The organism is Leucobacter weissii (genome assembly GCF_017565745.1).
GTDB lineage: Bacteria > Actinomycetota > Actinomycetes > Actinomycetales > Microbacteriaceae > Leucobacter > Leucobacter weissii.
This window is the reverse complement of the sequence record NZ_JAGDYM010000001.1, coordinates 57,347-167,412: the sequence shown is the minus strand read 5'-3', so window position 1 is coordinate 167,412 and position 110,066 is coordinate 57,347. Positions and strand designations below refer to the sequence as shown.

General features: G+C 70.6%; 98 protein-coding genes, 3 tRNA genes and 1 other RNA gene (1 of these 102 cut by a window edge). 32 read left to right on the top strand and 70 right to left on the bottom strand.

The window, feature by feature from the left end; all coding sequences use genetic code 11:
* The first annotated feature begins 202 nt into the window (after positions 1 to 202).
* From J4H92_RS00735 to ffs, 3 genes are all read left to right on the top strand, one after another.
* Positions 203 to 1,939, top strand: a complete 1,737-nt coding sequence (locus J4H92_RS00735) for an ABC transporter transmembrane domain-containing protein (RefSeq protein ID WP_208095103.1) — start codon at positions 203 to 205, stop codon at positions 1,937 to 1,939.
* Positions 1,939 to 4,005 carry an ABC transporter ATP-binding protein gene (locus tag J4H92_RS00730; RefSeq protein ID WP_208095102.1) on the top strand — a complete coding sequence of 689 codons (2,067 nt, stop codon included), beginning with the start codon at positions 1,939 to 1,941 and terminating at the stop codon, positions 4,003 to 4,005. Before J4H92_RS00735 ends, J4H92_RS00730 begins: the two co-directional genes overlap by 1 nt.
* Before the next feature lie 20 nt (positions 4,006 to 4,025).
* Positions 4,026 to 4,116: signal recognition particle sRNA small type (ffs, locus tag J4H92_RS00725), an RNA gene on the top strand.
* A 45-nt stretch (positions 4,117 to 4,161) separates the two neighbouring features.
* Here the strand turns inward: ffs and J4H92_RS15205 are convergent.
* Positions 4,162 to 6,165, bottom strand: coding sequence for a helix-turn-helix transcriptional regulator (locus J4H92_RS15205; protein ID WP_243751832.1), 2,004 nt, complete (start codon positions 6,163 to 6,165; stop codon positions 4,162 to 4,164).
* Here J4H92_RS15205 and J4H92_RS00715 point away from each other — a divergent pair.
* The 9 genes from J4H92_RS00715 to J4H92_RS00675 all read left to right on the top strand — a co-directional run bounded on the left by J4H92_RS00715 (position 6,164) and on the right by J4H92_RS00675 (position 19,569).
* Positions 6,164 to 6,622, top strand: a complete 459-nt coding sequence (locus tag J4H92_RS00715) for a hypothetical protein (RefSeq protein WP_208095101.1) — start codon at positions 6,164 to 6,166, stop codon at positions 6,620 to 6,622. The genes J4H92_RS15205 and J4H92_RS00715 overlap by 2 nt on opposite strands.
* Positions 6,623 to 7,052: 430 nt before the next feature.
* Positions 7,053 to 10,877: a choice-of-anchor G family protein gene (locus tag J4H92_RS00710; protein ID WP_208095100.1), complete on the top strand. Its 3,825-nt coding sequence runs from the start codon at positions 7,053 to 7,055 to the stop codon at positions 10,875 to 10,877.
* 102 nt (positions 10,878 to 10,979) lie between these two features.
* Positions 10,980 to 11,846 (top strand): DUF5819 family protein, encoded by an 867-nt coding sequence (locus J4H92_RS00705; RefSeq protein WP_208095099.1) that lies wholly within the window; start codon positions 10,980 to 10,982, stop codon positions 11,844 to 11,846.
* 8 nt (positions 11,847 to 11,854) lie between these two features.
* A complete protein-coding gene (locus J4H92_RS00700) occupies positions 11,855 to 12,904 on the top strand; it encodes an HTTM domain-containing protein (protein WP_208095098.1) in 1,050 nt (349 codons plus the stop codon).
* A 72-nt stretch (positions 12,905 to 12,976) separates the two neighbouring features.
* Positions 12,977 to 14,455, top strand: a complete 1,479-nt coding sequence (locus J4H92_RS00695) for a phytoene desaturase family protein (RefSeq protein WP_208095097.1) — start codon at positions 12,977 to 12,979, stop codon at positions 14,453 to 14,455.
* A gap of 9 nt (positions 14,456 to 14,464) precedes the next feature.
* Positions 14,465 to 16,576 carry a phosphate acetyltransferase gene (pta, locus tag J4H92_RS00690; RefSeq protein WP_208095096.1) on the top strand — a complete coding sequence of 704 codons (2,112 nt, stop codon included), beginning with the start codon at positions 14,465 to 14,467 and terminating at the stop codon, positions 16,574 to 16,576.
* A gap of 64 nt (positions 16,577 to 16,640) precedes the next feature.
* Positions 16,641 to 17,834, top strand: a complete 1,194-nt coding sequence (locus J4H92_RS00685) for an acetate/propionate family kinase (RefSeq protein ID WP_208095095.1) — start codon at positions 16,641 to 16,643, stop codon at positions 17,832 to 17,834.
* Between the two features lie 227 nt (positions 17,835 to 18,061).
* On the top strand, positions 18,062 to 18,430 hold the full coding sequence (locus J4H92_RS00680) for a PadR family transcriptional regulator (protein WP_208095094.1): 369 nt from the start codon (positions 18,062 to 18,064) through the stop codon (positions 18,428 to 18,430).
* On the top strand, positions 18,427 to 19,569 hold the full coding sequence (locus J4H92_RS00675; protein ID WP_208095093.1) for a hypothetical protein: 1,143 nt from the start codon (positions 18,427 to 18,429) through the stop codon (positions 19,567 to 19,569). Before J4H92_RS00680 ends, J4H92_RS00675 begins: the two co-directional genes overlap by 4 nt.
* Before the next feature lie 53 nt (positions 19,570 to 19,622).
* Here the strand turns inward: J4H92_RS00675 and J4H92_RS00670 are convergent, their stop codons facing one another.
* Positions 19,623 to 20,621, bottom strand: coding sequence for a diacylglycerol/lipid kinase family protein (locus J4H92_RS00670; RefSeq protein WP_208095092.1), 999 nt, complete (start codon positions 20,619 to 20,621; stop codon positions 19,623 to 19,625).
* A gap of 42 nt (positions 20,622 to 20,663) precedes the next feature.
* Here J4H92_RS00670 and serS point away from each other — a divergent pair, with 42 nt between their 5' ends.
* From serS to J4H92_RS00645, 5 genes are all read left to right on the top strand, one after another.
* Positions 20,664 to 21,932 carry a serine--tRNA ligase gene (gene serS / locus J4H92_RS00665; RefSeq protein WP_208095091.1) on the top strand — a complete coding sequence of 423 codons (1,269 nt, stop codon included), beginning with the start codon at positions 20,664 to 20,666 and terminating at the stop codon, positions 21,930 to 21,932.
* 1 nt (position 21,933) lies between these two features.
* Positions 21,934 to 22,764, top strand: a complete 831-nt coding sequence (locus J4H92_RS00660) for an HAD family hydrolase (protein WP_208095090.1) — start codon at positions 21,934 to 21,936, stop codon at positions 22,762 to 22,764.
* A 28-nt stretch (positions 22,765 to 22,792) separates the two neighbouring features.
* Positions 22,793 to 22,880: transfer RNA gene (locus J4H92_RS00655), tRNA-Ser, on the top strand.
* A 228-nt stretch (positions 22,881 to 23,108) separates the two neighbouring features.
* Positions 23,109 to 23,444, top strand: coding sequence for a nuclear transport factor 2 family protein (locus J4H92_RS00650; protein WP_208095089.1), 336 nt, complete (start codon positions 23,109 to 23,111; stop codon positions 23,442 to 23,444).
* Between the two features lie 129 nt (positions 23,445 to 23,573).
* Positions 23,574 to 23,771 carry a hypothetical protein gene (locus J4H92_RS00645; RefSeq protein ID WP_208095088.1) on the top strand — a complete coding sequence of 66 codons (198 nt, stop codon included), beginning with the start codon at positions 23,574 to 23,576 and terminating at the stop codon, positions 23,769 to 23,771.
* 81 nt (positions 23,772 to 23,852) lie between these two features.
* Here the strand turns inward: J4H92_RS00645 and J4H92_RS00640 are convergent.
* The 3 genes from J4H92_RS00640 to J4H92_RS00630 all read right to left on the bottom strand — a co-directional run bounded on the left by J4H92_RS00640 (position 23,853) and on the right by J4H92_RS00630 (position 25,655).
* Positions 23,853 to 23,944 (bottom strand) — tRNA-Ser (locus tag J4H92_RS00640).
* Between the two features lie 47 nt (positions 23,945 to 23,991).
* Positions 23,992 to 25,284, bottom strand: a complete 1,293-nt coding sequence (locus tag J4H92_RS00635; protein ID WP_243751831.1) for an LCP family protein — start codon at positions 25,282 to 25,284, stop codon at positions 23,992 to 23,994.
* Between the two features lie 283 nt (positions 25,285 to 25,567).
* Positions 25,568 to 25,655 (bottom strand) — tRNA-Ser (locus J4H92_RS00630).
* 296 nt (positions 25,656 to 25,951) lie between these two features.
* Between J4H92_RS00630 and J4H92_RS00625 the strand changes: the two genes are divergently transcribed.
* Positions 25,952 to 26,542 carry a CHAP domain-containing protein gene (locus tag J4H92_RS00625; RefSeq protein ID WP_243751830.1) on the top strand — a complete coding sequence of 197 codons (591 nt, stop codon included), beginning with the start codon at positions 25,952 to 25,954 and terminating at the stop codon, positions 26,540 to 26,542.
* Between the two features lie 56 nt (positions 26,543 to 26,598).
* On the opposite strand, the gene J4H92_RS00620 is transcribed toward J4H92_RS00625, so the two are convergent.
* Together J4H92_RS00620 and J4H92_RS00615 are read right to left on the bottom strand one after the other, a co-directional pair.
* Positions 26,599 to 27,762, bottom strand: a complete 1,164-nt coding sequence (locus J4H92_RS00620; RefSeq protein ID WP_208095086.1) for a glycosyltransferase family 4 protein — start codon at positions 27,760 to 27,762, stop codon at positions 26,599 to 26,601.
* A gap of 40 nt (positions 27,763 to 27,802) precedes the next feature.
* Positions 27,803 to 28,990, bottom strand: a complete 1,188-nt coding sequence (locus tag J4H92_RS00615) for a glycosyltransferase (RefSeq protein WP_424960853.1) — start codon at positions 28,988 to 28,990, stop codon at positions 27,803 to 27,805.
* Positions 28,991 to 29,174: 184 nt separating this feature from the next.
* On the opposite strand from J4H92_RS00615, the gene J4H92_RS00610 reads away from it, so the two are divergent.
* Entirely contained in the window at positions 29,175 to 29,480 is a 306-nt protein-coding gene (locus J4H92_RS00610) for a helix-turn-helix domain-containing protein (protein ID WP_208095085.1), read from the top strand.
* Between the two features lie 16 nt (positions 29,481 to 29,496).
* Here the strand turns inward: J4H92_RS00610 and J4H92_RS00605 are convergent, their stop codons facing one another.
* From J4H92_RS00605 to aroQ, 20 genes are all read right to left on the bottom strand, one after another.
* Complete coding sequence (locus J4H92_RS00605; RefSeq protein WP_208095084.1) at positions 29,497 to 30,786, bottom strand: MFS transporter; 1,290 nt, start codon at positions 30,784 to 30,786, stop codon at positions 29,497 to 29,499.
* A 194-nt stretch (positions 30,787 to 30,980) separates the two neighbouring features.
* The gene (locus J4H92_RS00600; RefSeq protein ID WP_208095083.1) at positions 30,981 to 31,424 is read right to left on the bottom strand and encodes a carboxymuconolactone decarboxylase family protein; all 444 of its coding nucleotides are present in this window, start codon (positions 31,422 to 31,424) and stop codon (positions 30,981 to 30,983) included.
* A gap of 122 nt (positions 31,425 to 31,546) precedes the next feature.
* A complete protein-coding gene (locus J4H92_RS00595; protein ID WP_208095082.1) occupies positions 31,547 to 32,254 on the bottom strand; it encodes an SDR family oxidoreductase in 708 nt (235 codons plus the stop codon).
* On the bottom strand, positions 32,251 to 33,510 hold the full coding sequence (locus J4H92_RS00590) for a flavin-containing monooxygenase (protein WP_208095081.1): 1,260 nt from the start codon (positions 33,508 to 33,510) through the stop codon (positions 32,251 to 32,253). Before J4H92_RS00590 ends, J4H92_RS00595 begins: the two co-directional genes overlap by 4 nt.
* A 104-nt stretch (positions 33,511 to 33,614) precedes the next feature.
* On the bottom strand, positions 33,615 to 34,367 hold the full coding sequence (locus tag J4H92_RS00585) for an SDR family NAD(P)-dependent oxidoreductase (protein ID WP_208095080.1): 753 nt from the start codon (positions 34,365 to 34,367) through the stop codon (positions 33,615 to 33,617).
* A gap of 39 nt (positions 34,368 to 34,406) precedes the next feature.
* Complete coding sequence (locus J4H92_RS00580; RefSeq protein WP_208095079.1) at positions 34,407 to 35,735, bottom strand: aminotransferase family protein; 1,329 nt, start codon at positions 35,733 to 35,735, stop codon at positions 34,407 to 34,409.
* Positions 35,732 to 36,778 carry an ATP-binding cassette domain-containing protein gene (locus tag J4H92_RS00575; RefSeq protein WP_208095078.1) on the bottom strand — a complete coding sequence of 349 codons (1,047 nt, stop codon included), beginning with the start codon at positions 36,776 to 36,778 and terminating at the stop codon, positions 35,732 to 35,734. The genes J4H92_RS00580 and J4H92_RS00575 overlap by 4 nt, the downstream gene beginning before the upstream one ends.
* Positions 36,775 to 37,614: an ABC transporter permease gene (locus J4H92_RS00570; RefSeq protein ID WP_208095077.1), complete on the bottom strand. Its 840-nt coding sequence runs from the start codon at positions 37,612 to 37,614 to the stop codon at positions 36,775 to 36,777. The genes J4H92_RS00575 and J4H92_RS00570 overlap by 4 nt, the downstream gene beginning before the upstream one ends.
* Positions 37,615 to 37,625: 11 nt before the next feature.
* Entirely contained in the window at positions 37,626 to 38,516 is an 891-nt protein-coding gene (locus tag J4H92_RS15650) for an ABC transporter permease subunit (RefSeq protein WP_208095076.1), read from the bottom strand.
* A gap of 2 nt (positions 38,517 to 38,518) precedes the next feature.
* The gene (locus tag J4H92_RS00560) at positions 38,519 to 39,568 is read right to left on the bottom strand and encodes an extracellular solute-binding protein (protein WP_208095075.1); all 1,050 of its coding nucleotides are present in this window, start codon (positions 39,566 to 39,568) and stop codon (positions 38,519 to 38,521) included.
* 67 nt (positions 39,569 to 39,635) lie between these two features.
* A complete protein-coding gene (locus J4H92_RS00555) occupies positions 39,636 to 40,325 on the bottom strand; it encodes an SDR family NAD(P)-dependent oxidoreductase (protein ID WP_208095074.1) in 690 nt (229 codons plus the stop codon).
* Positions 40,322 to 40,996 carry a GntR family transcriptional regulator gene (locus tag J4H92_RS00550; protein WP_208095073.1) on the bottom strand — a complete coding sequence of 225 codons (675 nt, stop codon included), beginning with the start codon at positions 40,994 to 40,996 and terminating at the stop codon, positions 40,322 to 40,324. Before J4H92_RS00550 ends, J4H92_RS00555 begins: the two co-directional genes overlap by 4 nt.
* A gap of 407 nt (positions 40,997 to 41,403) precedes the next feature.
* Positions 41,404 to 43,632 carry an ATP-dependent Clp protease ATP-binding subunit gene (locus J4H92_RS00545; RefSeq protein ID WP_208095072.1) on the bottom strand — a complete coding sequence of 743 codons (2,229 nt, stop codon included), beginning with the start codon at positions 43,630 to 43,632 and terminating at the stop codon, positions 41,404 to 41,406.
* A gap of 168 nt (positions 43,633 to 43,800) precedes the next feature.
* Complete coding sequence (locus J4H92_RS00540) at positions 43,801 to 44,484, bottom strand: TetR family transcriptional regulator (protein WP_208095071.1); 684 nt, start codon at positions 44,482 to 44,484, stop codon at positions 43,801 to 43,803.
* 29 nt (positions 44,485 to 44,513) lie between these two features.
* Positions 44,514 to 45,440 carry a cyclase family protein gene (locus J4H92_RS00535; protein WP_208095070.1) on the bottom strand — a complete coding sequence of 309 codons (927 nt, stop codon included), beginning with the start codon at positions 45,438 to 45,440 and terminating at the stop codon, positions 44,514 to 44,516.
* Positions 45,441 to 45,463: 23 nt separating this feature from the next.
* Entirely contained in the window at positions 45,464 to 46,468 is a 1,005-nt protein-coding gene (locus tag J4H92_RS00530) for an ABC transporter permease (RefSeq protein ID WP_208095069.1), read from the bottom strand.
* Positions 46,465 to 47,982, bottom strand: a complete 1,518-nt coding sequence (locus J4H92_RS00525) for a sugar ABC transporter ATP-binding protein (RefSeq protein WP_208095068.1) — start codon at positions 47,980 to 47,982, stop codon at positions 46,465 to 46,467. Before J4H92_RS00525 ends, J4H92_RS00530 begins: the two co-directional genes overlap by 4 nt.
* A complete protein-coding gene (locus J4H92_RS00520; protein WP_208095067.1) occupies positions 47,969 to 49,003 on the bottom strand; it encodes a sugar ABC transporter substrate-binding protein in 1,035 nt (344 codons plus the stop codon). Before J4H92_RS00520 ends, J4H92_RS00525 begins: the two co-directional genes overlap by 14 nt.
* Positions 49,004 to 49,083: 80 nt before the next feature.
* Positions 49,084 to 49,950 carry a shikimate dehydrogenase gene (locus J4H92_RS00515; RefSeq protein WP_208095066.1) on the bottom strand — a complete coding sequence of 289 codons (867 nt, stop codon included), beginning with the start codon at positions 49,948 to 49,950 and terminating at the stop codon, positions 49,084 to 49,086.
* On the bottom strand, positions 49,947 to 50,408 hold the full coding sequence (gene aroQ, locus J4H92_RS00510) for a type II 3-dehydroquinate dehydratase (RefSeq protein ID WP_208095065.1): 462 nt from the start codon (positions 50,406 to 50,408) through the stop codon (positions 49,947 to 49,949). The genes J4H92_RS00515 and aroQ overlap by 4 nt, the downstream gene beginning before the upstream one ends.
* Positions 50,409 to 50,581: 173 nt before the next feature.
* Here aroQ and J4H92_RS00505 point away from each other — a divergent pair, with 173 nt between their 5' ends.
* Positions 50,582 to 52,399: a bifunctional sugar phosphate isomerase/epimerase/4-hydroxyphenylpyruvate dioxygenase family protein gene (locus tag J4H92_RS00505; RefSeq protein WP_208095064.1), complete on the top strand. Its 1,818-nt coding sequence runs from the start codon at positions 50,582 to 50,584 to the stop codon at positions 52,397 to 52,399.
* Between the two features lie 93 nt (positions 52,400 to 52,492).
* Here J4H92_RS00505 and J4H92_RS00500 read toward each other — a convergent pair whose 3' ends face one another.
* The 5 genes from J4H92_RS00500 to J4H92_RS00480 all read right to left on the bottom strand — a co-directional run bounded on the left by J4H92_RS00500 (position 52,493) and on the right by J4H92_RS00480 (position 56,785).
* The gene (locus J4H92_RS00500; protein ID WP_208095063.1) at positions 52,493 to 53,155 is read right to left on the bottom strand and encodes a TMEM175 family protein; all 663 of its coding nucleotides are present in this window, start codon (positions 53,153 to 53,155) and stop codon (positions 52,493 to 52,495) included.
* An 80-nt stretch (positions 53,156 to 53,235) separates the two neighbouring features.
* A complete protein-coding gene (locus J4H92_RS00495; protein WP_341782946.1) occupies positions 53,236 to 54,021 on the bottom strand; it encodes an IclR family transcriptional regulator domain-containing protein in 786 nt (261 codons plus the stop codon).
* Positions 54,022 to 54,147: 126 nt separating this feature from the next.
* Positions 54,148 to 55,323, bottom strand: coding sequence for a thiolase family protein (locus J4H92_RS00490; RefSeq protein WP_208095062.1), 1,176 nt, complete (start codon positions 55,321 to 55,323; stop codon positions 54,148 to 54,150).
* Positions 55,320 to 55,985, bottom strand: a complete 666-nt coding sequence (locus J4H92_RS00485) for a 3-oxoacid CoA-transferase subunit B (RefSeq protein ID WP_208095061.1) — start codon at positions 55,983 to 55,985, stop codon at positions 55,320 to 55,322. The genes J4H92_RS00490 and J4H92_RS00485 overlap by 4 nt, the downstream gene beginning before the upstream one ends.
* Complete coding sequence (locus J4H92_RS00480) at positions 55,982 to 56,785, bottom strand: 3-oxoacid CoA-transferase subunit A (RefSeq protein WP_208095060.1); 804 nt, start codon at positions 56,783 to 56,785, stop codon at positions 55,982 to 55,984. The genes J4H92_RS00485 and J4H92_RS00480 overlap by 4 nt, the downstream gene beginning before the upstream one ends.
* A 166-nt stretch (positions 56,786 to 56,951) precedes the next feature.
* On the opposite strand from J4H92_RS00480, the gene J4H92_RS00475 reads away from it, so the two are divergent.
* On the top strand, positions 56,952 to 58,238 hold the full coding sequence (locus J4H92_RS00475; protein ID WP_243751829.1) for an MFS transporter: 1,287 nt from the start codon (positions 56,952 to 56,954) through the stop codon (positions 58,236 to 58,238).
* Between the two features lie 7 nt (positions 58,239 to 58,245).
* Here J4H92_RS00475 and pcaC read toward each other — a convergent pair whose 3' ends face one another.
* The 6 genes from pcaC to J4H92_RS00445 all read right to left on the bottom strand — a co-directional run bounded on the left by pcaC (position 58,246) and on the right by J4H92_RS00445 (position 63,404).
* Positions 58,246 to 58,674, bottom strand: a complete 429-nt coding sequence (gene pcaC, locus J4H92_RS00470; RefSeq protein WP_208095059.1) for a 4-carboxymuconolactone decarboxylase — start codon at positions 58,672 to 58,674, stop codon at positions 58,246 to 58,248.
* Complete coding sequence (locus J4H92_RS00465) at positions 58,671 to 59,465, bottom strand: alpha/beta fold hydrolase (protein WP_208095058.1); 795 nt, start codon at positions 59,463 to 59,465, stop codon at positions 58,671 to 58,673. Before J4H92_RS00465 ends, pcaC begins: the two co-directional genes overlap by 4 nt.
* Positions 59,462 to 60,946, bottom strand: coding sequence for a lyase family protein (locus tag J4H92_RS00460; protein ID WP_243751828.1), 1,485 nt, complete (start codon positions 60,944 to 60,946; stop codon positions 59,462 to 59,464). Before J4H92_RS00460 ends, J4H92_RS00465 begins: the two co-directional genes overlap by 4 nt.
* Entirely contained in the window at positions 60,936 to 61,523 is a 588-nt protein-coding gene (gene pcaG, locus J4H92_RS00455) for a protocatechuate 3,4-dioxygenase subunit alpha (protein WP_208095057.1), read from the bottom strand. Before pcaG ends, J4H92_RS00460 begins: the two co-directional genes overlap by 11 nt.
* Entirely contained in the window at positions 61,523 to 62,434 is a 912-nt protein-coding gene (pcaH, locus tag J4H92_RS00450; protein ID WP_208095056.1) for a protocatechuate 3,4-dioxygenase subunit beta, read from the bottom strand. Before pcaH ends, pcaG begins: the two co-directional genes overlap by 1 nt.
* 196 nt (positions 62,435 to 62,630) lie before the next feature.
* Positions 62,631 to 63,404, bottom strand: coding sequence for an IclR family transcriptional regulator (locus J4H92_RS00445; RefSeq protein ID WP_208095055.1), 774 nt, complete (start codon positions 63,402 to 63,404; stop codon positions 62,631 to 62,633).
* Between the two features lie 146 nt (positions 63,405 to 63,550).
* Between J4H92_RS00445 and J4H92_RS00440 the strand changes: the two genes are divergently transcribed.
* Both J4H92_RS00440 and J4H92_RS00435 read left to right on the top strand, forming a co-directional pair.
* Positions 63,551 to 64,306, top strand: a complete 756-nt coding sequence (locus J4H92_RS00440; RefSeq protein ID WP_208095054.1) for an IclR family transcriptional regulator — start codon at positions 63,551 to 63,553, stop codon at positions 64,304 to 64,306.
* A gap of 122 nt (positions 64,307 to 64,428) precedes the next feature.
* Positions 64,429 to 65,673: a 4-hydroxybenzoate 3-monooxygenase gene (locus J4H92_RS00435; protein WP_208095053.1), complete on the top strand. Its 1,245-nt coding sequence runs from the start codon at positions 64,429 to 64,431 to the stop codon at positions 65,671 to 65,673.
* 34 nt (positions 65,674 to 65,707) lie between these two features.
* On the opposite strand, the gene J4H92_RS00430 is transcribed toward J4H92_RS00435, so the two are convergent.
* The 3 genes from J4H92_RS00430 to J4H92_RS00420 are packed head-to-tail and all read right to left on the bottom strand — an operon-like array spanning position 65,708 to position 68,206.
* Entirely contained in the window at positions 65,708 to 66,877 is a 1,170-nt protein-coding gene (locus J4H92_RS00430; protein ID WP_208095052.1) for an acetyl-CoA C-acyltransferase, read from the bottom strand.
* Entirely contained in the window at positions 66,877 to 67,536 is a 660-nt protein-coding gene (locus J4H92_RS00425) for a CoA transferase subunit B (protein ID WP_208095051.1), read from the bottom strand. Before J4H92_RS00425 ends, J4H92_RS00430 begins: the two co-directional genes overlap by 1 nt.
* Positions 67,523 to 68,206 (bottom strand): CoA transferase subunit A, encoded by a 684-nt coding sequence (locus tag J4H92_RS00420; protein WP_243751850.1) that lies wholly within the window; start codon positions 68,204 to 68,206, stop codon positions 67,523 to 67,525. The genes J4H92_RS00425 and J4H92_RS00420 overlap by 14 nt, the downstream gene beginning before the upstream one ends.
* A gap of 159 nt (positions 68,207 to 68,365) precedes the next feature.
* Here J4H92_RS00420 and J4H92_RS00415 point away from each other — a divergent pair, with 159 nt between their 5' ends.
* Complete coding sequence (locus tag J4H92_RS00415; protein WP_208095049.1) at positions 68,366 to 69,181, top strand: IclR family transcriptional regulator; 816 nt, start codon at positions 68,366 to 68,368, stop codon at positions 69,179 to 69,181.
* A 23-nt stretch (positions 69,182 to 69,204) separates the two neighbouring features.
* Here J4H92_RS00415 and J4H92_RS00410 read toward each other — a convergent pair whose 3' ends face one another.
* Genes J4H92_RS00410 through J4H92_RS00375 form a run of 9 tightly spaced genes read right to left on the bottom strand, consistent with a single transcriptional unit; the run spans position 69,205 to position 79,325 of the window.
* Complete coding sequence (locus tag J4H92_RS00410) at positions 69,205 to 70,152, bottom strand: MBL fold metallo-hydrolase (protein ID WP_208095048.1); 948 nt, start codon at positions 70,150 to 70,152, stop codon at positions 69,205 to 69,207.
* Between the two features lie 19 nt (positions 70,153 to 70,171).
* A complete protein-coding gene (dmpG, locus tag J4H92_RS00405) occupies positions 70,172 to 71,185 on the bottom strand; it encodes a 4-hydroxy-2-oxovalerate aldolase (protein ID WP_208095047.1) in 1,014 nt (337 codons plus the stop codon).
* Entirely contained in the window at positions 71,182 to 72,144 is a 963-nt protein-coding gene (locus J4H92_RS15195; protein WP_341782944.1) for an acetaldehyde dehydrogenase (acetylating), read from the bottom strand. Before J4H92_RS15195 ends, dmpG begins: the two co-directional genes overlap by 4 nt.
* Entirely contained in the window at positions 72,141 to 72,563 is a 423-nt protein-coding gene (locus J4H92_RS15190; RefSeq protein ID WP_243751827.1) for a hypothetical protein, read from the bottom strand. Before J4H92_RS15190 ends, J4H92_RS15195 begins: the two co-directional genes overlap by 4 nt.
* Entirely contained in the window at positions 72,560 to 73,411 is an 852-nt protein-coding gene (locus J4H92_RS00395) for an SDR family NAD(P)-dependent oxidoreductase (RefSeq protein ID WP_341782943.1), read from the bottom strand. The genes J4H92_RS15190 and J4H92_RS00395 overlap by 4 nt, the downstream gene beginning before the upstream one ends.
* On the bottom strand, positions 73,408 to 74,295 hold the full coding sequence (locus J4H92_RS00390) for an alpha/beta fold hydrolase (protein WP_208095045.1): 888 nt from the start codon (positions 74,293 to 74,295) through the stop codon (positions 73,408 to 73,410). Before J4H92_RS00390 ends, J4H92_RS00395 begins: the two co-directional genes overlap by 4 nt.
* 14 nt (positions 74,296 to 74,309) lie before the next feature.
* Positions 74,310 to 74,909, bottom strand: a complete 600-nt coding sequence (locus tag J4H92_RS00385; protein WP_208095044.1) for an aromatic-ring-hydroxylating dioxygenase subunit beta — start codon at positions 74,907 to 74,909, stop codon at positions 74,310 to 74,312.
* 31 nt (positions 74,910 to 74,940) lie between these two features.
* Positions 74,941 to 78,432 carry an FAD-dependent oxidoreductase gene (locus J4H92_RS00380; protein ID WP_208095043.1) on the bottom strand — a complete coding sequence of 1,164 codons (3,492 nt, stop codon included), beginning with the start codon at positions 78,430 to 78,432 and terminating at the stop codon, positions 74,941 to 74,943.
* A complete protein-coding gene (locus J4H92_RS00375) occupies positions 78,429 to 79,325 on the bottom strand; it encodes a fumarylacetoacetate hydrolase family protein (RefSeq protein ID WP_208095042.1) in 897 nt (298 codons plus the stop codon). Before J4H92_RS00375 ends, J4H92_RS00380 begins: the two co-directional genes overlap by 4 nt.
* Positions 79,326 to 79,455: 130 nt before the next feature.
* Here J4H92_RS00375 and J4H92_RS00370 point away from each other — a divergent pair, with 130 nt between their 5' ends.
* Positions 79,456 to 80,421 (top strand): zinc-binding dehydrogenase, encoded by a 966-nt coding sequence (locus tag J4H92_RS00370; protein WP_208095041.1) that lies wholly within the window; start codon positions 79,456 to 79,458, stop codon positions 80,419 to 80,421.
* 46 nt (positions 80,422 to 80,467) lie between these two features.
* Here J4H92_RS00370 and J4H92_RS00365 read toward each other — a convergent pair whose 3' ends face one another.
* Positions 80,468 to 81,043 (bottom strand): helix-turn-helix domain-containing protein, encoded by a 576-nt coding sequence (locus tag J4H92_RS00365; RefSeq protein WP_208095040.1) that lies wholly within the window; start codon positions 81,041 to 81,043, stop codon positions 80,468 to 80,470.
* A 155-nt stretch (positions 81,044 to 81,198) separates the two neighbouring features.
* Between J4H92_RS00365 and J4H92_RS00360 the strand changes: the two genes are divergently transcribed.
* Entirely contained in the window at positions 81,199 to 82,023 is an 825-nt protein-coding gene (locus J4H92_RS00360; RefSeq protein WP_208095039.1) for an IclR family transcriptional regulator, read from the top strand.
* 87 nt (positions 82,024 to 82,110) lie between these two features.
* Here the strand turns inward: J4H92_RS00360 and J4H92_RS00355 are convergent, their stop codons facing one another.
* The 5 genes from J4H92_RS00355 to J4H92_RS00335 are packed head-to-tail and all read right to left on the bottom strand — an operon-like array spanning position 82,111 to position 87,000.
* Entirely contained in the window at positions 82,111 to 83,364 is a 1,254-nt protein-coding gene (locus J4H92_RS00355) for an ABC transporter substrate-binding protein (protein WP_208095038.1), read from the bottom strand.
* A gap of 25 nt (positions 83,365 to 83,389) precedes the next feature.
* Positions 83,390 to 84,517 carry an ABC transporter permease subunit gene (locus J4H92_RS00350; protein WP_208095037.1) on the bottom strand — a complete coding sequence of 376 codons (1,128 nt, stop codon included), beginning with the start codon at positions 84,515 to 84,517 and terminating at the stop codon, positions 83,390 to 83,392.
* A complete protein-coding gene (locus tag J4H92_RS00345; protein ID WP_208095036.1) occupies positions 84,510 to 85,394 on the bottom strand; it encodes an ABC transporter permease subunit in 885 nt (294 codons plus the stop codon). The genes J4H92_RS00350 and J4H92_RS00345 overlap by 8 nt, the downstream gene beginning before the upstream one ends.
* Positions 85,391 to 86,215 (bottom strand): ABC transporter ATP-binding protein, encoded by an 825-nt coding sequence (locus J4H92_RS00340; RefSeq protein WP_208095035.1) that lies wholly within the window; start codon positions 86,213 to 86,215, stop codon positions 85,391 to 85,393. Before J4H92_RS00340 ends, J4H92_RS00345 begins: the two co-directional genes overlap by 4 nt.
* Entirely contained in the window at positions 86,212 to 87,000 is a 789-nt protein-coding gene (locus J4H92_RS00335; RefSeq protein ID WP_208095034.1) for an ABC transporter ATP-binding protein, read from the bottom strand. The genes J4H92_RS00340 and J4H92_RS00335 overlap by 4 nt, the downstream gene beginning before the upstream one ends.
* Before the next feature lie 271 nt (positions 87,001 to 87,271).
* Here J4H92_RS00335 and J4H92_RS00330 point away from each other — a divergent pair, with 271 nt between their 5' ends.
* Both J4H92_RS00330 and J4H92_RS00325 read left to right on the top strand, forming a co-directional pair.
* The gene (locus J4H92_RS00330) at positions 87,272 to 88,885 is read left to right on the top strand and encodes an acyl-CoA synthetase (RefSeq protein ID WP_208095033.1); all 1,614 of its coding nucleotides are present in this window, start codon (positions 87,272 to 87,274) and stop codon (positions 88,883 to 88,885) included.
* A 142-nt stretch (positions 88,886 to 89,027) separates the two neighbouring features.
* Positions 89,028 to 90,035, top strand: coding sequence for a VOC family protein (locus J4H92_RS00325; protein WP_208095032.1), 1,008 nt, complete (start codon positions 89,028 to 89,030; stop codon positions 90,033 to 90,035).
* 127 nt (positions 90,036 to 90,162) lie between these two features.
* Here J4H92_RS00325 and J4H92_RS00320 read toward each other — a convergent pair whose 3' ends face one another.
* The 3 genes from J4H92_RS00320 to J4H92_RS00310 form a co-directional block, all read right to left on the bottom strand.
* Positions 90,163 to 91,668, bottom strand: coding sequence for a hypothetical protein (locus tag J4H92_RS00320; RefSeq protein WP_208095031.1), 1,506 nt, complete (start codon positions 91,666 to 91,668; stop codon positions 90,163 to 90,165).
* On the bottom strand, positions 91,665 to 92,294 hold the full coding sequence (locus J4H92_RS00315) for an ABC transporter ATP-binding protein (protein ID WP_208095030.1): 630 nt from the start codon (positions 92,292 to 92,294) through the stop codon (positions 91,665 to 91,667). The genes J4H92_RS00320 and J4H92_RS00315 overlap by 4 nt, the downstream gene beginning before the upstream one ends.
* A 139-nt stretch (positions 92,295 to 92,433) precedes the next feature.
* Positions 92,434 to 93,003 carry a TetR/AcrR family transcriptional regulator gene (locus tag J4H92_RS00310; protein WP_208095029.1) on the bottom strand — a complete coding sequence of 190 codons (570 nt, stop codon included), beginning with the start codon at positions 93,001 to 93,003 and terminating at the stop codon, positions 92,434 to 92,436.
* Positions 93,004 to 93,090: 87 nt separating this feature from the next.
* Here J4H92_RS00310 and J4H92_RS00305 point away from each other — a divergent pair, with 87 nt between their 5' ends.
* Entirely contained in the window at positions 93,091 to 93,576 is a 486-nt protein-coding gene (locus J4H92_RS00305) for a DoxX family protein (protein ID WP_279549569.1), read from the top strand.
* On the opposite strand, the gene J4H92_RS00300 is transcribed toward J4H92_RS00305, so the two are convergent.
* Complete coding sequence (locus J4H92_RS00300) at positions 93,573 to 94,049, bottom strand: PaaI family thioesterase (protein WP_208095028.1); 477 nt, start codon at positions 94,047 to 94,049, stop codon at positions 93,573 to 93,575. The genes J4H92_RS00305 and J4H92_RS00300 overlap by 4 nt on opposite strands.
* Positions 94,050 to 94,058: 9 nt before the next feature.
* On the bottom strand, positions 94,059 to 94,475 hold the full coding sequence (locus J4H92_RS00295; protein WP_208095027.1) for an ASCH domain-containing protein: 417 nt from the start codon (positions 94,473 to 94,475) through the stop codon (positions 94,059 to 94,061).
* A gap of 138 nt (positions 94,476 to 94,613) precedes the next feature.
* Here J4H92_RS00295 and J4H92_RS00290 point away from each other — a divergent pair, with 138 nt between their 5' ends.
* On the top strand, positions 94,614 to 95,906 hold the full coding sequence (locus J4H92_RS00290) for a D-alanyl-D-alanine carboxypeptidase (RefSeq protein ID WP_208095026.1): 1,293 nt from the start codon (positions 94,614 to 94,616) through the stop codon (positions 95,904 to 95,906).
* A gap of 46 nt (positions 95,907 to 95,952) precedes the next feature.
* Here J4H92_RS00290 and J4H92_RS00285 read toward each other — a convergent pair whose 3' ends face one another.
* The 7 genes from J4H92_RS00285 to J4H92_RS00255 all read right to left on the bottom strand — a co-directional run bounded on the left by J4H92_RS00285 (position 95,953) and on the right by J4H92_RS00255 (position 104,713).
* Complete coding sequence (locus J4H92_RS00285) at positions 95,953 to 97,197, bottom strand: M20 family metallo-hydrolase (RefSeq protein WP_208095025.1); 1,245 nt, start codon at positions 97,195 to 97,197, stop codon at positions 95,953 to 95,955.
* A 44-nt stretch (positions 97,198 to 97,241) separates the two neighbouring features.
* Positions 97,242 to 98,249: an ABC transporter permease gene (locus J4H92_RS00280; RefSeq protein WP_208095024.1), complete on the bottom strand. Its 1,008-nt coding sequence runs from the start codon at positions 98,247 to 98,249 to the stop codon at positions 97,242 to 97,244.
* The gene (locus tag J4H92_RS00275) at positions 98,246 to 99,730 is read right to left on the bottom strand and encodes an ATP-binding cassette domain-containing protein (RefSeq protein ID WP_208095023.1); all 1,485 of its coding nucleotides are present in this window, start codon (positions 99,728 to 99,730) and stop codon (positions 98,246 to 98,248) included. Before J4H92_RS00275 ends, J4H92_RS00280 begins: the two co-directional genes overlap by 4 nt.
* Before the next feature lie 59 nt (positions 99,731 to 99,789).
* Positions 99,790 to 100,782, bottom strand: coding sequence for a sugar ABC transporter substrate-binding protein (locus J4H92_RS00270; RefSeq protein ID WP_208095022.1), 993 nt, complete (start codon positions 100,780 to 100,782; stop codon positions 99,790 to 99,792).
* 45 nt (positions 100,783 to 100,827) lie between these two features.
* Entirely contained in the window at positions 100,828 to 101,937 is a 1,110-nt protein-coding gene (locus tag J4H92_RS00265) for a zinc-binding dehydrogenase (RefSeq protein ID WP_208095021.1), read from the bottom strand.
* A 39-nt stretch (positions 101,938 to 101,976) separates the two neighbouring features.
* The gene (locus J4H92_RS00260) at positions 101,977 to 103,401 is read right to left on the bottom strand and encodes an aldehyde dehydrogenase family protein (RefSeq protein WP_341782942.1); all 1,425 of its coding nucleotides are present in this window, start codon (positions 103,399 to 103,401) and stop codon (positions 101,977 to 101,979) included.
* Positions 103,402 to 103,528: 127 nt separating this feature from the next.
* On the bottom strand, positions 103,529 to 104,713 hold the full coding sequence (locus J4H92_RS00255) for a PucR family transcriptional regulator (RefSeq protein WP_208095020.1): 1,185 nt from the start codon (positions 104,711 to 104,713) through the stop codon (positions 103,529 to 103,531).
* Between the two features lie 136 nt (positions 104,714 to 104,849).
* On the opposite strand from J4H92_RS00255, the gene J4H92_RS00250 reads away from it, so the two are divergent.
* Positions 104,850 to 106,505 (top strand): amidohydrolase, encoded by a 1,656-nt coding sequence (locus J4H92_RS00250; protein WP_208095019.1) that lies wholly within the window; start codon positions 104,850 to 104,852, stop codon positions 106,503 to 106,505.
* Positions 106,506 to 106,545: 40 nt separating this feature from the next.
* On the opposite strand, the gene J4H92_RS00245 is transcribed toward J4H92_RS00250, so the two are convergent.
* Positions 106,546 to 107,871 carry a M20/M25/M40 family metallo-hydrolase gene (locus tag J4H92_RS00245; RefSeq protein WP_341782941.1) on the bottom strand — a complete coding sequence of 442 codons (1,326 nt, stop codon included), beginning with the start codon at positions 107,869 to 107,871 and terminating at the stop codon, positions 106,546 to 106,548.
* A gap of 193 nt (positions 107,872 to 108,064) precedes the next feature.
* Here J4H92_RS00245 and J4H92_RS00240 point away from each other — a divergent pair, with 193 nt between their 5' ends.
* Positions 108,065 to 109,900, top strand: a complete 1,836-nt coding sequence (locus tag J4H92_RS00240; RefSeq protein WP_208095018.1) for a CARDB domain-containing protein — start codon at positions 108,065 to 108,067, stop codon at positions 109,898 to 109,900.
* Between the two features lie 121 nt (positions 109,901 to 110,021).
* Here the strand turns inward: J4H92_RS00240 and J4H92_RS00235 are convergent, their stop codons facing one another.
* Positions 110,022 to 110,066 carry the 3' end of a family 78 glycoside hydrolase catalytic domain gene (locus tag J4H92_RS00235; RefSeq protein WP_208095017.1) on the bottom strand. Its footprint extends 3,843 nt past the window's final position, so the window shows 45 of its 3,888 coding nt (coding positions 3,844-3,888); its start codon lies beyond the right edge, outside the window; its stop codon occupies positions 110,022 to 110,024.

Sequence of the window (110,066 nt, the reverse complement as noted above, 5' to 3'; positions counted from 1 at the left end):
GCTTCACGCCCGCCTGACCGGCGGCGACGCGTTGGGGGGGGGGGCCCCAGGCGGCCCCCCGCCCCGATGCGTCTCCGGGATCATCCGAACGGTGGAACCGACCCGCCCCGTATCATCCCCGCGGGGGATGGCGCACGAGGTTTCGTACTGTTACTCTGAACTGTCCTCGCCCCGGTGAGGCTGTGACTGCGAAAGGAACCCCGTGGCTCTCATCAGATTGACCCTGCGCCACGCCCGGAAATACTGGCCATGGGTCGCCGCGGTGCTCGTGCTCCAGCTGCTCTCGACCATCGCCGCGCTCTGGCTGCCGAGCCTCAACGCGCAGATCATCGACCGCGGCATCGCCACCGGCGATACGGGCTTCATCTGGAGCACCGGCGGTGTGATGCTCGCGGCCGCGCTGGGCCAGGTGATCGCGGCGGTGCTCGCCGTCTACTGCGGCGCCCGCGCCGCGATGGCGATCGGCCGGGATCTGCGCCGCGAGGTGTTCCAGAAGGTGGGCTCGCTCTCGACGCTCGAAGCCACCCGCTTCGGCGCCGGAACGCTCATCACCCGCGGCACGAACGACGTGCAGCAGGTGCAGATGCTCGTGCTCATGACGCTGAACTTCATGGTTGCGGCGCCGATCATGGCGATCGGCGGCATCATCATGGCGCTGCGGGAGGACGCCGGCATGTCGTGGCTCGTGTGGGCCTCGGTCGCGGTGCTCGCCGTCATCGTCGGCTTCCTCGTCCGGCTGCTGCTGCCGCTGTTCCGGCAGATGCAGGAGCGCGTCGACGACATCAACAGCGTGCTGCGCGAGCAGATCATGGGCATCCGCGTCGTCCGCGCCTTCGTGCGCGAGCCCTTCGAGGAGGATCGCTACCGCGTCGCCAACGAGAACATCACCCGTATCTCGGTGCGCGTGGGCCAGGTCTTCGTCGTGATGTTCCCGGTGATCATGATGGTGCTCCACGTCGCCACGGGCGCCGTGCTCTGGTTCGGGGGCCACCGCGTGGACGCCGGCGATGTCGAGATCGGGGCGCTCACGGCGTTCCTGCAATACCTGCTGCAGATCCTGATCGCGGTGATGATGGGCGTGTTCATGGTGATGATGATCCCGCGCGCCGTGGTCTGCGCGGAGCGCATCAGTGATCTGCTCGGCACCGAGTCGACGCTGCGCTTCCCGGAGGAGGCGACCGCGGCCACCCCCACGGCGGGCCGCGTGGAGTTCGACGGGGTCACCTTCGGCTTCCCCGGCGCCGAGCTGCCGGTGATCAAGAACGTCAGCTTCGCGGCGGAACCCGGGACGACGACCGCGATCATCGGCTCGACTGGATCGGGCAAGACCACCCTCCTGGGCCTGATGCTGAGGCTCTTCGACCCGCAGCAGGGCGCCATCACGGTCGACGGGCAACCGGTCGCCGCGCTCACCCGCGCCCAGCTCGCAGAGACCTTCGGCCTCGTTCCGCAACGACCCTACCTCTTCTCGGGCACGGTGGCGTCGAACCTGCGCTTCGGCGACGCCTCCGCGAGCGACGAGGCGCTCTGGACGGCCCTGCGCATCGCGCAGGGCGAGGACTTCGTCCGTGAGATGGAGCGGCAGCTCGACGAGCCCGTCTCGCAGGGCGGCACCAGCGTCTCCGGCGGCCAGCGGCAGCGGCTCTCGATCGCGCGCGTGCTGGTCGCGAAGCCCCGCGTCTACCTCTTCGACGACTCGTTCTCGGCGCTCGACGTCGCGACCGACGCCCGACTCCGGGCGGCGCTGCCCGAGGCCACCGAGAACGCGACGACCATCATCGTCGCCCAGCGCGTCTCGACCATCACCGAGGCGGATCAGATCATCGTCCTCGAGAACGGCGAGGTGGTCGGGATCGGCACCCATGATGAACTGCTCGCCGGCAACGACGTGTACCAGGAGATCGTCGGCTCGCAGCTGACCGAGGCGGAGGCGGCCTGATGGCGCGGAAGAAGAAGCAGGAAGCCGCGGCGGGATCCGGCGCCGGCGCGTCGACCGCCGACGACGAGTTCGAGCTGCCCGACGACTACACCCCCGACGCCGACGACTGGTTCGGCGGGCAGCCCACGAAGAAGGCGAAGCAGTTCTGGCCCGCGGCGAAGCGCTTGATCGGGCTGATCGGGCCGGAGAAGTGGCTGTTCGCGTTCGTGACGCTGCTGGTGGTCGGCTCCGTCGTGCTCACCGTGATCGCACCCAAGGTGCTCGGAGCCGCGATGGATGTGATCTTCAACGGCATCCTCGGATCCCAGCTGCCCGCGGGGGTGCCGCTCGAGGCCGTGATCGAGCAGGCGCGCGCCGACGGCAACGACCAGTTCGCCGACATGCTCACCGGCACCGACGTGGTGCCGGGCGAAGGCATCGACTTCGGCCGCCTGGGCACGCTGATCCTCATCGTGCTGGCGCTCTACCTCGTCGCCTCCTTCCTGATGTGGCTGCAGGGCTTCCTGCTCAACGGCCTGGTCATGCGGATCGTCTACAAGCTGCGGAAGGACATCGAGGAGAAGATCAACCGCCTGCCGCTGTCGTACTTCGACGGGCGGCAGCGCGGCGACGTGCTCTCGCGCGTGACGAACGACGTCGACAACATCCAGCAGGCGCTCCAGCAGGCGTTCTCCCAGCTCGTCCAGTCGGCGCTCATGATCATCGGCATCGGCGCGATGATGTTCGTCGTCTCCTGGCAGCTCGCGCTCATCGCCCTCATCGCGCTCCCCCTCTCCGGCATCATCGTCGGCGTCGTCGGCGTGCGCGCGCAGAAGCTCTTCACCGCGCAGTGGAAGCGGACGGGCGCCCTGAACGGGCACATCGAGGAATCGTTCACGGGGCACGAGCTGATCCGCGTCTTCAACCAGGACGCCGCATCTCACCGGGAGTTCGATTCCCGGAACGAGTCCCTGTTCGACGCCTCGTTCAAGGCGCAGGCGCTCTCGGGCTCCATGATGCCGGCGATGCAGTTCGTGCAGTACCTCACCTACGTGCTCGTCGCCGTGGTCGGCGGGCTCCGCGTCACCGCCGGGCAGATGACGCTCGGCGATGTCACGGCGTTCATCCAGTACTCGCGCGAGTTCGCGCAGCCGATCGGCGAGATCGCCGGCATGGCGAACATGCTGCAGTCCGGTGTCGCCTCCGCGGAGCGCACCTTCGAGCTGCTCGACGCGGAGGAGCAGGAGCCGGACACCTCGAGCGAGCGGCTTCCGGATCGCGCCACCGGCCACGTCCGCTTCGAGGAGGTGGCGTTCAGCTACGATCCCGAGCAGTCGCTGATCGAGGATCTCTCGCTCGAGGTGCAACCGGGCCAGACGGTGGCGATCGTGGGGCCGACCGGGGCGGGCAAGACCACGCTGGTCAACCTCATCATGCGGTTCTACGAGCTGGACGCGGGACGGATCCTGCTCGACGGCGTCGATATCACCCGCATCTCGCGGGCCGATCTGCGCGGCCACGTCGGCATGGTGCTGCAGGACGCCTGGCTCTTCGGCGGGACGATCCGCGAGAACATCCGCTACGGCAGGCTCGACGCCACCGACGACGAGGTCGTGGCGGCGGCCGAGGCGACGATGGTGGACCGCTTCGTCCGTCAACTGCCCGAGGGCTACGACACCGTGATCGCGGAGAACGCCTCCTCGCTGTCGGCGGGCGAGCGCCAGCTGCTCACGATCGCGCGCGCCTTCCTCTCCGATCCGTCGCTGCTGATCCTCGACGAGGCGACGTCCTCCGTCGACACCCGCACCGAGGTGCTCGTGCAGCAGGCCATGCGCGCGCTGCGAGCCGATCGCACCTCCTTCGTGATCGCCCACCGGCTGTCCACCATCCGCGACGCCGATACGATCCTCATGATGGAGCACGGTCGCATCGTGGAGCAGGGCTCGCACGAAGAGCTGCTGGAGCGGCGGGGCGCCTACGCCGAGCTCTACGAGTCGCAGTTCAGCGCACCGGCCGCGGAAGCGGTCGCGCACGATCACGGCTCGGCGCCTCACGGTCTCCCGGCGGAGGGGCGCCCGACCGCGTAGGACTGGGGTAGGATTGATGCCAGCCCTCATGCGGCGGCATCTTTGTGAACTCCCCCAGGCCGGAAACGGAGCAAGGGTAGCGGAGCTCTGCCGGGTGCATGAGGGTCTTCTCGTTCCGGGCGCGGACCCGAGCGCGGCCGCGCGCGACGCGACGCATCAGCCGAGCGCCTGGCCGGACGCCGCGCTCCGCGCACCCGAACGGCGGGCCGACGCCCGAGTCCCGCCGAGCAGTTGCAGTTCCGCGAGCTCCCCGCGCGTCGAGACGCCGAGCTTGGCCCTGGCCTGCGCGAGATGCGATTCGACCGTGCGGGTGCTGCAATGGAGTTCTTCGGCGATCTCTCGGTTCGCGAGCCCCTGCGCCGCGAGGGCGGCGGCCTCGTGCTCGCGCGGCGTCAGGCGCACGTAGGTGCTCGTGGGCAGGTCGCCGCGCCGGTACCAGGCCACGCGACGCTCGAGCTGCTGCTCGATGTCGGCGAGCTGCTCGTCGCAGCGTTTCACCCCTCCGACGGTCCGTCGGCTGAGGAGTATCTCCCGGGTCCCGCTCAGGGCCGCCGCGGCCGGACCCCAGAGCTCGAGCCGGCGCAGACGTCCGGCCACCTTGAGCAGATCCGCGGGGTGCTGCGCCTCCGCGGCCGCCAGGTGCGTCGCCGCGAGCCGAATCACCGGGAGCAGCCGACCGTCATGGGGGTTGACCTCGCGGAGCCCCAGCCAGGTCTGGCGGTCGCCCGAGAGGTAGCCGACGAGACGCCCGACGAAGCCGGGATCTCCGGCCTGCGGGTGCTCGGGCTCCGAGCCGGTCGCCGTCAGGAGCGCCCGCAGGACGCCGTCGGCGTAGTCGCGCAGGCGGAGCGGGACGAAGCGAGGGATGCGGCGCAGGAAGCGCTGCCACTCGAGCAGCGCGCGCCAGGGGTCGCCGCAGGCGAGTGCGGTCGCAGCGGCGAGAACGTGGTCGAGCCAGAGCGCATGATAGTCGTGGCCGGCCAGCGCCCGCGCGGAGGACTGCAGCTCGTCGCGGCGCAGCGCGTACTCCCCGGTCATGAGCACCGTGAGCGCGTGGGCGAGCAGCTGGGTGCCGAACAGCTGCCGGGAGGCCTCCGACGCCCGCGGTTCCGGCTGGGGAAGCTGCCGCCCGGAGGTCAGCCAGGATCCGCTGGGGAGCCGCCCCCGCCAGACCTCATCGAGGTCCGCGAGCGCGCGGGCGAGCTCCCGCACCTCCGGGCGTGCGCCGCTCAGGGCGATCTCGCGGAGTCGCCCGATGCGGTCCACGATCGGCCCGGTGGTGTTCCACGTCCGGAAGACGAACTCGGCATCGCGCACAGCGGGCGACGCTCCGGCCGTGCGAGCCGCGGGGACGGGAGCGGGCGTCGTCGCCCGCTCCCGGAGCTGCGCGGCCAGGAACAGCGCGGTGAGCCCCTCGGCCGAGTCCGCGCTCGGAGGTACCGAGGCCAGTTCGGCGAGCCCGGCCTCCGGCCCCGCCAGCACGCTCAGGGTCTTCGCGCGGTGCAGGGGGTCGATCGGCAGGTCCAGACGCTCCATCCACACCAGCAGGGTCCGCACCGGCGCCTCGTCCCCGAACTCGACGAGATCGGCGGAGGCGCGGGAGAGGATCCTGGACCGGCTCTCGGAGAAGGCCGGCCCGCGATCCGCGCCGAGCGGGTGCGCGCGGAGCGCCCGCACGCAGAGCGCGTTCTCCGCTTCCGAGAGCGGCAGGCCGAGCCCCTCCTGGTTCAGCAGCCGCTCGGCGACGGCCTCGCGCCGCCGCTCCGTGGCGGCGGGCGCGGCGTACGGGCGGAGCGCCGCGGCGATCATGAGCGGCACGGAGAACAGGGCGCGATCCCTCTCGCGGTGCAGCGCTCCGCGCTCGATCAGCAGGCTCACGATCTCGCCGCCCATCAGATCCTCCGCCCCCGGAAGATCGATCGGCTCGATCTCGGAGAGCGCGATGGCCGCGGCCGCGGCCTCGGCGGGCAGCGGCCCGATCGAACGGGCGATACTGTGCAGCGCGGGCAGATGCAGCCCGCCACGGAGGTTCTCCGGCAGACCGGGACGCGGGCTCCTGACCAGCTCGCCCGTGCTCGCGAGTGCGAGCAGGTCGAGCGCCCACCGGGGCCGTCCCACGGCGAGCGCGGTCAGCGCGTAGGCGGCCGAAGAGCTGAGCATGGTCGGGCTGCGCTCGTGCGCCAGCCGCTCGATGGTCCGATCGGAAAGGGGGGTCGAGCCGGACGATGCCGAACTCCTCGAACACCCGCCGCGCACGCTCCGCCTCTTCGGTCAGTCGGCCGAGCACCCGCTCATAGGAGCTGCTGCGGTTGGCGTCCTCCAGCGCCGCGGCGCAGCGCCCGCCGGCGCGGCACCGGTCGGCGAGCGCCATGAGCAGGGGGAGGTCGGCGTGCTCGAGCCCGTCGACCAGCAGCACCGCGGCGCGGTCGCTCTCCCGGATCCGCTCGGCGGCGGCCTCCGCGCAGTCGAGGTGGGCGATCGCGACTCCGCGGCCGCGCAGGAGCCTCCCCGACATCAGCAGGGCATGGCTTCTGCCCACACCGTTGGGGCCCGTGACGAACACATTCCCACCGGCGGCGAGATCGTCCGCGATCCTCGCCGAAATCTCCCCCCGTAGGTCTGTGTCCGCTTTCCCCATGGCCGAAACTCCTCGCCGAGTTCTGCTCCGGTCCGTGCGCGCGAGCCGGATCTCCCCCGCTTCCGACGATAGCCGGTCCCCAGGAGCGGTCCAGTGACTTTGCGGCCACTTGTCATCACGTTACGGTCACGCCGATGCTCGGCCGCTCTGCAGCTGAGATCGATCTGCGCGCGAACCGGGTACTTCTCCCCGGACAGCGCCGCGCGAGGAGACAGAGACGACGATTCAGTAGTGACGCTCTCGCGTCTCAGTAATCGTGCGCTGGCGCATGCGTACTACGGAGACCCATAGGAGAGCCCGGTCCCCCTGACCTAGGCTCCCCCGTAACTGCTACTCCTCGGCACTCCCGTAGGGCGAGCACAGGATTCGCAGTCGTGATTCATCTGATGCCGCTGAGAGGAGAGGTCCGATGCACACCAGAACGAGGGAACATCCTCGATGGCGATCCCGAGCGCTCAGCCTGTTGACGGCCACCGCGATGGTGATCGCACCGGGTGTGCTGCACGCACCCGCCGCCTTCGCGGACACCCACACGGTGTCCGCCGACTCGGCGGCGCACGGCCACTGGCTCTGGGCCGAAGGGCTCGGGCTCGACGTCGCCGGAGCGGCCTACACGCAGACGGAGTATCCGGACACGCCGGGACCGGCGACGGATCCCCTCAACGTCAGCGTGCTGAACGGGCTGGGAACCCTGCAGGTGGGCACCGTCCCCCTGCCGCTCATCAAGCCGACGCCTGAAGACCCGGGGCTGCTCGCCTTGGGCAACCTCGGGCTCATCTCGAGCTACAGCGCCTCGCCGAGCGCGACCGAGTCGACCGCGTCCAGCGGACTCATCAACTCCGACGGCTCGCTCAACTTCGACGCCGTGAACAGCGGCGGCTACGGAACCGCCCGCCTCGATGCGAACGCCCTGCTGTCGCAGGTGATCGACCAGACCCTCGTCGACACGCTCGTCGACGAAGCGGCCATCGAGATCGGAGCGCTCGGCTCCCGCGCTTCGAGCAACGCCGGCACGGTCAGCGACGAGTACGCGCTCGGCGACCTGACGCTGGATGTGCACAGCCCGGCGGTGGCCGGGCTGGTGACGCAGCTGGAGGGCGGCTTGGGCACTGCGCTGCAGCCGATCCAGGATCTGCTCGGGCCCGGAGGCGCCATCGAGACGACGCTCGCCGGAGTCATCAACACCATCAACCTCCTTCCGCTGACCTCCGCCACGCTCAACAGCGCCTCGATCGACACGCAGTCGCTGGTCGACGAGATCCGGACCTCCCTGCTCGCCTCACCGCTCTCGAACGCCGACGGCAGCGTGGTCGTCGATCTGAGCACCGGAACCATCTACGCGGACCTCGGCGCGCTCGTGGTGGACCGGACCGGCGCGACGAGCCTGAGCAGCCTCGGTGCGAACACCGAGGTATTGCACGGAGACACCGTCAACGCCATCCTCGACGGAGTCTCCGACGCACTCATCGGCGCCGGCGAGAACTCCCTGATCTCGAAGACCGTCGACCTGGTCACCGAAGGCATCTACAACGTCGAAGTGGACATCAGCATTCAGGCCGCTATCAGCGTCCCGAGCATCATTCCACCGTTCAACCCCGTTCCCCTGGTCAACGCACCGGTCACGATCAACGGCACCATCGGAGGATTCACGAACGCCCCCGGTCACGACGCTCCGATCGTAGACACGAGCCAGATCAACGTCGCCGGCATTCCGGTGGGCGCGGTCCTGCAACCGATCACCAACGCCCTCACCGGCGCGATCGCACCGATCGGAGCAGCGCTGAACTCCGTGGTGAACGACCTCCTCGACGATCTGCAGCCGACGCTCACCTCGTCGATCTCCCCGATCGTCTCGGGATTGCTGACGGACGGACTCGGCCCGGTACTGCGCGGGATCGCGAGCATCACGATCAACCACCAGCCGACCGCATCGCCGATCGACGCCGACGGCGGGGATCTGGGGGCCGGATCCTTCACCGTGCGGGCACTGAACATCAGCCTGCTGCCGAACGTCTCGCCCAACGGCGCCGTCGCGCTGGAGTTCGGGTCTTCGTCGGTGCGCGCTCTGGACGAGGATCCGGGAACTGACCCCGGAACGGATCCGGGCACCGATCCCGGAACGGACCCGGGTACCGATCCCGGAACTGATCCAGGGACCGACCCCGGAACTGATCCTGGTACCGACCCTGGAACGGACCCCGGTACCGATCCCGGAACTGACCCGGGCACGGACCCCGGAACAGATCCGGGCACCGATCCCGGAACTGACCCAGGCACCGACCCCGGAACGGACCCGGGCACCGACCCGGGCACGGACCCCGGCACCGATCCCGGAACTGACCCGGGCACCGACCCTGGAACTGAGCCGGGCACCGATCCGGGCACGGACCCCGGAACAGATCCGGGCACCGATCCGGGCACGGACCCCGGCACCGATCCTGGAACGGACCCCGGCACTGATCCTGGTACTGACCCCGGAACGGACCCTGGAACTGATCCGGGCACGGACCCCGGAACTGATCCCGGTACCGACCCAGGCACTGACCCAGGGACCGACCCCGGAACGGACCCGGGTACCGACCCGGGCACCGACCCAGGGACCGACCCCGGAACGGACCCGGGTACCGACCCGGGCACGGACCCGGGCACCGACCCTGGAACGGACCCCGGAACGGACCCGGGCACCGACCCTGGAACGGACCCCGGAACGGACCCGGGTACCGACCCAGGGACCGACCCCGGAACGGACCCGGGTACCGACCCGGGCACGGACCCGGGCACCGACCCCGGAACTGACCCGGGCACCGATCCCGGTACTGACCCGGGTACCGATCCTGGAACCGACCCGGGCACGGACCCCGGCACCGATCCTGGCACGGACCCCGGTACCGATCCGGGCACGGACCCCGGAACTGACCCGGGCACCGACCCTGGTACGGATCCAGGTACGGATCCAGGTACCGATCCCGGAACTGACCCGGGCACCGATCCCGGTACTGACCCGGGCACGGATCCAGGCACCGACCCCGGAACGGACCCAGGCACCGATCCCGGTACGGACCCCGGAACTGACCCGGGCACCGACCCCGGAACGGACCCAGGCACCGATCCCGGTACGGACCCCGGAACTGACCCGGGCACCGACCCCGGTACTGACCCGGGCACCGACCCCGGTACGGATCCGGGCACCGATCCCGGAACTGACCCGGGCACGGATCCAGGCACCGATCCTGGTACGGATCCCGGTACTGACCCGGGCACCGACCCCGGAACTGACCCGGGCACGGATCCAGGCACCGATCCTGGTACGGATCCCGGTACTGACCCGGGCACCGACCCCGGTACCGACCCGGGCACGGATCCAGGCACCGACCCCGGTACGGATCCAGGCACCGATCCCGGTACGGATCCCGGTACCGACCCGGGCACCGATCCTGGAACGGACCCCGGTACTGACCCGGGCACCGACCCTGGAACGGATCCGGGCACCGACCCCGGTACGGATCCAGGCACCGATCCCGGAACTGACCCGGGCACGGACCCCGGCACCGACCCTGGTACTGACCCCGGAACGGACCCGGGCACGGATCCAGGCACCGATCCTGGTACGGATCCCGGTACTGAGCCGGGCACCGATCCCGGAACGGACCCAGGTACGGATCCCGGTACCGACCCGGGCGACGACGAAACCGCTTCGCTGACGGCCACCCCCAGCCCGGTGACCCGGGGTGAGACGGTGATCCTCGACGGTGCCCGGTTCCTCCCCGGCGAGGATGTGGAGCTGGCGCTGCCGGATGGCTCGACCATCGTCGTGGCCGCCGGAGCAGCAGCCTCGGCCTCGGCTGCAGCCGCGGTGCAGGCGGTGCCCGCACCAGGGGCCGCAGCCGGAACCTTCAGCACCACCTGGCGAGTACCGTCGAACTTCGCCCTCGGTGCGACCACGTTCACAGCCGAAGGGCTGGAGAGCGGTCGCGTCGCACAGGCGAGCGTGACGGTCATCGCCGAGGCGGCCGCCGACACGTCCACCGATCCGGGCAGCGATCCGGGCAGCCGCACGGATCCGGGCACGGATCCCGCGGGTGGGCCGGGAGCGAAGCCGGGCACCGGCATCGCCGTCACCGGTTCCGAGGCGCTCCCGATGCTCCCACTGGCGCTCTCCTTGATCGCCGGCGGGGCGCTGCTGGTGCTCGCGGCGAGGCAGGTCGTGCGGCGCCGCCGGCAGCAGGCTCCGTAGGCGCCCCTCCGCGGTGAACGACGGCCCCGGCGACGAGATTCGTCCCGGGGCCGTCGTCCCCGTGTGAGATAGTGATGGTGAGATCCACGAGAGGGGAAGGCAGTGACCGCCACCGAAACCGCGCAAGGGAGCGCGGAACCCGCTGCGGAACCCGCTCAGCCGAAGCCGCGCCTCGCCGCTCAGATCACGGCGGCGGTGGCGGTCGTGCTCCTCGGCATCCACATGTTCTTCACCGCCGTCTACAACACGCCCTCCACAACCGTGAGATACGACGTGCTGCCGGGCACGGCCGCCGACCGATACATCCGCCCGTACCTGGTGCAGGACTACAAGATCTTCGCACCCGACCCCGCCGACACCGACCGGCAGCTGTGGGTCCGCGCCTGGGTCGAGCTGCCGAGCGGCGACCGGGTGCGCACCGACTGGGTCAACGCTTCCCACGTCGAGCTCTCCGAGCCCTACCGCAGGACGCTGCGCAAGCAGCTCTCAGTGGTCGGCGCCGAGCGGCTCATGGGCGCCTACCGGGCCCTGGGGGACGCGCACCGCTCGGTCGTGGCCGAGAACCACCTGGACGGGGCCGAGCTCTATCCGCTGCACGACGCGATGGTGGCGGCCGACGACTCCGATCCCGAAGCGGTCGGCGATTTCATCCGGGCCGCCAACTACGCGGCCTCGTACGCGACCCAGGTCTCCCTCGCGCTGTGGGGGGACGAGGGCGAGATCATCGGGGTGCAGACCCGAGCGGTCTACGATCCGGTCATCAGGTGGAACGATCGGCACGACCCGCAGGCGAGCCGGCCCCCGGCCTCCTACACGGATCTCGGATGGGTGCCCCCGCTGGAATGGGAGGGTCAGGACCGCGAGGCCTTCGCAGACACCTTCCGCGCCTGGTCCGAGCGCGCCGGAGTCGAGCCGGGCATGGAGGACGCCGTCGCAGAGACGACCGAAGACCATCAGGGGGCGGAATGAACGGTCGGATGATCGGGAGCATCTGGGATCGCGCCGCCCACTGGCTCCTCGACCAGCGCCACGCCACCTACGGCCTGGCCCTGCTGCGCATCGGCATGGGGACCATGACGGTCGTCGTCCTCGCCCTCTACCTCCCCAACTTCTCCTACACCTTCGGGCAAGGAGGGCGCTGGGGAGAGGCGCTGTTCCGCAACTCGTCGGTCGACGAGTACGCCTGGCCCATCCCGCTGATCTTCTCCCGAGACGATCCCGACAGCATCCAGCTGGCGAAGATCCTGCTCCTGATGGGGGTGGCAACCATCTACGCACTGGGTTGGCGCATGCGGATCACATCGCCGGTCTTCGTGCTGATGTGGCTGAGCTTCAGCGCTCTCAACCCGGTGGTCACCAACACCGGTCACTATCAGACCTTCCGGATCTTCCTGATCTTCCTCCTGTTCGCAGACACGTCGCGGCGATGGTCGCTCGACGCCCGCCGCCGTGCGCGCCGCGAGGCCGAGGATCCGGCGCTCGGTCTCTCGCGGTGGCGCGTGCCGCGCTGGTTCCCGGTGCTGAGCAACAACATCGCGGTGCTGCTGATCGGATATCAGCTCTGCGTCATCTACGTGACGAGCGCGCTGTGGAAGCTGCAGGGAACCACCTGGATCTCCGGGGTGGCCGCCTACTACCCGCTGCAGCTCGAAGAGCTGACCCTCATCCCGTGGCTCAATCACCTGGCCTGGCAGGTCACGCCGATCCTGTTCCTGGCCTCCTGGCTGAGCGTGTACGGCCAGCTCCTGTTCCCGCTGATGCTGATCAATCGGTGGACCCGCATCGCGGGTCTGATCATCGTGACCGGGATGCACGCCTCCATCGCCGTGCTCCTGGCCCTGCCGTGGTTCTCGCTGCTCATGATCCTCGGCGACATGATCTTCATCCGGGACCGCAGTTGGCGCGCGCTGGCCGACCGCCTCCGCAGGCGCCCCCTCCTCGCCCGGCGCAGCGCGGCGCGGGCGGACGACGACGCGGCCCGGCCGGCCGGCGTCTCGGCGACCGCCGAGACCGCCCGGCACGGATGAGCCCGGCGCATGGAGCTGTAGGCTCGGACCCATGTGGAGCCTGCAGGGACTTCTGAGCCGAGGGGCGCGGCCATGACGGGGCCGGCCGCGGTGATCGGCTCGGGGCCGAACGGTCTCGCCGCCGCAGTCACGCTCGCGCGGGCCGGCGTACCGGTCACCGTCTTCGAGGCCGCGGAGACCGCTGGGGGCGGCATGCGCACCTCGGAGCTGGTCGCCCCCGGAGTGCTCCACGACGTGTGCTCGGCGATCCACCCCCTCGCCCTCGCCACCGGCTTCTTCGGGGAGTTCGCCCTCGCCCGACGGGTCGACTTCGTCGTGCCCGAGGCCTCGTACGCCCACCCGCTCGACGGGCGACGGGCCGCGGTCGCCTACCGGGATCTCGGCCGGACCGCCGCGGAGCTCGGTCCGGACGGCCGGGCCTACGCGCGGCTGCTGCGCCCGATCCTGCGACGCATCGACGGGGCGGTCGACTTCGCGTTCGGCGGCAGCATGCTCCGTCTTCCGCGGGATCCGGTCGCCGCCGCGACCGTGGCGCTGCGCGCGCTCGAGCAGGGATCCCCGGCCTGGAACGCGCGCTTCGGCGACGGCGACGGCGCGGCGCTCCTCACGGGCGCGTTCGCCCACGGGATCGGAGCGATGCCGAGCCCCTCGACGGCGGCCGTCGGCCTGCTGCTCGGCGCGCTCGCCCACGCGAGCGGCTGGCCCGTGCCCGTCGGCGGTTCGCAGGCGATCTCGGACGCGCTCACCGCCGACCTGCGTGCGCACGGCGGCCGCCTCGAGACCGGACATGCCGTGGACGATGCGCGCGAACTCGACGCCTTCGCCGTCAAGATCTTCGACACCTCCGCGAGGGACCTCGCCGGCATCGCCGGCGACCTGCTGCCCCGCCGCTACCGCCGCGCTCTGAGCCGGTTCCGTCCGGGGAACGGCGTCGCCAAGGTCGATCTCGTGCTCGACGGACCCGTGCCCTGGCGGGATCCGCGCGTCGCCGCGGCGCCCACCGTGCACCTCGGCGGCTCCAGAGGCGAGATCGCCGCGGCCGAGCGCGAGGTCGCGCGCGGGCGCCACCCGGATCGCCCCTTCGTGCTCCTCGCCCAGCCGACCGATTTCGATCCCGGTCGCAACCCGGCGGGCGTGCACGCGATCTGGAGCTACACCCATGTCCCCGCGGGATCCGACACCGACGTCTCGGAGCGGGTGATCGCGCAGATCGAGCGCTTCGCGCCCGGAGTCCGGGACCTCGTCCGGGCGGTCAGGACGACGACGGCCGAGGCCCTCGCGGGGTACAACCGCAACTACATCGGCGGCGACATCGCCGGCGGCGCCGTGACCCTGAGGCAGCTCCTCGCCCGCCCTGCGCTGTCGCGCGAACCCTGGCGCACGCCCGCGCGGGGCGTCTACCTCGCATCGTCGTCGACGGCGCCCGGACCGGGTGTGCACGGCCTCGCCGGGTGGTACGCCGCGCGCGCGGCTCTGCGCCACGACTATCGGCTGCCCGCGCCCCGCCTCGGACTCGACGGCGGTGTTCCCGGCGGGGACGCCGGACAGTAGACTTGCAGCGTGGTCGCCTCGCTCTACCTCACCTCCGCGGAAGGCCGTACCGGGAAGAGCGCGATCGCGCTCGGGGTCCTCGACGCGATGCTCGTCGACGCCCCGAGAGTCGGGGTGTTCCGCCCGCTGATCCGCGACCGCGCTGAGCGCGACCGGGTGCTCGAACTCCTCCGATCGCGAGCGACCGCAGATATTCCCTATGCGGAATGCATCGGCGCGACGTATGAGGAGGCGCACAACGATCCCGACGCCGCGATCACCAGGATCGTCGCCGCCTACCGCTCGCTCGCCTCCCGCTGCGACGCGGTGCTCGTCGTCGGCAGCGACTTCACCGACGTCGCCGTGCCGACGGAGCTGGCCTTCAACGCCCGGATCGCCGCCAACCTCGACGCGCCGGTGCTGCTCATCCTCGGCGGTCGCATGCAGAATGGCCCGGAGACCCTCGGGCAGTCCCTCCCCCGCACGGCGGTCGATCTGGCGCAGGTCGCCGAGCTCGGACTGCACGAGCTGCGGGCCGCCCACGCGACCGTGCTCGCCGCCCTGGTCAATCGCGCCGACCCCTCCGCGCTCGAGGCGATCGTGGAGGAGGTGTCCGCGGTGCTCCCGGCGGACACGCCGGTATGGGCGCTTCCCGAGGACCTGGGTCTGGTGGCACCGTCCGTCTCCGCGGTGATCTCGGAGCTCGACGGCGCACTGATCCGGGGCAGCCAGGAGATGCTGGGCCGCGAGGTGCGCAGAATCGTCATCGCCGGCATGTCGATGGAGAACGTCCTGCCCCGCCTGCTCGAGGGCTCGGCCGTCGTCATCGCCGCCGATCGCGCGGAGACCCTCCTGGCGGTCGTGATGGCGCACGAGGCCCCGACGTTCCCGAGTCTGGCGGCGGTGGTGCTGAACGGCGACTTCCCCCTGCCCCCGGACGTGGAACGGTTGCTCGACGGCATCGGCTCGACCCTCCCGATCGTGCGGTCGGCGCTCGGCACCTTCGACACCGCGCAGCGCATCACCCAGGCCCGCGGTCTGCTGAGCGCCGAGACCCCGACCCGCATCGACACCGTGATCGGGCTGTTCCGCGAGCACGTCGACACGGCGCTGCTCAGGGGGCGCCTGCAGGTCCACCCCGGAGGGGTGCGCACGCCCATCATGTTCGCCTACGAGCTGTTCGAACGCGCCGCTGCCTCCGACGCCCGCATCGTCCTCCCCGAGGGAGAGGACGACCGCATCCTTCGCTCCGCGGGAATCCTGCTGGCCCGCGGCACCGTGCGGCTCACCCTGCTCGGGGACGAGGAGTCGCTCCGCTCGCGGGCCGCGCGGCTCGGGATCGAGCTCGACGGGGCCGAGGTGGTCGACCCCGAGACCTCGCCGTTGCGAGAGCGCTTCATCGCCGAGTACGCGCGACTCCGCTCGCACAAGGGCGTGACCGTCGAGGCGGCGGCGGATCAGATCTCCGATGCCACGGTCTTCGGCACGATGATGGTGCACCTCGGGCTCGCCGACGGGATGGTGTCCGGGGCGGCGCACACGACCGCCCACACCATCCGCCCCGCGCTGCAGATCATCAGGACCAAGCCCGGAGTCTCCGTGGTGTCGAGCGTCTTCTTCATGGCTCTGGCCGACCGCGTCCTCGTCTACGGCGACTGCGCGGTGAACCCGACGCCGACGGCGGAACAGCTCGCCGACATCGCGATCTCCTCCGCCGAAACCGCTGAGCAGTTCGGCGTCGAGCCGCGCGTGGCGATGCTCTCCTACTCCACCGGGGAGTCCGGGTCGGGCGCGGATGTCGACAAGGTGCGGCACGCCACCGCTCTCGCCCGGCAGGCCAGACCCGATCTGCTCATCGAGGGCCCGATGCAGTACGACGCGGCGATCGACGCCTCGGTGGGCGCCTCCAAGCTGCCGGGATCGAAGGTTGCCGGGCGCGCGACGGTCTTCATATTCCCCGACCTGAATACCGGGAACAACACCTACAAGGCCGTGCAGCGCTCGGCCGGCGCGGTCGCGGTGGGTCCGGTCCTGCAAGGACTGAACAAACCCGTGAACGATCTCTCCCGCGGCGCGACCGTCGAGGACATCTTGAACACGGTGGCCATCACGGCGGTGCAGAAGCCGTCTGGCCGGGGATGACCGGGCAGGGCCTCCGGAATCGCGCACAGGGCGGCGACGCGAGCAAGGACAGGGGAGTGCATCCGTGCCGAACGTACTGGTGATCAACGCGGGATCGTCCTCGATCAAGTATCAGCTGATCGACCCGCTGGCCGAGCATCGTCTCGCCTCCGGCGTGATCGAGCGGATCGGCGAGGATCGCGGCGCGCTGCGGCATCGCAGCGGCGACGACGAGATCGAGCGCGCGCTCCGCATCGCCGATCATCGGGCGGGTTTCGCCGCGTTGACCGAGGCCTTCGCCGACGCGGGCCTTCCGCTCGACCGCCTCGACGTCGCCGTCGTCGGTCACCGCGTGGTGCAGGGCGGCAGCGAGTTCCTCGCCCCGACGCTCGTCGACGATACCGTCGCGGCGAGGATCGCGGCGCTCTCCGAGCTCGCGCCGCTGCACAATCCCGGACATCACCAAGCCATCGTCGCGGCTCGGGCGGCCTTTCCCGGCGTGCCGCACGTCGCGGTGTTCGACACCGCGTTCCACCAGTCCATGCCCGAGTCCGCATACACCTATGCGATTGACACCGCGACCGCGCGCGCGCACGGGGTGAGACGATACGGCTTCCACGGCATCTCGCACGAGGTCGTCTCGCGCCGCGCCGCGCGGCTGCTCGGAAGGCCCGTGCGCGAGCTGCGCCAGGTCGTCCTCCATCTGGGCAACGGGGCGTCGGTCTGCGCGGTCGATCGCGGGCGCTCGATCGACACCTCGATGGGGATGACTCCCCTCGAGGGACTCGTGATGGGCACCCGCAGCGGCGACATCGATCCCGGTGCGCTGCTGCACCTCTCGCGGGCCGGGATCGACGCCGACGCCCTCGACGAGCTGCTCAACAAGCGCTCCGGGCTGCTCGGGCTGGCCGGCTCCAACGACATGCGCGACGTGCGCGCGGCCGCGCTCGGGGGCGACCCGGCGGCGCGACTCGCCCTCTCCGTCTACGTGCGCCGGATCCGCCACTACCTGGGGGCGTATCTGCTCGAGCTGGGCGGGGCGGATGCCGTGGTCTTCACGGCCGGCGTGGGCGAGAACAACGCCTGGCTGCGCGGCGAGGTGTGCGCCGAGCTGGGATGGTTCGGGATCGAGATCGATCCCTCCCGGAACGACGACCCGGCCGACGGCGCTCGGATCATCAGCAGCGACGATTCCCGCGTGGCCGTGCTCGTGGTGCCCACCGACGAGGAGGCCGAGATCGCGCGCCAGTCCTGGGCGCTGGTCTCCGCGCCCCGCTAGCCCGCCTCCTTTCCTCCGCCCCCTCGCGCTTCCCCTTCCCTTCCTCCCTTCCTCTCCCGCTTCCCTTCCCGCGGGGTGTGGACGCGAAGCGCCCTTTCCCTCCCTGTCAAAGGGCACTTCGGGCCCACAGGAGGCAGGCGAACGCGCCGCACCCGGGCACCTCCGAAGCCGGCGACACGCCAGCATGTTCTTGACAGCGAACTACTGTGGACTGCACACTAGTGCGCATGGAAGCGACACAATTGCTCAAGGGGGTGCTGGACGCCGCCGTGCTCGCGATCGTGCAGGGCGACGACGGCTACGGCTACGACGTCGTGCGCCGGCTGCGCGAGGCCGGTCTCGAGGAGGTCGGCGACGCCTCGGTCTACGGAACGCTGCGGCGCCTCTACGCGTCCGGCGCGCTCAGCACCTACGTGGTGCCGAGCGAGGACGGACCGCACCGCAAGTACTACAGCATCACGCCGAGCGGCAGCGAGCACCTCGAGCAGCAGCGGCGGGACTGGCAGCGCTTCTCCGCCACCATCGCCGCGCTGCTCGCCCCCCACCCGGGCACCGCCGCTCCCCGCACGATCGCAGCGAAAGGAACCGAGGCATGACCGCGAACACCGGCGCCCACATCGGAGCCGCATCCACCAGCGAGCAGCTCACCGCCGAGTTCGTAGCGGCAGTGCGCGACCGACTGTCCGACCTCTCCGCCGAGGAGCTCGACGAACTGCTCGACGGGCTGCAGGCGGACCTGGCCGACCGCCTCAGCGACGGGGGCGAGTTGGGCGACCCCGACTCCTACGCGGAGGAGCTGCGCCAGGCGGCCGGCCTGCCTCCGCGCCGGCAGACGGGCGAGCCGACCCGACGCACCCTGCGAGACGTGGCCGACGCGGCGGAGTCGGGCCTCCGGAACTGGCTCGAGGGCACGAAGCTGCGCCGGGGCGTGCGCGACTTCCTCCTCTCGCTTCGCCCGCTCTGGTGGGTGCTGCGCGGGGTCGCGCTCGCCGGGATCGCCGTGTTCGTGACCGGGAGCACCGTTCCCAGCTACGGAGTCGAGATCCCGGATCCCTCGCTCTGGACCCTGTTCCTCCTCGTGCTGGGGATCGTCCTCAGCGTGCAGTGGGGTCGCGGCCGCTGGGCGCCGAACCGCTGGCTCGTCGCGCTTCGCCGGGTGGCGGGCGCCGTCGCGGTGCTGGTGCTCCTCGTCTGGCCGCCGATGCTGGCCTCCTGGGTCAACCAGATGATCTATGTCCAGCAGTACGGTCAGGAGGCGGAGTACTTCGATTCCTCGTGGGGCCTCACCAGCGACGGCGAGCAGATCCGCAACATCTTCGCCTACGACTGCACGGGGGCTCCGCTCGACGGCGTGCAGCTGTTCACCGAGAGCGGCGATCCGCTGACGACCCTCCAGGGCGGCGAGGCGCCCTGGTACGAAGACGACGAGAGCGGAACGGGCGAGGCGTCTCTGGCGCTCAACCAGCTCGCGGATACGGCGAGCCGCGGTGGCGGATGGAACGTGTTCCCGCTCTGGGAGACCTCGATCCGCGGCTACGACTCGGTGGGCGAGCCGGTTGCCGACGCACCCGCGCAGCCCCGGCCTCCGTTCACCCGCGCCTCCGGGCTCGCCGAGGACTGCGGCACCGCCACCGGAGCCACAGCCGACGCCGACGCCGACGAGGGATCCTCGTCCGGGTCGGCGAGCTCCGCGGAAGGCGCCCGGAACCCCGATGCCACCGAGGACGGGCGATGACTCTCCCGAGGCCGCTCAGCGCCAGATCCCACGCCGCGAGCATCGGGCTCGGCCTATACGGTCGAATGCCACTGGGGAAGCACGCGGACGACGAGCGCCCCGGGGTCGACCTCTCCGCCTGCGGCGAGCGCCCAGCCGAAGTCGTCCCCGTCGAGCTGGATGGGCTCGGGCCGCGCCACCGACACCGCGAACCGGCCGGCGCGCAGGTAGGTGACGGAGCGCGTGTCGTTGACGAGGTCGATCATGCGGCGGCCCGCCTTCGTCTTGCGAAGCACGCCGTTCTCCCACCCGATCTTGCGCCAGATGCGCAGCCATGAGAGCGCGCCGAGGGGGCGGAGCGCGACCACGTCGAGCTTTCCGTCGTCCAGTTCGGCGTCGGGGATGAGCAGCACCCCGCCCGGCAGCAGTCCGCAGTTGCCGATCATCACGCTGTAGACCGTCAGCGGGCTCACCTCGGAGCCGTCGACCGAGTAGTGGATCTGCAGGGGAGCGTTCGAGACCATCGTACGCACTCCCGCATCGACATAGGCCAGCCAGCCCACCCATTTCTTGAGCTTCGAGCTGGTGCCGGTGATGAGCCTCGCGTCCAGGCCCATCCCGGCGAGCACGAGGAACACGTGCTCGCTGATCGACTCGTCCTCGCGGGTGATGGAGATGACCCCGAGGTCTATCGCGCGATTCCGGCCCTGGAACGCCGCCCGCACCACCTCGTCGAGATTGCCGAGCGGGGCGCCGAGATTGCGCGCAAGGAGGTTGCCGGTGCCCTGCGGGATCACCGCCATCGGCACTCCCGTGCCGCGCAGAGCCTCCGCGACGGCACGCACGGTGCCATCGCCTCCGGACGCCAGGATCAGCGCCGCCCCGTCCTCGACGGCCCGCTGCGCGGCCGCGATACCGGCGTCGTCCGCATCCGTCTCGTACCAGCGGCTCCTCGCCCATCCTCCGCCGCTCTCGTAGCGCCGCACCGCCTCGCGCAACGCCTCGAGATCGGTCTTGAGCGGATGGTAGACCACGGCGGCGGAGGGTTGGGGGCCTGCCGGGGTCGTCACCATACCTCCACGTTACCCCCGAGCGACACGACTAGACTGGTGGTCGTGATCGATCCCGCCCTGCTCCGCTCGAATCCCGAAGCCGTCAGACGTTCGCAGGAGGCTCGGGGCAACGATCCGGAGACCGTGGACCTGGCCATCGCGGCCGACGAGGCGCGCCGCGCCGCGCTCACCGGGTTCGAGACGCTTCGCGCGGAGCAGAACGAGTTCGGCAAGCAGGTGCGCAGCGCCCCCAAGGACGAGAAGCCGGCGCTGATCGCCCGCGCCCAGGAGCTCGCGAGCCAGGTCAAAGCCGCCGAGGCCCGAGCGAAGGAGGCCGAGGCCGCGTTCGAGACGGCGGCCTCGCGGATCGAGAACATCGTCATCGACGGGGTGCCCGCCGGGGGCGAGGAGCAGTTCGTCACGCTCCGCACCCACGGACAGATCCCGCAGTACGACTTCCCGCCGCGCGACCACGTCGAACTCGGCGAGCTGCTCGGCGCCATCGACATCCAGCGCGGGGCGAAGGTCTCCGGGTCGCGCTTCTACTTCCTGCGCGGCTTCGGCGCCCGACTCGAGATCGCTCTCATGAACCTGGCGCTCGACCACGCCCTGCGCAACGGGTTCACGCCGCTGATCACGCCCACGCTCGTGCGCTCGGAGGTGATGCGCGGCACGGGGTTCCTCGGCGAGCACGCCGACGAGGTCTACCACCTGCCCGCCGACGACCTGTACCTGACCGGCACGAGCGAGGTCGCGCTCGCCGGCTACCACTCGGACGAGATCCTCGACCTCTCCGCCGGGCCGTTGCGCTACGCCGGCTGGTCGACCTGCTACCGACGGGAAGCGGGATCCCACGGCAAGGACACGCGCGGGATCCTGCGCGTGCACCAGTTCAACAAGCTCGAGATGTTCGTCTACGCGGATCCCGCGGACGCCGAGCACGAGCACGAGCGCCTCGTCGCCTGGCAGGAGGAGATGCTCCAGTCGCTCGGACTCAGCTATCGCGTGATCGACGTCGCGGCCGGGGATCTCGGCTCGAGCGCTGCGCGCAAGTTCGACATCGAGGCGTGGGTGCCGACGCAGGGGACCTACCGCGAACTGACCTCGACGAGCAACTGCACCGGCTATCAGGCGCGCCGCCTCGCCACCCGGTACCGCACCGAGACCGGGAAGACCGCGCCGGTCGCCACGCTCAACGGCACGCTCGCCACGACCCGATGGATCGTCGCGCTGCTCGAGACGCATCAGCGCGCGGACGGCGGCGTGACCGTGCCGGAGGCGCTGCGCCCGTACCTCGGCGGTCTCGCGGCCTTCGCCCCCGAGGACGCCTGACATGGCCACCGGGCAGGATCGGCACCTCGTCGCGCTCGATCTCGACGGCACCGTCGTGCATCACGACGGCAGCATCGACGACGAGGTCTCGGACGCGATCCGTTCGCTCGCCGCGGCGGGGCACGAGATCGTCATCGCGACGGGGCGCGCCGTCGACGCCACGCTGCCCGTCGTCGAGCAGCTGCGGATCCGCCCGAGCTGGGTGATCTGCTGCAACGGCGCGGTGACGCTGCGCCGGGATCCCCTCGCCCATCGCGCCTACCGGACCGAGTACGTCGAGACGTTCGACGCGAGCGAAGCGCTGCGGCGGATCCGATCCCGTCTGCTCACCGCCCGCTTCGGGCTCGAGACCGAGGCCGGGGAGTTCCTCTACACCGAGAAGATCCCCGCCGGAACCCTGCCGGTGCGGCAGCGGCAGGTGCCCTTCGAGGAACTCGCGACCACCCCGGCCACCCGGGTGCTCGTGGTCTCACCGGATCACGCGCTTGAGGACTTCCTCGCGATCGTCGACACCATGGGCCTGACGCGGGTTACCTATGCGATCGGCTTCACCGCCTGGCTCGACATCGCACCGGAGGGGGTGTCGAAGGAGAGCGCGCTCGAAGTGGTGCGCTCCAGGCTGGGGATCGAGCGCGCTCAGGTGTTCGCCGCGGGCGACGGCAACAACGACATCCAGATGCTGGAGTGGGCGGGCCGCCACGGGGACGCCGTCGCGATGGGGCAGGCGGGCGAGACGGTGCGGGCCGCCGCGAGCCGGGTGACGGCGCCGATCGAGGAGGCGGGTCTCGCCTCGGCTCTCCGCGATCGCTTCCCCACGATCCTCGGACGGTGACTCGAAGCGCACCGCTAGGATCGTAGGCGGAGGGTTGTCCGAGCGGCCGAAGGAACTTGTCTTGAAAACAAGCAGGCAGTAACCCTGCCTCGCGGGTTCGAATCCCGCACTCTCCGCGACGGCCCCTGCTCCGCAGGGAGTCATCACTAGCGGTGCGAGATTCCCCAGAACCCTGCACCGAGCCGCAGCCGGCGGCCCGGCGGCGTGCGCGCGCAGAGCGATGCTCTGCCCGAGGCGCGCGGCCGGGGTTCCACATCCCCTACCCTCCGCTCAGGATCCCCGCTTTCCAGCAGATCGCCTCTGCGAAGCGGGTCCTGCGTGCTCCGACACCGAAAGGAGACCTCATGGTCGCCGAATCCTCACTGCCCGCGCCCGTGCAGCGCTTCGTGGACGCCATCAACGCCGCCGATACCGACGCATTCGTCGATGCCTTCACCCCGGACGGCCTGGTCGACGACTGGGGGCGCGAGCTGCACGGGCCGGACGGCCTGCGATCGTGGGCGGACACGGATGCGATCGGCATGAACGCCCGCATCACCATCCTGAGCGCAGACGTCGATGGCGACACCGTGACGACTCGCTTCGATTGGGCGAGCCGGCGCTTCAACGGCCGATCCGAGGGGATCTTCGTGATCGCGGGGGATCGGCTCTCGAGCTTCACCATTCCGCCGCACCGGTGACGGCGGTGCGCGCCGCGCCGGCCGCACCCGCAAGCTTTGTACCAGCCGGTCGCGCGCTGCGCAAGCGGTGGAGATCACAGATTGCCCGGGGATAATGTGAGGTCCACAATCTAGCAGAAGGAGGATCTCATGGGATTCCTGGACGATGCGAAGGAAACCGCCGAAGCCGCGGCCAAGAAGGTCGGTCGTGCCGTCGAAGACGGCGTGGACAAGGCCAAGGACAAGGTCGAGGAGCTGAAGGCCGACGCCGAGGTGAAGAAGGCGGAGGCCGAGCGGGATTCCGTGAAAGCCCGCAACGAGGCCAAGGACGAGTTGCGCGGCGAGTAGCAGCTCTGGGCGGGGCGCTCGTGACGCGCCCGCTACGAAGCGGGAGAACCCCCTGCAGATTGCAGGGGGTTCTCCCATGAATGGCGGAGACAGGGGGATTTGAACCCCCGGTCGAGTTTAAGCCCGACCCTTCATTAGCAGTGAAGTCCGTTCGGCCGCTCCGGCATGTCTCCGCAAACCATCCTAGACCACGCCGGAACAGGCGGGAAATCGTCACCCGTCAGAAGACGGTTCGCCCGCCCGAGCAGGTCTCCGTCGCGGCGTTCTGGCCGGGAACCGTGTCGGGCAGCTCGGTCTCCGCTGACGAGCTCTCGCTCTTCCGGCTCTTCTCGGTCGAGCCGTCGCCACTCGATTCCGTCTCGTCGGACTCGACGTCGGTCGGCTCCGACTCCGTTTCCTCCGTCGTGGCGGGATCCTCTTCGGTGGTATCGACGACGCCCTCGCCGCGCGTCTTCACCGTGAAGGGCTCACCGCTCTCAACGACCTCGATCAGGGTCTGCGCCGCAGCGTAGTCAGGCGTCAGCCGACCCTCCTGGTAGGGGTGGGCGCTCGTGGGGTATTGCACGAAGTTCACCCGTTCGAGATCGATGTCCTTCACCGTCCCGGCGAGCGACTGCATGAAACCGATCGAGGCCATGTTGCTCGAGAGCGTCATGTTCTCCACGCCGGCCTTCGCCAGCCCGTACACCTTGACCGGATTCGACAGGGTCTCGCTGCTCTGCAGTTCGCGGAGGAGCGCGGACATGAAGACCTGCTGATTGCTGATCCTGCTGGTGTCGCTGCCATCGCCGACCCCGTAGCGCGTGCGCAGGAACTGCAGAGCCTCCTTGCCCTTCAGCGTGTGCTCGCCCGCGGCCAGGTCGAGGTCGGTCTTGGTGTCGTTGATCGGCTCCGTCAGGCACACCGTGACGCCGCCGATGGCGTTGGAGACTCCGATGACCCCGTCGAAGGTGACGAGCCCGGCGTACGGGATCTCCATGCCCGTCAGGTTCTCGATGGTGCGGACGACGCAGGAGAGCCCGCCGTACATCATCGCGCTGTTGAGCTGCTGCTCGCTCATCGCCGGATAGTAGTCGGCTTCGCCCTCGGGGCCCGGGCAGCTCGGGATCGGCAGCATGAGATCGCGCGGGAAACTCATGATCGTCGCGTTCTGGTGATCCTCGGATACGTGGAGCAGGAGATTGACGTCGTTGAGCTCGCCCTGCTCGCCGTCGTCGATGCTCTGGCCCTCGCGCGAGTCGGAGCCGACGAGCAGGATGCTGAATGCGCCGTCGATGGTCTGCTCGCCTGCGCTGACCGCCGTCGGATCCTCCCCGGAGGGCAGAATGATGGTCTGGACCCCGTCGAGAAGACCCCAGACGGCGTACGCGGCCACCGTGGCGCCGCTCAGCGCCACCGTGAGTACCGCCGCGAGGACCACCTTGCCGGCGTTCGCCCAGGCGTTGGAACGGCGAAGCAAACCGTGGCGGACGCCAGTGTGCGCGACATGCGGCATCACCGATTTCTGCTCCATAGGACTCTCCAGGGGAATGGGGGGGGGACGACGACGGGGTCGTGATTTCCCCGATAGTACTGCTCGGTCCTGCGCGATCCCTGGATTGACGGGGTCCGCCCCGGCCGCTCGCTCGACGCAGGGCGGCGCTCTGCGCGCGCCGCCGAGCCACGGCTCGCGTCAGGGGTTCACGATGCGCCCCAATTGCATCCGCGCGCGGGATCCGCCCGAGGATGCCCCTCGCCGTAGCCCGGAACCGGAAGAGGTTGCGGCACCCGCCCTTCGAGCGAGTGCCGCAACCTCATGGCGGAGGATGGGGGATTTGAACCCCCGAGGGCGTGAACCCAACACGCGTTCCAGGCGTGCGCCATAGGCCGCTAGGCGAATCCTCCAGCATCGACGAGAAGCCGACGGAGACCAGCTTAGCCGGTTGTCGCCGACTCCGCCGACCCGTGCCCCGAGCCGCACGGCGGGGAGGAACCCTGCGAGGAACCCTGAAAGCGACCCGGGTGCCGGTTCCTGAGAGTTCGAAGCATCGGATTTGAGTTGTAACAGAACGATAACGTACGATGATCAACGGCGCTGCAACCGCGGCCGCAGAGGATCCGTCGCACGGCGACACGAACGAACGGGAGAGACGCGAGTGCAGCTCCAAGGCAAGCCCACGATCGTGGCTCTGATATCCGCCATGATCTTCGCTTTCGGAGCAGCTCCTGCCAACGCGGCCGACAAGCCGATCGAGACCTTCCGCACCGGCACCGCCGATGCCGGCACCGCCCCCGCGCAGTCGCTGAAGACGACCACTTCCCCGCTGGAGGGAGTGGCGCTCGAGACGCTCACCGAGATGAGCGACTACAGCGATCTGCCCCACGGCTTCGACGTCGAGGCCACCATCGAACTCGCGGAGAGCGAGATCGGGACGAGTCGCCCCACCGGCTGGAGCATGCCGGGCGAGTGCATCATGTCGGCCAAACGCTGGATCGAGGCCGGAGACGGCGCCTGGGTCGGCAGCGGGAATCCCGTCAACAATTACGAGGGCGCCACGCGCCTCACCATCGCCGACGCTCAGCCCGGCGACATCGTGCAGTACGAGCACATCGAGTTCCCCACCTCCTGGGTCACGGGAGTGCATACCGTGCTGATCACCGAGGTGCACGACGACGGCACCTTCACGATCATCGAATCCAACAACCCCGGGGGCAGCGGCCTCGTCAGCAAGGACGAGGCATGGGTTCCGGCTCCCCCGAGCGGATTCCAGGCCGTCGTCTGGCGCTTCTGAACCGGACGGGGCGCTGAGGCCCGGTCCGCACCGGCGCTCCGGCCCGCGACGACGTCTCAGTCCGCTCCGGCGAGATCCCGAACCGCGGCGAGCAGCCGCGTCGCGGACTTCTCCCAGCTGTACTCCGCGGCGTGCGCCGTTCCCGCGGCGACCACCTGCGCCCGCAGCTCGTCGTCGTCGAGCGACCGCACGGCCCCCGCGAACGCCTCCGGATCCTGCGGAGCCACGTACAGCGCCCCCTCTCCCGCCACCTCGTGGAAGATCTCCGACTCGCTCACCACGGCCGGCACCCCGAACGCCAGCGCCTCGGCTATGGGCAGTCCGTACCCTTCATCCAGACTGAGCGTGGCGAGGAGCGCCCGCTCGCTCAGGATCTCGGCGTACTCCTCGTCGCTGACGCCGCCGTGGAACACGACCGACGCGCCGTCCGGCACCATCGCCTCGAGTTCGCGACGACGCGCCTCGCCGATGCGGCTGAGGAGATGGAGCGTGTGGTCGGGCAGGTGCCGCATCGCCAGGACGAGGGTCTCGACGTTCTTGTAGGGCATGAACGAGCCCATGTAGACGATGTTGCGCGGCGGCCTCGCCGATCGCCCGGAGGCCGAGGACGCGGCTCCGACGCCCGTCGGCAGCAGTTCCTCGAGACGCTGCGGCGCATTCGCGAGCACGAGGACCGGTCGCTTCGTCAGCCCGACCGCGGCGAACTGCCGCTTGCTCGTCTCGCTCACCGTCGCCACCAGATCCGCCGCATCGAGCACGAGCCGCTGCGGCAGGTAGCTGAGGTGGAACAGGCGCCAGCCGATGCGCACGAGACCGGGAAGATCGCGCGGCGGCGTGCGATGGCGGTAGTAGATGGTGTCGTGCAGGGTGAGGATCAGGCCGAACCGCCGCCCCAGCGATCCGATCGTCTGCATCGGGGAGAACAGCACATCCGGCCGATGCCTGGAGAGGATCAGCGACGAGAACGGCTCCCGCCAGGAGGTCGGGGAATGGATGCGGAGGGTCCGCGCTCCCGACGGGAGTCTCCGCCGCTGTTCCTCGTCGTGGATGAGGAACACGACGTCCACGTCGACGTCTCCGGCCGCGTCCGCCGCCGCTGCGGCGAGTTCCGCCGAGAAACGGCTGATCCCGTCGTGGAAATCGGTTCTGATGTATCTGGCGTCGAAGAATAGCCTCGTCGGACGCCCGGAGACGCCGCCTCCGCGGCTCAGGCGCCGCATACGGCTCCGCCGCGGCGGCTGCGGATCCCGACCGGATCAGTCACTCGGGGATCGCCTCCCCGCGATACAGCGCCTCGAAGGTGTCGAGGGTGCGCGTGATGTCGTGCGCTCGGACGCCCTCCAGCGACGCCTGCTGCATGCGCAACCATTCGTCATGCGGGGCGGAGAGCAGCGCGTCGAGGCGCCTGGCGAGCTCGGCGTCGTTGTCCGGCTCGAAGAGATACCCGTTGACGCCGTTCCGCACGAGGTGCGGCAGCGCGACGGCGTCCGCGGCGACGATCGGCAGGCCGGAGGCCATCGCCTCGAGCGTCGCGATCGACTGCAGTTCGGCGATCGAGGCGATGACGAACACGCTGGCTCGGCGATAGAGATCGACGAGGCGGTCCTCGCTGACGCGGCCGTGGAAGACGACCCGACCCTGCAGGCCGAGGCGCTTCGTCAGCTGCTCGAGGTGGTTCGCCTGGTCGCCGCCGCCGACGACGTCGAGGTGGACGTCGAGTCCGGGATCGAGTCGAGCGAGAGCTCGGAGCGTCACATCCACGCGCTTCTCGCTGGTGAGCCTCCCGACGAAGAGCATGCGACGCTGCGCGCGCGGGCCGGGATCCGGGCGGTAGTTGCTCCGGTCGATGCCGCAGCTGATCGGGATGACCCCGCGCACATCGACCGTGCGTTCGAGGAAGTCCGCGGCTCGGCGCGTGGGCGTGGTGACCGCGCGTGCGATCTTGAAGGTGCGTTCGGCGTCTCCCCAGGCGAGTTTGAGGACCAGCCGGTCGACCAGCGGCGGCATCGTGGTGAAGTCGAGGATGTTCTCGGCCATCACATGGTTCGTGGCGATCACGGGGATCCCGCGCTGCTTGGCGATCCTGGAGAGACCGCGGCCGATGACGATGTGCGACTGGATGTGCACGGCGTCGGGACTCACGGCGCTCAGCACCCGTCTGGCGTGGTGCTTCGCGCGCCACGGCCAGACGAAGCGGAGCCAGTCGTGGGGCTTCCAGCGCACGGCCGGGAGTCGATGCACGGTCATCGCCTGGCCCTCGATCAGCTCGACCGCCGGCGGCACCCGCCGCTGGCTCAAGCCGGGGGCCACGATGTGGACCTCGTGCCCCCGTTCCACCAGACCGGCCGCGAGTCGCTCCGCGAATCGAGCCGCTCCGTTGACGTCGGGCGCGAACGTGTCGCATCCCATCACGATCCGCAAGCGGTCTGGGCGGTCTTCTGGACTCACGTGTGGCCGGCATCCTTCGGTCGGGAAGTCCGCGGATCACGGACCGAACCAGTGTATTCGGTCCCCGTGGGAAACCCGTGCGGCGCCACGGCCCTCTCAGCAGAGAGCCTTTATCAGCCAGCGTTATTTCGTCCAGTGCGTCTGGGATCTGGAGTATCGGCCATGATGCCAGCAATCTTTAGCAATGCCGAAAATCCATTCCGCCGCGGCCGCCGAGATCGGCCGCCGCATCCGCGCCGCACGCCACGAGCTCGGGATCTCCCTCGAAGACCTGGGAGAGCTCGCCGAGATCAACTGGACCACCATCGGCAAGATCGAGCGCGGCGCTTCCAGCCCGACCGTGGAATCGCTGGTGCGCATCGCGACGGCGCTCGAGGTGGATCCCGGTGTCTTCGTCTCGGGAGTCACCGCGAACGACTACGGTCAGCGTCTGCACCAGCTCACCGCACGCGATTTCGTCAAAGCGCGCCTGCGCCAGAAGCGGGGATAGGTCGCGTCGGACCCGTTCAACGTGCTCTCGTGCGCGGGATCCACCGCAGGAAGCCGAGTGCCCCCAGCAGTCCGATCACGCCGATCGCGCCGGTCGCGATGCCGAGCGAGGCGACGGCGGCGATAGCCGAGAAGAGCACGGGGGCGAACGCTCCGCCCGCGTCGGTGAGGGTGCGCCAGGAGCCGAGGAACGGCGCGGGGTCGCGCGGCGGCGCCGCATCGGCGCCGAGCGTGAGCAGGATCCCGCTCGAGAGCCCGTTCCCCACTCCGATCACCGCGGCGAACAGGGCGAACCACATCGCCGCGTCGCCCGACTCGTGCGTCACCGACAGCGCGAGGAACCCGCAGCCCATCAGCAGCATCGCCGGCAGCGCGGCCCAGAGCCTGCCGTAACGGTCCATCACCTGGCCGCTGGCGTAGAACAGGGCGAAATCGAGCGCCCCGGCGACCCCCACGACCAGCGAGATGGTCTGCGCCTCGAGCCCGAGCGAGACGCCCCAGAGCGGCAGCACCACCTGGCGGGCCGCCCGCACCGCCGCGAGCGAGGCTGCCGCCAGCCCGAGCCGCGCCAGCACCCGGCGGTGCGCGATCATCGTCCGGAGCACCCCCGCGGGACGGCGCCCGGGCAGCGGGATGCCGCCGGTCACCGCCTCGCCGGTGTCCGCGGCGTCGGCATCCGCGACGTCGACCGCGACCGGCCGGGGCGGGACGACGATCGTCTCCGCCCCCGCCCGCGCCTCCGGATCCGGCCCGAGCAGCACGAGGGCCACGCACGCGAGGAGGCACGCCGCGAAGAACCACGCGGCCGCGGCCGCCCACCCGGTGATCCCGAGGAGGAGCGCCCCGACGAAGGGCCCGGCGAACATCCCCAGGCGGAAGGCCCCTCCCAGCAGCGACAGCGCCCGCGCCCGGAAGTCAAGCGGGATCCGGGTGGTCATGAAGGCGTGCCGCGCGAGCCCGAACGCGGCCGCGCACATCCCGATCAGGAACACCGATCCCGCGAGCACCCAGAGCTGCTCGGCGAGAGCCAGGCCGGCGGCGCCCCCGAGGGCGAGGATCCCGGCCCCGGTCATCGTGAGGCGCTCTCCGACCCTGGCCACCAGCCAGCCCGCGGGCAGATTGCCGCACAGCTGCCCGACCACGAGGGCGGAGGCGATGATGCCCGCGGTGGCGATATCGGCGCCGAGCCCCGCGGCGATCACCGGGATGAGCGGGATCAGCGCGCCCTCGCCGAGCGCGAAGAGCGCCGTCGGCCCGTAGATCATCGGCGCGAAGCGCAGCAGCACTCCCCGCGCGGATTCGGCCATGGCTCCCCCGTCCCTCACCGGGTTCTACCGTATACTCGATCGCGGATCCGCCCCTCCCCTCACGGGCGAGAACGCGCCCGGCCGATCAAGAACCGAGCTGACGGTAGATCGCCGCTCTCCCGCGGACGCCCGAGCGGCAGTGCGCCCGGGTCAAGGATGATATCGGGCTGGGGACCGGCGAGCGAGCCGCGCGATCACACTCTGAACACGCGGAGTTGCAGAGCGAGCATCGAGTAGTACCCGACCAGGACGGTGAGTTCGAAGAACCGCTCGAGCCCGATCCCCTCTACCAGTTCGCGCCACTCCCGGTCGTCGACATCGCCGTCGAGCAGCGCAGCCGCGAGCCGCGCGCAAGCGCGTTCGTCGCGGTCCGCGAAGTCGGGAACCTCCCCCGCGGCGAGCCCGCGCAACTCGGGTTCGGTCAGGCCGGCGGCGCGACCGACTGCCTCGTGCGCCGCCCGCTCGAACTCGCACCCCCAGTGCGCGGCCACGAGCAGGATCGCCGCCTCTCGGCTGCGTGCGCTGAGGCTCGTGCGAAATCGGAGGTCGGCCCCCAGCCGCTGCACCGACCGACCCAGCTCCGGGACGAGCAGCAAGGCGTTGAACGGACCGCGCAGCGCGCCCCGTTCGTCGGTCAAGGCGAAATGCTGCGGGCCTCGACTCCTCGGGCCACCGATGATCTCATCGTAGAGTTCCCGCCGAGCGGGATCGAGCCCTTCGGGTTCGAACAGCGGAAGTCGTTCCTCCATCTACGCCACCGCTAGTAGTCGATCTCGCCGAGCCCGGGAACCCGGACGACCTGGCCGTTGACAGCGCCCATGTTCCCGCCGATCGCGAGCTCCCACACCACCGAGCTGATCGTCTCCACCTCGACGGCGTCGACCGGCATCTCACCATAGATCGCGCGCAGCGCTTCGGTGGCGATGTTCGGCGGCGACACCGCGTTCACCCGGATACCCCGCTCGAGCAGCGCCTGCGCCGCGCCGGTCGTGAGATTGACGATCGCGGCCTTCGAAGCGGCATACAGATACTGATGGAGCGGAGGGCGGTAGACGTCTCGCGAAGCGATATTCACGATGCTCGCCGGAGAGACCGCGATCTCGACGAAGGCCTGCGACACGTTCACGGTGCCCCAGACGTTCAGGTCGAAGATCCGACGGAAGTCCTCGATCGTCGCCGACCCGAAACAGGTGGCCGGGTACATGCCCGCTGCATTGACGAGTACCGCCGGACGAACACCCGCCTCCGCCAAACGCCGGAACACCGCCGCCACGGCCTCCGTATCGGCGACATCGGCCTGGTATCCCTCGAAGCGGGAATGGTCGGCAAGATCAGCCGGCGGCGGCGACACATCCAGACCGACGACTCTCCAACCTTCGGCGAGGAATCGTTGCGCACACGAGAAGCCGAGCCCGCGGGAGGCGCCGGTGATCACGGCCGCCCCTCCTCGCCCCTCCGACTCGCTCATGCCATCTCCTCTTCGACGCCCCGAATCACGCGCTCCGTCGCGTCTATCTGGTCCAACCAGTCGGTGCGCACGATGTCGATGCGGTCCTCCGGTTCCTGACCGGCGAGCAGCGGACCGAGGCCTTCCGGCAGCATGCCTCGCTCGTGCAGCCTCAGCACGCGGGCGATGATCCTGCTCTGAATCTGGTAGACGGGAGCCTGAGCTCCCCTCGGCGCGATGAGGCCGACCAGGTAGAGCTTCTCCAAACCGACCGGCACGATGGCCCCTCCCTGGCGCAGCGGCACCTCGCCGGACTCGGGAATCAGTCCGGGAGCCAGGAAGGGGATGCGCGGACTGAACCCGGTCGCCCAGAGCACGGTGCTGTACTCCTCCACCGCGCCATCGGTGAAATGGACGTTCAATCCGTCGAAGCGTTCGATACCCGGCCGCACCTCGATACGCCCGTGCTGGATCCAATAGAGCATGAGGTCGTTGACGATGGGCGCGTTCTCCGCGAGCGTCTCCCGTTCGGGCATCGGCAGGCCGTACTCCGCGGGCGTACCGACGGTGACCCGCATGAGCAGGCGCGTCGCCAGATCGAACTCGCTCGGCGAGAGCTCGCCGAGGAAGCCGATCTCCGAGCGGGGCTTTCCGAAGAAGGTCTTGGGCTGATAGTAATGTCCCTGGCGCACCGAGACCGAGGTGCGGATCCGATGCTGCGCGGCGTCCACGGCCAGGTCGCAACCGGAATTGCCGGTGCCCACCACGAGCACGCGATCGCCCTCGATGTCCCCGGTGTTCAGGTACTCGGCCGAGTGCAGCTGCTTGCCTGTGTACTCGCCCGGATAACTCGGCACCTTCGGATCCCAGAGATGCCCGTTGGCGATGAGCACGCCATCGTAGGCTCGGGTACTGCCGTCGACGAAGGTCACCGCCCATCCGCCCAGGCCGTTGTCGCCCTCTGCGGGCGCGACCTCCACGACCTCGGTCTCGAAGGTGATCCGCTCGCGCAGACCGAAACGATCTGCATAACCGTTGTAGAACTCGACGAGTTGGTCGCGGGAGGGGAAGTTGGGCCAATGCTCGGGCATCGGATAGTCGTCGTAGCCGCTCAGACTGCGCGAGGTGATGAGGTGCAGCGCCTCGTAGTCCGTGTTCCAGTGACCCCCGACGCGATCGGTGCGTTCGAAGCAGTCGACTTCGAACCCCTGATCGCACAGAATCTTCAACGCCGCGAGGCCCGCGGCACCCGCGCCGATGATGCAGTACTTCGACATGTGGTTCTCTCTTCTCCTTCGTAGTTCTCTCGGCCTCATCCGCGACGAGGCCTGCCCTGCCCAGGAGCGCGCGAGCGGCCCCTGGAATCGCTGTCGGCGTTCGCCTAGTCGCGCCCGATGGTGAAACCCGCGGCGCTGAAACCACCGTCCACCCGAATCTCCTCGCCGGTGATGAACGAGGATCGATCGCTGACCAGGAACAGCACCACCTCCGCCAGCTCCGCCGGCTCGGCACCGCGGTCGAGCGGTGTGGACTGTCGCACGAACGAGGAGTCCTCGTCGGCGAGCTGCGCCGTCTGCACGGTCCCGGGCAGCAGCGCATTGGCACGGATTCCGAGCGGCGCCCCCTCGGCAGCCGCGGTCTTCGTCATGCCGATGACGGCGGCCTTGCTCGCCGTGTAGGCGACATACCCCGGTGCGCTGACCTGGCCGTACACCGAAGAGGTGTTCACGATCGCTCCGCCTCGTACCGCGAGCAGTCCCCACAGGTGCTTCATGCCGAGGAACACCCCGGTCGCGTTGACCCGCAGAATCGTCTCGAAACCGGCGGCCGTCTCATCGGCGATCGACGCCGAATGCACGATCCCGGCGTTGTTCACGAGGATCTGCAGTGCGCCGTGCTCGCGTTCGATCTCGCTCGCCAGCACCCGCCATGACTCCTCGACGGTGACGTCGTGATGCCGGTAGCGGAGATCCACACCGCCCGCTGCGGCGTCCGCCGCGAGCGCTTCGCCCTCGGCTTCGAGCAGATCGAGCGCGTAGACCGTGGCACCGGCCTCCGCCAGCGCGCGCGAATGCGCCGCTCCCTGACCGCGAGCCCCGCCCGTGACGACGGCGACCCTGCCCCTGAGTTCCATGCGATTCCTCGATTCGTTGGTGAGTGACGTAGTTCGGTGTCAGATCTCGGTCTCGAGGTGTCGCAGCGCCCGCTCGAACCTGTTGAGCAGCTCGACGACCTCCGCTTCCGAGATGATCAGGGGGGGCGACACCAGCACGGCATCGCCGCTCACCCCGTCGATTCCTCCGCGGGCCGGATAGACCAGCAGTCCCTCAGCGGCGCACGACTCGACGAAGCGAGGTGTGAATCCCGCACTGCTCGGGAGGGGGCGGCCGGTCTCGGCATCGCCGAACTCGACGCCCCACATGAGTCCGACTCCGCGCACATCCACGATCGAAGCGCTGCGCTCCTTGATCCGGCGCAGCCCGTCTCCGAGCATGTCACCGCGCTCGTCGGCTGCGAGGACCAGTCCGTCACGGTGCATGACCTCGAGGGTCGCGACACCGACTGCCGCCCCGAGCGGGTTGTTCGAGTAGGTGTGCCCAGCGGAGATCGCCCCCTTCGCCTCGAGCAGCGACTGCGAGACTCTTCGAGAAAGACCGACGCCGCCGAGCGGGGCGTAGCCCCCGGACACGCCCTTGGCGAAGACCACGAGATCGGGGTCGGCCCCCCAGCGCTGGAAACCGAACCACCTGCCGGTGCGACCGAATCCCGACATGACCTCGTCGGCGATCCAGAGCATCCGATACTCGTCGCACAACTCCCGCAGCAGCTCGAAGTAGCCCGGGGGCGGCACCAGTGCGGCCGCTGATGCGCCGCCGACGGTCTCGATCAGAATCGCGGCGGTGTGCTCGTGATCGAGCCCGGCGAAGTCTTCGCGCAAGCGCTGCAGCACGATCGGGGCGGGGTCGGCGATCGACTCGTCGATTCTGATCCGATGCAGGTACGGTGCGCGAACCCGCTCGTTCTCCGTGACCAACGGCCGGAACGCCGCCGAGTACCGGGGCTGCCCGCTGATCTGGATACTGGCCAGCGTGCTGCCGTGGTAGCTGTTCGTCGTGGTGACGAACCGGGTCTTCTCCGGCAGGCCCTGGGCATCCCAGTACATGAAGGCCAGCTTGAGGGCGAGCTCGTTCGCCTCGGATCCCGAACTGACGAACATGGCACGGTCGAAACCCTTCCCCAGTAGCGAGACCACGTCGCGAGCGAGCCGCTCCACCGGCGGATTGCGGAACTGGAGCCGATGCGCGAATGAGAGCGTCGATGCCTGTTCGGCGAGCGCCGCCACCACATCGGGGTGGCATTCGCCGAGGTTCACGGCGACGGGTCCGGAGGATCCGTCGAGATAGTCCTTCCCATCGGCGTCCCAGATCCAGACCCCTGCGCCACGGGTCGCCAGAGGCAGCTGCCGCGTGGTGCTCGGCATCAGGGCCGTCCCGTCGCTCATGCGGGGGCACCTCCCTTCGCGACCGTGTGCACGTAGCTGAAGTCGTAGACCACGGTGATGTCCCGGCCGGGTTCGAGAAGCGTGCCGAGGCCGCCGTAGTTGGTGCGGATGATGATCGGATCATCCCGACCCGGCACGACGGCCTCGACCCGGCACGATCCGCCCTGGAACTGCACCTGGGCGACCCGCCCCGGGAACGCGTGCGTCCCGATCCCGCCGAGCTCCGCGATGGAGAAGTCCTCGGGCCGCACGACGACCAGCTCGCCCGCCCGGCCCGGAAGCCGCTCGGCCAACGGAGAGGCGTCGCCCTTCGCACTCACTTCGAAGAGGTTGACCTCGCCGAGGAAGCGCGCGAGGAACTCCGTCCTCGGCTTGCAGTACATCTCCTCGGCGCTCCCCTGCTGCTCGATGCGCCCGCCGTTCATCACCACGACGCGATCGGACATCGAGAGCGCCTCGGACTGGTCGTGCGTGACGCTGATCGTGGTCACACCCACTTCGCGCTGAATGCTCTTCAACTCGGACTGCATCGCTTCGCGCAACTGCTTGTCGAGCGCCGAGAGCGGCTCATCGAGCAGGAGCACCTGCGGGTTCGGCGAGAGTGCCCGGGCCAGGGCGACGCGCTGCAGCTGTCCGCCGCTCAGCGTGGCTGCGCGGCGGTTCTCGAAGCCGCCGAGCTTCACGAGTTCGAGCATCTCCGAGACTCGGGCCTTCCGATCGCCCTTCCACTTCTGCGCCAGCAGGGGGAACGCCACGTTCTCCCCCACCGTCATGTGCGGGAAGATCGCGTAGTTCTGAAATACGATCCCGAGGCGGCGCGCACCCGGCGGCAGACTTCCCACCTCCTGGCCGTCGAAGAGCACACTCCCCTCGTCGGGCTTCAAGAATCCGGCCAGCACGTTCAGCGTCGTGGTCTTCCCCGATCCCGACGGGCCGAGGAGGGTGACGAACGAGCCGGCAGGAATATCCAGACCCACTCGGTCGAGAATCCTCGAGTCGGAGAGCGTCAGGGAGATGTCCTTCAACTTCACATCGATACTCACTGCTTCTCCTTATCTTCCGCGAGCCGGCGGGCTGTGCGCCTGCTGCTCGCTCTTGTAGCGACGAGCACGATCACCACTGCGATGACGGTGACGAGAATCACGTAGCCGGCGACCGACGCGAGCAGCGGGGACACGTTCTGCGTCGCCTCGTTGTAGAGCTTCGCCGGAAGGGTGCTGCGCCCCGGCGGCGCGAGGAAGAGCGCGAGCACGACCTCGTCGAATCCGAAGGCGAAGGCGAGGATGAACCCCATCACGAGGCTTCTCCTCAGCAGTGGGAGCTCGACCGACCACACTGTGCGCCACCAGCTCGCTCCCATGCTCTGCGCGGCTCTTGTGAGCGCAGGATCGATGGTCACCATCCCGCTCGAGAGGGTGAGGAAGGCGATGGGCAGGCAGAGCACCGCTTGGCCGATGATCAGCGGGACGAGCGAACCCTGGAAGCCGGCGAACTGGCCCGCCTGGCGCAGGCCCAGCGCGAAGACGATGACGGGAAGCACCATGGGCAGGAAGAAGAACGGCCGGAGCACCTTGGCCGCCTTCGAGCTCCGCGAGAGCGCGATCGCGGCGAGCGCACCGATGACCGTCGCGACGATCGCGGCCGAGCCCGAGACTTGGACCGAGGTGAACAACGCCTGGAACCAGCGCCGATCCTCGAGCACCTCGAGGTACCAGCGCCAGGAGAACCCCTCCGGCGGCACCTGCAGAAAGGAGCCGGAGGTGAACGACGCCGGGATCACGATGAGCATCGGGATGAGCAGGTATGCCGCGAGCAGGATCCCGAGCAGCAGAGTAATCGGTCGGGATCGCCGCATCGACCGCTGGAACTGGTGTTCCATCGACATCACATTCATCGCCGTTCCCAACGTTCGGTGATCTTGAAGGTCTTCTCCGCGAGGAAGTACAGCACCACTACCACCACGAGCAGCATGGTCCCCATGATCGCTGCGGACTTGAAATTCTGCGTGCCGCTCAGCTCGCGGCCGATCAGCGTGCCCATGGTCAGCTGGGCCGGTCCGCCCAGGAACGCCGGCGTGATGTAGAAGCTCAGCGAGATCATGAAGACGAGCATCGCGCCCGCAGCCACGCCGCCGGAGATCTGCGGGAGGACCACCCTCCAGAACGTGGTCAATCCGCTGGCTCCCATGCTGCGCGCGGCCTTCAGCTGGTTGCCGTCCAGGGACATCAACGCGGTGTAGATGAGCATGATCGCGAAGGGCAGCATCACATGCACCATGCCGAGATACATCGCCGTCGGCGTCTGCAGCAGCTGCAACGGGCCGTCGAGGACGCCGAGGCTGTGAAGGATGTCTGCGAGCAGACCCTTCGGCTGCAGCAGGATGATCCACCCGTAGGTGCGCACCATGAGGGAGATCACGAAGGCGGATCCTATGCCGATGACGAGCAGGATGCGGATCGCCCGCGGAGCCAGGAGCAGCGCGAGCGCGTAGACCAGGCCCAGCACCACGCAGAACACGGTCACCAGAACCGCCATGAGCAGGGTTCTCGTCAAGGCCCGCTGGAACAACGGATCGGTGACGACTGAGACGATGTCTCCGCTGCCGCTTCCGAACGCCGCGGTCCAGAATACGAAGACGATCGGTATCAGCATGCCGAGCACGAGGAACGCGATGGGCAGGATCAGCAGTTGCTTCGTGCCCGCTCCGAGGCCGGGTCTGGACGAGGAGGGGGACCCCGTGACGGCGGGGAACTCCGTCGTCACGGGGTTCGAGGCGCTCACGCTCAGCCCGCCAGCCACTCCGAGTATCGGCTCACATACTCGTCGGTCTGAGATGACAGCGCCACCTGGTCGATGGTGACGGCATTCCTCATGTGCTCTTCCGTGCCGGGCAGGATCGCCGCGGTTTCGGGGCTGAGAAGCTCCAGCGCCCCGTCGACGGTCGGGCCGTATCCGGTGATCTCCGCGAACCTGGCCTGGCGCTCGGGGTCCTGCATGTAGACCATGAGCTTGTTCATCGCCTCGGGGTTCGGGGCGCCCTGCGAGATGGTGAAACCCGTGAAGGGATAGAACAGGTTCTCATCCCACATGATCTCGACGTCGTCGTCCTCAGCCATGAGCGGGGTCACCCGTCCGTTCGGAAGGAGGATCATGTCCACCGTGCCCGCCTGCAGCGCCTGCGCGCCGGCGGCGTACGATTCGAAGAAGGTGAGATCTCCCTTGATCTCGTCGAGCTTGCCGAACGCCCGGTCGAAGTCGAGTGGGAAGAGCTCGTCCGGCGCGACACCATCGGCGAGCAGCGCCGCCTCCGCGGTGCCGATGTAATATCCCGGCCAGCCGCGGTTGCCCGGCAGGCCTTCGACGTCCCAGAAGTCCTTCCAGGAGGTCGGCTCTCGGTCGAGGGCGCTCGCGCGATAGGCGAGCACGAACGACTGGGTGTAGGCGCCGGCGATGTAATCCTTGTATTCGTCCGGCACCAGCGAGGCACGCGGCACATCGTCGGACATCTCCTGCACGAGGCCTCGGTTGATCCAATCGACGTTCGCGAAGCCGTCGGCGTCGATCGAGTCCCACTCGCTCTCGCCGGTCTCGGACATCTGCACATAGCGCGCGACATCAGCGTCGGCCGAGATCACCTCGATGCCCGTCTCGGCGGTGAAGTCGTCGAAGTAGGCCGCTTCGAATCCTTCGAGGGTGATGCCTCCGTAGTTCGCGACGACCACCTGGCCATCGCCCTCGCCGCCTCCACCGGAACAGGCCGCGAGGCCGGCCGCCAGTCCGATCGCGCTTGCGGCCGCGATGCCGCGGACCAGGGCTTTCTTCTTGTTTCCCATCGTTCTTCCTCTCCTCTGAGTGATCTCGGTTGTCATCGAAGTCGTGGGTCGCGGGCACGGCCGGCGATCAGGAGTCGAGCGCGTTCTTCCGCAGCACCAGGGTCTCGCCGGTGACGAGCGCGAACGAGCCCGTCCGACTGAGATCCCAGCAGGTCTCCGCCACCTGTTCGGGCGTGGCCGCGCTGTCCGGCACCTTGCCGCCGACCAGTTCGATGACGGTCTCCGTGGCGATGTAGTCAGGCGCGACACCGAATATGCGGACGTTCTGCGCGGCGAGCTCGTCCGCGATGCCCCGGGTCAGGCTGATGACCGCCGCCTTCGAGGCGCTGTACAGCACGGATTTCGGCGTCGGGTTCAGGCCGTCGACCGAGGCGACGTTGATGACGCAGCCCCGACCCTCGCGATCACGGATGTCGGCGAAGGCCTGCGTGGGCAGCACCGTGCCCAGCACGTTGACATCGAAGATCCGACGATAGGCTTCGACCGAGGAGCTCGCGAGTGTGGACCGGGGGTACACGCCCGCCGCGTTCACCAGCAGTTCCAGCTCTCCGAGCATGGCCGCTTGCTCGAACGCGACTCTGACCGCCGATGCATCGGTGATGTCGGCCGCGATCTCGGTCAGGCCGTCGAGCGGCTCTCCCGTCCGAATGTCGAGGCCGACCACGAGGTAGCCACCCGCGACGAACCGAGCGGCAAGCGCACGGCCCAGGCCGCTGCTCGAGCCGGTCACCACGGCGATGCGGTTCGGGCCGCTCACCGCTGCTCCTCCCCGACGCGGGCCTCGAGCGCTCCGGAGACCTTCCTGGCGTCCTCGCTCATATGACTCGCGATGACTTCGGCCACCGCTTCTCCATCCCCGAGTTCGCAGGCCTCGATCACCTGGGAGAGACGGGCGGCGGCCTGCGTCTGCTTGAACTCGAAGCCGTACATGAAACGGGTGTAGCGCTCGGAGAGGCGACCGTACTCCTGCACCAGGCCTACCGTGCGCTGACGGCCGGGGGCCGCGTACAGGGTGAGATAGGCGTCCCACTCGAGCGCGATGATCGACTCGATGTCCGTTTCCTCCCAGAGCGCGCCCAGGATGCGCTTCATCTCGGCGAGACGCTCATCATCCATGTGCTGCACCCCGTAACGCGCGGCCACGGTCTCGATGCCGATGCGCAGGTCCTGCAACTCGAGGTATTCGGCGAGATCGAGCGGTGCGACTGTCGCGCCCCGTCGCGGCATCTGGTGGACCAGCCCCTCATCGGTGAGCCTCGCAAGCGCCCCGCGCACCGGCATCGTGCTCACTCCGAGTTGGGTGGCGAGTTCGGCGAGGTGGAGACGCTGCCCGGGCAGATAGTCGCCACCGACGATGAAATCCCTGAGGGTTTCGTAGACGACGTTCTCGACGCTGGGCACGGTGAGTTGGTGGGGTTGAGATTTCATGCCCCCGAGAATCGCACAGATTGCCTTCTCAAATCAAGATCTGTGATCACAGATATGTAAATTCTTGATTACGTTTCTCCTCCTCGATTCAGGGGATCATCCGAGCATCCGGGTTCTCGACCGCCCTGGAACCGATCCCGAACGAGCCGCCTCCGCGCAGCATCACAGGCGAGTTCGAGTGGCTCCCGCACCGGCATCGCCGCATAGGACAGGACATGCGCCGACACCTGAGGCCGCGAGTCGAGCCCCTACGGGACCGTCACCGGGATACGCCCCTCCGTCGAGCGCGGGCTTCGGGGATCATCACCGGCCGTGTCCCGTCTCGTTGACCGCCCGGCAGGAGACGCTTGCCCCGATACCTGCCGCGAAAAGCGGTGCGCGAACAGGAGGCATCAGCCTCCTGCTCCTCAGTCGTCGAGCAACTCGGCCTCGATGACGTCGTCGGGCTCGCCGTCCGATCCCGGCCCGGCGGGCAGGACCTCGAGCTCGAGCGCCTCGCCTCCGGGCGCCACGTCGACGCGGACGGCCTGCCCGTCGCGCACCTCGCCGGAGAGCACGGCGCGGGCGAGGCGGTCGTCGATCTCGTGCTGCATGAGGCGGCGCAGCGGGCGGGCGCCGTAGACCGGATCGTATCCGCGCGCCGCGAGCCATCCGCGAGCGGCCGGCGTCACGCCGATGGTGAGTCTCCGGTCCGAGAGGCGCTCCTGCAGCCGGTCGACCGAGAGGCCGACGATCTGCGCGAGATCCGCCTCGGAGAGCGGGCTGAAGATCACCATCTCATCGAGCCGGTTGACGAACTCCGGCTTGAAGGCGCGGCGCACCGTCTCGCGCACCGCCTCCTCCTTCTCCGCCCACGGCAGTTCGGGGTCGATCAGATACTGGCTGCCGAGATTCGAGGTGAGGATCAGGATGACGTTGCGGAAGTCGACCGTTCGGCCCTGCCCGTCCGTGAGACGCCCGTCGTCGAGGACCTGCAGCAGCACGTCGAACACCTCGGGGTGCGCCTTCTCGACCTCGTCGAGCAGCACCACCGAGTAGGGACGGCGGCGCACCGCCTCGGTCAGCTGACCGCCCTGCTCGTAGCCGATGTACCCCGGCGGAGCGCCCACCAGACGCGAGACCGAGTGCTTCTCGCCGTACTCGCTCATGTCGATCCGCACCATGGCGTGCTCGTCGTCGAAGAGGAACTCGGCGAGGGCCTTCGCCAGCTCGGTCTTGCCGACACCGGTCGGACCGAGGAAGAGGAACGATCCCGTGGGCCGATCGGGGTCGGCGATGCCGGCGCGCGAGCGGCGCACCGCATCGGAGACCGCCCGCACGGCATCGCTCTGGCCGATCAGGCGCTTGCCCAGTTCGTTCTCGAGCGCGAGGAGCTTCTCCGTCTCGCCCTGCAGCAGGCGCCCCACGGGGATGCCCGTCCAGGCCGCGACCACGCCGGCGATGTCCTCGTCGGTGACCTGATCGTTCACCATGCGGGGCTCATCGTCCGCGATCGACTGGCTCTCCGCGCGCTCCGCCTCGGAGAGCTGCTTCTCCACGAGCGGGATCTCGCCGTAGAGCAGCTTCGAGGCCTCGCCGAGATCGCCCTCGCGCTGCGCGCGATCCGCTCGGATCCGCAACTGGTCGAGCTGCTCGCGCAGCGCGCCCACGCGGTTCAGCGCCTCGCGCTCCCGGTCCCATCGATCCTCGAGCTCTGTGAGCTCGGCCTCCCGCCGGTCGAGATCCTCGCGGAGCTTGGCGCGCCGCTCCTTCGAGGCTTCGTCCTTCTCCTTCTTCAGCGCCAGATCCTCGATCTTCATGCGTTCGACCGAGCGGCGCAGCTCGTCGATCTCGACGGGAGCGGAGTCGATCTCCATGCGCAGCCGCGAGGCGGCCTCGTCGATCAGGTCGATGGCCTTGTCCGGAAGCTGGCGCGCGGTGATGTAGCGGTTCGACAGCGAGGCCGCCGCGACCAGCGCCGAGTCGGCGATGGTGACCTTGTGGTGCGCCTCGTAGCGCTCCTTGAGTCCGCGCAGGATCGCGACCGTGTCCTCGACCGAGGGCTCGCCGACGTACACCTGCTGGAAGCGGCGCTCGAGGGCGGCGTCCTTCTCGATGTACTCGCGGTACTCGTCCAGCGTCGTCGCGCCGATCAGCCGGAGCTCGCCGCGGGCGAGCATCGGCTTGAGCATCTGCGAAGCCGCGACCGACGACTCGCCGCCGCCCGCCCCCATCAGGGTGTGCAGCTCGTCGATGAAGGTGATGACCCTGCCGTCGGAGTCCTTGATCTCCTGCAGCACGGCCTTCATCCGCTCCTCGAAGTCGCCGCGGTACTTGGCTCCCGCGATGAGCGCGGAGATGTCGAGCGAGATGAGCTCCTTGTCCTTGAGGGAATCGGCCACGTCCCCGGCGACGATGCGCTGCGCGAGCCCCTCCACGACGGCGGTCTTGCCGACGCCCGGCTCGCCGATCAGCACCGGGTTGTTCTTCGTGCGCCGGGTCAGCACCTGACTGATCCGGCGGATCTCGCTGTCGCGCCCGATGACCGGGTCGAGCCTGCCGCTGCGCGCGACCTCGGTCAGATTCACCCCGAACTGCTCGAGAGCGCTCTGCTCGCCTTCGCCGCTCCCGGCGGCCGGCTGCCAATTCGCCTGCATGTCGTCCTTCCTCGCCCTGGGCTCGCACCGCCCAACTCAAAACTTGAGTGATTATGACTCAAGTTTAGCGAACACCCGGGGATAGCGCCAGTGCTGGGCGAGGAACGGCGCGTTCCGCGGCCCGTCACCGCCGCTCCTCGCGGCGCGAGCGACGAACGCCCCGCCCGGCTAGGCCGTGCCGCCGGGGCGCGGGCGCTCCTTCAGGAGCGTGGAGACCGCGATGTCTCCCGCGATCCGGCGGTGGTGCTCGTGCCGCGCCTCGTCGAGGAGATCCCGTCCGAAGAGGGTCTGGAAGGTATGCCGGTTGGCGACGTGGAACACCGCGTACGAACTGATGATCATGTGCAGGTCGAGCGCATCGATATCGCCCCGGAAGACGCCCGCCTCGACCCCCCGCCTGAGCACGCGCTCGGCCGTTGCGATGGCGGTCGAGTTGAGGTCGGGGATCACCTCGGACTTCGAGATGATCTCGGCCCGGTGGATGTTCTCGATGGCGACGAGGCGGACGAAGTCCCGATGGCTCGTATGGTGATCGTAGGTCAGCTCCGCCAGCACCCTGACCGCCTCGACGGGCTCGAGATGATCGATGGCCAGCTGTTCCTCCAGCGATCGGATCACCCGGTACGCGCTCTCCATCACCGCGAGGTAGAGCCCCTCCTTGGAGCCGAAGTAGTAGTAGATCATGCGCTTGGTCGTGCTGGTCGAGCCCGCGATCTCGTCGATCCTCGCGCCCGAGAAGCCGCGGCTCGAGAACTCGGCCGTCGCCACGCGCAGGATGTTCTCGCGCGTCTGGGCGGCGTTGCGCCGACGCACCTTCGGCTCGTCCTCCGCGGAGGGTGCAACGTGTTCCATCGAAGGCTCCTGACGACTCATCACTGCTATCAGAATGTCACAGTCGGGAGCAGGATCGAGCCGATCCCGCCGGTCACCGGAAGGGCGAGGCACGTCGCCTGGAACTCCCAGCGTCCCGTCGAGTCGGCGTGCGCGGCGGCGGCCTCGAGGTCGAGCATCTCGCCGAGCGGCATGCCCAGATCCCTGATGAGCACGCAGTGGAGCGGCATCTCGGAACCGTCGGGCGCCGGGGCGACCTCGACCCCCCAGTTGTCGGCGGCGACGAAGGCGATATCCCGCTCCCGCAGCCACTCGGCCGCATCGAGCGCGAGCCCCGGCTCGGTGGCGAAGAAGGCCTCGCGGTCCCGGTCCTCGCTGAACACCGTGATCCATCCGGTGCGCACGAACAGGATGTCGCCGCTGCGGATCTCCACCCCCTCGGCCTGGACCGCTCGATCCAGATCCGCGGCGGTCACGGGTTCCGCCGCATCGAGCCTCGCTCTGCCGCCGAGCCTCGGAAGGTCGAGCAGCACCCCGCGACCCTGGATGCGCGAGGCGTAGTGCTGCATGCCGAGACGGGCGGCACCCGACCAGCTCACCGCTTCGACCGGCACGCCGTTGTAGAGCTCGCCGTCGTACGCGACGTGCGCCAGTCCGTCGAGCTGCGTGGCGGACTGCAGGTGCGCGAACAACGCATCGTCGAAATAGTGGAACCCGCTCGACGCCGGCGGGTCGAGGGGGGTGCGCGTCATGATGTGCAGCGGATTCTGCCGCCCCGTTCCACCGGTCTGCGGTCCGTGCTCGTCGAGCGGGATCCCGAGATCGAACATCTCGCCCGACTCCACGAGCGCGGCGGCGGCGACCCGGCACTCCTCGGTGAGGAGATTGAGCGTGCCGGATTCGTCGTCGTCCCCCCAGCGCCCCCAGTTCGACAGACGCCGCCCCAGATCCCGATAGCTCTCCGCCGAATCGCTCATCACGCATCACCTCGTTCTCGAAGCTACCGACCCGAGCTGCGCTTCCGCCTGCTGTTGAAGGAGTCGAGCAGCACCGCGAGGAAGATCAGCGCGCCCTGCACGAATTGCACCAGGAACGACGAGACGTTCAGCAGCGTCAGCCCGTTGTTGATCACTCCGATCAGCAGGACGCCGACGAGCGTGCCGATCATGCTGCCCTTGCCCCCGAACAGACTGGTGCCGCCGATGACGACCGCCGCGATGACCTGCAGCTCAGTACCGGTCGCGGCGTTCGGCGTCGCCGAATCCAGGCGCCCCAGGAGAATGATGGCGGCGATTCCCGCGGTGACGCCCGCGATCAGGTAGGCCGCGAAGATCACGCGCTTCACGTTGATCCCCGCGAGCCTCGCGGCTTCGGCATTGCCTCCCACCGCATAGATCTGATGCCCGAAGGTCGTCTGCGAGAGCACGAGATGAGCCACCACGAACAGCAGCAGGGTGACGAGCGCAGACGTCTTGATGTCGAAGACGGCCGAGGCGCCGAGCCAGTTCAGCGCCTCGGGCAGGCCGTAGACCGATTGCCCCTGACTGATCTGCAGCGTCAGGCCGCGCGCCATGCCCATCACGGCGAGGGTCACGATGAAGGGGGCGAGGCCGAGCCAGGCCACCGATCCGCCGTTCACCGCGCCGACGGCGACGGCGACGAGGAGCACCGCGAGAATGCCGAGGACGCCCGAACCCGTCGACTGGGCGACGATCGCGCCGACCATGCCCGAGAGCGCGATGTTCGATCCCACCGAGAGGTCGATGCCGCTCGTGATGATCACGAACGTCGCACCGATCGCCGCGATGCCCACGACGGCGCTCTGCGTGACGATGTTGGTGAGGTTGCTCGCGGTCAGGAAGCTCGGCGTCATGATCGAGAGCGCGACGGAGACGAGCACGAGCGCCACGACGATCGGGGCCAGGTTGCTGTTGCTCGCGCTGCGCGTCCAGCGCCTCACCCCGGAGAGGGGGCGCTCGCTGCTGACGGTGGTGGTCTCGCTCATCGGTTCGGGCCTCCTGCCGGTACTCCTGCCGCGGACGACAGGTGAAGAATGTGTTCACGTTCGAAATGCTCGCGCTCCAGCTCGGCGACGATGCGACCGGCGGCGAGCACGTACACCCGATCCGCCACGGCCAGCACCTCGTCGGTGTCCGAGCTGCTGACGAACACGGCCGCGCCCCGCTCGGCCAGCTGGAAGATCTCCTCGTAGATGCCCGACTTCGCGCCGACATCGACCCCGCGCGTCGGGTCGTCGAAGAAGGCCACCCGCGGCTCGCGTTCGGAGACGCGAGCCACGACGATCTTCTGCTGGTTCCCGCCGGACAGCTCGCCGATCGCCTGCTTCGTCGCGTGCAGTCGCACACCGTAGCGCGACACGACCTCGCGGGCGAACGCGCCCACGCGCCGGAAATCGATGACCCCGAGCCTCGACACCTCGCGATAGGCGCCGTAGATGAGATTGGCCTCCACGGTTCCGTCGAGGATGAGCCCGTCGCGCTTGCGATCCTCGGAGGCGTAGAGCAGACCGGCTCGCATGGAGCGGCGGATCGACCCCGGTCGCACCCGAGAACCGTCGACCGCGATGACGCCCGACGACACCGGAGCGATGCCGCAGAGCGCGCGCATCAGCTCGGTGCGCCCCGCCCCGGCCAGGCCGACCAGCCCGACGATCTCCCGGGAGCGCGCGATCACATCGACGCCGCGCACGCCGGGGGCCTCGATCCCCTCCGCTTCGAGGATCGTCTCGCCCGGTTCGCGAGCCCGCCAGGGGTAGGCCTGCTCGAGCTCGCCGGCCAGCATGGCGCGCACCAGCGTGTGCTCGCTCCACTCCTCGGTGGGTCCTTCTGCGACCTTCCTGCCGTCGCGCAGCACGATGAGACGGTCGGAGATCCGGAACAGCTCGTCGAGGTGATGGGTCACGTAGAGGATCGTCATGCCCTGATCCCGCAGCCGCTCGACCACCCCGAGCAGCGTCTCCACGTCCGCCTCCGGCAACGACGAGGTGGGCTCGTCGAGCACGAGCACCTTCGCGGCGCGCACGAGGCAGCGGGCGATCTCTGCGAGCTGACGCTGAGCGAGCGTCAGCTCGCTCAGCGGGGTGTCGAGGCCGAGGTGGTCGAGTCCGACCGAGCGCAGTCCTTCGAGCGCTCGCCGCCGGTTCTCCCGAGTTCGTTTGACCCCCCAGCGCGATTCGAGGTTGCCGAGCAGGACGTTCTCGAGCAGAGACATGTCGGGAGCGTCCGTGAGCTCCTGATAGATCACGCTGACGCCCGCCTCGATGACTCCCCTGGTCGAGTTCGGCAGCGGCCGCCCGTCGATCTCGACCGCGCCGGACGAGGGGCGGATGGCTCCCGAGAGGATACGGATCAGCGTGGACTTCCCCGCCCCGTTCTCTCCGACGAGGCCCGTGACGGTTCCGGGGCGGAGGGCGAATGCGATCCCATCGAGCACGGTGTTCGCCCCGAAGGTCTTGGAGACGCCCTCCAGCCGGACCGAGGCGGAATCAGTCGATCTCATCCGCCCAGATCCCGTACTCGAGCACCTCGTCCGAGTCGATGTTGGCGGGCGTGAAGACCATCCCCGGCCACTCGATGAAGCCCGACACGTCCGCGCCGGATTCGAGCTCGGCGATGTTGTCCATCACGAGCTCGGCGAGACGGATGGGATGCGACGCGACGCTCATGTCCTGACGGTTCGCGCGGATGTCGGCCACAGCGGGGGCCGGCGCGTCGTTTCCGGTCACGAAGATGTGCCCGTCCTCGCCCACCGGAACGAACAGGCCCGCCGCCTCGATCGCCTTCGTCGCTCCCTGCGCCATGCTGTCGTTGGCGTTCATCACCGCATCGACATCGGGATGCGCCTGAAGGATCGTCGACAACGCCTGGAACGTCTTGTCCGTGTCGAAACCGCCGTCGGCGCGAGCCACGACCTCGATGTCGGGGTACTTTCCGACGATGTCGTCGAATCCCTTCGTCCGATCCGCCCCGGCGGCGCTGCCCGCGATCCCCTGCATCTCGACGACCGTGCCCTTCGGCTCGCCGTACTTCTCGGTGAGGAAGTCGACGATGCCCTGAGCGCTCTGCTGCCCGATCGTCACGTGGTCCATCGCCACCGTGAACGCGATGGCCTCGGACTCGATCGTGTCGGAGATCGCGATGACGGTGGCCCCGGACTCGGCGGCCTGCTCGACCGCGGGCACGATGGCGGAGGCGTCGGCGGGGCTCACCACGATGTACTCGGCCCCCTGGCTCACGAGATTCTGGATGTCGCTGGCCTGGACGTTGTTGTCGCCGTTCGAATTGGTCTGGATGAGGCGGAAGCCGTGTTCCTCGGCACCGCTCTCGAGGCCGGCGATCAGGCCGGCGAAGTACGGGTTGGTGAGCGTGTAGCCGGAGAAGCCCACGACGATCTCGCCGTCGCCCGGTTCTCCGCCGCCCTGTTCGGCCGAGGCGCATCCGGCCAGCGCGAGCGCCACCCCGGCGGCGACGGCGAGCGCGCCGGTGAGGCGAGCCCGCAGGCTGTTCTTGTTCGGAGTCATCATCGATTCCCTTTCCATTCTGTGTGTTCCTGATTCCGTGCGGTGATTCTGGTGCTGCGGCTCGCGCCCTCGGCCGCCGGTCACGCGTCGACGCGTTCTTCTCGAGCGATCAGTTCGAGGAAGTGCCGGCGCATGCGGTCGCGGTCGGGTTCGAGGCCGGTGATGACGTGGAGACTGTCGGCGGCCTGGCCGACCGCCATCATCCCGCCGTCGAGCGCGCGATGCCCGCGTCGTCGCGCCTCGCGCAGCAGCTCGGTCTCGAGGGGCAGGTAGACCACCTCGGCGACCCAGGCCGACGGCGCGAGCGCCGTCAGGTCGAACGGCAGCCCCGGGCTGAGCTCCATGCCGGTCGGGGTGGCGTGCACGACGCCGTCGGTCGCGGCCAGCACGGCGTCGAGGCCGCCCATCGCGGCGGTCTCGAGCCGTGAATCGGGGAATGCCGTCCGGAACCGCTCGACGAGCGCGCGAGCGCGCGACTCCTGGATGTCCGCGATGCAGAGCTGCTCGACGCCGAGGGTGAGCAGGGCGTACGCGGTCGCGGCCCCCGCGCCCCCCGCGCCGACCTGCACCAGGGATCGGCGCTGGAGACCGCCGATGCCGTGATCCACGGCGGTGCGGAACCCGCTCCAATCGGTGTTGTGCCCGATCGAGTCGTCGCCGTCGAAGACGACCAGGTTCACGGCGCCCAAGCGCTCCGCGGAGGGGCTGAGCCCGCCCAGGTGCTCGATGATCAGCTGCTTGAAGGGGTGGGTGACGTTGATCGCGTCGTATCCCTCCTCGCGGATCCTCCGCATGATCCGAGGCAGCTCGTCGAGCGTCTCGCCCGTCTCCGCGATGTCGATCACCCGGTACTCGTAGTCGAGGCCGAGCTGCTCGGCCTCGCGCCGGTGCATCGGCGGGGTGAGCGATTCCGCGATCCCCTCTCCCAGGAGTCCGACCAGCGTCATGCGCCGCTCCCCTCGCCGCGCTCGGCGAATATTCGGGCGAGCAGCACGACCGCCGCCACGTAGCCGCCCGCGCCCGCGCCGGAGACCGTCGCGGCGACGCGATCGGCGACGTAGGAGACCTTGCGGTAGGGCTCGCGCGCGTGGACGTTGCTGAGATGCACCTCGATCACGGGAGTCGGTATCGCCCCCACGGCGTCGCGGAGCGCGATGGAGGTGTGGGTGAGCGCGGAGGGATTGAGGATGACGCCGTCGTACTGCTGCGGCGCGGCGTGGAGGGCGTCGATGAGCGCGCCCTCGTGATTGCTCTGCAGGAGATCGATCCGGATGCCGAGGGGCTCGGCGGCCGCCGAGGTCTCGGCCACGATCTCGTCCTGCGTGAGGGTGCCGTAGATGTGCGGCTCGCGAGTGCCGAGCAGGTTGAGATTCGGCCCGTGCAGCACCAGCACTCGTTCGGACATCCTCGTCCCTTTCGTTTTTTATTACTAACTAGATAGTACATTACAGAGAGGTTTCCGTTCCGTCAACCGCGGATGAATCGACCTCCGGTCGCGGGGCGACGCCGGGGAGCGCGACCGGAGCAGGGTCTCCGCGCGGCAGTGACAAACTATTAACCATTTGGTACATTCATCGCATGCGCACCTCAATCGCGACGGTCTGTCTCTCCGGTGGTCTCGTGGAGAAGCTCCACGCCTGCGCCGAAGCGGGGTTCGACGGCGTCGAGATCATGGATGCCGATCTCGTGGCCGCCTTCGAATCGCCCGAGGAGATCCGCGCGCTCTGCGCCAGGCTGGGGCTGAGCATCGACATGTATCAGCCGCTGAGGGATGTCGAAGGAGTCGACGAGCTCGCCTTCGCCGACAACCTGCGCCGCGCCGAGGCGAAGTTCGACGTCATGGAGCGCCTGGGAACCGATCTGATGCTGCTGTGCAGCAACGCGGGGACCGCCACCGTCGACGACGAGTCCGTCGCCGCCCGGCAGCTCGGCGAACTCGCCGACCGAGCGGCCCGGCGGGGCATACGCATCGCCTACGAGGCCCTCGCCTGGGGCCGATACGTCAACGACTACCGGGATGCCTGGCGCCTCGTGCAGCGCGCGGATCGCCCCAACCTCGGCGTGTGCCTCGACAGCTTCCACGTCCTCTCTCGCGGGCACGACCCGAGCGGCATCGAGAAGATGGACCCGGCCAAGCTCTTCTTCCTGCAGCTCGCCGACGCGCCCGAGCTGCAGCTCGACCTCCTCTCCTGGAGCCGTCACCATCGCCTGTTCCCCGGCGAGGGCGAGTTCGACCTCGTCGGCTTCCTCGGTCATACGATCCGCGCGGGGTACACGGGTCCGCTCTCGCTCGAGGTGTTCAACGACACCTTCCGCCAGACCGATGTGAACCGCACGGCGCAGCACGCGCTCCGGTCACTGAACTGGCTCTCCGATCGAACAGCCGCCGAGAACGGTTGGACGACGGATCGCCTCGACGCGTCGCAGGATCCCACGGGCGTCGACTTCGTCGAGATCGCCGGCGAGGACCTCAGCGCGATCGAGCAGCAGCTCGACCAGCTCGGATTCGCCTTCGCCGGGCGGCACCGCAGCAAGGCCGTCCGGCTCTGGCGCGCCGGAGACGCGCGCATCATCGTCAACGAGCAGACGCCGCGCCCGGGCGCGCGGCTGCGCGGGCTGGGCCTGCTCGTCGGCGATGCCGAGGCCGCGGCCAGGCGAGGACAGGGGATCGGAGCTCCGTCGGTGTTCCGGCGCACCTCGGCGGGCGAACAGCACCTGTCCGCGGTCGCGGCTCCCGACGGCATCGAGGTCTATTGGGCCGACGCCGCCATCAGCCGCTCCTGGCAGGGGGAGTTCGACGGCGGGTACCCCGCCGTCGAACGCGCCTCGGACCGCCCTGAAGGCGACGGCCTGCGGGGGCGCATCGACCACATCAACATCGCCACCCCGTGGCAGCACTACGACGAGGCGGTGCTGTTCAACACCAGCGTGCTCGGGCTCGATCCGGAAGCCGTCACCGAGCTTCCCGGCCCGCGCGGTCTCGTGCGCAGCCAGGTCATGCGCACGGCCGACGGCGCCGTCCGCCTCGCCATGAATCTGGTGCCCCCGACCGCCCCCCTGCCCGCACGCCACATCGCCGTGCGAGTCGACGACGCGCTCTCCGTCGCGCGGCACGCGAGAGCGCGAGGGCTCCGCCTGCTGCCGATACCGAGCAATTACTACGATGACCTGGAAGCGCGATTCGGGCTCGACCCCGACTTCCTCTCCGAACTCGCGGATCTCGGAGTGCTCTATGATCGCGATGCGACGGGGGCGTTCATTCACTTCTACGCCCCCACGATCGACGGGGTGTTCTTCGAGATCGTTCAGCGCATCGACGGGTACGACGGCTACGGTGCGAGCAACGCGCCGGTGCGGCTCGCGGCACAGCCGCTCACCGCCGCCCCACAGGGCTGATCCGTTGGCGCGGGGACCGGGGCCCGCCTCCTCGTCGGCCGTGCGCCCGCACCGCGGATCGGAGCACGCGGCCCCGCGGCTCGCCTCCCCCGCCTACCTCGGCGGCTGACCGCCCTCGCGGTCCCGCTCGACGATGCGCTCGCTCCAGACGCCCGTGATACGCCCCACGACGATGAGCAGCAGCCAGCTCACCTGCGCCCACACGGGACCGAGCAGATACGCGATCGGTATCGAGACGAGGAACACGGCGATCTGAGCTGCGACGTCGACGCGCGACGCCCAGTATGCCGATCGCGGAATATCATCGACCAGCAGCCCCCTCGCGCGCCCGATCTCGAGCATCACCGCCTGCGAGAGCATCGCCGAGGCCACGTTGACGGCGTACCACGCGGTGGCGAGCGGGTACGCCGAGGTCTCCGGGTCGCTGATCCCCTGCGTGGAGAAGGGGACGAGCACGATCAGGCCCGCCGTCGCGAGATTCGCCGCGATCACCGGGCCGTCCAGCCCGCGGAAGCGGCTCAGCAGCGCCGTATTGTTCCGCCAGAACACGGCGATCACGATGAAGCTGATCGCGAAGCCGAGAAGATGGCTGCCGAGCCCCGCGTGCAACAGCGTGCTGAGACTCCGCCAGGCCTCGGCGGGCGGCAGATCCACGTTGACGATCAGCAGAGTGATCGCGAAGCCGTAGATCGCATCGAAGAAGCCGAGCCCACGACCGAACTCCGCGCCGTCTCGGTCGAATCTTCTCCGCGGCATAGCCGGTCTCCTCCAGGATCTGCGGCGCGGGTGCGCCCCGCCGTCTACCGAGCGTAGTCGCCGGGGCGGGAATCGGCGCGCTACAGCAGGCGCAGCTCGGCTTCGATCGCCTCGGCCGAGGCGATCAGCAGCGGGAGGTGGTGCTCGCGCACCCGTTCGGACGAGCCGCTTCCCGCGCTCGTGGATATGTTGACCGCCGCGACCACGGCGCCCTCCCGCCCGCGCACCGGGGCCGCGAGCGCGCGCAGGCCGAGCTCGAGCTCGCCGTCGACCAGCGCCCATCCCTGCGCCCCGGCTCGGGCGATCTCCTCCGCGAGGGCGGTCGGATCGGTGAGCGTGCGCTCGGTCAGCGGGCTCGGCCGGGACTCCGAGATCACCGCGGACAACTCGTCCGCGGGAAGCTGGGCCAGGAGCACCCGCCCCATGCTCGTCGCGTAGGCCGGGAACCGCGTGCCGATCGTGATGCCGACCGTCATGATCCGGCGGGTGGGCACCCGCGCGACATAGACGATGTCCGTGCCCGAGAGCACCGCGGCCGAGACGGACTCCCCCACCTCACGCGACAGCCGCTCCAGATGCGGCTGCATCACCTCGGGCAGCGACAGCGCGGAGAGGTAGCTGAAACCGAGCTCGAGCACCCTCGGCGTCAGGGAGAAGCTCCGCGAGTCGGCGCGCACGTAGCCGAGCGATTCGAGGGTGCGCAGGAACCTGCGGGCCGCGGCGGGCGGCACCTCGGCGCGCCGGGCGACTTCGCTGAGCGTGAGCGCCGCGTGCTCGGCGTCGAAGGCCCGGATCACCGCGAGCCCGCGCGCGAACGACTGCACGAAGTCCGGATCGTCTCGGCGGGGTCCTTCGGGAGTGGGCACGGGCTCAGCTTAGAGGCCGACGGCCCGGGACCGGACCCGAATCGCCCGTTCGACGGGTCGAACGGGGCGGTTGCGGACGATTCGGCGCCGGACACGGCGGCGGCGCGGTCTCGGATCCATCGCCCGCTACCGCTCGAGCACGACCGCCAGGCCCTGGCCGACGCCGATGCAGATCGCGGCCACCGCGACGCCGCCGCCGCGGCGCTTCAGCTCGTGCGCGGCGTGCCCGATGATCCGGCCCCCCGAGGCGCCGAGCGGATGCCCGATCGCGATCGCGCCGCCGTGCACGTTCAGCTTCGCGGGATCGAGCTCGGGCCATCCCTTGAGGCAGGCGAGCGTCTGCGCGGCGAAGGCCTCGTTCAGCTCGACGAGGTCGACGTCCGCCCAGCTCCTCCCGGCCCGCGCGAGCGCTCGGTTCGCCGCCTCGATCGGCGCGATCGGGAAGTCGTCGGGGTCGACGCCGTGTGCCGCGCGGCCGGTGATGCGGGCCAGCGGCTCGGCGTCGATCGCCCCCTCCGCGCCGAGCAGCACCGCGGAGGCGCCGTCGTTGATCGAGGAGGCGTTGCCCGCCGTGACCGTGCCCGAGCCGTCCGAGGCGAAGAGCGCCCTGAGGCCGGCCAGCTTCTCGACCGAGGTGTCGCCGCGGATCCCCTCGTCGCGCGCCAGCTCGTGGCCCGCGACCTGCACGATCTCGGCGTCGTAGAATCCGCCCGCCCAGGCCTCGGCGGCGAGACGGTGCGAGCGCACCGAGAACTCGTCCTGCTCCTCGCGCCCGATGCCCCACTCGCGGGCGATCTTCTCTGCGGACTCGCCGTTGGAGATGGTCCAGTGCTTCGGCAGAGCCCGGTTGGTCATGCGCCAGCCGATCGAGGTGTTCCACACCGTCTGGTTCCCCACCGCAGGCCACGGCTTCGCCGACTTCTCGATCACGAACGGGGCTCGGCTCATCGACTCGACGCCGCCCGTCAGGACGATCTCGGCGTCGCCCGACTCGATGGCGCGCGCGCCCTGGATCACCGCCTCCACCGAGGAGGCGCACAGGCGGTTCACCGTGACGCCCGTGACGCTGGTCGGGAACCCGGCGAGCAGCGCGCCGAAACGGGCGACGTTGCGATTGTCCTCGCCCGCCTGGTTGGCATCGCCGAAGACGACGTCCGCGATCCGCGCGGGATCGATCCCCGTCCGTTCGACGACGGCGCGCATCACCACGGCGGCGAGGTCGTCGGGGCGGACCCCCGAGAGCGTGCCCGCGGCCCTGCCGAACGGCGTGCGAACGGCGTCGTAGACATATGTGGCGGTCATGCGGGGGTCCTTTCGTTCGCGGTCGCGTCCCGGAGCCGCAGCCCGGTCAGCCGTTCGAGCTCCGTCACCGTATTCTCCCCGAAGACCTCGCGCACCGAGAAGCCCTCCGGAGCGACGTCGAAGACGGCGCGGTCCGTGTAGACGCGCGTGACGCAGGCGGCGCCGGTCAGCGGATAGCTGCAGCGCTCGACGAGCTTGGACTCGCCGGTCTTGGTGAGGAGGTCGGTCATCACGTAGACGGATTTCGCGCCGATGGCGAGATCCATCGCTCCGCCGATCGCGGGGATCGCCCCCGGGGCGCCGGTCGACCAGTTCGCCAGGTCGCCGTTCTCGGCCACCTGGAAGGCGCCGAGCACGCACACGTCGAGATGCCCGCCGCGCATCATCGCGAAGGAGTCCGCGTGGTGGAAGTAGGCGGCGCCGAGCTGGGCGGTCACCGGCTGCTTGCCCGCGTTGATGAGATCCGGGTCGATCCTGCCCTCGGCGGGCGCCGAGCCCATCCCGAGCATGCCGTTCTCGGTGTGCAGGATGATCTCCTGGTCGTCGGGCAGATAGTTGGCGACGAGCGTGGGCGCGCCGATGCCGAGGTTCACGTAGGAGCCCTCGGGAATGTCCGCGGCGATCCGCGCCGCGAGATCCTGCCTGCTGATGCGATCGCTCATCGTCGTTCCTCTCGGCTCGCGGGGGAGGCCGCTGTGGCGGCCGAACTCGATTCGTCGAACGCTGCGCGTTCGTTGTGAGTCGAGTTCCCCTCGATGTCCACGCCGCCGACGAACTCGCCCTCGCGCAGCCAGCGGCGCTCGCCGACCGCGACGACGCGATCGACGAAGATGCCCGGCGTGACGACGGTCTCGGGATCGAGCGACCCGAGCGGCACGATCTCGTCGACCTGCACGACCGTGGTGGTGGCCGCCGTCGCCATGATCGGACCGAAGTTGCGCGCCGTCTCCCGGAAGACCAGGTTGCCCCAGCGGTCGGCCCGCAGCGCGCTGATCAGCGCGAAATCCGCGCGGATCGGGTACTCCAGCAGGTAGGTCCTGCCGTCGATCTCGCGGGTCTCCCTACCCTCCGCCAGCTCGGTGCCGACGGCCGTCGGCGAGTAGAAGGCGCCGATTCCGGCGCCGGCGGCCCGGATGCGCTCCGCCAGATTGCCCTGCGGCACGAGCTCGAGCTCGATCGCGCCCTCGCGGTAGAGCCCGTCGAACACCCAGGAGTCGCTCTGCCTGGGGAACGAGCACACGATCTTGCGCACCCGGCGCTTCGCGAGCAGCGCGGCCAGCCCGACGTCGCCGTTGCCCGCGTTGTTGTTCACGATCGTCAGATCGCCCGCGCCCTGCTCGATCAGCGCGTCGATGAGTTCGACGGGCTGCCCCGCGCGCCCGAAGCCTCCGATCATGACGGTCGCCCCGTCGGGGATCCCCGCCACCGCCGCTTCGACGGATGTGACGCTCCTGTCGATCATCGCCGTCCTTTCGCCATCCGCTCGCTCCGCGCCGCAAAAAATTCGCTGTGCGAAACATTATTCGTTAATCGAAATCAAGTGTATCCCGTCTCTTCGCGCCGCACCATCCTCCCCCGCTCGGTCCGATCGGGAACACGGGCGCCCCCGAATCGGTAGAGTGTCCCCGATGATCCCCACCGACCCGCGACCGGCGCGCCCGCCGTGGGTGCTGCTCTTCTGCGCGGTCTGCCTCGTCGCGATCAATCTGCGCATGACGATCACGGGCGTCGGCCCGCTCCTGGATCAGATCGCCGTGGACCAGGGGGTGAGTCCCGCCGCGCTCGGAGCGCTGGGCTCGGTTCCGCTGCTCGCCTGGGCGCTGGTCTCCCCGCTCACCCACGGGCTCAACGCCCGCTTCGGCCTCTCCCGGGCCATGTCGTGGTCGCTCGTCGTCCTCGCCATCGGAACGATCTGGCGCTCCCTTCCCGGAGGACCGGCCCATCTCTGGATCGGCACGGCGCTCATCGGCGTGGGACTCGCGATCACCAACGTGCTCATGCCCGCGGCGATCAAGCGCTTCTTCCCCGAGCGCGTGCCGCTCGTCACGGGCGCCTACACGGCCGTGCTCGGCGCCGCCGGCGCCGCCGCGGCGGGAGCCGTCGTGCCGCTCTCCCAGCTGCCCACCGACGACGGCGCGCTCGGCTGGCGCGCCGCCCTGCTGATGACGGGAGCGTTCCTGCCGCTCGCCCTGGTCGTGTGGATCCTGGCGACGTCCGACCACGGGATTCCTCCCCGGCGGGCGGCACTCGAGCGCGAACGATCCGAGGATCCGCTCGCCCGGCCGGCCACGCCGATTCCCTCGCCGCTGAGGGGGGCCGCCTCCGCCGGCCGACGGATGTGGGGCGATCCGCTGGCCTGGCTGGTGTCGCTCTACATGGGGGCCCAGTCCTCGGTCTTCTACATGCTCTCGACCTGGCTTCCGGCCTACGAGGTCGCCCAGGGCCGCTCCGCGGTGGTGGCGGGCGTGGATCTGATGGTCTTCCAACTCGTCGGGATCGCCGGCTCGCTGCTCATCCCGCTGCTGGGCCGGAGCGGGCTGCGCCGCTGGCTCCCCGCGATCCTGCCCATGGTCGGGATCGTCGCCTGGATCGGCATGCTCCTCGCGCCGGTCGCGATGCCCGCCTGGGTCGTGATCGGCGGGCTCGCCGGCGGCGGCTCGTTCACGATGTCGCTGACCCTCATGGCGGTGCGCGCCCGATCGGAGGAGCACGCGAGCGCGCTCTCCGGGATGGCGCAGACGCTCGGCTACTCGATCGCCGCGCTCGGCCCCATCGCCTTCGGCTGGACCCACGATCTGAGCGGGGGCTGGACGCTCCCATTCGCGCTGCTCTGGGTCGCGGCGTGCGCGCAGCTCATCATCGGCCTCTTCGTGGGCAGACCCCGCTTCGTGCTCGACCGCGGCGTCGACGCCTGAGCCTCCGCTACAGCTCGCCGAGGCCCTCGAGCACCTCGCTCGCCAGCTTGAAGGCGACGTTGGCCGCGGGCACACCGCAGTAGAGGCCGGCCTGCAGGATGACCTCCTTGATCTCATCGACCGTGAGCCCGTTGCGTCGCGCTGCGGCCACGTGCATCGCGAACTCGTCGTGGTGGCCAAGTGCGATCATCGCGGTCAGCACGGCCACGGAGCGCTCGCGGCGGCCGAGCCCGGGACGCGACCAGATGTCGCCCCAGGCCGTGCGGGTGATGTAGTCCTGGAAGTCCGCGGTGAACTCGCTCGTGCTCGCGACCGCGCGCTCCACGTGCGCGTCGCTCAGCACCTCGCGGCGCACGACCATGCCGCGTTCGTGGCGCTCGGCATCGGTCTTCGGTGATCCGCTCCTCGCCGCGTCCGTACCCGGCTGGCCGCTCATCGCCCGATCCCCCCGAAGAACTCGAGCAGCACGTCGGCGGTGGCGCCCGGCCGCTCGGCCGGCGGCTGATGCGCGACGCCGTCGATGCGCGCCTTGCGGGCGAGCTCCGCTCCCCCGCTGTTCACACCGACGACGATCTCGTCCTGCTTCGCCTCCGGCGCCACGGTGTCGTGCTCGCCCCACGCGGCGAGCACCGGGATCCCGATCTCGGCGAGCCGCGAGCGCACATCGTACCCGCCGAGCGCCTCGGCGCAGCGGGCGTACCCCTCGGCACTCGTCTCCTGCAGCACGCGGAGGATCCTCCCGGTCAGCACCGGCTCGGCCGCGATCGAGTCGGGCGCGAACCAGACCTCGGCGGACTGCCGCACGAGGCTCGCCGTCGACTGGCTGCGCACGAGTTCGGCTCGCGCCTCCCAGTGCTCTCGGCCCCCCAGCTCGGCGCCCGAGGCGACGCTCGCCACCGCGGCGAACAGCTCGCCGTGGCGCAGGGCCAGCTCGAGGGCGAGCGCCCCGCCGATCGAGACGCCGGCGTAGAACGCGGGGCCGTCGGAGATGCTCCGGACGCCCTCGGCGACCGCGTCCGACAGCTCCTCCATGGAGAACGGCGCCGCAGGGACCGGGGCCGCACCGTGACCCGGCAGCGCGAGCAGCGAGACGCGGTACTCGCGCGCGAGGAGCGGCGCGGCGTTCTCCCAGATCAGCGGGCCCGTGCCGAGGGAGTGCCCGAGCACGAGCAGCGGACGGCGCGGAGGCCCCGAGGGCTCGGTGAGTGCGATGGCTGGTCTCGTCATTGCGTGTCCTCCGGGATCGGGCTTCTCGTCAGGTCGTCCACCAGTTCACCGGCGAGACCGGCGTAGTTCGCGGGATCCAGCAGCTCGTCGATCTCGGCGCGCCCGAATCCTGCCTCCGCGAGCCGCGGCTCGGCGTCGAGGAGCTCGCCGAGATCCCCGCCCGCGCCGGCCTCGGCGACGATCCGCCGCACTCGCTCCGCTCCGATCACCGGGCCGAGCACGAGCGCGAGGCGCTCGGCGACGATGAGCCCGCCGGTGAGCCCGAGGTTGCGCGCCACCGCACCGGTGTCGACGGTGAGCCCCGCGACCAGCCGCTCCGCGTTGCCCGCGGCGCCGAGCGCGAGGCGCAGCAGCTCGCGCAGCGTCGGCCATTCCGCGTGCCAGGCGCCGTCGGGGCGCTCGTCGACGGCGAGCGCCGCGGCCGTGTGCAGCGTCGCGCCGAGCTGCGGGGCGCGCAGGGCGGCGGAGCGGATCAGCACCGATCCCACCGGGTTGCGCTTCTGCGGCATCGCGGAGGATCCGCCCCCGGTCCCCTCGGCGAGCTCCCCGATCTCGGTGCGGCCGAGGGCGGCCACGTCCGCGGCGACGACCCCGAGCGCGTCGAGCACCTGCACGAGGGCGTCCCCCAGCTCGGTGACCGGCCAGCGCACCGTGTGCCAGGGCGCGGCCGGCACGGCGAGGCCCAACTGCTCGGCGAAGGCGGCGGGCAGCTCGGCGGCGGCCCGCGATCCCCCGATCTGCACGAAGGAGGCGAGGGTGCCGCCGGCGCCGCCGAGCTGCGCCGGCAACTCCCACAGCGAGTCGTCCAGGCGGGCGGCCGCCCGCTCCAGTCCCCGCGCCCAGTTGGCGGCGCGCAGGCCGACCGTGGTCGGCACGGCGTGCTGGGTCAGGGTGCGCGCGGCGGCGACCCGGTCGCGGTGGGCGGCCGCGAAGCGGAGGAGCGCTTCGTCGGTCTTGACCAGGCTCCCGAGCACCGACAGTCCCGACCGGCGCGCCGTCAGCATCAGCGCGGAGTCCAGGATGTCCTGGCTGGTGGCTCCGCGGTGCAGCCAGGGCCGGGCGTGCTCGGGCACGCGGGCCCGCAGCATCCCGACCAGCGGGATCACCGGGTTGCCGCCCGCGGCCGAAGCCGCGGCCAGGCGGCGCGCGTCGGCGGCGCCGAGCACGTCCGATGCGGCGGGGTCGTCGTCCTGCCAGCCGAGGGCCTCCGAGATCGCATCCGCCGCCTCCCGGGGCGCCACGCCCACCTCGGCCCAGGCGCGGGCCAGGGCCACCTCAGCGGCGACCAGGGCGCGCAGGAATCCGGCGTCGCCCAGGTCGCTCGTCTCCGGATCCGAGGCCCCGTCGAAACCCACCGTGACCGGGGACAGCAATCCGATGTCGAACCCGGCGACGTCGAACCCGCCGGCATCGTCGCTCGGCGCCCCCGAGGGCGATGCGCCGGGCAGGGCCGCGGCGGCGGGCGGCGGATCAATAGGCAAGGAACACGGTCTCCTTCCCGCCCTGCAGGTGGAAGTCGTGGGTCAGATACCCCTCGGGCGTGCGCTTGGCAATGAGCGTAGCGCGCTCCTCCGGCGAGAGCGACGAGAGCAGCGGGTCGGCCGCCAGCTTCTCCTCGGGCTCCGGGAGGTAGATCCGGGTGTGCAGCTTGTTCGGGAGGCCCCGCGCGAAGACGACGGCCACGAAGAACGGCGCCTCCCCGTTCACGGCGCCGGGATCGCGGGTCCAGAACTCGTAGTGGCCCTCGTCGGTCGTGAAGGCCCGCCCGAAGCCGGTGAAGCTGTGGTCGTCGCGCCAGCGGGCGCCCCGCGCCCTCGGGATGCCGCCGTCGCTGTCGGCCTGCCAGACCTCGACCATCGCATCGGGGATCGGCTCGCCGGCCCCGTCGTACACGCCTCCGCCGAGGACGATCGCGCCCGGCGAGTGCGGGAACACGATCTCGTGCTTCCTGTCGTAGTCGGTGCCGAAGGCGAAGAAGGGGCCGACGGTCTGCCCGGGGGTGGGCTCGTGCGTCTTGGGCGGGACGCCGTCGGGGCCGAGATCCTGGACGCGCTTCATCAGTGCTCCTCCTCGTCGAACCAGCTCGCGTTCTCGAACCAGGTGGCGTCGGGGCCGTCGACGACGATGTCGAAGCGGTAGCCCATCGAGAACTCGGGCACGGTCTGGTCGTGATCGTAGACGCCCACCAGCCGGTCGCGGTCCCGCTGGTCGCGGATGGTGTTGTAGATCGGATCGAGCGGGAAGAGCGGGTCGCCGGGGAAGTACATCTGCGTGACGATCCGCTGCGTGAAGGAGCGCCCGAAGACGGAGAAGTGGATGTGGGCGGGCCGCCACGCGTTGACGTGGTTCTTCCAGGGGTAGGGGCCGGGCTTGATCGTGGTGAACGTGTACTCGCCGTTCGCGTTCGTGATCGTGCGGCCGGCGCCGAAGAAGTTGGGGTCGATCGGGGCGGGGTGCTGATCCCGTTTGTGGATGTAGCGGCCGCCGGCGTTGGCCTGCCAGATCTCGACGAGCTGGTTCGCCAGTGGGCGCCCCCAGGAGTCGAGCAGTCGCCCCGTCACGGTGATGCGCTCGCCCTGCGGTTCGCCGGGCCCCGGGTTCAGCGTCAGGTCGGACTCGATGGCTTTCACGTCTCGCTGCCCGAAGGCCGGCGACCACAGCTCGATGGTCTCGGGATCGGTGTGCTTGGGATCCTTGGTCGGCGAGCGCAGGACGCTGGAGCGGTAGGGCGGGAAGTTCAGGATCGTCTGAGGGAATCTCTCGCCGGCCGCTTCGCGCCGGTCGTACTCGGCGTGCAGCTCAGCGGTCTCGGCGTCGATCTGCGCCTGCGAGGCCTGGTCGGGCGCGGCGAGCAGCGACTCGGGCGCTGCCGCGGTCTTCTCCTCCGCCGGCTGCTGGTCGTCCGCGCGCGGCGCGGCGGGCTTGGGTCCGGAGTCTCTCGCGCCGGCGTCTCTCACGTCGATGGCCATGGTGCTCTCCTTCGAGATCGGGGCTGCCTCCCAGGGTGGCAGCGGATCGGCCTGGGGGCAGATCCGACTCTCACTCAGTGGGATCGCCGCCGAGGAGGATGCGCTGCCGACGGAAGCCTGCACCGACGCCGCCCTCCACCGGCCGAGCGTGCGCTCGGAGCCGGGGCCTTCGGAGGCGCCGCGCCCCAGGCCTCGCCTAGGCCTGCCGGATGGCCGCGTGGATCTCGCGCGCCGACTGGACGACGAGGGCGCTGAGACGCCGCTCGTCGGCGCGGTTCAGATGCACCACGAGGCCGATCGCCGCGGGAGGCAGCCCGTCGACCTGGGGCAGCGCCACGGCGACGGAGACGTTCCCGAGCGTCATCTCCTCCCGCGTGCTCGCGTAGCCGCGTGCTCGCGTCCGCTCGAGTTCCGCCCGCAGCTCCGCTTCGCCCGTGATCGTGTGCGCGGTCTCCCGCTCCCGCGGCACCCTCAGATACCGCTCGAGCCAGATCTCGTCGCGCGTGGCGAGCAGCGCCCGCCCCACCCCGGTGGCGTGGAGCGGGCCGCGCCCCCCGGCTCGGCTGATGGTGGGGATCGACAGGCGGCCCGTGATCCTTCCGACGTAGAGCACCGTGGCCCGCTCCGGCTCGGCTCCGTCGAGCACCGCGAGATGCACGTTCTCACCGGTGGCCTCGTAGAGGCGCACCAGATGGGGGATCGCGCGCTCGCGCAGGCGCAGCGACATCGGGGAGAGCTCGCCCAGCTCCCAGAGACGCGGCCCCACCGCGTAGCGATGATCCGGAACCCTGACCATGAGCCCGTGCCGGAGCAGCGCACCGATCAGTCGGTGCATCGTCGAGGCGGGGAGGCCGGTGCGCTCGGAGAGCTCCGCAGCGGTCAGGGCGGGCTCGTCCTCGGTGAAGCAGCCGAGAACGCCCAGGGCCCGGTCGAGGATCCCCTGGGGACTCGACCCATCGGCACTCCCCATCTCGCCTCCTCGCTCATCCGCTCCACCGAGCGTACCCGCTCTCCCTCTGCCGCACGGGGTCGCGGAGACGGGCCGGGGCGGGGTTCGAGCCCCCGTTCGCGATCCGTCGCGTCTCCGCGCGAGGGTGATCGTGGCATGCTGGGGGCATGGCGAACTCCGCGAGCGGCGAGGGCGTGGCCGAGCGCATCGTGCGGGTGCTCGAGACCTTCGGGGTCGACCGCACGGTGCAGACCGCGAGCGAGATCGGCCGCCGGGCCGGGCTGCCGAGCTCGACCGCGCACCGGCTCGTCGACGAACTCGTGCGCGCCGGGATCCTCGAGCGGGATGACGAGCGCCGCTTGCGCCTCGGCCTGCGCCTCTGGGAGCTGGCGCAGCGCGGCTCGACGGCGCTGCGACTGCGCCAGGCGGCGCTGCCGCACATGGAGCGCGTGCAGGCGGAGCTCCGGGAGCACACCCAGCTCGCGGTGCTCGAGCGCGAGGAGGCGCTGTTCCTCGAGCGGCTCTCGCATCCCGAGGCGGTGTCGAACATCACCCGGGTGGCCGGACGTCTGCCCCTGCACGCCTCCTCGTCCGGGCTGGTGCTGCTCGCGCACGCCGATCCGGCGCTGCGCGAGCGCGTGCTCGGCTCGCCGCTGCGCGCCGTCGGCCCCGGCACGGTCACCGACGCCCGGGCCCTGCGCCGCCTGCTCGGCGAGATCCGGCGCACCGGGTTCGCCGCCGCCCCGGGTTCGATCGAGGCGGTGTCCACGGGCGTCGCCGTGCCGCTCCGGGATCGCGGCTCGGTGATCGCCGCCCTGTCGGCGGTGCTGCCGCGGGACGCCCCGATCGCGCCCGCGCTGCGGGCGCTGCGCGAGGCGGCGGCGGGGATCGAGGCGGGGCTGCGCGCCGCCCGCGAAGATTGATTCCCGTTCAACGGGAATTGGCGCGCACTGCGCACGGAGGCCCCGCACACTGGTGGGAACGCGACGGAGCCGCACCGCCCGGAGGACGGGACGGAGCGCACGAACCGGCGAAGGAGCCCCTCATGACCATCGAGCAGACCCGCGTCGCCATCGTCGGCGCCGGCCCCGCCGGCCTCGTCCTCTCCCACCTGCTCGAACAGGCCGGGATCGAGAGCATCGTGCTCGACCGGCGCAGCCGCGAGGAGATCGAGGGCACGATCCGCGCGGGCATCCTCGAGCAGGGCGCTGTGGACCTGCTCGCGACGATCGGCGACACCAGCCGGGTGCACACGTCGGGAGACCGGCACGACGGCATCGAACTGCACTTCGGCGCCGCGGACGAGGCGTTCGAGCGGCATCGCATCGACTTTCCCGCGCTCACCGGGCGCAGTGTCTGGCTCTATCCGCAGCACGAGGCGCTGATCGACCTGATCGCGGCGCGGCTCGCGGCGGGGCAGGATCTCCGCTTCGGCACGACGGTCGAGCGGGTCTGGGGCGTCGACTCGGATCGCCCGCGCATCGCGGGCACCACCGCGGAGGGCGCGCCCTTCGAGATCGAGGCCGAGTTCGTGGTCGGCGCGGACGGGTCGCGCAGCGCCATCCGTCCGGCGGTCACCGGGGGCTCGCACGCGGGCGGCTACTTCCGCGAGTACCCCTTCGCCTGGTTCGGGATCCTCTGCGAGGCCCCGCGGAGCTCGGCCGAGCTCATCTACAGCAACTCCCCCGACGGCTTCGCGCTGATCAGCCAGCGCAGCGAGACCGTGCAGCGGATGTACTTCCAGTGCGACCCCGAGGCCGATCCGGAGGCCCTGAGCGAGGCCGAGATCTGGGACACGCTGCAGGCCCGCACCCCCGGCACCGAGCTGCGCGAGGGGCGGATCTTCCAGCGCGACGTGCTGCGCTTCCGCAGCTTCGTGTCGCACGAGCTGCGCCGCGGCCGCGCGGCGCTGGTGGGAGACGCGGCGCACACCGTGCCGCCCACCGGCGCGAAGGGCATGAACCTCGCGATCGGCGACGTGCTCCTGCTCGGCGTGGCTCTGAAGGAGTTGCTGCTGCACGGGAGCGAGCGCGGGCTCGATGCCTATCCCGAGGCCGCCTCGCAGCGGATCTGGAAGGCGCAGCACTTCTCGTGGTGGATGACCAGCATGCTGCACCTCGCCCCCGGCACGAGCGACTTCGACCGCCTCCGCCAGCTCGGGGAGCTCCGCACCGTGGTCGAGAGCGAGGCCGGGCGGACCTATCTCGCCGAGGCGTACACCGGCTGGCCGTACCGGACCACCCTCTCGGACGTGTCTCGCAACGACGAAGATTCACGAGACATGTCCTAGGCGCCCTCCGGCCCCCGCGCCTCGCGGCGGCGGACTACAGCGCCCGCAGCACCACCGCGCTGCCCTGCCCGCCTCCGCCGCAGATGCCCACGGCGCCGAGCGCGCCCGAGCCGGCCGCCGCGAGCCGCCTGGCGAGCGTCCCGACGATGCGCGCGCCCGAGGCGCCGATCGGGTGGCCGAGCGCGATCGCACCGCCGTGGGCGTTCACGATGCCGGGATCGAGGCCGAGTTCGCGGGTCGACTGCACGCCCACGGCGGCGAAGGCCTCGTTGATCTCCGCAGCCGCGAGCTCACCGGCTGCGGCGCCGGCCTTCGCAAGCGCCGCCGAGATGGCGCGCGCCGGCTGGGAGTGGAGCTGCGCGTCGGGGCCCGCCACGAAGGCGGTCGCCTCGATCCGGGCGAGGGGGGTCAGGCCGAGGCGCTCCGCCGCGGCCTCGCTCACGATCACCAGCGCCGCCGCGCCGTCGGTGATCTGCGAGGCGTTGCCCGCGGTGATGGTGCCCTCCCTCGCGAAGGCGGGGCGCAGACCGCCCAGGGTCTCCGCCGTGGTCTCGGGGCGGATCCCGTCGTCCGCCGAGACGACGGCGTCGCCGCGGCGGGAGGTCACGGTGAAGGGCTCGATCTCGCCCGCGAGGAACTCCGCCGCGGCCGCCGCGCGGCGGTGCGAGTCTGCGGCGAACGCATCCTGCTCCTCGCGGGTCAGCGCCAGCGGCGCGTTCCCCTGCTCGGTGAGCGCGCCCATCGCGACCTGGTCGAAGGCGTCCGTGAGCCCGTCGTGGTCCGCCGTGTCGATCAGCTGCGCCGTGCCGTACTTGTGCCCGGCGCGGAGGGGGATCACATGCGGCGCGAGCGACATCGACTCCTGCCCGACCGCCAGGACCACCTCGGCCTCCCCCGAGGCGATCAGCCGGGCCGCCTGCGACACGGCCTCGGTGCCCGAGAGGCAGACGGCGTTGAGCGTGATCGCGGGCACGTTCATCGAGACGCCCGCCGCCACCGCCGTCTGGCGGGCGGGGTTCTGGCCGGCGCCGGCCTGGAGCACCTGACCGGCGACGACCGCCTGGACCGCCTCGGCCGGCACACCGGCCCGTGCGAGCGCCGCCCGCGCGGCGTGCGCGCCGAGCGCGGTCGCCGGCTGCGCGGCGAGCTGCCCGGTGAAGCGGGTGAACGGGGTGCGGGCGTATCCCGCGATCAGTGCGGCCATCAGTCGGTCTCCTCTGCAGCGTCACGTGGAATGTCGACGGTGAATGCGGCGCCGGTCAGCGCGCGGATCTCCTCTATGCTCTCACCCGGGGCGACGCGGCGCAGCACCAGGCCGTGCCCGGTCACGTCGAATACGGCGCGGTCGGTGACGATGCGGTCGACCACGCCGGCGCCCGTGAGCGGCAACGAGCACGTCTCCACGATCTTCGGGCTGCCGTCCTTGGCCACGTGGTCGGTGAGCACGATCACCCGGGGCGTGCCCGCCACCAGATCCATCGCGCCGCCCATGCCCTTCACCAGCTTGCCGGGGATCGTCCAGTTGGCGAGGTCGCCGTTGCCGGCCACCTCCATCGCACCCAGGATCGCCGTCTGCACGTGCCCGCCTCGGATCATGCCGAACGAGGTGGCCGAGTCGAAGATCGAGGCGCCCGGCAGCAGGGTGACGGTCTGCTTGCCCGCGTTGATGAGATCGGCGTCCTCCTCGCCCTCGTAGGGGAACGGTCCCATGCCCAGGATCCCGTTCTCGCTCTGCAGCTTCACGGTCACCCCGTCGGGCAGCTGGTTCGCCACGAGGGTGGGGATCCCGATCCCGAGATTCACGTACTGGCCGTCCTCGAGCTCGGCCGCGGCGATCGCCGCCATCTCGTCACGCGTCCACATGGTTCGGCCCCCTGCTCCCGCTCTCCGCGCTCGGCTTCGATCGCACGGTGATTTGCTCGATGTCCTTCGCCGGATCCTCGACGCGCACGATGCGCTGCACGAAGACGCCGGGCGTGTCGATCCGCTCGGGATCGAGGTACTCGTCGCTCAGCTCCTCGACCTCGGCGACCGTGATCCTGCCCGACATGGCGGCGAGCGGATTGAAGTTGCGCGCCGTCAGCCGATAGCGCAGATTGCCCTCGCGGTCGCCGACGCGGGCGCGGACCAGCGCGAGATCGGCGACGATCCCGCGCTCCAGGATCGCGCGGCGCCCGTCGAACTCGGCCTCGGGCTTGCCCTCCGCGACCGGGGTCCCCACACCGGTCGGCGTGTAGAAGGCCGGGATGCCGGCGCCACCGGCCCGCAGCCGCTCGGCCAGCGTGCCCTGCGGCACGAACTCCACGTCGAGCACGCCGCTCAGGTACTGCTCGGCGAACAGCCGGTTCTCGCCCACATAGGACGCGAGCACCTTGCGCACCTGCCGGTTCTCGAGCAGGAGGCCGAGTCCTTTGCCGTCGACGCCCATGTTGTTCGAGACGATGGTGAGGTCCTTCGCCCCGGTGTCGCGCAGCGCGCGGATCAGATTGCGCGGGATGCCGCTCAGCCCGAAGCCGCCGACGGCGACGGTCATGCCGTCCCGGACGATGTCCTCGAGCGCCGCTCCGGCGCCGTCTCTCAGCTTGGATGCCACCTTGCCTCCGTTCATGATGCGGTCGCCGGGCTCGGCGGTGCCACGAGGCTACAAGGCTTGTGCCCCGCCTTCAAGATCGCGCGGGGAAACGGTCGCATCATGATCGGACCTTCTGCTAGTGTCCACCATGTGAACATCTTGAGCGATGCGGAGCCGCACCCCGGCGCCCAGGTGGTGGCGCGGATCGCCGCACTGCTGCGCGCGCTGAGCACCACCATGCCGGAGGGCGCGGGGACCACGGAGCTGGCCCGCGCAGCGGAGCTCTCCCGCCCCACGGCGCATCGCCTGCTCAGCTCTCTGGCCGCGCAGGGATTCGTCGACCGCGATCAGCGCTCCGGCCGCTGGCTGCTCGGGCCCGAGCTCTACCTGATCGGCTCCGTGGCGGCCGAGCGCTACGACATCACCGGCCTCGCCCAGGAGCACGTGATGGCGCTGGCCGAGGCCACCGGAGAGAGCGCCTTCCTGTCGGCGCGACGCGGGGGCGAGACCATCTGCCTGCTGCGGCACGACGGCAGCTTCCCCATCCGCTCCTTCGTGCTCTACGAGGGCAAGCGCTTCCCGCTCGGCGTGGCCTCGGCGGGGATCGCGATCCTCGCGTTCCTGCCCGACGACGCGATCGAGCGCATCCTCGCGCAGGCGGCCCTGGAAGAGGTGCACGGCGCCGCGCACTCGGCAGCGGCGCTGCGGGCGCGGATCGCGGAGACCCGCCGCCTGGGCTACGCGGTGAACCCGGGGCTCGTGGTCGAGGGGAGCTGGGGCATGGGGGCGGCCGTCTTCGACGCGTCGGGGCAGCCGGCGTGGGCGCTGAGCCTCACGGGAATCGAGAGCCGCTTCTCGGCGGACCGTCGGCCCGAGCTCGGCCGCCTGCTCCTCGATCACGCGCACCGGCTCACCCGGCGCCTCGCCGCGCGCTGACCGCATCCTCATGCGCTGGGGGATCACCGGCCGCGAACGGGACGCTCTTCGGCGAGTGGGACCGTGCTCGGCGTCGCGCGCCGGTCGCACTCGCCGATCGGCGTCCCGCTCGGCGAAGGATCCTCTCCGTCGCGGCGGGAGCGGCGGCCGAGCGGCGGGGCCCCGTCCGCGATCGAGCGGGCGAGATGCGCGAGTTCGTGACGCACCATCCAGGCGGCGGGCGCCCAGACCTCCGGGCGGTCGGGGTGGCGCTGCCGGGCGATCTCCTCGGCGTCGGGCGAGCCCCCCGCCTCCAGGCGAGCCGCCAGTTCGCTCAGACGCGCTCGGCGGTGCTCCAGTGCGCCCCGCGCATGCTCGGCCACATCCATGATCTCCGGGCCGTGCCCGGGCAGGCCCCGCACGCCTATGCGGCCGGCGAGGCGTTCGAGCGAATCGAGGTACTGCGTCAGCGAACCGTCGATCCGCGAGATGCTGCTCGCGGATCGACCGCCCAGCAGCGTGTCCCCCGTGAAGAGCAGCGGCCCGCCCGGAGCGTTCTCGTAGAGGAAGCAGGCCGAGTCCTCGGTGTGCCCCGGCGTGAGCAGGACGCGCAGGCGGGCGCCGCCGATCACGAGCACCTCGTCGTCGCGCAGCGGGCCGGCACCGTCGCGCAGCGGGCCGGCACCGTCGCGCAGCGGATCAGCACCGTCGCGCAGCGGATTCCGGGCGAACTGCGGCGAGACGGCGTGCACGGGGGCGTCCGCGGCCAGCACCTCGAGCGCCTCGCTGTGGTCGGCGTGCCGGTGGGTGAGGAGCACCGCGGCGACCGGGCCGCGGCGCTCCAGGGCGGCGACATGGACCGGATCCGCGGGACCGGGATCGATGACGACCGCGCCGCCGGGAGCGGGCAGCACCCAGGTGTTGGTCCCCTCCAGGGTCATGACCCCGGGGTTGGGCGCGCGGACGAGAACCGGCTCGGGCCCGCTCAGCACGGCGCGGTTCCGCCGCGGCTCATACTCGCGCGTCGGCCAGATCGAGCGCGATGTCGATGATCATGTCCTCCTGTCCGCCGATCAGGCGCCGGCGCCCGACCTCGACCAGGATGTCGCGCGCGTCAAGCCCGTAGGTCTCCGCCGCGCGCTCGGCGTGCCGCAGGAAACTGGAGTAGGCCCCCGCGAAACCGACCGAGAGCGTCTCTCGATCCACCTGCACGGGGCGGTCGTGCAGCGGTCGCACGAGATCGTCGGCGGCGTCCTGCAGCGCGAACAGGTCGGCTCGCACGTCCCAGCCCTGCAACTGCGCCACCGCCACGAACGGCTCGATCGGGGTGTTGCCGGCGCCCGCGCCGTGCCCCGCGAGCGAGGCGTCGACGCGGTACGCCCCCTCCTCGACCGCGACGATCGAGTTCGCCACCGCGAGGGAGAGGTTCTGGTGCGCGTGGATGCCGATCTCGGTGCCCTCGTCGAGCACGTCGCGGTAGGCGCGGATGCGCTCGCGCACGCCGTCCATGGTGAGGCGCCCGGCGGAATCGGTCACGTAGACGCAGTGGGCGCCGTACGACTCCATGAGCTTCGCCTGCTGCGCGAGCGAGGCGGGATCGTTCAGATGCGCCATCATCAGGAAGCCGGAGACGTCCATGCCGAGTTCGCGGGCGGCGGCGATCTGCTGCGCCGACACGTCGCCCTCGGTGCTGTGCGTGGCGATCCGCACCGAGCGCACGCCGAGCTCGTAGGCCCGCTTCAGCTCTTCGATGGTGCCGATCCCGGGCAGCAGCAGCGTGGTGAGCCGCGCGCGCTGCACCACCGACGCCGCGGCCTCGATCCACTCCCAGTCCGTGTGGGAGCCGGGGCCGTAGGTGAGCGACGATCCCGCGAGGCCGTCGCCGTGGGTCACCTCGATCGCATCCACGCCGGCCTCGTCGAGAGCGCGCGCGATCTCGGCGACCTTCGCGGGTTCGATGCGGTGGCGGATGGCGTGCATCCCGTCGCGCAGGGTGACGTCCTGCAGGAAGACCCGGTGCGTCATGCGTGGACCTCTTTCCTCTCTCGCGCGCTCAGCACGAGGCGCTCGGCCGCGCGCAGGGCGGCGCTGGTCATGATGTCGAGATTGCCGGCGTAGCTCGGCAGGTACATGGCGGCGCCCTCGACCTCGAGGAACACGGTGACGTGGGTGTAGCCCTCGCCCTGCCGGCGGTCGGCGGGCACCAGGCCGTCGAACTCGGCGTCCACGTCGCGGAACTGCACCTGCTGCTTGAGCCGGTACCCGGGCACGTAGCGCTGCACCTCGGCGATCCGGGCCTCCACGGCCGCGACGATCGCGGCCCGGGCGTCGTCGTCCTGCCGGGAGACGAGCACCTGCACCGTGTCGCGCATGATCATCGGCGGATCGGCGGGGTTCAGGATGATGATGGCCTTGCCGCGGGCGGCGCCGCCGACCTGTTCGAGCCCGGCGGCGGTGGTCTCGGTGAACTCGTCGATGTTGGCTCGGGTGCCCGGGCCGGCCGACTTCGAGGAGATCGAGGCCACGATCTCCGCGTAGTGCACCGGGGTGACGGCGCCGATCGCGGCCACGATGGGAATCGTCGCCTGCCCGCCGCAGGTGACCATGTTGATGTTGTCGGCGTCGAGGTGCTCCCCGAGGTTCACCGCCGGCACCACGTAGGGTCCGATGGCGGCGGGGGTGAGGTCGACCAGCTGCTTGCCGTGGGGCGCGAGCTTCGCCGCGTTGTGCCGGTGGGCGCCCGCGCTCGTCGCGTCGAACACCACCCCGATCTCGTCGAACTGCGGGCTCGCGATGAGGCCGTCCACTCCCTCGTGGGTCGTCTCGAACCCGAGTCGACCGGCGCGGGCGAGGCCGTCCGAGGCCGGGTCGATGCCGACCATCACGCCCATCTCGAGCACCTCCGAGAGCCGATGCACCTTGAACATCAGATCCGAGCCGATGTTCCCGGAGCCGATGATGGCTACCTTGGTCTTCTTCGTCACGCTTGCTCCTTCAGGGGGATGTCTTCGAGGATGGCGGGCTGGTCGAGCACCCACTGCGGTTCGGTCACCAGCAGCGAGACGCCGCCCTCCTGGGTCTCGACGTCGATGACGTAGCGGTAGCCCGCCTCCTCCGCCCAGCCGATGGCTTCGAGGTCGAGCTCGGGCACCGGCAGCACGACCCTGCGGCACCGCGGGTCGGATCGCAGCAGGGCCGCCGTGTAGTCGGCGACCGCCGCGGGCTCGGGCCGGCCGATGTAGCCGAGCTCGATATCGTGCGTGCCCGAGGGGTAGGCGTCGCGCAGGTCTCCCGCGCGAGCGCGCCGGTGCCCGACCGACGCTCGCGCGCCGCCGATGCCCGGGAGCTCCTCGATGCCGACGAAACCGGCGGTGAGCCCGTCGGAATGCGTTCGCGTGCTCATAGATCGTCACCTCCTGCTGCCGTGGCGAAACCGCGCACGCCGATGCCCCCATCGGCGTTCACGATCGCACCGGTAATCACCCCGGCGTTGCTACGCGAGGCGAGAAGCACATAGGGGCCGGTCGAGTCGGCCGGATCGACGCTGGCGTCGTGCAGCGGAAGCCACATGTTGGTCCGGGCGTCGTCGCCGCGGGCCTCCCGCTTCCGGAAGCCCGCCTCGATCGAGCGCTCCTGCATGCCAGCCGATGACGGGCCGCGGAGGTCGGTGCGCAGGCCGCCGATGGCGACGCCGTTCACGCGCACCTTGGGCGCGAGCTCGTACGCCAGCTGGGTCACGAGTCCGCGCGCGGCGTGCTTCGCGGCGGTGTAGACGGGCCCGCCGCCCGCCGGGTAGAACGCGGCGTTCGAGAGCGTCATCACGATGCTGCCGCGGGTCTTCACGAGTTCCGGCCAGGCCGCCGAGCAGGCGAGCAGATAGCCCTTCACGTTGATGTCGAAGAGCTCGTCGTAGATGCCAGCGATCTCCTCGGGCGTGGTCTTCGTCAGCGAGCGGTTGAAATCCCAGATCCCCGCGTTCGGCACGAGGACGTCGAGCCGGCCGAAACGCCGCACGGTCTCCGACACCGCCCGCCGCATGTCGTCGGCGGAGCGCACGTCGCCCGCGATGGGCAGGATCCGGTCGGCGCGGTCGCCCGCGGCCTCGACGGTGCGCTGCAACCGGTCGAGCGTCCGCCCGACCACGGCCACCCCGGCGGCTCCCTCCTCGAGGAAGCGCAGGGCGACCGCCTGGCCGATCCCGGACCCTCCCCCCGTGATCAGCGCGACGTCGCCCTCGAGCCAGCCGCTCACGAGCCGGCGCCCCCGCCGCTCGCGCCGGTGCCGGGGAGGTCGCCGAGGAAGTCGCCCACGAGCCGCTCGAAGTCCGCCTTGCGCTCCACCTGCACCCAGTGGCCGCAGCCGCCGAACACGTGCAGCTGCACGCGGCGGATGTGCTTCAGCATCAGCGCCGAGCCGTCGAGCGTGATGGTGCGATCGTCGCGCCCCCACAGCAGCAGCGTGTCGGCGGTGATCCTGCCGAGATCCTTCCACAGCGGATCCATGCCCCCGCGCTTCGCGAAGGCCGTGTTGTAGCGGTGGTAGAACTCGATGTGTCCGGGATCGAGCGAGCCCTCGTAGCGCGCCTGCACCTCCTCGTCGGAGAACTGCCGCGGATCGGCCACCATCACCCGGATGAAGTTCTTCATCTTCTTCACGGTGGGGCCCTCGCCGTTGTAGTAGCGGAACATCTCCTTCTGCCCCTCGGTGGGCAGCGGCGTGGAGACCGGCAGCCAGCCGCCCCCGGGCGCCATGAGCACCAGCTTGGTCACGCGCTCGGGCTGCGCGATGGCGAGCCCGAGCGCCGCGGCGCCCCCGAGGGAGTTGCCGAGCAGGGAGTACTCCCCCACGCCGAGCGCGTCGAGCGTCTGCGTGAGGGCGTCGACGGTGATCTCGGTGATCGAGCGCTCGTCGAGATCGGCCTCGGTGGGCCGGTAGCTGCCGCCGAAGCCGGGCTGATCCGGGAGGATGACCCGGAAGCCGGCGAAGGCGGGCAGGTTCGCGCGGTAGTTGGCGAGCGCGTTCGCCCCGGGGCCTCCGCCGTGGAGCAGGACGAGGGGCGGCCCGTCCCCCGTCTCGCTGACGTGGATCGGTCCGAGCGTGGTCTCGATGGTGCGGCTGGAGAGTGCGAGTGACATGGTGACCTCAGTTTCTAGAAGAAGGTGCTGATGTTCTTCATCAGCAGCACGTTCTGCTCGAAGAGCAGGGTTCTCTTGACCACTTCGAAGCCGTGCACCCCGCCGCGGCGGATCACGTCGTTGCGGCCACCGGCGTAGATGTCGACCTCGGTCTGCAGACGGTTCCGGTAGACGAGGAAGGCGCTGCGCACCTGCAGCAGGCCGTCCTCGCGCTCGCGCGCCGAGACGTTGGTGACGAGGTGGCGGGTGCGGCTGGGCGGATCCTCGGCCCAGGCCATCCCCGAGTCGAAGCGGCGGATGCGCCAGGCCAGCGACTCCTTGGTCTCGTCGTAGAAGGCGGCCTCGCCCGGCGCGGAGATCGACAGCGCCTGCTGACGCCGCAGTCGGTTGGTGCGCGTGGGTGCCCAGTAGTGCAGATCGTCGGCCAGCATCTCGAGCCAGTCGGCGAAGCGCCCGTCGTCGAGGAACTCCGCCTCGAGGAAGTAGAACTGGTTCAGCTCGAAGTGGGTCTGCGCATCCGAGAGCCGCAGGCCGTCGATCTCGTCCTCGAGGATGCTCGTCGAGGTCGAGGTGGCGCCGTTGAGCGTGTAGGGGTTCAGAAAGTCGTCTGCCATGATGCGTCCCTGAGGTGTCGGAGGTGGTCGTTCAGCGCTTCGCCTTGAGCAGCGAACGGAGTGAGATGGCCGGGTCGGCGAGATCTGCGGCGGAGACGGGGATCCGCTGGTCGATGAGGCGGCGGGCCGCGCGTACCAGGTTGGTGTCGTCGATCGCGGCCGCGCCCTGCAGCACGCCGTCTTCGACGAGGAGGACCGCGGGGTGCGCCCCGCCCTCGCGCACGACCACCTCGCCGGGGCCGCTCAGCCGGCCCACGGCCTCGAGATGGCAGCCGTGGCGGTCGGACCAGAACCAGCCGGCCCCGCGCGCGGGGATCTCGAGCCCGAGCATGCCCCGCGCGGCGTCCTGGCCGCCGAGCTGCGCGGCCTCCCAGTGCTCGGCCCGGGGCAGGGGCCTCCCGTCCTCTCCGCGGAACTGCGCGACATCGCCGGCGGCGTACACGCGCTCCGCGGAGGTGCGGTGGCTGCGGTCGACGAGGACGCCGTCCGCCACCTCCAGACCTGCGGCGAGCGCCAGCTCCGCATTGGGCGCGAAGCCGACGCTCACGACGATGCGATCCGCTGCGACGGCCGAGCCGTCCGCGAGTCTCACCGCGAGCGCGCCGTCCGCCTGCGCGAACTCGACGGTGTCGCCCACCACGACGCGGATGCCCTGTTCGCCGTGCTGGGCGTGCAGGTGGGTGGCGAGCAGCTCTCCGATCGCGTGCTCCAGCGGAGGCTCCCGCCGCACCACGAGGGTGACCTCGGCTCCGGCTCTCGAGAGCGCCGAGGCGAGCTCGGCTCCGATGAGCCCGCCGCCGATGACGGCGACGCGCGCGCCCGGCGAGACGGCCCGGCGGAGCGCCTCGGCTTCGTTGAAGCTCGTCAGCGCCTGCACGCCGGGCAGGGTCGCCCCCGGGATGTCGAGCGGGCGGGCGCGGCCTCCCGTGGCGAGGAGCACCTTTCCGGCGCTCAGCTCCGTGCCGTCGGCGAGACGCACCGAGCCGCCCTCCGCATCGAGCGAGACGACGGGCGAGCCGAACCTCGCGGCGATGCGCTGCTCGGCCAGGGCGGCCTCGTCCGCGAAGGCGAGCGCCTCCAGCGAGAAGTCCGCGTCGAACAGGCTCTTGCTGAGCGGCGGCCGGTCGTAGCTCGCGGTCTCGCCGTCGACGATCGTGACGGCCCCGGCGAAACCGTCCGCGCGCAGCTGCACGGCGGCGTTGTAGCCGGCGAGGCCCGCGCCCACGATGAGGATCGAGTCGAGAGCGTTCGGATCGCGAGGTGCCGATGGCGCGACGATCGGCTCGGCAGCAGTCGACTCGTGACCGGTGGGCTCGGGATCCTCCGCACCGGGATCCTCCGCACCGAAATCCTCCGCATTGTGCGCGGCGGCCGGAGGCTGCCCGACGAGCCGGACGGGGTTCGGCGTGATCGCGATGTCGTCGCCGTCGACGCTCACTTCGTGGGTGCGAATGCCCACGGTGGCCGGCATCGCCTGCGCGCTGCCGTCGCGGAGATCGAACTTCGCGGCGTGCAGGGGGCACTCGACGCAGCCGCCCTCGACCCAGCCCTCGGAGAGCGACGCCACCTCATGGGTGCAGGTGTCGTCCACGGCGTAGTAGGCCTCGCCCTCGCGGAAGAGCGCCACGTGATCGACCGTGCCGAGCACGGAGGCATCGATCCGGATGCCCTCGCCGTCCGCCACGTCACCGCGCCGGGCGACCACGATCCCCGCGCCGGGGCCTGGGGCGTCTCGAGGCGCGGGTGCGGCCGGAGGTGCGGAAGCGGGCGGCGCGGGGATGCCGCTGCCCGGTTCGATCTCTTCGGGCCGGGAACGGAGGGGCGCTGCGGCGAGCGTGCCCGCGTCGATGCCCGCTGCGAGCGCAGCGGGATCATCGTCGCGGGCCTCAGCTTTTTTTGCCGGGGCGACCGCTTCTTCCGCCGGCGCGACCGCGGGTTCTGCGGCGACACCGAGACCGGCACCGACCGCGGCTTTGATTCCGGCTTCGACCGCGGCCTTGATGACCGCCTCGATCGCGGTGTTGGTACTCGCCTCGTTGCGCGGGGCCGGGCGGTTCGCCGTCGCGGGAGCGGCGGCGTTCGTCTGGACGGAAGCGCCGGTCTGCACGGGGGCGCCGACCGGCGCGGGTGCACTGGTCGCCGCGGCGTCGCCGGGCGGTCGCTGCTCTCGCTCGTGCCAGGCGGGCGTGTTCATCAGCTCGGCCCACCGGCTGTAGAATTTGCGCCCCGCGGCGTCGCTGTAGAGCTCGCTCGTCTCGCCGGGGTAGACGCCGTCGTGGCGCTCGGATCCGAGCCCCATCTGGTAGTTCAGCGGAATGGTGTTGGTGCGCCAGCCGTGGGAGATCGACTGCACCTCGCTCCAGTTCTCGCCGTCGTCCTGCTCGAAGATGCCCGACGGTCCGAAGGTGCGCAGGTTGTAGAGCCGCTGGGCCTCGCGCACGTTCTCGGGCATCGACTTGTCGAGCACCGTCCACGACCAGATCTCCATCTCGTCGACGCCCTTCGGATGCCAGACGCGGATGCTGCCGTTGACGGGCAGGTAGGAGAAGTTGGGGAACACGGTGGCGTGACCGGTGGTGAGCGGTCCCTCGACCCGTGCGGCGCCCAGGCGCTCGCGCAGTTCGTCGTAGTCGTAGTACTCGTGCACCGGTTGCGCGTCGAAGCGGCTCTTCGGATGCGTCGGGAAGCCGGTGCCGTTGCCCCGCTCGTCGGAGTACTGGCGTCCGGGCGTGTTCGCGATGCTCTCCTTGGGGCCCTTGCCCGTGGGGGACATCACCATCAGCGCCGAGGCGTGCGACATGTTGACGTGATACCAGTCGGTGCCGAACTGCTCCGCCGCGAGCTTCCAGTTGCCCTTCAGCACCCACTTGGTGATGCCCCCCACGATCGTCGTGCCCGCGGGATCACGACCGAGGAAGGCCTCCATGTAGTACTTCATGTTGCCGAGCTGCTCATCGAGATCCGGGGCCTCCGGGTTCCAGGTCGCGAAGATGAGGTCGTAGACCACGTCGAGCTGCGCGACCTCGATGAGTCCCCAGTCGTCACGATCGAAATCGGCGTTCGCGTAGCCGTTCTCGTTGGGCACGCTGATCAGTTCTCCTCCGAGATCCCAGGACCAGCCGTGGTAGGTGCAGGTGAAGTTGCGCGTCTTCCCGTAGTCGGCGCGCAGCACGCGGGCGCCGCGGTGGCGGCAGGAGTTCAGATACGCGCGGATCCTTCCGTCCTTGTCCTTCGTCACGATGACGGGATCCTCGCCCATGTACGTCGTGAAGAAATCACCCGGCTTCTCCAACTGCGCGACGTGGCCGAGGAACAACCAGCTCGTCGCGAAGACGCGAGCGAGTTCCTGTTCGTAGAGCGTGCGGTCCGTGAAGATCGCGCGATCGATGAGCCCGCTCTGCGCATCGACGAGACCGGAGACGTCGACGTTGCGGGAGAACTCGGGCGGGCGGCAGATGTTGCCGCACGCATGGCCGGAGGGGCGCTTGCCCTCCTCCGTGCTCGGCAGTCGCGTGATGGTCATTGTCCCGTTCCGCCCTTCTGCGCCCTCGGGCCTGCCCCGCTCTCCGCGTCGGAGGGGGCCGGCGCCTCGGGCGCCCGTGATGGATGTGAGGTCGTCGAATGGAGCACGGCCGGGGGCAGTCCGTCGCTGTGCGCGGTCCACGCCGCCCCCGCGGTGAAGTCGACGGCCGCGGCCACGGCGCCGGCGAGCACCCGATCACCGGCCCGGAAGCCATCGCCCTGCGCGCCGAGCGCCTGCGCCAGCCAGTGCAGGGAGGTGAGGGGGTGGCCGAGCACCGCGGATCCCGGTCCGGAGCTCACCTCGTCCGCGTCGCGCAGCAGGGTGATGACCGAGTCGGGCAGTTCGGCCAGCAGCTCGGGGGTGGCGGGCACGAACTCGCCCCAGACCACGCGAGCCATGGAGGCGTTGTCGGCCACCGTGTCGGGCAGCTTGATCCGCCAGTCCGCGACGCGGGAGTCGATGACCTCGATCGCCACCGCGACACCCGTGACCGCTGCCGCGAGCCGCTCGTGATCGGGGCTCTCGGGCAGATCCTCGCCGATCTCGAACGCGAACTCGGCCTCGAGCCGGGGTGCGAGCAGCGTCGCCGGATCGAGGCCGCCGCCGTTCGGCACGACCATGGCATCGGTGATGGCGCCGTAGTCGGGCTCGTCCACGCCGAGCTGGCGCTGGATGGCGAGCGAGGTGAGGCCGATCTTGCGCCCGATGAGCCGCTCGCCGCGTGCGCGGCGATGCGCGAGATTCTCGCGCTGGATGCCGTAGGCCGCGCGCACCGACAGTTCGGGGTATCGTTCGGTGAGCGGCGCGACGCCCTTCCGGGTGGTCTCGGCCTCCCGAAGCTCGGCCGCGATCGAGGCGAGGTCGATCGGCTCTGCTGATACTGCACTGTTCACATGACACATGTTGCGCGACTCGGCGAGCCGTCGCATTCGCCCGTGCCGAACCTTGGAACAGTGCCTTCTGTCAAGTTCGGGATCCAACGATGATCGAGATGCCACCCGCGTCGAACCGAAGGAGCCGAAGATGCGTGCCGCCGTCGCCACCGCCCAATACGCCGACACCCCGCTGCGAGGACTCGCACTGCGGGAGTGGCCGGACCCCGAGCCCGCGCCCGGCTGGACCCGGGTCGAGCTGCGCGCCGCGTCGCTCAACCCCCACGACCTCTGGACGCTCCGCGGGGTCGGGCACCCCGCGGAGCGGATCCCGATCGTGCTGGGCTGCGACGGCGCCGGCGTGACCGAGGACGGCAGGGAGGTGGTGATCCACCCGGTGCTCGGCGACGCGAACCGCGGCGGCGGCGACCTGACGCTCGATCCGCAGCGGGCGCTGATGTCGGAGACCCTGGACGGCACCCTTGCCGAGCACGTGCTCGTGCCGGATCAGATGCTCGTCGACAAGCCCGCCGCGCTGAGCTTCGCCGAGGCGGCCTGCCTGGGCGTGGCCTGGGGCACCGCCTACCGGATGCTGTTCACCCGGGCCGGCGTCCGCGCGGGATCGCGCGTGCTCGTGCAGGGCGGCAACGGGGGCGTGGCCAGCGCGGCGATCGCCCTCGCCGCGAGCTCCGGCGCCCGCGTCTACGCCACCGCGCGCACCGAGGAGAAGCGGCGCTTCGCACGCGCGTGCGGCGCGACGGCGGTGTTCGACTCGGGGGCGCGACTGCCGGAGCGCGTGGACGTGGTCGTGGAGACGATCGGCGCGGCCACCTGGTCCCACTCGCTCAAATCGCTGCGACCGGGCGGCACCGTGGTCATCGCCGGCGCAACGAGCGGAACGGCGCCGGACGCGGATCTGGCGCGGATCTTCTACCAGCAGCTGCGCGTCGTCGGATCGACCGGGTGCACGCTCTCGGAGTTCGAGGCGCTGCTGCGCACGGTGGAGGCGAGCGGGGTGCGCCCGCAGCTGGAGACGATCGGCTTCGACGACATCCCGGCCGGTTTCGCGCGCATGCTCTCGGGCGAGGTGCTCGGCAAGCTCGTCGTCGAGTTCTAGAGCGTCGGGTTGTCGAGCGTCGGATCCGACTCGGACCGGACCCCGCTCAGAAGGTGTTGGTCAGGTTGCGCATGGATTGCTGCGGCATGGTGGTCACGACGAAGATCAGCGCACTCGAGGTGATCGACCGGAAGAGGTGCGGCGCCTCGCCGGGGAACCGCACGAAATCCCCCTCGTCCGCCTCGACGGTGCGCCCTTCGGGGCCCAGCTCGGCGCGGCCCTCGATGAGGTAGCAGTGGCGCAGCATGCCCCGTGTCCCGGCGCGCGGGCGGACGACGCCCGTGCGCGCCTCGAGACGGATCACCGCGTTGTAGACGTAACCGGATCCGTACACCTGATCGAGGTTGCGCACGGCGAGCCCGCCCTGCTCCTGCCAGTGGACGAGCTCGCCGGACTGGAGCAGCACCTCGTTGCCCATCTCGGAGATCAGCGCGCGAGCACTCACCCCCAGAGCCTCCGCGAGCACCTCCAGCGTCTCGATGGTGGGGTTCGATCTGCCGCCCTCCAGCGCGATGATCGTCTGTTTCGATAGACCGGCGCGCCCGGCGAGCACCGCCTGGGAGTACCCGCGATCCTCCCTGAATCTCTTGGTATTCCGAGCGATCACCGACGATATGGCCATGCCGATCAGCCTCCCTCGAACCCCGCCATGAGGTACAGCATAATCGACCGAAACGGTTTGGTAATCACTCGTTCATCGACTGGACTTACAGACATCGCCGTACTTTGACCACCATTCATTGGGCCTCAACGGCGAGGCCGGATGCGGAGCCGCACATGGACATCAAGAATCTGACCGCAACGTTCCAGCCGCATGCGTCGACGCACGAGAGCCCGGGCAAGGACAGTCGCACCTCGGTCGACAAGGCCATGGCGGTGCTCAAGGCCTTCGGCGACGACGCCAACATCGGCGTCGGGGTGAGCGAGCTCAGCAGACGGGCCGAGCTCAGCAAGTCGACCACGTTCCGGCTGCTCGGCATGCTCGAGCGCAACGACATGATCGAGCGCATCGGCACCGCCTACCGCTTCGGCACCGCCATCCAAGCGCTCGGCGCGCAGAGCATCGACTCGAGGAAGCACGACGAGGTGCGGGACCTCCTCACCCCCTACCTCGCGGACCTGTTCGTCGCCACCCACCTGACCGTGCAGCTCGCCACGCTCGACGGCCGGCACGTGATCTACCTCAACAAGCTCGAGGGCCACCAGCGGCTCCGCAGCCCGAGCCGGATCGGCGGACGCATGCCGGCCTACTGCACCGCGGTGGGCAAGATCTTCATGGCCCTCGATCCGATCGCCGCCCAGGCGGTCATCACCGCCGAGCGCCACCCCTGGACCCCGAACACCATCGTCGACGACCACGAGCTCCGCACCGAGCTGGCGCGCGTGCGCAAGGAGGGCATCGCCCACGACCGCGGCGAGGCGCTGGAGACGCTGAGCTGCATCGCCGCCCCCGTCCTCAACCGGCGGGGACTGCCGATCGCCGCGCTGTCGGTCTCGGGCACGACCGACACCTTCCGCGCTCACGAGCACGAGCACACGCTGCGGCAGGTGGCCTTCGCCGCGTCCCGCATGATGGCGCGCTACGAGGAGCGGGCCGCATAGGCTCCCAGGAACGGAATCGGGGACGCATATACCGGGTTTCCGATGCCGGAAGCTAACATATGCGTCCCCGATTCGGGCTGCCGGGGCCTACTCGGTGAACTGCGGCACGAGCTCGGACTCGAAGAACTCCTTCTCGACCACCAGGCCCCCCGTGACGTCGGGGTCGACCGCCAGCACGACGCTCTGCGTCGAGGCGGACGTCGCAGGATCCTGGAAGCTCTGCGTCGGGAAGATGCCGGTCTCGACCTCCGCCAGACCGCGCAGCGCGTCGGTCACGCCCTGACGGGTGAGGTCGCCCGCCTCGCAGGCCGCGTCGAGCGCCTCGCCGAACACGTTGGCGGTCGCGTAGCCGTAGTTGACGAAGATCGTCGGGTCGCCGTCGGGGTACGCCTCGGCATAGGCCTCGGCGACCGCCTGCGCCTCCGCGGAGCCCTCCGCCCCGTACGGCAGGTACGAGAGCACCACGCGCACCCGCTCCTCGATCGCATCGGCGGCCGCGGTCTCGAGCAGCGCGGGACCGAAGGACGGGCCCTGCGTGATGACCGGAACGTCGAGGCCGAGCGCCGAGGTGCCGCCGACGATGCCGGCGAGCTGCGGCGGCGTGCCGGAGACGATGATCGCGTCGACCTTCGCGTCGACCAGCTGCTGCACCTGCGCGCTGTAGTCGGTTGCGGTGGGCTCCACCGAGATGTCGACGATCTCGAGATCGTTCTGCTCCGCGTAGAACTCGGAGCCCTTCAGGGCGTTCTCGCCGAAGTCGCCCGGCAGGTGGACGTGACCGACGGTGCTTCCGGCCTCGATGGTGCCCTCGTCGGCCAGCACGCTCAGCCCGTTGATGATGTCGTAGGGGTAGATGGTGCCGGTGATCGAGATGGCGTTGCTGCCGAGGAAGTCGCTCGACCAGGAGGCGACGAACGTCGGGATGGTCTTCGACTCGATCTCGCCCTTGAGGGCGTTGACCTGCGGCGAGCCGAGCAGCTGGGTGAAGCCGAGCACGTTCGGCTCAAGTTCGCTGAACTGCGACACGGCGGTCTGCACGTCGTTGCCGTGATCGCGCACCTCGACCTCCACGTCGAAGCCGCAGACCCCGCCGTCCGCGTTGCGCTGATCGAAGTAGAGCTGATTGCCCTGCGCCAGCGTGCTGCCGAGCGCGGCGTAGGGGCCCGACTGGTCGGTGAGCGCCGCCACCGTGAGCGTGTCTCCGACGACGCCGAAATCGGTCTTCACCGAGCCGTCGCCCGTCTCCTCGCCGCCCGAGCTCTTCGTCGAGCAGCCGACCAGCAGGGCGGTCGTGGCGAGCAGGCCGAAGCCGGTCGCCGCGGTCTTCCTGAGTGTGTTCATTGGGGTGTTCCTTTCGTGGGAAGGTCTATGAGGAGCGGCTCGCGACGCGCCAGAGCCTCTGCCCGAGGCGGGCGAGTCCGCCGGGTTCGAGGATGATGAGCACGACGACCAGCACGCCGAACAGGATCGAGGAGACGGTGGCGGCGTCGTAGCCGCCCGATCCTCCGGCGGCGAGCAGTCCGGTGCTCGAGGCGAAGCTCTCGAGGAGCAGCGGCGTCGCGGTCACGATGACCGCGCCCACGACCGCTCCGCCGACCGACCCGAGGCCGCCGATCAGGACCATCACCAGGAAGCTGATCGACAGCGTCAGCCCGAAGTTCTGGGGGGTGAGGTACCCGTAGGCGAGACCGGTCAGCACCCCGGCGCCCCCGGCGAAGGCCGACGAGATGACGAACGCCGAGGCCTTGTAGTGCTGCACGTTGATGCCGAGCGCGGAGGCCGCGGCCTGATTGTCGCGCACCAGGGTGAGGGCGCGTCCCGGGCGCCGCGCGATGATGCCCCTGGCGAGGAAGATCGCGACGATGAGGGAGAACAGCGCGAGGTACCACATCCGCTCCTGAGCGCCGAAGGGCACGCCGAGCACCTCGAGGGGCGGGGTGCCGCCCGTGAGCTGGAAGCCGAAGACGTCGAAGGGCGCGACGCTGCGGCCGTTCACGCCCCCCGTGACGGGCGTGAGGTTCTTGAGGAGATGCTGACCCACGAACACGAGCCCGAGCGACGCGACGCCCAGATAGAGCCCGCGCACGCGCGCGGCCACGGGGCTGAAGGCGAGGCCCGCGAGCGCGGCGAGCGCGATGCCCGCGAGAGCCGCCAGCGCGGGCGGCCAGCCCAGCCCGTCCTCGGGAGCCGCGAAATAGGCGTAGCCGTAGGCGCCGACCGCGGCGAAGAAGGCGTGCGCGAGCGAGAGCTGGCCGGCGGTGCCGACGAGCATCGTGAGCCCGACCGCCCCGACCGCGATCGCCATCGACCAGGAGCCCACCTTGAGCATCTGCGCGTCGAGGTAGAGCGGCAGCGCGGCGAGGAGGAGGAGCACGGCGAGCAGCGCGAGGGCGCGCACCCAGCGCGGTGCTCGGCCCGCCCTGCCGAGCCAGTTGGATTTCTCGGCCGCGGCCTTCTCGGGCACGGCGTTCTCGGACACGGCTTTCTCAGACACGGACGAGCTCCTTCGTTCCGAAGATGCCGCTCGGTCGCACGAGCAGGAAGAGGATCATGAGGATGTAGGGCGAGACGTCGCCGATGCCCTCGCCCAGGAAGCGCAGCGAGGAGGCATAGCTGGTCACGACCGTCTGGGTGACGCCGACGATGAGCCCGCCGAGGATCGCTCCCTCGCTCGAGTCGAGGCCGCCGATGATCACCGCAGGGATCGCGTGGAACGCGAGCAGATGGGCGTGGGCGTCAAGGCCGGGGTTGGGGAACATCGCGAGGAAGATGCCCGCGACCGCCGCCATGCCGCCGCCGATCGCCCAGGAGGTCAACGACACGCTCCGCTGGCTGATGCCCATCAGCGCGGCCGTCTCGGGATCCGCGGCCGAGGCGCGCATGCGCACCCCGAAACGGGTCTTGCGGAAGACGAGGAAGAAGATGCCGATGAGCACGATGCCGACGAGCAGGGCGATGACGCGCGTCAGCGGCACCGTGGCGCCGAGCAGCGTGATCGTCTGCGAGCCCCAGGGGTCGCCCACCGTGATGAACTTCGTGCCGAGGAGCCGCGCGGTCTCGGCGACGAGGATGATGTCGAGTCCGACGGTGAGGATCGTGAGGACGAGATGGTCGCCGCGCGGGGCGAGCGCCACGATCCGATCCAGGATCGCCGCGAGCAGCGCCGCGGCGAGGACGCCCGCCGCGGCCGCGGCGAAGAAGCCGATCGCGCCGGTGAGCAGCGAGGTGACGTAGACGCCGACGATCATCACCGAGCCCTGGGCGAGGTTGAACACCTTGGTGCCCTTGAAGATGGTGACGAAGCTCAGGGCGATGAGCCCGTAGATGGCCCCGAGCGAGAGCCCGAGGATCAATACCTGGATGAGTTTCACGCGCGGTGCTCCTTCTCGATGCCCACCTGGCTCATGACCTCGGTGTCGATCTCGCTCTCGTCCTCGCCGAGGTAGGCGGCGATCACCGCCGGATCCTGCTGGATCTCGTCCGGCGTTCCGTCCGCGATGACGCGGCCGAAGTCGAGCACGGTGATGCGCTCGGCCTGCGACATGATGAGCGGCATGTCGTGCTCGACGATCAGGACCGTCGTGCCCAGCGCATCCCGGATCGCACGGACGACGCCGGCGATCTCGCGCTTCTCGTGCGCGGGCATCCCGGCCACGGGCTCGTCGAGGAGCAGCGCCCTCGGCTCGGACGCGAGCGCGCGGGCCAGCTCGATCTTCTTGCGGCCGCCGTAGGACAGCGACCCCGCCGGCGCGTGCAGCTGCCCTCCCAGGCCCACGAACTCGGCGATCTCCACGACCCGGTCGCGGTGAGCCGTCTCCTCCCGTCGCACGCGGGGGAGCCCGAGCGCGGAGCCCAGGAAACCGGCGCGCATGAGCCGGTGACGGCCGACCATGATGTTGTCGATCACCGGCGCGTGGGGGACGAGGGCGATGTTCTGGAACGCCCGGCCGAGCCCGAGTCCGGCGATCTCGTGGGGTCGCCGCTGGGTCACGTCGACGCCGTCGACCAGCACCGATCCGGAGCTCGGACGGTAGAGACCGGAGATCACGTTGAACGTGGAGGACTTGCCCGCCCCGTTCGGCCCGATCACCGCGTGGATCGTGCCGGGCTCGACCGTGAACGACACCCGGTCGAGCACCTGCACGCCGCCGAAGCGGAGATTCACCTCGCGGACCTCGATGGATGCGCTCATGCCTCCCACCTCCCGATGGTCGCGTGCGGAGCGGCCGCGACGGCCTCCTCCTCCTCCTCGGCCGAGCCGCCGAGGTACATGCGGCGGATCTCCTCGGTCTCGCGCATCTCGGCGGCGTCGCCGCGCATCGAGATGGCGCCCCGCTCGATCACGACGCCCTGGTCCGCGACCCCGAGCGCCATCGCGGCGTTCTGCTCGACCAGCACGACGGTGGTGCCGGCGCGGTTGATCTCGCGCAGCGTCTCCCCGATGCGGTGCACCACCTTGGGCGCGATGCCCAGCGAGGGCTCGTCGAGCAGCAGCACCTCGGGCCCGCTCATCAGCCCCCGCGCGATGGCGAGCATCTGCTGCTCGCCGCCGGAGAGCAGCGAGGCCCGTCGGGTGCGGTAGCGGCCGAGCGCCTCGAACATCTCGTAGGCCCGCCGGACCCGCTGCTGCCGCAGCTTGCCGCTGCCGATGGTCGTGGCGCCGACCTGCAGGTTCTCCTCGACGGTGAGCTCGCCGAAGACGTGCCGTCCCTCCGGGACGAGCGCGAGGCCGTGCTGCACGATGCGGTGCGGATTCAGGCGGTCGATGCGCGTCTCGCCCAATCGGATCTCGCCGCTCACGACACGTCCCCCGTGGTAGCCGAGCGTGCCGGAGACGGCGCGCATCAGCGTGGTCTTGCCCGCGCCGTTGCCGCCGATGATCGCGCAGACGGTGCCGGGCCGCACCTCGAAGCCCACGTCCTCGATTGCCTGCACTCCCGCGCCGTAGCGCACCGAGAGGCTGTCGAATATCAGCAAGCGCTTCTCCTCGTTGAGTCTGGGACGTGTCAGCGGCCCGCCGCCATCGCAGGCGACGCACCGCTCCGTTCGCTGTGTACTATCCAAGGAAAGTGCGGGGGCGTTCAAGCGGACGTGCCAACAGGCGAAACGCTCGCCGTCTCCGCGCGGCGGGTCGCGGCGGATCGAGATGCGACGTGCCATATGTCGGAACGGGGTCGTGACAGTCGCCGCGAATGCCTGCATCCTCATGGATGGACAACGAAGTCGCCGGAGAGGAAGAACACTGACGATGAGTGTGGACATCAGTCCGATCAGACAGATCGCTCGACATGCGCGCGAACACGGCGAGATGATCGCCGTCATCTACGAGGACCGCGAGGTCGCCTACGCGGAGTTCCACGAAGAGGTGGGGCGTTTCGCCGCGGGCCTGCGCGCCGACGGCGTGGGTCCCGGCGACCGGGTCGCGTATGCGGGCCACAACAGCCGGACCTTCCTCGTCACCTACTTCGCCGCGGTCTGGGTGGGCGCCGCGTTCCTGCCGCTCAACTTCAGGCTCGCGGGACCCGAGATCCGGCCGGTGCTGCTCGACGCGCGCCCCGACGTGCTGGTGGCGGAACCCGCTCAGGCGGCCACCATCGCGGGCTTCCTCGGCGAGCTGTCGGTGCGGCACGCGCTGCTGATCGACGACGATCCCAACATCGACCCCGCGCCGGAGCTCTCTTCCGGATGGCAGTCCTACCGCGCGTTCCGCCTGGCGCACGAGGAGATCCCGCCGCACGCGCCGCAGCACGATGACGATCTCGCCGCACTGCTCTACACCTCGGGCACGACGGGCAAGGCGAAAGGCGTCATGCTGACCCACGGGAACCTCTGGTGGGGTCAGCTGAACGTCGACTCGGTGATCGACACCCGGTTCGGCGACGTCTCGCTCGCGGTCGCCCCGCTCTTCCACATCGGGGGCTTCAACGCGTTCACGCTGCGCACCATCACGCGCGGCGGAACCGTGGTGATCCGCCGCCAGTTCGACCCGGCGCAGGCCCTGTCGGATCTGGTCCGGCACCGCGCCAACAGCATGTTCCTGGTGCCGGCCATGCTCGCCGCGATCTCGCGGCAGGAGGGCTTCGGCGAGGCCGATCTCTCCGAACTGCGCTCGACCACGGTCGCCGGCGCGCCCGTGCCCCCCGCGCTGATCGAGCTCTACGCGCAGAAGGGCGTGCTGCTGCAGCAGGCCTGGGGACTCACCGAGACGGCGCCCTTCGCGACGCAGCTCGAGTCGGCGATGACCACGCGCAAGCTGGGCTCGTGCGGGGTGCCGATGCCCTACGGCGGTGTGAAGATCGTCGACCCCGAGACGCTGCGCGACATCGACGAGCCGGAGCGGACCGGCGAGATGTGGGTGCAGGGTCCGAACGTCTCGCTCGGCTACTGGAACAACCCCGAGGCCACGGCCGCGGCCTTCACGGCGGACGGGTGGTTCCGCACCGGCGACATCGGCTACATCGACGCGGACGGCTACTTCTTCATCGTCGATCGCCTCAAGGACATGATCATCTCCGGGGGCGAGAACATCTACCCGGCAGAGATCGAGAACGCGCTGAACTCGCATCCGGGGATCACCGACGTGGCCGTGATCGGCGTGCCGCACGAGAAGTGGGGGGAGACCGTCTGCGCGGTGGTGTCGTTCTCGGAGGATCCGCTCTCGCTCGAGGAGGTGCGGGAGTATCTCGCCGAGCGGATCGCCCGCTACAAGCTGCCGTCCCGGCTGGTCGCGGTCGAGACCGTGCCGCGCAACGGGGCCGGCAAGCTCGACAAGCCGGTGATCCGCGCGCGGGTCGCGGAGCTCGACAGCGGCGAACGGGCCGCGCCGATCCCGCCCTACACGGAGGTCATCCGGGTGCCCTGATCCGAAAGTCTTCGGACTTTCGGATCCAATGAGCACTGCTCCTTGATCAGGGGCCGCCAGGCCCCTGATCCGCCGGATCCCCGCACCGCAGCGCTTGCTTCCACACGGCCATCAGGCCGCACTTCACCACGAAAGGAACCCCATGGCACGTCTGCTCGACAACTACGATCCCGGCCCCCAGGTCGCACAGTGCGGAGCGATCAACGTCGGCACCCGGGATCTCGAGAAGTCCCTGCACTTCTTCGGCGATCTGCTCGGCATGGAGATCGTCGCGCGCGAGGGCGGCACCGCCTACCTGCGCGGTTTCATGGAGCTGACCCATCACTCGCTCGTGCTCACGCAGCAGGAGGAGAACGTCGTCAACTCGTACAGCTTCCGCACCAGGCGTGCGGAGGACGTCGAGATCCTCTACAACGAGCTGCAGCGTCAGGAGATCGAGGCGGTGGAGGTGCCCGCCGGCACCGAGCTCGGCCGCGGCACCGCCGTGCGCTTCCTCGTGCCCGGTTCGGAGCACCCCTTCGAGCTCTACTACGACATCGAGAAGCCGCTCGCTCCCGAGGAGATCCGCTCGAAGCTGCCGAGCAACAGCTCCCGGCGCCGGGGGCTGGGCGTGCGGCGCGTCGACCACTTCAACGTGCAGACCTCGCGCGAGACCATCAACCAGGCCGAGCAGTGGGTGCGCGACAACCTCGGCTTCAATCGCCGCGAGTACCAGCTGCATCGCGACGACGAGACGGTCCTCGCCTCCTGGATGTCGGTCACCCCGCAGGTGCACGACCTCGCGATGGTGGCGAACGCCGAGGGCAAGAAGGCGCAGCTGCACCACATGGCCTTCAACCTCGAGAACATGTCCGACGTGCTGACCGCCGCGGACGTCCTCGCGGATCACGAGGTGCACTTCGACCTCGGCCCCGGCAAGCACGGCATCGGGCAGGCCATGTACCTCTACGTCATGGATCCGGGGTCGGGCCACCGCGTCGAGATCTACGCCGGCGGCTACCTGATCTTCGATCCCGACTGGGTGCCGATCAAGTGGGAGCGCGAGAAGTTCACGGACGGCCTCACCTGGTACGGCGATCCCTTCGTGGTCGAGGGCGCGATGCGCAGCCTCGCGACGACTCCCTCGGCCGGGCTCGATCTCGCCCGCTGAGCCGGCGGCCCGTCGCGAGCGGGACCCTTTTTCGCGAGTGGGACCGGGTTGCACGGTGCAACCCGGTCCCACTGGTGTATGCGCGTCCCACTCGCGGGTGCGCGCCGCGCGGCGGCCGGCGACGGGGCTACCCCCGGCGGCGCCAGCGGCGGGCGCCGAGCCCGGCGAGCACCGCCGCGAGCACGAGCGCGAGAATCGGCGAGACGAACAGCAGCGCCGCGGAGATCCCGGCGGCCCCCGCGAGCAGCGGGCCGTCCAGCGCCCAGGCCAGCCGCGCGACGGCGCCGAGATCGCCGACCTCGGTGGGGATCGGCGTGAGCAGCGCTGGCGGCAGCGGCCCCTTGAGCGCTTGGCCGATGCGCACCGCCACGGCGAGCAGCGCGAGCACCGACGAGGCGACGAGGGGCGGAGGCACCGATAGGCCGGCGAGCAGCGCGCACGCGGCGGCCGAGGCGAGGACCACGATCAGCGCCGCGAGCAGCGGGAAGAGCGCGTGCGAGGCGAGGAGCCGTTCGTCGCCGATGCCGTAGAGCGGCAGGTCCGACGCGACGCTCGCGGCATGGCGGACCCCGTCCGTGAGCGGTCCGAGACCGGCGAAGAGCACCAGCCCGGCCGCGGCCCCCAGCGCCCAGCCGGGCGCACCGGGCGCGAACGCCAGGGCGAGGATCGCCCCCGCCGAGGCGACCGCGAGAACGCCGACGAGCAGACGGCCGGGCGTCCGCGCCGCGCCGAGCGCATCGCGGAGCAGGAACACCGCCGGCTGCCACCCGAGCGGCCGGATCGCGCGGACCCGCCGGCCGAGATGCGGTCTTCCCCGGTAGACCGTCGCGGCCGCGCCGAAGTCCATCCCGCTCGCGTGAACGGTCGCCGAGTCCCAGCGGCCGGCCTGGGCGAGGAGTTCCGCGGTGCCGATCCGGCTCATCAACGACGGCACTGCGGCGACGAGCGCCACGGCGAGCGCCGTCAACGCCGTCAACGCGGCGAGCGCGTGCGGCGATGCGCCGCCGGGATAGAGGAGCCCGACCCAGCCCCAGGGGGTGACGGACCGGAGGAGGGGCGCCGCAGCGGCGGCGGCCCCCAGCGAGAGGACGCCGAGGGCGAGCGGCACCGCCGCGCGCGGGAGCGCCTGACCGGCGAGCCACGCGACGGCGGCGATGACGCCGACGAGGGCACCTCCCGCGACGAACATCGCAGCGCCCATCGCAGCGCCGCCCGACCCGCTGCTCAGCAGACCGCCGCCGATCAGCGCGGCCGTCGACGCGGTCGCGACGGTCAGGAGTGCGACGGCGCGCAGCATCGGGCTCCGGAACGCGTCGGCCCGGGTCAGCCCGCTCGTGGCGAGCGCGTAGCTCGGGAACGGCGGCAGCAGCGCGGGGCCGCGCTCGCGCCCCAGCAGCAGCGCGCCCGCCCACAGCACCGCCGCGACCAGCGCGGCCGTGCCGGGCGCCGCGGCGGAGGCGAGCAGCGCGATCCCCGCCGGGCTGGTCAGGCTCAGCCACACCGCGCGCACGAGCGGGGCGGCGACCACCAGGAGGACGAGGAGCCCCAGATAGAGGAGATACGCCCGGTCGCCCCTCGCGCGGAGCCCTCGCGCGCGCCAGATCCTGAGCGCGGCCGTCGCGCGGCCGTTCATGTCGCCGGCTCCAGGCGGAGCGTGCGGTCGGCCAGGCCGTCCGCGAGCGCCGGGCTGTGGGTGGCGACCACCAGGGCGGCCCCCGCGTCTCTCCGCGCGCGCAGCGCGCCGGCGACCGACTCGAGATGCTCCGGATCTAGCCGCTGCTCCGGCTCGTCGAGGAGCAGCACCGTAAACGGGCGGGCCAGCACGAGCGCCAGCCCGAACAGCTGCGTCTGGCCCGAGGAGAGCTCGTGCGGGAACCGCTCGCGGAGCCCGCCCAGCCCCAGCTCGCCGATCACGCCGTCGGCGAGCTCGGCCGCCGCCCGCGGATCGTCCACCCAGGTCGTCGCGACCAGCAGCGCGTGGTCCGAAACCGTGAGGTCGGCCGCCATCGGAGGCAGGCCGATCATCGCGGCGACGCGGCGACGGAAGCCCGGGTGTCGCTCGGCGACGGCGCGGCCGCCGATCCGCACCGTGCCGGTGGTCGGCCGCCGCACGCCGGCCAGCACGCGCAGCAGGGTCGACTTGCCCGCACCGTTCCGGCCCCGGACGATGAGCGCCTCGCCCCGTTCCGCCGCGGCGGAGACGGGCGAGAGCAGCGTCGCGCCGCCCGCGACCACTCCCGCTCCGTCGATCTCGATCATGAGGCCATTCTCTCAGGCGCCGGCGCCGGCCCTCACTGCGGGTGCGGGGAGACCGCCGCCCCGCGGGCGGGATGGCTTTGCGCGAGTGGGACGGCTTTGCACCGCGCAACTCGATCCCATTCGCGAAAAACCGTCCCACTCACCACGGCTGCTCTCTCAGGCGATCGGATGCGCCCGCCAGGCGCCTCGTGATCTGCCGGATGAGTTCGGACGGCTCCTCGGGCCGGGGCAGCGCGCCGGCGAGCCACAGGCCGGCGAGGCCGTGCACGAGCGCGAAGGCCGCGTAGGCCTCCGCGCTCGCGCCGCCGCGGTCCGGGGCCGGCTCGACGATCGCCGCCGAGAGCACCGCCCAGAGTCGTCGGCGCGCGGAGTCGAGCTCCTCGTCCGACGCGTCCAGGAGGCGCGGCCGCCACATCACCGCGTAGTGGCCTGGATGGGCGAGGGCCCAGGTCACGTAGGAGACCCCCAGCTCGCTCAGACCATCGCCCCGCGCGGACAGGGCCTCGTGGAGACCCGCGAAGCCCTCGACGGCGAGCGCGGTCAGCAGCCCCTGGCGCGAGCCGAAGTGGTGCACGGGGGCGGAGTGGGACACCCCGGTGCGCCGCGCGAGCTCCCGCAGCGAGATGCTCTCGGGGTCGGCCTCGGCGGCCATCTCCGCCGCGTGCGCCAGGAGCTGCCGGGGAAGATCTCCGTGGTGGTACCCGCTCATGAGCCCCACTCTATCTAGACAGTGTTAAGTTCTGCGTCTAGACTCTCCCCTGCCCCACATCTAGTCATCGTCTAGTTCGGAGTCGCCGTGATCCTCCTCATCCCGCTCGCCGCCGTCGCGATCGCCGTGCGCCTGGTCGCCGGCGCGCTCGCGCGCCGGGGCCGCCGAGCAGCCGAGCACTGGCGCTCCTGGCCCGCGGCCGGAGCCGCCGGGATGGCAGCGGTGTACGTCTGCACGGGCGTCACGCACTTCGTCGAGCCGCAGCGCTCGGGCTTCGCGGCCATCGTCCCGCCGATGATCCCGGAGCCCGGCCTGGTCGTCGCGGCCTCCGGCCTGGCGGAGTTCGCGCTCGCCGCGGGATTGACCGTCCCGCGCACCCGACGCCTCGCGGCCGTGCTCTCCGCGCTGTTCCTCATCGCGGTGTTCCCCGCGAACGTCATCGCCGCGGGAGGCGTGGACCACCCGGCGGCGCCGACGACCCCGCTGCTGCCGCGCGCCCTGCTGCAACTGGTGTTCCTCGGCGTCTCGATCGCCGCCGTCCGCGCGCCGCGCCACCGCGGACGGCGGGACTAGGCGCGCGCCTCGGGTGCGCTGTAGCCGCTCGCCTGCTCGATCACCGCGAGCGTGCATCGCGATACGCAGACGAGCTTGCCCGCCTCATCCGCGATCCTGACCTCCCAGACGTGCGCCCGCCGACCGAGGTGCAGGGGCGAGGCGGCTCCGTAGACCCAGGTCCCCGCGCGTCCCGGACGCACGTGGTTCGCGTTGATCTCCTGGCCCACCACGTGGAAGCGATCCCGGTCGATGGACAGGTAGCCGGCCCAGGAGGCGAGCGTCTCGGCGAAGGCCATCGATGCCCCGCCGTGCAGCACTCCCGCGGGCTGCACGGTCCGCCGGTCCACGGGCATGCGGCCCCGGAGCTCGGTCTCCGCGATCTCCAGGAACTCCATCCCGAGGTTCTCGTTCAGCGTCTCGCGCGAGCGATCCGTCAGCTCCTCGACGGTGATCTCGCCCACCCAGGGGCTCTGCGGCAGCAGTATCCTCATCGTTCCTCCTCATCCTCCGACCCGCCGGAAGAAGCGCACGACCACCGGCGTCTCCCAGCTCAGGTCCCAGTGCTCGTCCGCCAGATAGGCTCGGATCTCGGGAAGCCGCGACGTCCAATAGCGGGTGTGCGCCGTGCGCCAGTCGTCGAGGCCGGCGAGCCACTCGCCCTCCGCCGCGCTCACGTCGACCCCGACATCGCCGAAGGGCAGCACGCGAGTGCCCACGATCTCGAGGATGCAGGCCGCGTCCCCGTTCGAGTCGAGCAGGCGCACCCTCGTTCCGGGCGGCTCGGCCGGGGTTCCGGCCATCTCGTCCATGACCGCCAGCCGGCTGGTCGCCGTCTTGGTCCCGCGGAGCACGGCGTCGTTGAGCCGGTCGCGCAGCTCACCGGGCGGAACGGGCTCGAATGCTGGCAGCTGCTCCACTGCGGCGACCTCCTTCGGTAACGTCTCAGTGCATCGTGGCAGCGCGGGATCGGCGCCGCTCCGAGCTGTTCCGCAGGGCAGCACGGTCGCACCGGCCTGCGCGCGGCCGCGCCCCGCCGGCGGCGCTAGGCTGGCAGCGTGAGCGAGCGAGCGAGCGCGCGGCGGCGGATGCTGCGCAGGCGGAGAACGACGGCGCTGGTCCTGCTCCTGACGCTGCTCCTGGCCGGTGGCGGGTATGCGACGGCCGCAGCCGTCGCACCGCTCCCGGAGCTGCGGGCCGAGCTCGATGCGGAGCCCGAGCGGCGCATCGCCGCCGACGACGCGTCGGTGGAGTCCGCGATCGGCGCACAGTCGGGGCCCGCGGCGGTCGGCTGGGCGCACGAGGACGCAACCCGGGCGAACGCCGACGAGGTCGGGACCGGCACCGACGAGGTCTGGGCGAACAGCGACGAGACGCGCGAGATGGCGAGCATCACCAAGCTGGTCACGGCCCTCGTCGGCCTGGACGCGGCGCCCGTCGCCCCCGACGAGGACGGGCCGAGCTACACGGTCTCGGCGGCCGACGCCCAGATCCGGGAGGACGTGCTGCGCTTCGACGGCGTCGTCGCCGACACGCCGATCGGCGCGCAGCTGACGACGCGGCAGCTGCTCGAACTCGTGCTGCTGCCCTCGGCCAACAACTACGCGATCTCCTACGCGAGGTGGGTGTTCGGCGACGACGCCGCCTTCGCGGAGGCCGCAGCCGAATGGATCGAGGCGCAGGGCTTCTCGGGCATGCGCGTGGTCGAGCCGTCCGGGCTCGCGGCCGAGAACGCGGCGACGCCCGGCGACCTCGTGCGACTCGCCCGACTCGTGCTCGCCGATCCGCTGCTGGCCGAGATCGTCGCCGAGCGCCGCGCCGAGATCCCGGGCATCGGGACGATCGAGAACACGAATCCGCTGCTCGGCGAGAAGGGCGTGGTCGGGGTCAAGACCGGGACGACGGCCTCGGCGGGCTACAACCTCCTGGCCGCGCGGCGCACGGCGAAGGGAGGACGCGAGCTGACCGCGATCGCCGTCGTGCTCGGCCGGGCCGACGACGAGGCCCGGGCATCGGACGCGCGCGCCCTCCTGCGCGAGAGCGTGCGCTCCGTCGAACGCCTCACCGCGGTCGAGGAGGACGACCGGCTCGGCACGGTGCGGACCTGGGAGGGCGACGAGGTGGGCCTGCTCGCCGACGCGGACGCCGAGCTGGTGCTCGCCCCCGGCGAGGAGGCGCTGCTGCGCGTGGCGGTCGAGCCGCCCGGGGCCGGACCGGCAGGCGCCGCGGCCGGGGAGATCAGCTTCGAGGCGCCGGGCGCGCCGGCACCGGTCGGCATCCGCACCGACTCGGAGATCGTCGAGCCCGATCTCTGGTGGCGCCTCACCAACCCCGCGATCCTGTTCGGCTGAGCGGAGATCCCCCGAGCAGGGTCCGGGCCGGGGCGATCGAGCGGCTTCAGTCGACGAGCGCGCCGGAAACCAGGCGTCGCAGGACCCCCGTGAGGTGGGCCACCCCCGCGAGGAGATCCTCGTCGGTCGTGAACTCGTCGAGGTGATGCGAGATCCCGTCCACGCTCGGCACGAAGAGCATGACCGTCGGCACGGCGTCCTTCATGTTGGTCGAGTCGTGGCCCGCAACCGTCATGACCCGCTCGTGCACGAGCCCGAGCTCCTCGGCCACCTCGCGCGCGAGCTCCACGCCGGTCTCCGGATACGGATCCTGGTCCCAGCTGTGCTCGGCGACGATCTCGACCTCGACCCGGTCCTCGCGCCGCACCCGCTCCACGACCTCCATGACCCTCGTGTACGCGCGGTTCAGCACCTCCGAGCTCGGGGACCGGAGATCGAACAGCAGCTGCACCTCGCTCGCCACGACGACGGGCGAGTTCGGGTACACGTTGATCTCGCCGCAGGCGGTGTGCAGCGCTCCCGGCTCGAACTCGTCGACCAGCTCGCGGGCCGCGACGATCAGCCGCGCCGCACCGAGCAGGGCGTCACGGCGGTCCGCCATGAGCGCCGCGCCGCTGTGGGCCTGCGCGCCGGTGATCCTGAACTCGAATTTGCGGGCTCCCCAGGTGGCGTTCACCAGCCCGATCGTCACGCCGCGCTCCTCCATGCTGCGCCCCTGCTGCACGTGGATCTCGGCGTAGGAGGCCACGTCGAGCCCGGCGAAATCGCCGCGCTCCCCGAGCGCGTCGAGCGCGACCTCGACCGTGATGCCCTGCGGATCCGAAGTCGCGAGCGCCTCCTGCAGGGGCAGCTTACCGGTGAACACGGAACTGCCCATCATCGAGGGCTTGAACCGCGACCCCTCTTCGTTGAACCAGTTGACGACGGCGAGGTTGAACCTCGCCCGCGACGGGTCGTCCCGCAGCTCCTCGGCGAGCCGGAAGCCGGCGTGGGCCGACGCCAGCACCCCGTAGGCCCCGTCGAAGCGCCCCGCCGTCGGCTGCGAGTCCAGGTGGGAGCCCGTGAGCACGTAGGGCGCCCCGGGCACCAGCTCGAGCAGACCGAACTGATTGCCGACGGCGTCCCGGTGCACCGCGAATCCGCCCGCCTCGAGCCGCTCCGCGAACCACGCGCGCTGCGCGCCGTCGGCGGCCGAAGCAGCCTGCCGGTCCACCCCGTTCGTGCCGGCGACCGCTCCGAATCTCGCGTGGGCGCTCCAGTCGGCGAGGAACGCTTCGTCGGCGTGTGGCATGGGGGACGTACTCCTTCTGGGGGCGGCGGACGGCGGACGGTCGCTCAGGCGGCGGTGCTCGCCGCGGGCGACGGCTCGGACGGCTTCGCGGGCACCGCGAGATTGCTCCAGGTGCGCTTGAGCAGGCGCTGCACCGAACCGTCGAGCATCACCGCGACCACGAGCGTCGCGCCGATGAGGATCGTCTGGAGGAACTGCGAGACGCCCATGATCACGAGGCCGTTGCGCAGCACGCCGACGAACAGCAGCCCGGCGATGACGCCGCTGATCCGCCCCGCGCCGCCCTCGAGCGCGACGCCGCCGAGCAGCACCACGGTGAGCGCCTGGATCTCCATGCCGGTGCCGACCGTGGGGGGTGCGGAGTGCAGCTTCGCGGCGAGGAGCACGCCCGACAGGGCCGCGGCGACGCTCGTCAGCACGAAGAGCAGGAATCGGGTGCGCTGCACGTTGATGCCCATCAGGTGCGCCGCGCGGCTGTTGCCGCCGATGGCGAGCACGTTGCGGCCGAGCGGCAGCCGGTTGAGCAGGTACCAGGCCCCGAGGGTGAAGAGCACGAGGATGATCACCTGCAGCGAGATCGGCCCGAAGGACATCGTGCCGAGCGCGGTGAAGCTCGACGGGAAGCCGGTGAGCGTCGCGCCGTTGGTGAGGAACAGGGCCAGGCCGCCCCAGACGCTCAGGAAGCCCAGCGTGATGACGAGCGCGTTCAGTTTGAAGTAGGCCACCAGGAGGCCGTTGAGCGCACCGGCCACGAGACCGACGCCGATCGCGGCGAGGAACCCGAGCGGGGCGCTGCCCGTGCCGACCATGACCCCGCCGGAGACGATGGCGGCGAGGCTCGCCACGGAGCCCACCGAGAGATCCAGCGTGCCCGACATGACCAGGAACGCGAGCGGCAGCGCGATGAGGCCGAGTTCGGCGATCTGCAGCAGAATCGTCTGCGCGTTGTTGAACGTGAGGAATCGCGGGTTCATCGCCGCGAAGAAGGCGATGAGCGCGAGCAGGGCGATGAACGTGCTGTTCTGCGCCACGAATATCTTGAGACGGTTCATGAGTGGAGGTCTCCTGCCGGGGTGAGTTCGAGAAGGGTTTCGAGGAGTTCCGCCTCGTAGCGGCCGCTCCGGAAGATCTCACGGCTCGAGCCGTGGGCGAGCACGTAGGCGCGATCGCACATCGAGGCGATCTCGTCGGTCTCCGCCGAGGCCACCACGATGCACACGCCGGTGTCGGCGAGCCGGCGCAGGGCCACGCGGATGTCGAGCTTCGCCCCCACGTCGACGCCCTGGGTGGGCTGTGCGAGCAGCAGGACCTTCGGGGCGACCGGGAACGTCCACCTGGCCAGAAGGTGCTTCTGGCGGTTGCCCCCGGAGAAGCTCATGATCGGAGCGTCCCCGTCTGGCCCGTGCACGTTCAGCGTGGAGCGGATGGAGGCGTAGGACTCGGCGACCTTGGAACGGGAGCGCCAGCCGTGCGCGAACCAGGGCAGGTACGTGTTGTCCTTGGCGCTGAGACCGCCCACGAGCCCGTCGGTCTCGCGATCCGCCGGCACCAGGTGCACGCCCTGCCGGATCGCGTGGCCGGGCCGGGCGACGCGGTAGGGCTTGCCGCTGAGCCGCGCGTCGGCGGCGCCCCGCAGTCCGAAGAGCTCGTCGAGCAGGTGGAACTGCTCGCCGGCCGCCATGCCGTACAGTCCGACGATCTCGCCGTCGCGGAACTGCAGCTCACCGCCGGCCGCGCGCACCGTGAGGCGGGTCTCGCGGGGCGTCGGCGTCCAGTCGGTCTCGAGCTGCACCTCGGGGGCCAGCGCATGGGAGAGCTCCGAGACGCTCATGCCGTCGGTCGAGGCGTCCATGACCAGCCGGCCTCCGCGGAGCACGACGATGCGCTCGCAGACGTCGACGATGTCGGGCAGCCGGTGCGAGACGTAGACGATCGAGGTGCCCTTGGCGGCCAGGGAGCGGATCAGGGCGTGCAGCGCCCGGGTCTCCGCCTCGCCCAGGGCCGCCGTCGGCTCGTCGAGCAGCAGCACCCGCATGTCGCCGCGCAGCAGCCCGCGCGCGAGGTCGACGAGCTGCCGCTCGCCGAGGGACAGCGCCCCGACCGGGGCCTGCAGCGCGAGATAGCCGCCGCCCACCGACTCGAGCGCCTCGCGGGCCCGGGCCGCGCGCTCGGCGCGCGAGAGCGCCGCGCCGCGCCCCAGGTAGAGGTTGTCGAGGATGCTGAGGTTGCCGGCGAGCGCGGGCTCCTGGTGGATCACCGTCACGCCGAGCTCCGCGATGTCGCGCGGCGTGGCCCGGTGCGGCGTGGCGCGGCCGTCGAGCGACATCGCCCCCGTCGTCGCGGGCACGGCGCCCGTGGCGACGTTCAGAAGCGTCGACTTGCCGGCGCCGTTGTGCCCGAGCAGGCCGACGATCTGCCCGGCCGGGATCTCGAGATCGATCCCGTCGAGGGCGACGGTCGAGCCGAACCTGACGCCGACGCCGGAGAAGCTCAGGCGCGGCGCGGCGGGGGCGGGTGGTGTTGCGGCGTTCACTTGGTTCCTTCCCTGGGGAGTCCGGGCCCGCCCGGAGGGGCGGGCCCGGACCGGTGGGATCAGTCGACGTAGAACTCGTCGGCGTTCTCCGCGGTCACGCGGGTCGAGGTGATCACGTTGTCCTCGACGGTCTCCCCCGCCGCGGCGCGGAGGAGCAGATCGGCGTTGCTCTCCGCGAGCTCCTGGGCCGGCAGGATGAATCCGCCGCGCCAGATGCTGTTCGGGATCTTGATGATGTCGAGCGTCTCGTTGGTCGCGTCCGTCGCGCCGACGTAGTACTCGGGATCATCCTTCGCGACGCCGCTGTCGAGCAGCGCCTGGTAGGCCCCGGCCGTGTTGTCGTTGCTGGTCCCGACCCAGACCCGGGTGTCGGGGACCGCCACCAGGTGGCTCTTCGCGGCGCTGTTGCCCTCCTCGCGGGAGATGCCGGGCAGCTCGTACACCTTGACGTTCGAGGAGATCTCCTCGAGCGCGGCGATGATGCCCTCGGTGCGCCCCTTGCCGAGGTCGGACGTCTTGTCGGCGACGACCGCGACCGGAACCTCAGACTCGTCCGCGAGATTTTCGTTGATCCACTCGGCGGCGGCCGTGCCGACCAGGTAGCCGTCCTCGTAGCTGTCGATGATCGTGCCGGCCGCGGTGCCCTCCCAGCGGGTGGCGTAGCCGAGCACGGGGATCCCGGCCTCGGTCGCCCGTGCGGTCACCGGGACCATCGCATCGCTCTGCACCGGGAAGCCCATGATGGCCTTCACGTCGCCGCGCTGGATCCAGGCCTCCCAGTCGGAGACCTGCTTCTGCACGTCCCACTGCGGGTCGCTCGTGAGGAACTCGTATCCCTCGGCCTCGATGATGGGCTCCATGAACTTCAGCTGATCGTTCCAGATCGTGATGTCCATGCCCGCGAAGCCCATGGCGATCGCGCCCTTGCCGCTCTCACCGCCCTCGCCGGCGCCGTCGTCCGCGGCCCCGGCACCGCAGCCCGAGAGCAGCAGCGCCGCCGCGGCGGTGATTGCGATTCCGGCGCCGGCGCGCCGCAGAAACGACTTCTTCATGGTTTCTCCTTGTGTCGTGGTACCGCGTTGATGGGAGTCTGGGGGTCAGAGCGCGAAGTCGACGACCCGGCGCTTGCCGACCGGCTGGACGAGAGCGCGGACCGCCTCGACGGCCCGGCTCTGGGGGATGGTCTCGCCGACCATCTGGTCCAGCGGGAGCTGACCGGCGAGGTAGAGGCGCGCGATCTTGACGAAGTCGACCTGGGGCCGGGACGAGCCGTAGTTGCAGCCGAGGATCCGCTGTCCGGTGACGATGAGCTGCCAGGGCTTGATGACCGCTTCGGCGTCGCGGGCCGGCATGCCGACGAGCACGATCGCGCCGCCCGACTTGACGTATGCCGGCATGCCCTCGGTGACCTTCGGCACGCCGATCGCGTCGAACGCGAAGTCGACGCCCGCGCCCCCGGCGAGCGCGCGCACCCGCGCCACGGCTTCGGGATCGTCGCCCCGCACCGTGTCGGTGGCGCCGAGCTGACGCGCGATCTCGAGCCGGTCGTCGGAGAGGTCCACGGCGATGATCCGGCTGGCCCCTGCCAGCTTGAGGCCGAGCACGATCGCCTGACCGACCCCGCCGGCGCCGACCACCACGGCGGTCTGGCCGGCGCGCACGTCGGCCGTGTTGAGCACCGCGCCGATGCCGGTCGCGATGGAGCAGCCGATGAGGGCGGCCACCGCGGACGGCACCTCGGAGGGGATCTTGACCACGGCCGAGCGCGGGACGAGGGTGTACTCGGAGAACGCGGCGACCCCGAGATACGGGCGCGCCTCCTCGCCGTCGGCGACGGAGAGCGGTGTGGAGCCGTCCGGCAGTCCGTTCGTGATCGCCCCGCTCTCGGCGCACAGCCAGCTCTTGCCGTCCACGCAGGCGTCGCAGCGCCCGCAGGGCGCGTACCACGACAGCACCACCTGGTCGCCCGGGACCAGATCGACCCCCTCGCCGACCGCCTCGACGATCCCGGCGCCCTCGTGGCCCAGCGCGACCCGGTGGTCGAACGGCCAGTCGCCGTTGAGCACGTGAAGATCGGAGTGGCAGACGCCGGCGGCGGTCATCCTCACCAGGACCTCTCCGGCGCGCGGCGCGCGGACGGATACCTCGGTGAGCTGCGGCTCGCTCTCCCCGCCGGAGAACAGGATGGCGGTTGCGCTGATGTTCATGGACTCTCTCCTCGTCGAAATCGTTCGGTGGTGCTCGGGTCAGCGCGCGTGGGCGCTCATGACGTGCTTGATGCGGGTGTAGTCCTCGTAGCCGTACAGCGAGAGATCCTTACCGAGGCCCGAGGCCTTGTACCCGCCGTGCGGCATCTCGGCCGGCAGCAGCTGATGGCAGTTGATCCAGACGGTTCCGAAGTCGAGAGCGCCCGAGAGCGCGGTCGCACGGCCGTGGTTGCGCGTCCACAGGCTCGCGGCGAGCGCCATGTCGACCCCGTTCGCCAGGGCGATCGCCTCGTCCTCGGTCTCGAAGCTCTGGATGGTGAGGATCGGGGCGAACAGCTCGGACTGCACGACCTCGTCGTCCTGCCGGACGCCGGAGAGCACCGTGGGCTTCAGGTAGTAGCCGGGCTCCGAGAAGTAGCCGCCAGCCTCGACGGTGATATGCTCGGGGAGCCGGCCGAGCACGCCCTGCACCCGTTCGAACTGCGCGACGCTGTTCAGCGGCCCGTGGAAGGCCTCGGGGTCGTCCGGTCCGCCGGTCCTGATCCCCGCGGTGCGGGCCTTGAGCTTCGCGAGGAACTCGTCGCGCGCCTCCGCCTCCACGAGGACGCGGGTGGCGGCCGTGCAGTCCTGGCCGGCGTTGAAGTAGCCGGCGGAGGCGATCCCGGCGACGGCCGCGTCGAGATCGGCGTCGGCGAAGACGATGGCCGGCGCCTTGCCGCCGAGTTCGAGATGCACCCGGGTGATGTTCCGCGACGCGGCCGCCATCACCTCGGCCCCCGCGCGGACGCTGCCGGTGATCGCCACCATGTCGGCCCCGTGGTGCTCGGAGAGCAGGCGGCCGGTGGCGCGCCCCCCGATCACGACGTTGAGCACGCCCGCCGGGAGGATCCCCGCGGCGAGGCGGGCGAGGAGCACCGTGCTGCCGGGGGTGGTCTCGGCCGGCTTCAGCACGACGGTGTTGCCGGCGGCCAGCGCCGGGCCGATCTTCCAGATCGACATCATGAAGGGATAGTTCCAGGGGGTGACCTGCGCCACCACCCCGATCGGCTCCCGGCGGATGAGCGAGCTGAAGCCCTCCAGGTACTCGGTCTGAGCCAGGCCCTGAGGCGCGCGGCCGAGCCCGGCGAAGAAGCGCAGCTGATCGGCCGAGCGGAGGATCTCGAGCTCCCGCGTGGTCGCCCTCGGCTTGCCGGTTTCGGCGACCTCGCGCTCGAGGATCTCCTCGGCGTGCTCCTCGATGGCGGCGGCCAGGGTGAGCAGGGCCTGCTGGCGCGCCGCCGGTGTCGTGCGCCGCCAGGCGGGGAACGCGGAGCGCGCGGCGGAGAAGGCGCGATCGACCTCGACCTCGGAGGCGCCGCGGTAGGTTCCGGTCGCCGCGCCCGTCGCGGGATCGTGCAGGGTGAAGCGATCGCCGGTTCCGGGCACCTCGTGTCCGCCGATGATGTTGGCGATGGTCTCGGGCACGCTCGCTCGCCCTTTCTGAGTGGATTGACTGGATCCGGGTCACGAGGGCGCAGGCCTCGCTGCCGGTTGCCTCCACGCTAAGCGGATCGCGCCCGCGGGAGCCGGGGCGATGGCACCCGGTTCCCTTTCAAGGGTTGTGCGTTTGCATATTTTCGTTCGGCGTCCCCGGTTCGGGGGCCAATGCGACGACTATCCAGGCGGCTTCGAGCGGGACCGTGGGATCGTACCCGGTGGCGTCCGCGAAGGCCCGCAACCGGTTGATGACGGTGTTGCGATGGCAGAAGAGCCGCTCGGCGGTCGCCTTGATCGAGCCCGTCCGCAGATACGTGCGCACGGCCTGGATCAGCCTCGCCCGCTCGTGGGCGGGCAGGGCCGCCAGCGACCTCGGCACCTCGCGCGCGTGGCGCGGGAACACCTCCCGCAGGTGCTGGAGCGCCACCGTCGCCCACACCTCGTCCTCGGTCGCGAGCACGGGCTCGCCCGCAGGGGCGTGCCGGGCGATCTGCAGCGCGACCTCGGCGGCCCGGGGCACGGCCGCGAGCCCGTCGACGTCGCCGACGTACGCCCCGGCGGAGGAGACCTCGCGCCGCCACCGCTCGGGCGCCGTCTGCTCCCGGAAGAGCACGATCGCGCTCACGCTCTCGAACGAGCCGACCAGCGGGTCCTTCCCGTAGCGCGCGATCATCGCGTGGATGGCCTCGCCCGTCACCGCGATGACCTCGTAGCGCGCATCCGCCCGCATCCGCAGCCGGCCGGCGAGCAGCTCGGTCTCCCCGCCGGTCAGCGGCTCGCCGCTGAACAGGCGCAGGATGGTGCGGTGCCGCTGCGCCGCGAGGGTCCGGTCGAGCCGCGCCTCCTCGGCGCGATAGGCCTCCCGAAGCGCGTCGACGTAGTCCTCGACGGTGTCGAGCAGGTGCACGACGTTGCGGGCGAGCACGGCGCTGCCCTGTTCGCCCGCGATCCGCTGCACGTGGACCCAGATGACACGGAAGTCGATGCGCACCGCGCGGAGAAACGTCGCGAGCGGCACTCCCTGCTGCGCCCGCCGCGCCGCCAGGCGCTCGATGAGACCCGCTGCGCCGGGCGGATCCGACTCCCCTCTGAGCCGCCGGATCAGCAGCTCGAAGGTCTGCCGGGCGGTGTCGACGATGTCCTGCTGCGCGACCTGATCCGAGGGGTAGGGCTCCGTGGCGCGGAACTCCCGCAGGAACTCGGCGACGACGTCGTCGAGCTCCTGGGTGAGCTGACCGAGGATCCAGTCCCAGGTGATCGGCGCGTCGGGCTCGACGGCCGGATCCGAGGCGGAGTGCATACGCACAAGCGTACCCGTCGGACTCGGGACGAATGCCCAGACCCGGCCGACCCGCCCCCGGCCACCATGGAGATGAGGAGCGCCCCTCCCGGCGCTCTCCGCGCGACGCGCGTCTGACGAGCAATGAGGAGTCGTGATGAGCACGGGTGCGGATGGGACCGGGGATCTGGTCCTGCGGAATGCGAGGATCCACACCCAGGACCCGCGACGTCCGTCCGCCGGCTCCCTGCGCATCTCCGGCGGCCGCATCGCGGCGGTCGGCGACGACGCCGTGCCGACCGCCGGCGCCCGCGTCATCGACCTGCAGGGCGCGACGGTCGCCCCGGGCTTCAACGACGTGCACGCGCACAGCGTGTGGTTCGGGCTGACCAAGCTCGAACTCGATCTGGAGCCCGCGACCGGTCTCGACGAGTTGTACGCGCTCATCGCGGAGCGCGCGGCCGCGACCCCGCCCGGGGAGTGGGTCATCGCGACCGGATTCAGCCAGATCCGGCTCGGCGACCGCTCCCCCGATCGCGATCGGCTCGACCGGGCCGCCGGCGGCCGGCCCGTCTGGCTCAAGCACAACTCGGGCCACGCGGCCTTCGTGAACGGCGTCGCGCTCGGGCTGATCGCCGAGCAGTCCGACCTCGACGCGCACATCGAGGGCGGCGTGGTGGAGCGCGACGCGGACGGCCGCCCGACGGGGCTGCTCGAGGAGAACGCGATGGCGCTCGTGCAGCGGCTCACCCTGCCCTATCCCGAGGAGACGCTGGTGCGCGCCCTCGACCTCGCGACGGAGCACTACCTCGCCGAAGGCATCACCAGCGTCACGGACGCCGGGATCGGCGGGGGCTGGATCGGCTACTCCCCGCGGGAGTTCCGCGCCTACCAGGCCGCGCGCGAGCGCGGCCTGCTGCGCACCCGCATGCAGCCGATGTTCATCATCGACGCGCTGCATCCGCTGCCGGGGCATCGGGGCGATGCCGAGGTGCTGACGCTCGACGGCGGCATCCACACGGGTCTCGGCGACGACTGGCTGCGTCTCGGACCCGTGAAGATCTTCAGCGACGGATCCCTGCTGGGCTCGACCGCGTCGGTCACCGAGGACTACGTCGGATGCCCCGGCAACCACGGCTATCTGCAGGAGTCGCCGGACAGCCTGCGCGACCGCGCGCTGCGCGCCTACGCGGCCGGGTGGTCATTGGCCATCCACGCGATCGGCGACCACGCGGTGGACCAGGCGATCGCGATCATCGAGGAGGCGCAGCGCCGCTGGGGCGCCCGCCCCGTCCCGAACCGCATCGAGCACGCCGGGATCGTGCGCCCGGATCAGCTGCCCGCCCTCGCGAGGCTCGGGATCGCCGTCACACCGCAGCCCTTCTTCCTCCACGAGTTCGGCGACGCGATGATGGAGCGCATCGGCCCGCACCGGGAGTCCCAGCTCTACCGGGCTCGGTCGTTCCTCGAGCACGGCGTGACCCTGCCCGGCTCCTCCGACCGGCCGGTCGCCGACGGCAACGTCCTCGCCGGCATCCAGGCCTTCGTCGAGCGGCGCTCGTCGGCCGGCAACGTGATCGGCGCCGACGAGCGGATCACCGCCGCCCAGGCGCTCGAGGCCTACACGCTCGGTTCCGCCCGCGCGACCGGGCAGGCGGAGAGCCGCGGTTCCATCGCGCCGGGCCGGCTGGCGGACCTGGTGGTGCTCGGCGACGACCCGCTCGCGGTCGACGCGTCGCGGATCTCGGACATCGAGGTGCTCGCGACCCTCGTCGACGGCGGACTCGCGCACGGCGCCGAGCGTCTCGCCTGACGCGGACCCGACTCGTTCGCCGCGCCGGAGCGCGCTCGCCTCAGCCGACGCGCGCGCTCACGATGCGGCGCAGCGCCTCGACCGTGAGCTCGACCGAGGCGACGTCGATGCGCTCGTCGTGCGCATGGATCCGCTGCCGGTACCGCTCGTAGCTCCAGTCCGCCGAGAGCAGGCCGAAGCCGTACGAGGGGATGCCCAGCTCCCGGAGCAGGCGGGCATCGGAACCGCCCGCCGCCATGATCGGCACCACGGGGGATCCGTCGGTCTGCGCGATCGCGTCGCGCACGGCGTCGAAGAGCGGTTCGTCCTCGGGCGATTCCGTGGCGGGCCAGCCCCGCAGGTGCCTCACCTCCACCTCGGCGGAGAGTCCGCTGAGCATCTCGGCGAGCAGGGCGTCGACCTCGTCGTCGGTGGTGCCGGGCAGGGTGCGGATGTCGAGGTCGATGTGCGCCTCGCCGGGGATGACGTTGTGCGCCTGACCGGCTCGGAGCACGGTGGGCGAGATCGTCACCCGTGAGGCCGCGTGCGCGTAGCCCGCTATGCCTCCGAGCTCGAGGAGCGCGGCGTCCAGGCGCACCGGGTCGAGCATGCGTCCGGCAAGATCCGGGTCGTCTATCCGGGCCTCGACGAACGAGCGCCAGAGTGCGCCGAGCTCGACCGCCGGCGCCACCGCCGCCAGGCGCTGCAGCACCTCGCCCGCCGCATAGGCGGCGCTCTGCGCGCCGAACGGGATGGAGGCGTGGCCCGGCGTGCCGCGGACGACGAGGCGGCGGCCGGCAGAACCCTTCTCGGCGACCTCGACCACCACGTGATCGCCCATGCGCATCCCGCCCGATTCGCTGAGCGCCTCGGTCACCCCGAAGGCGTCCGGGTGCTCGCGCAGCAGCCAGCGCAGCCCGTAGTCGCTGCCCGCCTCCTCGTCGGCGACGGCCAGCAGGAGCAGGTCGCCGCGGGGGCGCTCCTCGGCCAGCGCGACCTCGCGGAAGGCCGTGGCGAAGGCCGCGGTGAGGTAGAGCATGTCGACGGTGCCCCGCCCCCAGATCTCGCCCTCGATCAGGTCGCCGCCGAAGGGGTCGTGCGTCCAGCGCTCGGCGTCGACCGGGACCACGTCCAGATGGCCGAGCAGGCCCAGGGCGGGCGCATCGGGATCGGTTCCGCGCACCCGGGCCACCAGCGAGGCCCGGCCGGGCGACGCCTCGAACACGCGGGTCTCGCAGCATCGGCGTTCGACGGCCTCGGCCAGGAACCGCTGCAGCACCCGCACGGCCCGGATCTCGCCGCCGGAGCTCGCCTCGCCCGTGTTGACGCAGGCCTCGCGCACCAGGGCCCGCAACAACTCGACGGTCTCGGAAGTGGCGCTGCTCACCCTCGATACCCTACCCGGAATCGGCTCTCCCAACGGCGGCTACCAGGGACGGCGGGCCGGTTCCACCCCTGGCGCCGCGGGTGACCGGCTGGTACATTCCTCTGGTATGAACGGGGCGACTCCATCACGACCGATTCAGCAGCCGACGACCCGACGGGCACGGCCATGGACGAGGGGCACGTCGGCGACGGCGATGATCGCCCTGTTCGCGCTCGTGTTCACCGGCCTCTCGGCGCCCTCCTACGCCGAGGACGCCGCCGAGCCCGGTGCGGTCTCGCACGAGCGCGGAACGGGCACCGCGACCGCCGGCGAGGACGCCGCCGAGGACGCCGCGGATCCGACCGACCCGGTCGACGCCGGCACGACCCGGGACGGGACAGACGCGGCGGATGGAGCGGCCGGGTCCTCCGAGCAGGCTCCCGACCGGCCAGCACCGGGGATCGATGACGACGCGGCGCCGGTGGACGACGCGGATGCCGAGAGCAAGGACGAACCCGCCCCGCCGGTACTCGACCTGCCCGTCGCTCGGCAGAGCGAGCAGGGGCTCGAATCGAGGCAGTCCGACGCGACGAACTCGACCGCGAGCGCGCGCTACGCGAATGGGTTGATCTCGCAGAAGGTCAGACTGGCCGATGCGCGCGACGACATCGTGCCGCCGACTCAGCAGCAGCGTCTCACGCGGATCGACGTGACCCGCGACCTGGTCGAGCGGACCATCACGGCGAAGGCGACGTTCGCGCAGACGCCGACAACGTCGCTCGACTCCGTGGTGTACGTGTACCTCGGCACCTGGTCGGGCAACAGCTGCCTCGCCCGGGTGGGCCTCGGCGCGACGGCGGTCGGGGCCAGTGCGGCCGGGGCCTTCCTCGACGGGAACGGCGGCACGGAGGGCAGCCTCACGGTCACCCGCTCCCGCAGCAAGAACGTGCTGACGCTGACGAGCAGGGCCCACGCGAAGATCCGGTCGTCGAACTGGAATTGCGCTTACGGCCTCAACCAGAGCACGGGCGGCTCTCCGAACTACACGGCCTTCTACGCCGAGAGTCTGCAGGACGTCTTCAAGCCGAAGCTGGCGCTCGACCTCGGCAAGCCGCTGCAGGGCAACTACCGGGGCAAGACCACGAAGGTCCGGGTGACGATCCGGAACAGCGGCGAGGGGGACGCGCGCAGCGTGCGGCTCAAGGCTTCGGGCAAGGGCCTCTCGATCAAGAAGAAGAGCCGCGGCCTCGGAACCATCAAGGCCGGACGCTCGAAGACCGTCACCTTCAATGTGAAGGTGAAGAGCGGCAAGCAGCGCAGCTTCAAGACGACGGCGACCGCGAGCGGCGGGGCGAAGAGCGCCAAGAGCGTCAAGATCGTGGTCAAGCCGAAGAAGACGAAGTACCGTTCGCTCTCCGGCAGGTACTTCTGGGGCTTCCTGCCCTCGAGCCTGTCCGACTACCAGGGCTGGAACAACCGCGCGGTGTGGTTCCTCAACAAGAAGTGGGCCTACGTCGGATTCCCGAAGAGCGGCAAGAAACCCCGCTGCGGCAAGAGCTCGAAGAGCTGCAAGCGGTACAGCTACAACAAGCGGACCGGCGTCGCGAAGATCGGCGCGCAGAAGTTCAAGGTGACGAGCGAGGGCTTCCGGTACCGGGCGAAGAAGGGCGAGGCGAAGGCCTACTTCGAGCCGCTCACGCTGCCGAAGAAGGGCGCCAGGCTCTCGGCCAAGCTGCTGCGGCACGATTGGACCGGCTACTGCATGCTCACCTGCACCGCGACCACGGAACGGCTCGTCCTGGGCAAGAACCGGAAGTTCGTGTGGTCTCGGTCCTCGGTCGGCAGCTGGCCGGGCCTCGGCTCGTCCTGGGCGATCATCCCCGCCGACCAGCGCGGCACCTACCGCGTGATCAGCAAGGGCCGGATCGAGCTGCGCTACTCGAACGGCAAGAAGAAGCGGCACACGATCGGCATCATGCACGACATCCGCGGCAAGGCGTCGCCGAGCGAGGGCGTGATGATCGGGGACACGAACTTCTACCGCGAGTGAGCATCCCCCTCGCCTCGGTCGAGCGCGCGGCCCCGTGCGCCGTCGCGCCACTCGAGACGCAGGGCCGGCACCGGTGCGCCGGACGGCTCCCGTCGGACCCGTCCGGCGCACTCCGCCTCGGCTAGCGAATGACGCGCAGCGTTCGCGCGGCGCTCGACTTCGCCTT

Excerpts from the sequence above, each read along its gene's own strand:
- J4H92_RS00730 (WP_208095102.1), top strand. The coding sequence starts at position 1,939 with ATGGCGCGGAAGAAGAAGCAGGAAGCCGCGGCGGGATCCGGCGCCGGC.
- J4H92_RS00715 (WP_208095101.1), top strand. The coding sequence starts at position 6,164 with ATGGTCGGGCTGCGCTCGTGCGCCAGCCGCTCGATGGTCCGATCGGAA.
- J4H92_RS15205 (WP_243751832.1), bottom strand. The coding sequence starts at position 6,165 with ATGCTCAGCTCTTCGGCCGCCTACGCGCTGACCGCGCTCGCCGTGGGA.
- J4H92_RS00710 (WP_208095100.1), top strand. The coding sequence starts at position 7,053 with ATGCACACCAGAACGAGGGAACATCCTCGATGGCGATCCCGAGCGCTC.
- J4H92_RS00700 (WP_208095098.1), top strand. The coding sequence starts at position 11,855 with ATGATCGGGAGCATCTGGGATCGCGCCGCCCACTGGCTCCTCGACCAG.
- J4H92_RS00695 (WP_208095097.1), top strand. The coding sequence starts at position 12,977 with ATGACGGGGCCGGCCGCGGTGATCGGCTCGGGGCCGAACGGTCTCGCC.
- J4H92_RS00680 (WP_208095094.1), top strand. The coding sequence starts at position 18,062 with ATGGAAGCGACACAATTGCTCAAGGGGGTGCTGGACGCCGCCGTGCTC.
- J4H92_RS00675 (WP_208095093.1), top strand. The coding sequence starts at position 18,427 with ATGACCGCGAACACCGGCGCCCACATCGGAGCCGCATCCACCAGCGAG.
- J4H92_RS00670 (WP_208095092.1), bottom strand. The coding sequence starts at position 20,621 with ATGGTGACGACCCCGGCAGGCCCCCAACCCTCCGCCGCCGTGGTCTAC.
- J4H92_RS00660 (WP_208095090.1), top strand. The coding sequence starts at position 21,934 with ATGGCCACCGGGCAGGATCGGCACCTCGTCGCGCTCGATCTCGACGGC.
- J4H92_RS00650 (WP_208095089.1), top strand. The coding sequence starts at position 23,109 with ATGGTCGCCGAATCCTCACTGCCCGCGCCCGTGCAGCGCTTCGTGGAC.
- J4H92_RS00645 (WP_208095088.1), top strand. The coding sequence starts at position 23,574 with ATGGGATTCCTGGACGATGCGAAGGAAACCGCCGAAGCCGCGGCCAAG.
- J4H92_RS00635 (WP_243751831.1), bottom strand. The coding sequence starts at position 25,284 with ATGGAGCAGAAATCGGTGATGCCGCATGTCGCGCACACTGGCGTCCGC.
- J4H92_RS00625 (WP_243751830.1), top strand. The coding sequence starts at position 25,952 with ATGATCTTCGCTTTCGGAGCAGCTCCTGCCAACGCGGCCGACAAGCCG.
- J4H92_RS00620 (WP_208095086.1), bottom strand. The coding sequence starts at position 27,762 with ATGCGGCGCCTGAGCCGCGGAGGCGGCGTCTCCGGGCGTCCGACGAGG.
- J4H92_RS00610 (WP_208095085.1), top strand. The coding sequence starts at position 29,175 with ATGCCGAAAATCCATTCCGCCGCGGCCGCCGAGATCGGCCGCCGCATC.
- J4H92_RS00605 (WP_208095084.1), bottom strand. The coding sequence starts at position 30,786 with ATGGCCGAATCCGCGCGGGGAGTGCTGCTGCGCTTCGCGCCGATGATC.
- J4H92_RS00595 (WP_208095082.1), bottom strand. The coding sequence starts at position 32,254 with ATGAGCGAGTCGGAGGGGCGAGGAGGGGCGGCCGTGATCACCGGCGCC.
- J4H92_RS00590 (WP_208095081.1), bottom strand. The coding sequence starts at position 33,510 with ATGTCGAAGTACTGCATCATCGGCGCGGGTGCCGCGGGCCTCGCGGCG.
- J4H92_RS00585 (WP_208095080.1), bottom strand. The coding sequence starts at position 34,367 with ATGGAACTCAGGGGCAGGGTCGCCGTCGTCACGGGCGGGGCTCGCGGT.
- J4H92_RS00580 (WP_208095079.1), bottom strand. The coding sequence starts at position 35,735 with ATGAGCGACGGGACGGCCCTGATGCCGAGCACCACGCGGCAGCTGCCT.
- J4H92_RS00570 (WP_208095077.1), bottom strand. The coding sequence starts at position 37,614 with ATGGAACACCAGTTCCAGCGGTCGATGCGGCGATCCCGACCGATTACT.
- J4H92_RS00560 (WP_208095075.1), bottom strand. The coding sequence starts at position 39,568 with ATGGGAAACAAGAAGAAAGCCCTGGTCCGCGGCATCGCGGCCGCAAGC.
- J4H92_RS00550 (WP_208095073.1), bottom strand. The coding sequence starts at position 40,996 with ATGAAATCTCAACCCCACCAACTCACCGTGCCCAGCGTCGAGAACGTC.
- J4H92_RS00545 (WP_208095072.1), bottom strand. The coding sequence starts at position 43,632 with ATGCAGGCGAATTGGCAGCCGGCCGCCGGGAGCGGCGAAGGCGAGCAG.
- J4H92_RS00540 (WP_208095071.1), bottom strand. The coding sequence starts at position 44,484 with ATGGAACACGTTGCACCCTCCGCGGAGGACGAGCCGAAGGTGCGTCGG.
- J4H92_RS00535 (WP_208095070.1), bottom strand. The coding sequence starts at position 45,440 with ATGAGCGATTCGGCGGAGAGCTATCGGGATCTGGGGCGGCGTCTGTCG.
- J4H92_RS00530 (WP_208095069.1), bottom strand. The coding sequence starts at position 46,468 with ATGAGCGAGACCACCACCGTCAGCAGCGAGCGCCCCCTCTCCGGGGTG.
- J4H92_RS00525 (WP_208095068.1), bottom strand. The coding sequence starts at position 47,982 with ATGAGATCGACTGATTCCGCCTCGGTCCGGCTGGAGGGCGTCTCCAAG.
- J4H92_RS00520 (WP_208095067.1), bottom strand. The coding sequence starts at position 49,003 with ATGACTCCGAACAAGAACAGCCTGCGGGCTCGCCTCACCGGCGCGCTC.
- J4H92_RS00515 (WP_208095066.1), bottom strand. The coding sequence starts at position 49,950 with ATGACGCTGGTCGGACTCCTGGGAGAGGGGATCGCGGAATCGCTCACC.
- aroQ (WP_208095065.1), bottom strand. The coding sequence starts at position 50,408 with ATGTCCGAACGAGTGCTGGTGCTGCACGGGCCGAATCTCAACCTGCTC.
- J4H92_RS00505 (WP_208095064.1), top strand. The coding sequence starts at position 50,582 with ATGCGCACCTCAATCGCGACGGTCTGTCTCTCCGGTGGTCTCGTGGAG.
- J4H92_RS00500 (WP_208095063.1), bottom strand. The coding sequence starts at position 53,155 with ATGCCGCGGAGAAGATTCGACCGAGACGGCGCGGAGTTCGGTCGTGGG.
- J4H92_RS00490 (WP_208095062.1), bottom strand. The coding sequence starts at position 55,323 with ATGACCGCCACATATGTCTACGACGCCGTTCGCACGCCGTTCGGCAGG.
- J4H92_RS00485 (WP_208095061.1), bottom strand. The coding sequence starts at position 55,985 with ATGAGCGATCGCATCAGCAGGCAGGATCTCGCGGCGCGGATCGCCGCG.
- J4H92_RS00480 (WP_208095060.1), bottom strand. The coding sequence starts at position 56,785 with ATGATCGACAGGAGCGTCACATCCGTCGAAGCGGCGGTGGCGGGGATC.
- J4H92_RS00475 (WP_243751829.1), top strand. The coding sequence starts at position 56,952 with ATGATCCCCACCGACCCGCGACCGGCGCGCCCGCCGTGGGTGCTGCTC.
- pcaC (WP_208095059.1), bottom strand. The coding sequence starts at position 58,674 with ATGAGCGGCCAGCCGGGTACGGACGCGGCGAGGAGCGGATCACCGAAG.
- J4H92_RS00465 (WP_208095058.1), bottom strand. The coding sequence starts at position 59,465 with ATGACGAGACCAGCCATCGCACTCACCGAGCCCTCGGGGCCTCCGCGC.
- pcaG (WP_208095057.1), bottom strand. The coding sequence starts at position 61,523 with ATGAAGCGCGTCCAGGATCTCGGCCCCGACGGCGTCCCGCCCAAGACG.
- pcaH (WP_208095056.1), bottom strand. The coding sequence starts at position 62,434 with ATGGCCATCGACGTGAGAGACGCCGGCGCGAGAGACTCCGGACCCAAG.
- J4H92_RS00445 (WP_208095055.1), bottom strand. The coding sequence starts at position 63,404 with ATGGGGAGTGCCGATGGGTCGAGTCCCCAGGGGATCCTCGACCGGGCC.
- J4H92_RS00440 (WP_208095054.1), top strand. The coding sequence starts at position 63,551 with ATGGCGAACTCCGCGAGCGGCGAGGGCGTGGCCGAGCGCATCGTGCGG.
- J4H92_RS00435 (WP_208095053.1), top strand. The coding sequence starts at position 64,429 with ATGACCATCGAGCAGACCCGCGTCGCCATCGTCGGCGCCGGCCCCGCC.
- J4H92_RS00430 (WP_208095052.1), bottom strand. The coding sequence starts at position 66,877 with ATGGCCGCACTGATCGCGGGATACGCCCGCACCCCGTTCACCCGCTTC.
- J4H92_RS00425 (WP_208095051.1), bottom strand. The coding sequence starts at position 67,536 with ATGTGGACGCGTGACGAGATGGCGGCGATCGCCGCGGCCGAGCTCGAG.
- J4H92_RS00420 (WP_243751850.1), bottom strand. The coding sequence starts at position 68,206 with ATGACCGTCGCCGTCGGCGGCTTCGGGCTGAGCGGCATCCCGCGCAAT.
- J4H92_RS00415 (WP_208095049.1), top strand. The coding sequence starts at position 68,366 with ATGATCGGACCTTCTGCTAGTGTCCACCATGTGAACATCTTGAGCGAT.
- dmpG (WP_208095047.1), bottom strand. The coding sequence starts at position 71,185 with ATGACGCACCGGGTCTTCCTGCAGGACGTCACCCTGCGCGACGGGATG.
- J4H92_RS15190 (WP_243751827.1), bottom strand. The coding sequence starts at position 72,563 with ATGAGCACGCGAACGCATTCCGACGGGCTCACCGCCGGTTTCGTCGGC.
- J4H92_RS00390 (WP_208095045.1), bottom strand. The coding sequence starts at position 74,295 with ATGTCACTCGCACTCTCCAGCCGCACCATCGAGACCACGCTCGGACCG.
- J4H92_RS00385 (WP_208095044.1), bottom strand. The coding sequence starts at position 74,909 with ATGGCAGACGACTTTCTGAACCCCTACACGCTCAACGGCGCCACCTCG.
- J4H92_RS00380 (WP_208095043.1), bottom strand. The coding sequence starts at position 78,432 with ATGACCATCACGCGACTGCCGAGCACGGAGGAGGGCAAGCGCCCCTCC.
- J4H92_RS00370 (WP_208095041.1), top strand. The coding sequence starts at position 79,456 with ATGCGTGCCGCCGTCGCCACCGCCCAATACGCCGACACCCCGCTGCGA.
- J4H92_RS00365 (WP_208095040.1), bottom strand. The coding sequence starts at position 81,043 with ATGGCCATATCGTCGGTGATCGCTCGGAATACCAAGAGATTCAGGGAG.
- J4H92_RS00360 (WP_208095039.1), top strand. The coding sequence starts at position 81,199 with ATGGACATCAAGAATCTGACCGCAACGTTCCAGCCGCATGCGTCGACG.
- J4H92_RS00355 (WP_208095038.1), bottom strand. The coding sequence starts at position 83,364 with ATGAACACACTCAGGAAGACCGCGGCGACCGGCTTCGGCCTGCTCGCC.
- J4H92_RS00340 (WP_208095035.1), bottom strand. The coding sequence starts at position 86,215 with ATGAGCGCATCCATCGAGGTCCGCGAGGTGAATCTCCGCTTCGGCGGC.
- J4H92_RS00330 (WP_208095033.1), top strand. The coding sequence starts at position 87,272 with ATGAGTGTGGACATCAGTCCGATCAGACAGATCGCTCGACATGCGCGC.
- J4H92_RS00325 (WP_208095032.1), top strand. The coding sequence starts at position 89,028 with ATGGCACGTCTGCTCGACAACTACGATCCCGGCCCCCAGGTCGCACAG.
- J4H92_RS00320 (WP_208095031.1), bottom strand. The coding sequence starts at position 91,668 with ATGAACGGCCGCGCGACGGCCGCGCTCAGGATCTGGCGCGCGCGAGGG.
- J4H92_RS00315 (WP_208095030.1), bottom strand. The coding sequence starts at position 92,294 with ATGATCGAGATCGACGGAGCGGGAGTGGTCGCGGGCGGCGCGACGCTG.
- J4H92_RS00310 (WP_208095029.1), bottom strand. The coding sequence starts at position 93,003 with ATGAGCGGGTACCACCACGGAGATCTTCCCCGGCAGCTCCTGGCGCAC.
- J4H92_RS00300 (WP_208095028.1), bottom strand. The coding sequence starts at position 94,049 with ATGAGGATACTGCTGCCGCAGAGCCCCTGGGTGGGCGAGATCACCGTC.
- J4H92_RS00285 (WP_208095025.1), bottom strand. The coding sequence starts at position 97,197 with ATGCCACACGCCGACGAAGCGTTCCTCGCCGACTGGAGCGCCCACGCG.
- J4H92_RS00280 (WP_208095024.1), bottom strand. The coding sequence starts at position 98,249 with ATGAACCGTCTCAAGATATTCGTGGCGCAGAACAGCACGTTCATCGCC.
- J4H92_RS00270 (WP_208095022.1), bottom strand. The coding sequence starts at position 100,782 with ATGAAGAAGTCGTTTCTGCGGCGCGCCGGCGCCGGAATCGCAATCACC.
- J4H92_RS00265 (WP_208095021.1), bottom strand. The coding sequence starts at position 101,937 with ATGAACATCAGCGCAACCGCCATCCTGTTCTCCGGCGGGGAGAGCGAG.
- J4H92_RS00255 (WP_208095020.1), bottom strand. The coding sequence starts at position 104,713 with ATGCACTCCGCCTCGGATCCGGCCGTCGAGCCCGACGCGCCGATCACC.
- J4H92_RS00250 (WP_208095019.1), top strand. The coding sequence starts at position 104,850 with ATGAGCACGGGTGCGGATGGGACCGGGGATCTGGTCCTGCGGAATGCG.
- J4H92_RS00240 (WP_208095018.1), top strand. The coding sequence starts at position 108,065 with ATGATCGCCCTGTTCGCGCTCGTGTTCACCGGCCTCTCGGCGCCCTCC.